Source organism: Dietzia sp. CH92, from assembly GCF_032248695.1.
Lineage (GTDB): Bacteria > Actinomycetota > Actinomycetes > Mycobacteriales > Mycobacteriaceae > Dietzia.
Genome location: NZ_JAVHXC010000001.1, coordinates 1 through 111,547, shown reverse-complemented (window position 1 = coordinate 111,547; position 111,547 = coordinate 1). Strand labels below are relative to the sequence as shown.

Below are 111,547 nucleotides of genomic sequence, written 5' to 3'. Positions count from 1 at the left end.
GAGGCCAGCTGGAACAGGTCGCGATCGCCGGTGACGACCAACACCTCCCGGTCACGGGCGGCCAGCGCGGCCAGCACGTCATCGGCCTCCGCGGCATCCGCCCAGGCCTGGGTGAGGCCCGCCGCGCCGAGGACCGCGCGGATCGCCCCGACCTGCGACCCCAGGGATTCGGGGGCGTCCTCCTCGCCGTCGTCACCCACCCGGTGGGCCTTGTAGGACGGCAGCAACTTCACCCGCCAGTCGGGGCGCCATTCGCGGTCCAGGGCGGCGATCAACCCGGTGGGGGAGTACTCCTCCACAAGCACGGCCACCATGTCGCAGAACCCGCGCACCGCGTTGGTCGGGGCGCCGTCGGGGCCCGTGATCTTCTCGGGGACAGAGTGGAACGCGCGGAACCACAGGCCGGCGCTGTCGAGAACCATGAGCGGGCCCTGGGACACCGCGCCTCCTTCGGGGGTGGTGGGTCGTGTCGGTCCCGGGGCGGGAACGACGGTCGACCGTCAGGCTAGTCTCCCGCGGCCGCCCGCGCGGCGCGCCTAGGGTGGAGGACATGACCACTCCCGACCCGCACCTGCATTCCCGTCGACTGGCCGCCGTCCGTGAGCGCGCCGCCGCCCTGGGGATCGACCACGTGGTGGTGTACTCCGGCGAGGACATGTCCTACCTCACGGGTGAGCGCATGGACTCGCACGAGCGGCTGACGGCGCTGGTCGTGCCGGTCGCCGGAGGGGAGCCGCTGCTGGTGCTGCCGTCACTGGAACTCACCGACGTCGTCCGCCGCGCCGCCGAGCGGGTGGGCGCGACCATCCACCCGTGGTCCGACGGGACCGACCCGGTGCCGCTCGTGGCGGGCAGGATCGCGGGGCGGGTCGCGGTGTCGACCGCCCTGCCGGCCCTGCACCTGGTGCCGCTCCGCGACGGGGTCGACGGCGAGGTGGTCCTCGCCTCGGAGGTGATCGACCACGTCCGCGCCGTGAAGACCCCGGACGAGGTGGAGCAGCTCGCCGAGGCGGCCCGCCGTATCGACGCCGTGCACGCCCGCATGGGGGAGTTCCTGCGGGTGGGCCGGAGCGAGGAGCAGGTGGGCGAGCTCATCACGGCGGCGATCGAGGCGGAGGGGCTCACCCACGCGGAGTTCGTCATCGTGGGGTCGGGCCCTCACGGTGCGGACCCGCACCACGGGGTGTCGGACCGGCTGATCGAGTCCGGCGACATCGTCGTGGTGGACATCGGCGGCCCGCTGACCAGCGGGTACCACTCGGACTGCACGCGGACCTACTCGATGGGCGAGCCCGCCCCCGAGGTGGCCGAGGAGTACGCGGTGCTGCAGGAGGCGCAGCGGCTGGCCCGCGAGGCCGTGCGGCCGGGGATCGCGATCGGCGAGGTCGACGCCGCCGCCCGCGAGCATCTCTCGGCCGCCGGCCTGGGTGAGTTGTTCATCCACCGCACGGGCCACGGGATCGGACTGGGGCTACACGAGCCGCCGTTCGTCGCGCCGGGCGCCGACACCGTGCTGGAGGAGGGGATGACGTTCTCGGTGGAGCCGGGCATCTACCGGGCCGGGCGGTGGGGTGCGCGGCTGGAGGACATCGTCGCGGTGACCGCCGACGGCCGCCGCGACCTCAACACCGGCGAGCGCGGCCTGCGGGTGCTCTGACCGCGTCGCGGGCGCTCATCAGCCCGCCCTCCCGGCGCAGCCGCCCCTGGCCCTGGCGTCTCGCTCCCGCCGATGCACGCCTCATCCACAGCCGCCCCCGAACATGGCGTCTCGCCCCCGGACCTGCCAGCGTTCTCCCGCACAGCCGCCCCCGGCCCTGGCGTCTCGCTCCTGCCGATGCACGCCTCATCCGCAGCCGCTCCCGAACATGGCGTCTCGCCCGCCCCGCGGTGAGCGCGAGACGCCATGTTGAGGAGCGGCTGTATGCCCAGGGGCGGCTACGTGGTCGGGGGCGGCTGAATTCCCAGGCCGCGCCGCCCCGTCGCATTCAGCCCGAGCGAGCGCTGCCCGAGCGCGCGCTGCCCGAGCGCGCGCTGCCCGAGCGCGCGCTGCCCGAGCGCGCGCGGACCGGGTGCGCCCAGCCCGAGCGCGCCGCCCCCTCACCCGCGGCCCGAGCGCGAGGGGGCTGCGCGACACCCGAGGTTCAGGCGTCGCGGAACATCTGTGCCGAACCGAGGACCCGGTCGACCTCGATCGCCACCACGACCCGCTCGGGGTTCGGCGAGGGCTCGCGATAGCGCAGGGCATAACGACGCTCGCCCTCGCGGACGGACGCCGGATCCTCGAGCAGCCGCGCGGTGCCCTCGAACGTCAGCCACCGGCCACGATCGACGTGGGAGACGGCGGCGCGTCCGCCCCGGGCGGCATTGCGGGCCTTCTGCGAACCGCGCCGGGTGATCACGCGTGCCAGCCCACCCTCGACGTCGACCGTGAACCCCACGGCCACCACGTGCGGGGAGCCGTCGCGCCGGAGCGTGGTGAGCGATCCGAGGTGGTACTCGGACAGGAACCGGTGCGCCTCGTCGGAGAGGTCCGCCAGGGAATGCGCCATACCGCTGAGCCTGCCACAGCGACTCGGCGCGGCCCGCGGAGGCGTGCGTGGGAGACTGGGCACATGCCCACACCTGCATCCCCGTCGTCCCGGTCCGCGCCCGGGGGAGAGGTCGTGGTGGTCTTCGGCGGCCGCAGCGAGATCGGTCTGGCCGTCGCCCACCGCCTCGCGCCCGGTCGGACCGTCGTGCTGGCCAGCCGACCCGGGGGCGACGTCTCCGCACTCGAGGCGCCGCTCGTCGAGGCCGGAGCGACGGCCGTGGAGTTGGTGGACTTCGACGCGGACGATCTCGACGCGCACGCGGGCGTCGTCGACCGGATCGAGTCCCGCGTGGGGCCGATCGACATCGCGGTGCTGGCGTTCGGGATCCTCGGCGACCAGGAGCTGGCCGAGCGCGACCCGCGGGCCGCGGCGCGGATCCTGCACACCGACTTCGTGGCGCAGGCCGCGCTGCTCACGGTGCTGGCCGAGCGGATGAAGCCGCGCCGCCGCGGGGTGCTGGTGGCGTTCTCGTCGGTGGCGGGCCAGCGGGTCCGCCGCGCGAACTACGTCTACGGGTCCGCCAAGGCGGGACTGGACGGTTTCGCGTCCGGGATGGCGGACGCTCTGCACGGCACGGGCGTGACCCTGGTCATCCCGCGCCCCGGGTTCGTCATCGGCCGGATGACGCAGGGCATGGACCCCGCGCCGTTCTCCTCCACGCCGGACCAGGTGGCGGACGCGGTGGTCGGCCGGGTGCTCGCGCGGCGGGCCGGGGTCGTGTGGATCCCGTGGCAACTCCGGGTGATGTTCGCGGTGGCGCGGTTGGTGCCGCAGCCCGTGTGGAGGCGGATGCCGCGGTGAGCGCTCCGCCACGGCCGGGCCCGGACCCGGCGGCAGTTCATCTCGTGGGCACGGGCCCCGGCCCGGTCGATCTGCTCACGGTCCGCGCGTCCCGGCTGATCGCGCTCAGCGGCACGTGTCTGAGCGCCCCGGACGCAGGGGCTGCGCTGTCGTTGGTCCCGCCGGCGGCGCGGGTCGTCGACACCTCCGAGCTCTCGCCGGAAGACGCGGCCGGCCACGTCCGCGAGGCGCTGGCCCGCGGCGACCGGGTCGTGAGGCTCTATCCCGGCGATCCGGGGCAGCATCCGGATCTGGCCGCGCACACGCGGGCGCTCGACGCCGCGGAGGTCGACTGGGAGCTCGTGCCGGGGATCCCCGTCGCGGGCGCCGCACCGGCCGCACCGGCCACGCCCACCACCGTCGACACCCCGGCACAGGCACAGGCGGCACCCCCGTCGGCCGGGCCCGGTGGCGATCCCGGCCTCATCCTCGTGCTGGGCGGGACCGGGGAGGCGCGCCGGTTGGCCGATCTCCTGGTGACGGCGGGGTTGGACGTGGTCACGGCGCTCGCGGGGAAGGTCACGCGGCCCCGCCTGCCCCGCGGAGAGGTGCGCATCGGCGACTTCGGCGGGGCCGAGGGGCTGGCGCACTGGCTGCGGGAGAACGCGGTGGGCGCGCTGATCGACGCGACCGACCCGTTCGCCGCCGAGATCTCGGCCGACGCCGTCCGGGCCGCGGCGGAGACGGGCACCCCGCTGCTGCGGCTGCACCGCCCGCCGTGGACCGAGGGGCCCGGCGACGAGTGGATCCGGGTACCGGACGCCCGGGCCGCCGCGCGGGTGGTGGCCGGCCGGTTCCGTCGCCCCATGCTCACCGTCGGCAAGCACGGCGCGTCCGAGTTCGCCGGGGACGACCGCGGTTCGTATCTCATCCGCTGCTCGGAGCCGCCGCCCGGCCCGCTGCCGCACCGGTATCTGCTGGTGCTGGGCCGCGGTCCGTTCGGTGAGGACGCCGAGCGGACGCTGATGGCCCGGCACCGGATCGACGTGCTGGTCACCCGCGACAGCGGCGGCGAGAGTTCGTCCGCGAAGCTGGCGGCCGCGCGCGATCTGCGGATCCCGGTGGTGATGGTCGACCGGCCGGAGGCGCCGCCGGCACCGGAGACGGTGCACTCCGTGGACGAGGCCGCGCGCTGGTTGGTCGCGCGGTTCGGGTCACGCTGAGCGGGGCGCCCAGGGCGAGGCGGCGTCGAAGATCATGCCCATCGGGGCGAGGACCCGCACGACCTGCTCGGCCATCGCCTCGGTGAGACCGTGCAGGCCGATCACGCCGTCGGCCGAGACGGTGCTCGGTCGCTCGACTGCGCCGAGGAACTCCGCGAGCCGCGCGGGGATGACGCCCTCGGCGACCACCGCCAGCAGGCTGACGAGCCCGTCGGTGGTGTCGACCCACCCCACCGTCGGCACATCTACGGGCGTAGTGGGCGCGATGGTCGGGGTGCCGGCGTCCCGCGTCACCGTGGTGGTGAGGGGATGGGAGTCGAGGGCGACGACGACGAGGTCGTGCGCCTCCCCGGGGACCCGCAGGTCGGCGGCGCCCGCGGAACGGGCGAGGTGCGCGGCCACGTCCGACAGGACGATCGCCGCGTGCTCCACGGCGACCCGGACGGCGATCTTCCGGCCGGCGACGTGGACCCGCGCGCTGCCGTCGGTGCCGTCGACGACGGCGGCCAGGTCGGGGGAGTGCGCGAGGACGTCGCCCGACCCGTCGTCCAGTCCCAGGAGGAACCGCCCGGCGAGGGCGTCGATGCCGGAGTGTCCGGCCAGGGCGGCGGAGAGCTGGTCGGGCAGGTCCGCGAGATCGTGACGACCGTCCGTCAGACCGGCCAGCGGCGAGGCGAGCACGACGGGCAGGCGCCGCGGCCCGCCGGCGGCGACGAGGCCGGTCACCACCGGGTCGTCCCACAGCCGGGCGAGTGCGGGGGCGTCACCACGCAGTTCGAGCCCGCCGCGGTCGACGGTGTGGACGGCGCCACCGTGGTCGGCCGCGAGCGCCGCCAGGGCGTTCCAGTCGCCGGGGCGCAGGCGACCGCCGGGGAAGTGCAGGCGGGCGCGGTCGCCGTCGGCGGTCGCGGAGACGCCGCGGGGGGCGGGACGCTGGTCGGCGGCGGAGTCGTTCATCGCCGACCACAGTATCGGCCGCCGGGGGACCCGGGTGCCCGCCGGGCGCCGGCGCCGGCACGGGGGGTGGGCCGGCCGGGCCGTTCGGCGCGCTCGGGGATAATCGGACACATGACCGCATTCCTGGCCACCGGGGGCCGCGTCCTCACGCCCGCCTCCCGAGACGCCACCGCTCTGGCCCACGAGAACGGACTCGTCGTCTGGGCGGGCTCCGACGCCCCCGGCCCGGCCTTGTTCCCGGACGCCGAGCGGGTCGACCTGGCGGGCGACTGGGTGGCGCCGGCATTCGTCGAGTGCCTGCCCGACGGGCTCGACCTCGGCGCCGCCGCGGCCCGCGGAGTGGTCCCCGCGGCGCTGCCGCCGGCCACCCACCCCGGTGCGGCCGGTGAGCCGGACGGGGCCCACGACCCCTCCGCCCTCGAGGCGACGGTGCGGGCCGGCGAGCGGGTCGTGGTCGGACCCCGCACCGACCCCGCGCGATTCGCCGCGGACCTCACCCGCCTGGCCGACGAACTCGGCGGACCCGCGGTCGCCCGGTGCACCCCCGTCCTCGTCGGCGGGGTGACCGGCGGGGCCGGGGCCCCGGACGACGGCACCCTCGCCGCCCTGGCCGCCGTCGGCACGGTGATCCTCCTGCGTCCGCTCGTCGACGACCTCACGGGCACCGACCTCGTGCGCCTCGCCGCCTCCGGCGTCGCGCTCGCGGCGTCCACCCGCGTCGGCGACGAGGTCCGGCCGTGGGACGCCCTGCGGGCGCTCACCTCGGTCGAGGGCGGTCGCGGACTGTCCCCGCGTGCCGCGTTCACCGCCACCACCCGGGGCGCCCGCCGCGCCGCCGGGGCCCGCGACGGCGCGGTCGGCACCCTCACGCCGGGCGCCCCGGCCACCTTCGCGCGCTGGGAGACGGGCGAGCTGGCCGTGGTCGCCGCCGACGACGCTGTCCAGCGCTGGTCCACCGACCCGCGGTCCGGGGTGCCGCCCATGCCCGACCTCACCGGCCCGGACCCCGTCCTCCGGGCACTGGTGGTGGACGGTCTGCCCGCCGGCCCCGCGGCCTGATGCCCCTCATGACCAGGCTGGCCTTCGCGGCCGCCTCCGGTGCGCTCCTGGCCGCCTCGTTCCCCCCGTACGGTCTGTGGTGGACCGCGCTGCTCGCGATCGCCCTCCTCGTCGTCGTCCTCGCCCCCTCCGGCGACCACCCACCCCGGGCGCGCACCGGCGCCCTCCTCGGCCTCGTCTCCGGCCTGGGCTTCTTCCTGCTGCTCGTCCCGTGGGTCGGCATGTACGTCGGCGCGTACGCCTCCTGGGGCCTGTCGCTGGTCGAGGCCCTGTACCTCGCCGCGTTCGGCGCCGGCGCCGTGGTCATCCTCCGCGCGGGGCTCGCCCCCGACCGGCGCCCCGGCCCCCGCGCGGTCGGGGCGGTGCTCGGGGTGGCCGGCTGGTGGTCGCTGTGGGAGTGGATCCGCTCGTCCTGGCCCTGGGGCGGCTTCCCCTGGGGGCGGCTCGCGTTCGGCCAGGCCGACGGCCCCCTGCTGCCGTTGGCCTCCCTCGGCGGCACCCCGCTGATCGGGTTCGTCCTCTCCGCACTCGGTGCCGCCCTCGGCGTGGCGCTGATGCTCCTCTCGCGCCGCGACGCCGCCACCGGCCGGCGCCCGGTCCGCGCGACCGTCGCACTCCTGGCCGTCCCGCTCGTCGCGCTGGGCCTGGTCGCCGGCGCCGCCCTCACCCCGACCCGTGAGGCCACCGACACGGTCGAGGTCGCGGTGATCCAGGGCAACGTCCCGCGCCTCGGCCTCGACTTCAACGCCCAGCGCCGCGCGGTCCTCGAGAACCACCTCGAGGTCACCGCCGCGTACGCCGACGACGTCGAGTCCGGCACCCACGCCCGCCCGGACCTCGTGCTGTGGCCCGAGAACGCCTCGGACATCTCGCCGCTCGACGACCGCCTCGCCGGCGCCCAGATCAGCGCCCTGTCCCGCCGCCTCGACGCGCCGATCCTCGTGGGCACCGTCCTGCCGACCGGCCGGGGACTCGAGGCCCACAACTCCTACCTCGTGTGGGACTCCCGCCCCGGCGCCCGCCCCGCCGCGGACACCGACGCCCCGCCCGACGAGCCGGTCGCCGACCGCCACGACAAGCGGTACATCCAACCCTTCGGCGAGTGGCTGCCGCTGCGCGGACTGTTTGAGGCGGTGTTCCCCATCGCGCAGACCGCCGGGCACTTCATCCCCGGCGACGGCGACGGGCTGGTCACCGCGAACGGCGTCGACCTGGGGGTGGCGATCTGCTTCGAGATCGCCTTCGACGCCGCGGCGCGCGAACCCGTCGCGCGCGGGGCCCAGATCCTCACCGTCCCCACCAACAACGCCACGTTCGGCCGCTCGCCCATGACCTACCAACAGCTGGCCATGTCCCGGGTGCGGGCCGTGGAACACAACGTGCCCGTCCTCATCGCCGCGACCAGCGGCGTCAGCGCCGTCATCGGCCCCGACGGGCACGTCCGGCAGGAGACCGGCATCTTCGAGCCCGGAGTGCTGGCGGCTCAGGTCGAGGTCGGCGGGGCCGGTACAGTGGCAACCCGACTGGGCGGCATCCCGCAGGCGGTGAGCTGTCTCGTCGGGCTCGTCGCACTGGCCTGGGCGCTGCTGTCCACCCGCCGACGGCCCGTGACCCGACACGAGGAGACGTAAGTGACCGAACCGACGACGCCGGGCGGTCGCGTGCCGTCCGCGCGCACGCTGGTGATCATCCCCACCTACGACGAACGGGACAACCTGCCCGGCGTCGTGGAGCGCCTGCTCGCCGCCGCGCCCGAGGTGTCGGTCCTCATCGCCGACGACAACAGCCCCGACGGCACCGGCGAGGTCGCCGACCGGCTCGCCGCGGACGACCCCCGCGGCCGCATCTCCGTCCTGCACCGCACCGGCAAGCAGGGCCTCGGCGCCGCCTACATCGCCGGGTTCCGCTGGGGACTCGAGCGCGGCCACACCGTGCTGGTGGAGATGGACGCCGACGGCAGCCACCCGCCCGAGCGCCTGCCCGCCATGCTCGAGGCCGTCGACGGTGGCGCCGACCTGGCGATCGGCTCCCGCTACGTCGCCGGCGGCTCCGTGGTCAACTGGCCGTGGCAGCGCCACGTCATCTCCCGCGGCGGCAACATCTACTCCCGCATCATGCTGGGGGTCGGCATCAGGGACATCACGGCCGGCTACCGCGCCTACCGCGCCGACGCCCTGGCCGAACTCGACCTGGACACCATCGAGTCCAAGGGCTACTGCTTCCAGATCGACATGACCTGGCGACTGCTGAACAACGGGCGCCGCGTGGTCGAGGTGCCCATCACGTTCACCGAGCGCACGGTGGGCCAGTCCAAGATGAGTGAGTCGATCTTCCGCGAGGCCGCCGTCAACGTGGCCCGGTGGGGCTGGGAGAAGCGCCGCGCGCAGCTGCGGGCACTCCTCGGGCGCTGAGCGGCACCCCCTTTTTCGACGACGAACGCCCCGGCCCCCTCCACGAGAAGGGGACCGGGGCGTTCACGCCACCCGGGGACTCAGCGAGCGCCGGCGCGGCGCCGCTTCTTGAGCAGGTCCATCCGCTCCTTGAGAAGCTCCTCGAGCTCCTCCAGGGAACGCCGCTCGAGCAGCATGTCCCAGTGGGTACGCGGCGGCTTGCCCTTCTTCACCTCGACGGCGGGGCCGTCGATGAGCTGGCCCTCCTGGCCGTTCTTGCACATCCAGGTGCCGGGGATCTCGGCATCATCGGCGAACGGCACCTCGTAGACCTCACCGTTCGGCGTCTGGTACCGGGCCATGCGACGGGGCGCGAGGTCGTGGTCCCGGTCGGTCTCGTAGCTCACCGCTCCGAGGCGGCTGCCCCTGAGGACTCGATCTGCCATGCGGACTCCTTCTGCCGTGTTCGTCTGCGTCGACGCACTGCGGTCACTTACCGCGCTGCGGTCGGATCACTGCGGGATCGACACGACGCTGCGTGGTTCCTGCTCGTATCAACGCCAGAGGAACCCCCAAATGTTCCCACGTCCGGGCACGGCGAGCCACCCCGGGGGCGAGCTGGGTACCCTGTGAGCCGTGGAAACCGACGTCCGGGCCGAGCACCCCGCCCCGCGACGGGGCGAGGCCTCCTGCGCGTGGTGCGGTCGTCCCGTGGACGAGGGCGGCACCGGGCGACGCCGCCGCTACTGCCGGCGTTCCTGCCGCCAGCGCGCCTACGAGCAGCGTCGGTCGCTGCGGATGCAGGACCTGCCCGAGGGCACCGTCGTGTTGTCCGAGGCCGAGTCGGGTGACCTCATGGACCGCATGTTCCAGCTGCGGTGCGCGTGCGAGGACCTGCAGACGGCGATCGCCGAGGGAGAGGACCCCGCCGAGCTCGAGCGCATGGCGGAGGACCTCGTCGCCGCCGCGCGCCGGGCCGAGCGGCTGAGGTGAGGGCCCTCGGCGAAGTCCTGCGGACGTGGTGGGACCGGTGGCGGCCGTCCGTCACGGGACTCGTCGTCGCCGCGCTCGCGGCGTGGGTCTCGCTCATGCCCTCGCTGCTGCCGCGCGCCTGGCACTACCAGGGCATCGTCACGGGCGTGTCGATGCTGGTCGGGTACGGCGTCGGTGTGGCGCTGCGGACCCTGTGGCGGCGCGTCGTCGCACCCCGCATCACCCTGCACCCCGACGTCAGCGCGCTGGGGGACCGGCTGCTGGCGTTCGCGCGCCTGTCCGCGCCGTACGTCCTCGTCGTCTACCTCGTCACGGCCACGGCCACGGCGATCCGGTGGCAGGACCAGGTCTCCGATCTGGTCGAGTCACCCCGCCCGCCGTGGGCGGACTACATGCGGATCCCGTGGGTGGCGCTGGGCCTGTTCGTCGCCCTGCTCATCGCCGCCCGCGGCCTGCGGGTGGCGTACCGGGCGTTCGTCCGCGTGGTGCGTCGCCGGTTCGGGATCGGGGAGTACACCGCCCGGCTCGCGGGGGTCGTGGTGGCGGCCGCACTGCTGCTGGGCGTCGTCCAGGGCGTGGTGCCGCGCCTGTTCTTCGAGGCCGCCAACCAGATCTTCAGCGCGCAGAACAACGAGGACCTCCCCGACGCGCGACCCCCGACCGAGCCCGAGAAGTCCGGCGGCCCGGGCTCGGTCGTGGACTTCGAGGACCTGGGACTGCAGGGCCGGCGGTTCGTCAGCGGCGGGGTCAGCGGCCGGACGCTGAGCGAACTGCTCGGGCGGGAGGCGCGCGAACCGATCCGCGCCTACGCCGGCCTGGAGTCCGCGCCCACGGACGAGGAGCGCTCCGACCTCGTGGTGGCCGAACTCGACCGGACCCGGGCCTGGGAGCGGGAGTCCGTCGTGATCGTGCCGACCACCGGCACCGGGTGGATCAACCCGCACGCCGCGCAGGCGATCGAGCTGCTCTCCGCCGGGGACGTCGCGACGGTGGGCACGCAGTACTCCTTCCTGCCCAGCTGGATCTCGTTCCTCGCCGACCGCGAGAAGGCCGAGGCCGCCGGTCGCGCGCTCGTGGAGGCGGTGGTGGAGTGGCGTGACACCCTGCCCCCGGGCCTGCCGCGGCCCGCGCTCTACGTCTACGGCGAGAGCCTGGGCACCCAGGCCGGCGAGGCGGCGTTCTCGGGCATCCGCGACATCCGCGCGACCGTCGACGGGGTGCTGTGGATGGGCCCGCCCAACTCCAACCGCATCTGGCACTCGCTGGTCGAGCGGCGGGACCCCGGCACCCCGGTGACCGAGCCCGTGTACGCCGACGGTCTGCTGGTGCGCTTCTCGGAGGACCCGGCCGAGCTACGCGACGACGACAGCCCGTGGATCCCGCCGCACGTGCTGTACGTCCAGCACGCGACCGACCCGGTGGTGTGGTGGACGCCGGACCTGCTGTTCGACCGCCCCGCGTGGCTGGCCGAGCCGCCCGGCAAGGGGCGCCATCCGGGAATGTTCTACATGCCGGTCCTGACGTTCTTCCAGGTGACGGCGGACCTGGGCAACGCGATCGGGGGATCGCAGGGTTACGGCCACCTCTACGATCATCAGATCCTCGACGGGTGGGCGGCGGCGACCGGCCGCGAGGGGTGGGACGACGACGAGTTCCAGCGCTTCGCCGAACTGCACGCCGTCGCGATGTTGAACCAGGACCGCGGCTGAATCCCTCCCCGCCGCGCGCCCGCGGTCTAGCGTGGCACCCGGAGAGAACCGGCCGAGGAGACCCGCGATGAGCACCCACACCGCAGACACGCACGACATCATCCGCGTCCTCGGCGCGCGGGAGAACACTCTCCGCTCGGTCGACGTGGAGTTGCCGAAGCGGCGGCTGACCGTCTTCACCGGGGTGTCCGGCTCCGGCAAGAGCTCGCTGGTGTTCGCGACCATCGCGGCGGAGTCGCAGCGGATGATCAACGAGACGTACAGCGCGTTCGTGCAGGGCTTCATGCCGACGCTGGCGCGGCCGGACGTCGACGTCCTGGAGGGGTTGACCACCGCGATCGTGGTGGACCAGGAGCGGATGGGGTCGGACCCGCGGTCGACGGTGGGCACCGCGACCGACACGGGGGCGATGCTGCGGATCCTGTTCAGCCGGCTGGCGCGGCCACACATCGGTGGTCCCAAGGCGTACTCGTTCAACGTGGCGTCGGCGTCCGGGGTGGGGACCCTGAAGAAGGCGGACGGGACGCGGCAGAAGGCCGAGTTCACCATCACCGGCGGGATGTGTGTGCGCTGTGAGGGCCGGGGTTCCGTGTCGGACTTCGACGTCGACGCGCTGGTGGACCGCTCGAAGTCCCTGGCGGAGGGGGCCATCACCGTTCCCGGGTACTCGATGGACGGCTGGTACGGCCGCATCTACTCCGGGTCGGGGTTCTTCGACATGGACAAGCCGGTGGGGGAGTTCACCGCGCGCGAGATGGACGATCTCCTGCGCAAGGAGCCGGTCAAGGTCAAGGCCGACGGCATCAACGTCACCTTCGAGGGCCTGATCCCCAAGATCCAGAAGTCGATGCTGTCCAAGGACGTGGAGGCGATGCAGCCGCACATCCGGGCGTTCGTCGAGCGGGCCGTGGTGTTCACGACGTGCCCGGACTGCGACGGAACGCGGCTCAACGAGGGCGCCCGGTCCTCCCGGATCGGTGAGTACAACATCGCCGATGTCTCCGCCCTGCAGATCACCGATCTCGCCGAGTGGCTGCGCGGGCTCGACGAGCCGTCCGTGGCCCCGCTGCTGGGGTCTCTCCAGCACACGCTGGACTCGTTCGTCGAGATCGGCCTGGGCTACCTGTCGCTCGACAGGCCCGCGGGGACGTTGTCCGGCGGCGAGTCCCAGCGGGTCAAGATGATCCGCCACCTCGGTTCCGCGCTCACGGACGTGACCTACGTGTTCGACGAACCGTCCATCGGCCTGCACCCGCACGACATCGACCGGATGAACGGTCTGCTCCTGCGACTGCGGGACAAGGGCAACACCGTGCTCGTCGTCGAACACAAGCCCGAGACGATCGCGATCGCCGACCACGTCGTGGACCTCGGTCCCGGCGCCGGTTCCGAGGGCGGGACGATCTGCTTCGAGGGCTCGGTCGACGGGCTGCGGCGCAGCGCCACCGTCACCGGCCGTCACCTCGACGACCGCGCCTCGCTCAAGGACTCGGTCCGCGAGCCCACCGGGTGGATCGAGGTCCGCGGGGCGAACGCGAACAACGTGCGCGGCGTGGACGTGGACATCCCGCTCGGGGTGCTGTGCGTGGTGACGGGCGTCGCGGGCTCGGGCAAGAGCTCGCTCATCCACGGATCGGTCTCCCCGCGTGACGGGGTGGTGGCGATCGACCAGTCGGCGATCCGCGGGTCGCGGCGTAGCAATCCCGCCACCTACACCGGCCTGCTCGAGCCCATCCGCAAGGCGTTCGCCAAGGCCAACGGTGTCAAGCCCGCCCTGTTCAGCCCCAACTCGGAGGGCGCGTGCCCCACCTGTAAGGGCGCGGGGGTGATCTACACCGACCTCGGGATGATGGCGGGGGTCGCCACGACGTGCGACGACTGCGAGGGCCGCCGGTTCCAGGCGGAGGTCCTCGAGTACCGACTGGGGGAACGCAACATCGGCGAGGTCCTCGCCATGTCCGTGGCGGAGGCGGAGGAGTTCTTCTCGGCGGGTGAGGCGCGCATCCCGGCCGCGCACAGGATCCTGCTCCGCCTGCGCGACGTGGGGCTCGGGTACGTCCGTCTGGGCCAACCGCTCACCACCCTATCGGGTGGCGAACGGCAGCGGCTCAAGCTGGCCGCCCAGATGGCGGACAAGGCCGACGTCTACGTGCTGGACGAGCCCACGACCGGCCTGCACCTCGCGGACGTGCGGAACCTGCTCGGCATGCTCGACCGACTCGTCGACGCGGGCAAGTCGGTGATCGTGATCGAGCACCACCAGGCGGTGATGGCCCACGCGGACCGGATCATCGACATGGGCCCCGGCGCGGGGCACGACGGCGGCCGAGTGGTGTTCGAGGGCACCCCGGCCGACCTCGTCGCCGACGCCTCGACGCTCACCGGCGAGTACCTGGCCCGCTACGTCGGCGGGTGACGTGTACAAAGACCTCATGACCGATCCGCGTGAGTTCCCCGACGCCTCGTCCCCGGCCGCGAGCACGTTCGTCCGCGTCTCCGGCCTCGTCGTGGACGAGGTGAGCGCCACGTCACTGCGCGGGCACGCGGACCTGGGCGCCGACCATCTCACCGACTGGGGGACGGTGCACGGCGGCGTGTACGCGAGCATCGTCGAGTCCGCCGGCGGGGCGGGTGCCGGGTTCGCCGTCGCCGACCGGGGCCAGATCGCGGTGGGGGTCCACAACGGGACCGACTTCCTGCGCGCGTCCACCGGCGGGCGGGTCGAGGTGACCGCCGAAGCGCTGTTCCAGGGCCGCGGTCAGCAGCTCTGGGACGTCGTCATCACCCAGTCCGAGACGGGGAAGGTGCTGGCCCGCGGCCAGCTGCGACTCCAGAACGTCGACCGCCCCGACGGCGCCCGGGGTGCCGCCGCCACCGTCCCCGCCGCGGGCTGAGCCGCGCCGGGAGCGGCGTGGGGTAGGGGCAGCGGCGGGCCGGCTCAGCCGAGTCCGGCGCCCACCCGTCGGCACTGCTCGCGGATCCGCGCGTCGGCGGGATGGTCGGGCGCGGCGGGCCGCCACCCGGAGGGCAGCTCCAGGTCGGCGAGGCCCGCCCACTCCTCGGCCGTGCCCGTGACGGCGTCACGGTCGCGTGCGCCCAGCATGAGGTACCCGGCGTAGGTGACAGCGTCCGCGGTCCGCGACTCGGGGCCATCACCGTGCCCGTCCGCGATCAGCAGCGAGTTGCTGCCGTTGAGGTCGCGCAGCGCCGACGCCAGTGTCGGCTCGTCAGGGGCCTGCTCGACGCCTCGCGTGTACTCGGCGATCTCGCGGAGGACACGCCGGGTGTCGGCGCGGACGGCCCGGTGATGCGCCCGGCGGCCCGGTCCCCACAGGACGCCCAGGGCGACGAGCACACCCACGACCGTGTCGAGGAGGCGCTCGCCGACCAACGGCAGCGGCTGCTCCGGCACGTCCCCGCCCGTGGCGATGAGCAGGGCGAGCGGGGTGATGAGCGTGACCGCCAGACCGTAGTTCCGGGTGACCAGCAGTTCGATGGTGAACTGCAGGACGACGATCAGTGCGATGAGCCACCACCCCGACGGGTGCGCCAGGGCGATCAGCAGGAACAGCCCGAGCCCCGCGACGGTTCCGGTCAGCCGGTGCAGCGCCCGGTGGGTCCGTGCCTGACGGGGCCCGCCCTGGTGCAGGACGAGGGCGGAGAAGGCGATCACCCAGTACAGGTGCGGCTGGTCGGATCCGGCCAGCAGGGTGAGCAGGGCGATCGACACCGCGGTGGCGATCCCCACCGAGGCCGCCACCGACCACGGCTCCCCGGGCCACCGCAGTCCGCTCCGCAGCCGGCGTCGCAGCGACCCGATGTGTCTGCGCTCGTCGCGGGCGAGCTCGCGTCCGGCCCGCTCGGCCGCGGAGGCGGACGGCATCTCCACCTCCGCGGACCCGGGGTCCCCCTCGAGCCACCGGCCGGCGTCGGGATTGCGGGGATCCCAGGCGGGGTCGTCGCCGGGCACGATGTGCCGGCTCGCCCGCGCTGCGCGGGCGTCGTACTCGCGGCGGGCCGCGGCGAGCTCGGAGTTGATCGACCCGGAGGCGGTCCACATCCCCTCGGACACGGCCTCTTCGGCGTCGGCGAGCGCGTGGGCCGCGGCGCGGTGCAGCGGTCGACTGTCGGGTCCCGGCTCGGTGGCCGCGTAGGCCGCGACCGCGTCCCGGGCGCGGCGCACGGCTCGGCGTTCCGGCCGGCGGGGATCGGGGAGGAGGTCCGCCATGGTCACCAGCCACGCGACGACGGCACCGACCGCGGTCATGGCCGGGACGAGGACGGGTTCGGTGCCGTGCTCGCCGACCAGCAGGTACGCGATCCCGGCGGTCAGGACGAGGAAGTAGGACCCGGGTGGCCCGACGCGCAGCGCCAGGCACATCCCGGCGGTGACGGTCGCCAGGAGCACCGCGGTGACGGCAAAGGCGAGGTGGGAACCGGCGGTGAGGGCGCCGAGGGAGGTGGCGGCGACCAGGCCCAGTCCGATGCCGGCGACGGTCGCGGCGCGACGACGCAGCGGCGCGGCGGGGGCGTAGAGGACGGCGAACGTCCCGGTGACGGTGAGCAGGCCCAGGTCGAGGCGCCCGAACAGCATGGGGACCGCCAGGCACAGCAGGACCGTGAGCCCCGCCTTGGTCGCATTGGGCAGCCGCGGAGGACTCGGGGCCAACGTGACGAGTGGTCGCAGTAGTTCTCGGGTTCGCGTCCTCGCCATGTATTCCTCAGGCCGTCCTTCCGAATCGCTTGTGCAGCGCCTGCCTGCTCACGCCCAGGACCGTGCCGATCTCCGCCCAGCTCAACCCGTGCACCCGGGCGAACCGCACCGCGGCGGCCTCCTCGCGGGCGATCTCGGCCTTGGCGCGCGCGATGGCGGCCAGTCTGTCGACGGGGGAGTCCTCCGAGCTGAAGTCGAACGTCGTCTCCATTGTCACCACCTCATCCGTCAACCTACGTTGACACCGCCGAAGGTGTCAACCGGGGTTGACGCCGAGGGGTGCGTCGCGTGGCGGGCCCGGCTACACTTCCGGGCATGTATCCCGGTGCCATCACCATGAAGCCCTGGCCCCGCCGCTGACGGCGGCGGAGACCACCTTCGACACCCTCTTCGCACGCCGTCCACGGGCACACGCCGGGCGGCCGCCTCGCGCCACCCGGCTCCGCGACGAGCCGACGAGGGCACCGTGCACGACATCACACATCACCATGACCGACTCCCCGCGGGCCACCGCGCCCACATCCGCCTGACCGACGTGGCGGTGACGCTCGGCGACCGGACCGTCCTGGCCGGCGTCGACCTCACCGTCTCCGCGGGAACGCGGTTGGCTGTGGTGGGGGAGAACGGCCGGGGCAAGACGACGCTGCTGCGCGTCCTGGCAGGGCGCCTGCGCCCGGACTCGGGCTCCGTCTCGCGCCTCGGTCGCATCGGGTCGGTCGATCAGCACCTGGACGCACCTGCAGCTCGCACGGTCGGCGACCTCATCGCCGAAGAGATCGCCGACAGCCTCGCCGCCCTGAGCGCGCTCGACGCCGCCGCCGGCGCCATGGGGGCCGGCGAGCCCGGCGCCGGGGACCAGTACGCGGCCGCGCTCGAGCTGGCCACCGCGCTGGACGCGTGGGACGCCGACCGCCGGGTCGACATCGCGCTCGCCGGGCTCGGCGCGTGCGCCGACCGCGCGCGCCCACTGGCGTCACTGTCCGTGGGGCAGCGCTACCGCGTCCGCCTGGCCTGCGTCCTCGGCGCACACCGCGACCTGTTGCTGCTCGACGAGCCGACCAACCATCTCGACGCGTCCGGGCTGGAGTTCCTCACCGACCGGCTGCGGGCGCACCCCGGCGGGGTCGCCGTCGTCTCTCACGACCGGGCACTCCTGCGCGACGTGGCGACACACTTCTGCGACCTGGACCCGAGCCCGGACGGGAGGCCCGTGGTGTTCGGCGGCGGCTACGCGGGTTGGCTCGAGGGTCGTCGCCGTGTGCGATCCGCGTGGGAGCAGGCCCACGCGGAGCAGCAGGGCGAGCACGACGCACTCGCCCGCGCCGCGGACCAGGCGCGGGACCGGCTCCGCGACGGGTGGCGCCCGGAGAAGGGCCACGGCAAGCACCAGAGGTCGACGCGCGCGGGCGGCACCGTCCGGGCGTTCGTCCGCCGCCGCGAGGAGCTCGAGCGACACCGCGTGACCGTGCCGCCGCCCCCGCCGCGGTTCCGGTGGCCGGCGTGGGACGTCCCGGCCGGGCAGCGGGTGCTGACCTGTCGTGAGGTCGCCGTGGCGGGACGGCTGCGCACGCCGGTGTCGGTGTCGCTCGACACCGGCGACCGACTGCTGGTCACCGGCCCGAACGGGGCGGGCAAGTCGACGCTGCTCGCCCTGCTCGCGGGGGCCGTCGCTCCGGACCGGGGTGGGATCGATCGTCGTGCTGACGCCCGGGTCGCGTATCTGTCCCAGGAGGTGCCGGAGTGGGATCCTCGGCGGACCGCGACGCAGATCTTCGCCGAGCACGTCGGTCGGCTGGGCCGTGACGGCGCGCCGGGACTGGCGTCGACCGGGCTGCTGGACCCGCGCGCCGCCGCCACCGAGGTGAGCCGGCTGTCGCAGGGCCAGCAGCGTCGCCTCCACCTCGCGCTGTGCCTGGCCGCGCGGCCCGCGTTGCTGATCCTGGACGAGCCGACCAACCACCTGTCGTCAACCCTGGTGGACGGGCTCACCGAGGCACTTCGCACCGCGCCCTGCGCGGTGGTCGTGGCCACCCACGACCGGCAGCTCCTGCGCGACCTGTCGTCGTGGCCGCCCCTCGCCCTGGGGCCGACGGGAGTAGATTCTGCGCATGTCCGGTAGCGCGAACCCCGGTAGCGTCGACATCAAGCGGCTGCGTCGCGACCTGTACTCCGGCCGCGTCGGGCGCATCGACACGGTGGAGGTCCCGCCCATGTGGTTCCTCTCCGTCGACGGCCGCGGCGACCCCGACACCACGCCGGCCTACCGCACGGCCGTCGAGTCGCTGTACGTCATGTCGTACGCGATCCGGGCGATCGCGAAGTCGGAGCTGGGGCGGGTCCACACCGTGGGCCCGCTCGATGGGCTCTGGTACGCCGACGATCCGCGGGTGTTCACCGCGCGCGACAAGGACGCGTGGAACTGGACGATGATGATCTGGCAACCCGAGTGGATCACGCCGGAGGTCGTCGCCGCCGCGGGGGAGAGGGTGACGACGACGAGGGGTTCGGACACCGGTGAGCGCGTGCGGTTCGCCCGGTTCGCGGAGGGTGCGGCGGTGCAGACCCTGCATGTGGGGCCCTATGACGAGGAGGGGCCGGTCATCGCGCGGATGCACGAGGTCGCCGCGGGCCGGGGCGCCGTGCTGTCCGGCCACCATCACGAGATCTATCTCTCGGATCCCCGCCGCGTGGAGCCGGCCCGGCTCAAGACGATCCTGCGCCAGCCGCTCACGATGAGTTGAGGCCCGTACCGGGCGACACCCTGTCCCGCGTCCCGGCGTCTCTGCGCGTCCCCGCGCCTAACCGGCCCCGGACCCGATCGAGTCGACGAGCCGCATCGCGAGCGTCCGCAGCTGCTGGAGGTCCTCGGCGGGCATGTCGAGCCGGCCGAGGAGCGAGCACTGGATCGCCTCGGCCTCCCCGCGCAGCTTCTCTCCGGCCGCGGTGAGGTGGACGTGCACGCTGCGGCCGTCGTCCGTGGAGCGCGAGCGCGCGACGAGTCCGGCTTTCTCCAGACGCGCCAGCAGGGGGGAGAGGGTCCCGGAATCGAGGAGCAGCCGTTCGCCCAGTTCGCGGACCGTGAGCCCGTCCTGCTCCCAGAGCGCCAGGAGTGCGAGGTACTGCGGGTAGGTGAGCCCGACCGAGGCGAGGGCCTGCCGGTAGGCCGAGGTCGAGGCGCGCGAGGCCGCGTAGAGAGCGAAGCAGACCTGGTGGTCGAGGCGGAGATCGGCGTCCATGGCGTCCAGTATCCCCGACAAACCGGTTGCGCTCAATTCAGTTGTGCGCAACACTTTCGGCATGGACAATCTGAGCCGAAGCCCCCGCACCCTTTCCGCACGACCGTCAGCCGGCCGGAACCGGCGCATCGGAGAGGTCGTGCGCCACGTCGGCCGGTGGGCCCTGGGCGCCGCACTGCTCGGGGCGGGCACCGGACACCTGACCACCATGCGACAGGAGTTCCAGGCCCAGGTGCCGACGTGGGTGCCGCTCGATCCGGACGTCGTCGTGCTCGCGTCCGGCGTCGTCGAACTGGGCCTGGGAGCCGCGCTCATCGCCGCGCCGGCCCGTTTCCGCCCGGCGGTGGGCGGGGTGACCGCGGCCTTCTTCATCGCGATCTTCCCGGGCAACATCTCGCAGTACGTCACCGGCACCGCGGCCTTCGGGCTCGACACGGACCGGGACCGGCTGGTCCGCCTGTTCTTCCAGCCCGTTCTCGTCGCCTGGGCACTGTGGTCGACCGGCGCGTGGCGCGCCTGGCGTACCCGGACCGGCAACTGAGCTGTCGCGCCCGCCCGACCCTCACCGTCGACAGCCGCGAGCCCGCCACGGAACGCATACCCCGTCGACCGGCGACGGTCCCCGCAGGCTGCACTGTTACGTCACAGTGACGCTTTAGCGGCAACACGCAGGACCCGGGGCCGACGTGGGAGGGTGCGGCCGTGAACGGATCCGCGACACCAGGCCGGTCCACGGGCGCATCTGCGGCGCCAGGCCGGCCCCGAGGACGTCTCCGCGACACCGCGCGGCCCCGGGCGGCGGACCCGCGACGAGGATCGCGACGTCCGCAGCCCGGGGCCGCGCGGCAAGAAAGGCGGCGGGCGCCGTCCAGACCGTCAGGCCATGTCCGCCGGGATGACGCTGAGCAGCCACTGGTAGAAGTCCACCAGAGGATTGTGGATGAGCATGAATGCGTTCTCGACCGACCCGCGCATGATGTCGCACCTTTCGCTGACGAGCGGCACCGTGCCGCCTCACAGATCATTCGGAATGACGACGCCAGCGGATGGCGCGCGCCACGGCCCGAACCGCCCCACCTCCGGATCGCGTCCGAAGTGCCGATAATCTACATTATGTAAAGTACACCCCCACGGCCGCTCGTCTCGCCTCCCACGTCCGAGCCCCGGCCCTCCCGATCCCCGGGCCGGCGGACGACGGGCGCCTTCTCGGCTTCAGACCTCGATGGCCAGCTTTGCGATCCGGTCGTTGTCGATGACGAACTGATACCGGAGGGTCACCGTACCGCCGGGAAAGTTCCGTCGAGGCGGACCCGGACGACGGGCCGGTCGGTGTCGGCCCCCGATTGCCCGACCCGGGTGCGTGTGACCTCGTACTCGGTCGCGGACCGATCGACCCAGGCCACGATCTCGTCGATCCCGCGGTAGGTGCTGCCGTCGTCGACGACCGTCGCCCCCGGCGCGAAGGTCGCCCCGGCGTCCGCGGAGCGGTACTGCCCGTGCGCGTCGAGGTAGGCGACCACCGCGTCCGGCAGGCGCGAGGGGTCGTAGGCGGTGAACGTGTCAGACATAGCGTCTCCTACTGGCGTGACGTCAACGTGAGCGACCTGCCGTGAAGGCGCCGCGCACCCCTCCCCGGGAACGAGTAACTTCTCATTCCGAAGTCAGTGACTGTTAAACTAGCAGTGGGCCTGGCCGGTGTCGACCGGACAGGGAGATGGTGAGTGTCGAGGAAGGCGGGATCGTCCGATATGGCAGCCCACATACGTCCAGAGGACCGCGAGTGCCCGTTGTCGACGGCGATGTCGTACGTCGGAGAATGGTGGACGATGCTGATCCTGCACGACTGCTTCGACGGCTATACCCGCTTCGACCAGTTCGAGGCCAACATCGGGCTGTCGTCGAGCATGCTCACCGCTCGACTCAAGACGCTCGTCAACAGTGGCGTCCTGGTCAAGCAGCCCTACCAGGAGCGGCCTGTTCGCTACGAGTACCTGCTCACCGATTTCGGCCGGTCCCTCCGGCCGATCCTCGTCACCCTGGCCGCCTGGCGCAACGCCCAGCTCGCTCCCGGAGACAGGTCGATGATCCTCGTCGACGCCGAGACCGGTCGCGAGATCGAACCCGTCGTGGTGGACCCCGTGACCGGCACACCCGCATCAGACCCGCGGTTCGTGTTCACTGCCGGGCCCGCCGCCGGCGACCAGATGCTGTCCCGGTACGGGAAGGACTCGGCGCCGGGCACGTGACGCCCACCGACCTCGAGGCGGGTCCGCGACCGGGGGCCACCCGGGCGGGACATGGCCGGAGACCGCTTCCGATGAGACCATGGCCGCATGGGCGCCAACAGAATCGACCGGGACCGCGACGACGAGGGTCGTGCCCGCAACGCTCGCCCTCGCGACGAGCTCGGACGCCCGCTGCCGCCGGGCAGCGTCGGCGTCGAACGCATTCCCGAGGACCTGGATCTGCCACCCGCCGAGTCCCTGGCGTGGGCCCAGGACCTGTTGGACCGCGGCCTGGCGTTCCATGCCCACGAAGTGCTGGAGGGCGCGTGGAAGAGCGGCCCCGCCGACGAGCGGCTCCTCTGGCAGGGGCTGGCCCAGCTGGCTGTGGGCATCACCCACATCCGGCGCGGCAACGTCAAGGGAGCCGTGGCGTTGCTCGAGCGCGCGGCCGAGCGTCTCGCGAGCGACGCCGGCCCTGCCCCGCACGGGATCGACGCGACGGGGCTGGTCGCCTACGCCCACGACCTCATCGCCGATCTGCGGCAGGGGCGCACTCCCCTTCCCGGCGGGCTGAGCCCGCGCCTCGTCCGCCCTCGCGGCCCCGGCTCCGGGCCGGCCGCGCGGAGATGAGGCTCAGGGCGTAGGGAGGCCGAGCGTCCGGCCGGCCCGGTCGACGCGGGAGCCCCCTGCGGCGAGATACGCCTCCTCGACGATCGAGGAACACACGGCCAGCTCGGCTTCGTCGCGAGGCCCGTAGAGCATGATGACGATCGGCGGGAGGATGCCCCGCGAGACGAGCGAGTGGTACTCCGCCCAGCCGGCCGCGATCAGATCATCCGCCAGCGTGGACGGGACGTGCAGGTGCAGGCTGCCGTCGGTGTGCGGGTGGATGTGCCCCCACTCCCCTCCCAGGATGTCCGGCACGGCGGGGCGTTCCGTCGGCGTGTCGAGGAAGAACGCGACGGTGCCCGGCACGGACACAGTGCTCACCCCGCGCCTCACACCGGGCAGCGACAACGCGTGGTCGCGGAGGCGGTCCTGCAACTCGGCCGGGGCGTTCTGGTCGAGCTGCACGTGCGGATTGGTCGTCGTGGCCCTCGGGCGGGGCCCTCTGCGAACCGGGAGCCCGGTCTGGGTGGTGTCCATACGGGCATTCTGCCGGGTGTCGTCGGGTCAGAGCTCGACGGTCCCGCTGTCCCCCATGTCGGGAGCCCGGCCGTCGCGCGACACCGCCGCGCGGACGAACGAGGCGATGTGCGCGATGCTCGAACCGCTGGAGTCCCAGTACTCGGCCGAGCCGGCGTGCACCAGGATCGACGTGGCCTGCTCCGGACCGTCGGGGAACCAGGCGTCGACCGCGGGGCTCCAGTTCTCGGCCACCGCGTCGCGGTCGTCGTCGACCACCGCCTCTCCCGCCACCGAGACGAAACCGTCCGAGGACTGCACCGAGACGTTGACCTGCGCATTGGCCTTGATCTCCGCCACCAGGTCCCCGTGCCTGGGCGCGAGCAACCGCAGGGTCCCGTCGAAGTCGGCGTTCTGGCGCGTCATCGGGCGGCTCAGCAGGCGCCCGTCGGCGCCGACGGAGGTGATCATGCAGATCGGCGACTTCTCGATGAGGTCGGCGACGATCTGTTCGGGCGCCCGGGAGTCATCAGACATGGGAACGAGCCTTTCCGCGGTAAGGAACATCGGTCCCCCTCCAACGTACGCGCCACAAGCGCACCGGCCGTCGCGGTGTGGAGCGGCCAGGGCTCGTGCGCGATCGGCGTCCGCAGCAACAGCCCGGCACGCCGGTGATTCCCGGACCATCTGCCGGTGATGCTGTCCACGGTCGGGGTGCGCTCGTGATCGGGGACTAGGTGCCCTTGACGTTCATGACCTGTCGGAGGGTGTGGACCACGTCGACGAGGTCGGTGGCGTCCTCCATCACCCGGTCGATGTCCTTGTAGGCGGCCGGGATCTCGTCCACCCATGCGTCGCCGGGCCGGTAGACGATCCCGCGCATGGCTTCGTCGAGGTCGGCGGCCGTGAACCGCTTCTTGGCCTGGGTGCGGGACATGCGGCGGCCCGCCCCGTGGGGGGCGGAGTACAGGCCGTCCCGGCTCCCCTTGCCGCGGACGACGTACGAACGCGTGCCCATCGAGCCCGGGATGCAGCCCATTCGTCCCCGGGTCGCGTCGATCGCTCCCTTCCGGGTGAGCCACACCTTGGTGCCGTCGAACTCGACCCGCTCGGTGTAGTTGTGGTGGCAGTTGACGCGCTCGCTCTCGCCCGCGTCGGAGTCCCCGAAGAGCCGTGCGAGCTGCGCGAGGAAGCGGTCCATCATCTCGTCCCGGTTGAGGCGGGCGAACCGCTGGGCCCAGCGCAGCTCCGCGAGGTACCGCGAGAACTCCGCGCTGCCCTCCTCGAGGTAGGCGTGGTCCCGGTCCTCGACCCGGATCCCCCGTTTCTCGCAGCGGGCCTGGGCGATCCTGATGTGCTTCTGCGCGATCTTGTTGCCCACGCCGCGGCTCCCGGAGTGCAGGAAGCACCACACCGCACCGGTCTCGTCGACGCAGAGTTCGATGAAGTGGTTGCCGCCGCCGAGGCTGCCCAGCTGCTCACGCCACTTCGGCGAATGCGTGAGGTCGACGCCGTCCGCCTCGGCGCGCTCCTCGAGTTCGCGGACCCGCGCGCGGGTGTGATCGTGGTGGACCGCGCGGTTGTAGTTCCCGGGCGAGAGCGGGATGGCTCGCTCGACCCGGTCGCGGAGCGCGGTGAGGTCGATCCGGCCGAGGTCGGACTCCGTGTACCCGGTGCGGGCGGCCACCATCCCGCAGCCGATGTCCACTCCGACCGCGGCCGGGATCACCGCGCCGACGGTCGGGATGACCGTGCCGACGGCCGACCCCTTACCCGCGTGCGCGTCCGGCATCAGGGCGATGTGCGGGTGTATGAAGGGCAACCGGGCGAGCGACACGGCCTGGTCGACGGTGGTCTGGTCGATGGTGGACGCCCACGACAGGACGTTCTCGGCGAGGAGGTCGGGCATGACGCGAGTCTCTCCGGTCGGGCGGCGGAGGTCGACCGACCCGCGCCGGCGGGCGCCGCCCGGCCGGTCGCCTCGACGGCCAGCGAGTGGTGGACGCCCCGCTGGTCCGGGTTTACGGTGGCGCCACCACCCCACCGAACCCACCCCCGGGAGGCACCGCATGCAGTCACAGACCAGGGTCAGAACCCTCCTGCGCGCCGCCCGCACGGGCGCCCTCGCCGGGCTCGCCGGAGCCGGCGTCATGACCGCCGGTGAGAAAGCCGAGCAGGCGATCACCGGCCGGCCGAACTCCTTCGTGCCGGCCCGGACGCTCCTGACCCTCCTGGGCCGCGCTCCGGGGGACGACGCCGAGCCAATCGCGTGGAATCACGCGATGCACTACGGCACCGCGGCCTCTCTCGGAGCGCTCCGCGGCGTCTGGGCGGTCACCGGCATCCGCGGCGCCCACGCCACCGCGTGGCACACCATCATCCGCCTCGGCGTGGACCAGACGCTCGAGAACGCCACCGGGGTCGGTGCTCCCCCGGCCACCTGGCCGCGCCGGGAACTGGCGGTCGACGTGCTGCACAAGGCGGTGTTCTCCGCCGCCACCGGGCTCATCACCGAGCGGGCGATCCGCCCGACGCTGGTGTCACGACGGGGTCGCCACAGCCACTAGCGGCGGCGCCCCCTCAGTCCTTCAGCGCGCGGAGCGCGGCGATCCCGCCCGCCGCCGCGCCCGCCGCGAGCACCCACGGTCCGCCGACCAGGATCGGGTCGATCCAGTGGTGCCGCACGTCGTAGCGCTTCTTCCCCACCCGTGAGGAGAGCCCGCCCGCGGTGAACTCGGTGACCACCCCGGTCTCGGTGACGGGGTTGTCGGGCCGCAGCGTGACGAGCGACCGGACGTGGCTGCCCACCGCGTCCACCCGGTCGGCGCCGAGCAGCATCAGCCACCGGTACGTCTTGTCCTCCCCGTACCGGTAGGCCCTACGCCGGATCATCCCGGACACCCCGTGCAGCGGCTGGGCCGTCCCGAAGACCGGGGTCAGGTGGCGGTGCTCGATCGAGCGCTCCCGGGGGGTGCGCTCGGGCTGACGTTCGGGGAAGTCCCAGTGTGCGCCGGTCTCCAGGTCCCGGCGCAGCTTGGGGTACGAGGGGCGGTCGGCGGGGTCCAGGTCCGCCCCCCATCCGGGAATCCGGGCGCGCAGCTCCTCGCTCGACCTGCGCGGCGGTCGGTCATCTGCGGTGTACGGCATGTCGGGCTCCTGTAGTCGATCCGGCGTGAGGTCTACCCGGCGTCCGGCAGGACGATCGGCTTGATGCAGCCGTCGAGCTTGCCGGAGAAGATGTGGTAGCCCTCCGCGATGTGTTCCAGAGGGATGCGGTGGGTGATGATCTCGCTCGGTGTGAGATACCCGTTGCGCACGTGCTCGAAGAGCCGGGGCCACTGCCGCTTCACCGGACACTGGTTGCCCCGGATCGTCAGGCCCTTGTTCAACGCGTCGCCGAACTTGATCGAGGTCTGCACCGGACCGTAGGCGCCCATCACCGAGATGGTGGCGCCCTTGCGCACGGAGTCGATCGCCCAGTTCAGCGCGATGGGCGAGCCGCCCTGGAGCTTCAACTTGGCGGAGGTCACGTGCTGGATGACGTGGCCGTCGGCCTCGGCGCCCACGGCGTCGATCGCCACGTCCGCGCCGAGGTGGTCGGTGGTGCGCTTCATCTCCACCACGATGTCGCGGTACTCGGTGAAGTTGTACGTCTCCGCGTGCGCGAAGGTCCGCGCCTTCTCCAGGCGGTACTCGAGGTGGTCGATCACGATCACGCGGCCCGCGCCCATGAGCCAGGCGGACTTGGCGGCGAACAGGCCCACCGCGCCGGCGCCGAACACGATCACCGTGTCTCCCTCCACGATGCTGCCGAGCTGGGCGCCGAAGTACCCGGTGGCCGCCGCGTCGGTGAGCAGGAGCGCGTCCTCCTCGTCCATCCACTCGGGGATGATCGTGGGCCCCACGTCGGCGAAGGGCACACGGACGAACTCGGCCTGCCCTCCGTCGTAGCCGCCGCAGGTGTGGGAGTAGCCGTAGATCGCCCCGGCCGCCGTGGCGCCCGCGTTGACGTTGTGGCAGTTCGAGTACAGCCCGCGGGCGCAGTAGTAGCAGGAGCCGCAGAAGATGTTGAACGGCACCATCACGCGATCACCCGGTGCGAGGGTGCGGACTGACGGGCCCACCTCGTGGACGGTGCCCACGAACTCGTGGCCGAAGGTGTGGCCGATGCGGGTGTCGGGCATCATGCCGTGGTACAGGTGCAGGTCGGAACCGCAGATCGCGGCCCTGGAGACCTTGATGATCGCGTCATTCGGGTGTTCGATCGCGGGGATGTCCTTGTTCTCCACACGGACCTTGCACGGCCCGCGGTACGTCGTCGCTCGCATGTGCGTCCTCTCGGTCTGCGGGGGTGATCAGTGTTCGCCGACGGCGCGCGCGTGCGAGACCGCCGAGGCGACCCCGTCGGTCCAGGGCTCCCCGTGACCGGGCAGGACGGTCGAGGCGCCGGTCGACTCGACCGGTCGCAGCGACTCCATGGCGCGGGCGGTGTCGGCGGTGGCGGCGGAGGCCACGATCTGCGGGCCGGTGCCGCCGGTGTAGGGGTCGAGCGTGACCAGGGCGTCCCCGCTGATGACCGTGTCGCGGTCCGGCAGGTGGAGGATGCAGTGCCCACCCGTGTGGCCGGGCGCGAACATCGCCACGGGTCGGCCAGGGATGTCGAGCTCCGTCCCCACCGGTAGTTCCTCGGTGTCCTGCACCCCGCGGACGCTCAGCGCGCCGGCCGCAGCCATCCGCCCGAGTACCGGCAGCGAGCGGGGGTGCCTCAGCGGGTACAGGAGCCGGTTGCGCTGGGGTGTGTAGCTGTACGGGTGCGCGGCGAGGTGATCGTCCGCCGGGTGGACGAGGACGGGCACCCCCAGTTCTACGCGGGCGCGTCGGGCGAAGCCGACGTGGTCGAAGTGCCCGTGGGTGAGCACCAGCGCGCGGACGTCGCCGGGTCCCCGCCCGAGGCGTCGGAGGGTGTCGGTCATGAGGTTCCACATGCTCGGCAGGCCCGCGTCGACGAGGGTCACGCCCTCCTCGTCGTCGATCAGATAGCAGTTGACGTGCGCGTGGGCGAGTCGGTGGACGCGGTCGGCGACCTCGGTGGCGTGCATTCATGCTCCTCTCGACGTGCTGGGGTCCTCGCCGCGTCTCATGACGGGGAGGCGCTCCATCGCCCCGGCCGCGCGCGCCAGCGTCCTGCTGGCGGCGGTCAACGCGGGGCCGGCGGCGTCCGGCCCGCGCAGGGCGGCCGACTCGAGGCCGTCGCGTAGGCGGTCGGTCACGGTCAGCGGGAGCGCGGCCGCGACGTTGCCGGGGGGACGGCGGGCGACCACCGGGTGCGGGCGGGTGGGAGCGCTGCGCCGCACCGCCTCCCACGCCACTCCCAGGGCGCGGAGCCGAGCGGGGCTCAGCTTCTCCTGCAGCCGCGGCAGCAGCTCGTCCTCCTCGTCCCGCACGTCGTCGCGCAGTACGGTGACGAGCCTCTCGAGCACCTCGGCGCGTTCGGGGTGATCCGGGCCGAGCCCCTCCAGCAGCGTGACGAGTTCGTTGACCTCCTGGTGTTCCTGCTCCACGCGCAGGGTCAGTTCGTGTCCGTCGGGCAGCACCGCCCGCATGACCGGCCACAGCACCGACTCCTCGGCGAAGGCGTGGGGGAACACGAGCCGGTAGGTCCTGATCAGGGCCAGCCTCTGCCGCGCGCCGGTGGTGTCGCCCACCGTGGTCAGCAGCCGGTCGAGCTCCACGTGGTCGAGTTTCTGCCGGGTGAGCACGCTCCACCGGCCTCCGAGTTCGGTGACGGTCTGCTCGGATACGGATCGCATCGCCTGTCCCCCTCGTCGTCTCGTAGCCGCGAGGGTGCTCGCGGTCCGGCCGGGGCGCAACCGGACGCCCGGGCCGGTGCCCGCGGGTCCTGGGTAGGTTGGGGGTGATGAGTCAGCTCCTGTCGACCGGTGTGGCCGTCGCCCCGGTCCTCGTGGTCCTGGCCCTGTTGTCGCTGCGTGTCCCCTCCCTGGCGGCGGGGGCCGCGGGGCTCGTCGCCGCCCTCGCCGGGGCGGTCACCGTCTTCCGACCCGACGACGACGAGGTCGCCGCCGCGGTCGCCCGGCTCGGGCCGACGGTCCTCGAGGTCGCACTGATCCTCCTCGGCGGCGTCCTGTTGGCCACGGCCCTGTCGGCCACGGGGAGCAGGGACCACATCGCCGGGTGGCTGGAACGGATCGGTTCGGGCGGTGACCCGGTGCCCGCGATCCTCCTGCTGGTGTTCGGGCTCACGCCGTTCATGGAGTCGGTCACCGGGTTCGGGTTGGGCGTCGTCATCACCGCGCCGCTGCTGGTGCGGATGGGCCTGTCCCCGGTGAGGGCGGTCGTGGTGGGACTGCTCGGGCTGGTCCTGGTCCCGTGGGGCTCCCTGGGCCCCGGCACCCTCGTGGCCGCCGAGCTCGGCGGCCGGGACGTCGACGCGCTCGGATACTGGTCCGCGCTCCTCAGCCTCCCGATCCTCGTCGTGAGCATGGTGACCGTCCTCGTCGTCGTCACCGGCCGGTCCCCCGCGCGCCCCGGGCCGCCGGGCGCCCGACGGCGGTCCGCGCCCACCCGACCCGCTGCGCGCCACATCGCGCTGGGCGCGGCCGTCGTCGCCACGCAGTGGGCCGTCCTCGTGGCCTCCAACGCCGTCGTCGGCGTGGCGCCGTCGGGGATCGTGGCGTCGGCGGCCGTCATCGCGCTGCTCCTGGCGGTCGCGCGCGTGCGTCACGGCGCGCTGCCCGCGGCGACCGGCGGAGTGCTGCGCGCACTCGTGCCGTTCGGGGTCCTGCTCGCGGGGATCCTCGCCACCACCGGCGCGCTCTCGCTCGCCGGTCACCCGCCCGGCACCGGGTGGCTCACCTCCCCCGCCCTGTGGGTCCTCGTCGCCGCGCTCGTCGCCCTGCGCGTCTACGCCACCCCGGGCGCGGGGCTCGGCCCGCTGCTGCGCACCGCGGTCGGCACGTGGGTCCCGGTGGCCGGCAACGCGATCGTGTTCATGGCCATCGGCATCGTCATGGCCACGGCGGGCATGGCCGCCCACCTCGCCGGACTCGCTACGGGCCTCGGCCCGGCGGCCGTCGCATTGACCCCCGCGGTGGGCGCGCTCGGGGGCTATCTCACCGGCACCAACACGGGCGCGGCCGCCATGTTCTCCGCCGCCACCACGGGCACGGCGGCCGGGCTCGGCGCCGACGGGTTGATCGCCCTCGCGGGGCAGAACGTCGGAGGGTCCTTCGCCATCATCGTCTCGCCCCCGCGCGTCGCCCTGGCCGTGGGCGTGGTCCTCGCCGGCCGCACCCGCCTGCCCGGGGGCGCCACCCGGACCCTGGCCACCGCGGTGGTCTCGGCGACGATCGTGCTCTGCGCGGTGACGGCCGTCCTGACGTAGAGTGCGGGTCACGAACGGTAGGCAGCGACCCGAGAGGCAGTGAGTTCCACCATGAACCATGTGACCGAGACCGCCGACCGCATCCTCGACACGGCCAAGGGGTCCGCGCACGGACGCCACGCCGAACTCCTCGTCCACGAGGGGCCGCTACGCCAGTCGCTCCTCGCGCTGACCGAGGGCACCGAGCTCGAGGAGCACAATTCCCCGCCCGCCGCGAGCCTGTACCTCCTTCAGGGCGCCGTCCGCGTCACCGGTGACGGCACCACCGACATCGCCGCCGGCGAGCTGCACACCCTCACCCACCACCGGCACTCCGTCACCGCGCTGGCCGACTCGGTGTTCCTGCTGACCACCGTCACCGGCATCCCGGGGCAGGAGAGTCACGACGAGGATCCCATCGCCTGACCGCCCGCGGCGGCGCATACTCGACACATGCGCTCCCGGCACGTGTCCACGGTCATCCGCCGCCCGCCGGAGGAGGTCTACGCGCTCGCCGGGGACCCGGAGCGTCTTCCCGCGTGGGCGGCGGGTCTCGCGGCCGGTGAGGTGCGCGCCGACGGCGACGCACTGGTCGTCGACTCCCCCATAGGCGAGGTCCGCGTCCGGTTCGCGCCCCGCAACCCCCTGGGTGTGCTCGACCACGAGGTCACCCTCCCCGACGGCACCACCACCTACAACCCCCTACGGGTGCTCCCCCACCCGCTCGGGAGCGAGGTGGTGTTCGCGGTGCGCGACGCCGCCGGGGACGAGGACGGGTTCGAGCAGGACGCCGCCGCCGTGGCCGAGGACCTCGAGCGACTCCGGGCGATGATCGAGGGGCCGGCGGCGCCCGGCCACGAGTCGCCCGCCCGTCCCGCCGTGGAGTCCCGGACCCGCCCGGCCACGCCGGCGGACGCCGCGGCACTCGGCCGGTTGCTGTACGACTTCAACACGGAGTTCGACGCGCAGACCCCCGATGCGGCCACCCTCGCCGGGCGCTTCGCGACGCTGCTGGGACGCGAGGACGTCCTCGCGGTCCTCGCGGTCCGCTCCGGGGACATCGGCCAGGGCATCCCTTCCGGCGACGCCGGGGTGGGCGCTGGCGGCGACGCCGGGGCGGCTCCCGCAGGCGACTCCGGAGTGGGCGCCGCGGACGAACCGGAGGTCGGTTTCGCCCTGCTCACGCTGCGGCCGACGCCGATGTGGGACGGTCCGCTGGCCCAGCTCGAGGAGCTCTACGTCCGCCCGGACCTCCGCGGCGGCGGTATCGGCACGGAGTTGCTCACCCGTGCGCTCGACGAGGTCCGCGCGCGGGGCGCGGCGGAGATGCTCATCAACGTCGACGCCGACGACACCGGGGCGCGGCGGTTCTACGAACGACACGGTTTCTCCGACCGCGACCCGGACACCGGGTGCGGGATGCGCTGCTACCTACGACAGGTGTAGCCCTCACCGGGGACGGACGGTCAGCGATTGCGCGACCGTGCCCAGCGGTCCGGTCTCGTCGTGGATCACACTCGAGGTCAGTCCCAGCCCGCCGGGCCCGAAGGTGACGCGGGTGTCGAAGCCCAGCCATTCCCCGACCGGTGCGCGTACCAGGTGTGCGGTGAGGTCGATGTTCGGATAGAGCACGGTCGCCGGGTCCTCGCGGACCGCCATACCGTCGGCGATGTCGACCAGGGCCGCCGCGCGCGCGAGATCGCTGACGTCCTCCCCCTCGAGCAGGGGCACGTCGGTGCGGACCCAGTACCGGGACCGGCCGGGGCCGTCGGAGATGCGGCGGACCTGCGCCGAGGCGAGGAATCCGCCGCCCCAGACCGACGTGGGGTCCCACGACTCCATCGCGGCCGGGCCCGGGAGGGGATCAAAGCAGTCGCCGGCGATCGCCGCGGTGTCGCGGGGCTGCTGCAACCACGCCCGCAGCCGGATCCCGGTGCGGTCGCCGTGCCCGTAGGTGACCTCGACGAGCTCGATGGTGCGCCCCGGGCGGATCACCTCCACGTGGACGTCGACGACATCGATCGGCACGACGCCGAGCACTTCGTAGGACAGGCGGGACACGACCATGGGATCCTCGCGACGGGCGGCCAGGTCGAGCTCGACGGCGTGCACGAGCAGTCCCAACGCCGGGCCGATGTGCTGGGTCGACTCGTCCCACGCGCCGCTCACGTGCTCGGTCGGGCGGAAGGTGCCCGGCCCGAGGCGCTCGAAATACGCCATCTCCGTCCTCCAGTCGGTGAGTGGTGATTAACTGAAAGCGTACACACCAGCGCTGGGAGAGACGATGCAGGACGCGACCTTCGACGAGTTCACCACCTCGATCGACGACAGGTACCTCGAGGACTACACGGAGGGCTCGCGGTACCGGTTCGGCGAGGAGTCGGTCGACGCCGACGAGATCATGGAGTTCGCCCGCCGCTACGACCCGCAGAGCATCCACACCGACCCCGAGGCGGCCGCGTCCGGGCCGTTCGGCGGTCTCATCGCGAGCGGCTGGCAGACCGCCGCGCTGATGATGCGGTTGTTCGCGGACAACTACCTCACCAGCGTCGCGAGCCTGGCCTCCCCCGGGATCGACGAGCTCCGGTGGGTGCGGCCCCTGCGCCCGGGCGACCGCCTGACCCTGATCTGCGAGACCACGGGCGTCCGCCCCTCGCGCACCAAGCCGGACCGCGGCGTACTGACCACGGACGTCACCCTGGTCAACCAGGACGGGGACCCGGTGCTCACCGCCACCGCTCTCAACATGGTGGCCCGTCGACGGTGACCGCCCCCGGGCTCGTCACAGCCGCGGCGTGAGGTGGAAGAGCGGGAGCGTGCGCGACGTCCTCCGGGCGTAGATCTCGTAGTTCGGCCACACCCGCACCGCCGCGTCCCAGGCCGGCCCCCGCTCCTCGTCCGGCAGCTCTCGCACGTCCACGACCAGCCGCGCGCCGTAGACGGAGATCTCGACCTCCCCCTCGCCCGCCGCGCGCAGGTTGTGGACCCAGGACGGGGTCGACTCCCCACCCCAGTTGGAGCCGACGACCACCAGGCCGTTGTTCCAGGAGGCGCACAGGAGCGGGGTGTTCCGCAGCGTCCCGCTCCTGCGGCCCGGCACGTGGAGGGTGAGGGTGGGCAGCGCGGCCAGCCGGAGCAGCGGCACCCGGCCCCGGCTGATCCGGTCGAGCCACCGGTCCACGGAGACGACGAGGTGGGAGTTCTCCCGCGTGGCGTCCTGTCGGCCGAACCAGATGGCCAGCGGGGTGAGAAGGTTGCCCATGCGATGACTCTAGGGCTTTCCTCGCCCGTCGCGTGGCGTCTGGAGATCCGTCGCGGTCGCCAACACCTGCACCGACTCGGTCCAGCCGGCCCTGAGTCCCGCCTCGAGCCCCGCGAGGTGGAACGCCCACATGCGCCGGTAGACGGCGTCGAAGCCCAGCGCGGCGGCATCCCGCCCCCGCTGCGCGAACGTCTCCGACCAGAGCCTGACCGTCTCCGCGTGATGCGACGTCGTCTCCACCCGCCCGCGCAGCGTCAGCCCGGGAGCCCGTCCGATCGCGTCGACCAGCTCGGACCACGAGATCGGGGGCCCCGCCTCGGAGACGTACCTCGACTCCCACGCCGCGAGCTCCACCACGGCGGGGGCGGGTCGGCCGGGCGAGACCGTCGTGTGGACCACCATCCGACCGCCGGGGCCGAGGAGTCTGTCGGCCACGCCGATCACCTCGCCGTGTCCCGCACGGCCCGCGGTCGCGCCCGGTTCCACCGCGACCACGGCGTCCACCACCCCGCTGCTCGCGGACGGGGCCCCCAGGAACAGCGAGATCTCGTCGTCGAGACCGGCCGCCGCGAACCTCGATCCCAGGGCGGACAACCTCTCCGTGGACGCCGTCATCGTACGGACGTGGGCGCCGCGCTCGGCAGCCCGCATCGGCAGCTCGCCCCACCCCGGGGTCGCCACGAGCACGCGCGAGCCGTCGACGACGCCGGCCAACGTCAACAGGGTGTCGACCGAGCGGCGCTGGGCGTCCCCCAGATCGCCTCGGCGTGGGGCCGCCGAGGGAGCCTCCAGGTGGACGACATCCGTCCCGTCCTCCAGCCGGGTCCGGGTGCGGGCACCCGAGGCGAAGACCGCCCCCGAGGTGGACATCGTCTCGTCCGTGTACAGCGAGGTCAACGCGCCCGGGACGGAGTCCTCCAGCTCCACGGGGACGGGTCCGCCCCGGCGCCGTCCACCACCGACGGCTCCTCGCCCGTCACGCCCGTAGGCCCGCTCGCCCGGATGCGCGCAGTCCGCGTTCGCGGCGATCCACGGCGTCAGCGTCGCGATGGCGGCGCACAGATCGGGCGTGGTCCAGTCCCCGGCCATGAAGGCCTCCCCGAGACCGACCGCGCCGCCGCCCGCCAACCGGGCCCAGAAGTGCTCGGGCTCGCGCAACACCACCCGGACCGGCGCGTCGTACTCGCCCGCCGCGGACGCGTCCGGGTAGTCGATCCGCAGGCCGAGATCCCGCGCCGAGCGGCGCAGCGCCTGGGCGACGAGGACGGACGCCTGCCCCCCGACCCCGGTCGGCGGGGCGAGCGCGGGCCAGCGCTCGAGGTCGACGGTCTGCGGTTCGACTCTGACCACCGGTGTCCCTCCTCGTACGGCTCGCGTGACGTGGACGCTACCGTCGCCCGACCGCCGTCCGGCTCAGGCGCGGCGGGGGCCCGCGCACCCGCACACGGCGGCTCTACGTGTGCACGGTGTCGGGCGGAGCACTATCCTGGGGACTCGTGCCCGGCGGACCCCGCGCGGGCCTTCCGACCGACGAGGCCAACGAGCCCCTCACCCCAGACCACGCCTCATCAGGAGCCGCCATGACCGAGCCCGCAACCGACCAGGTCACCGCCACCGCACCGGCCGGCCGCCGGCACCGCGTCGTCATCGTCGGCTCCGGCTTCGGCGGCCTGTTCGCCGCCCAGCAGCTCGAGAAGGCGGACGTCGACGTGACGCTGGTGGCCAGGACGGGCCACCACCTGTTCCAGCCGCTGCTGTACCAGGTGGCGACCGGCATCCTCTCGGTGGGCGAGATCGCCCCGCCCACCCGTCTGATCCTGCGGGACCAGAAGAACGCGACCGTCGTCCTCGGCGACGTCGACACGATCGACGTGCGGACCAAGACGCTCCACGCCTCGGCCGGTCACATCGACTTCGACCTGGAATACGACAGCCTCATCGTGGCGGCGGGCGCCAACCAGTCGTACTTCGGCAACGACCACTTCGAGCGCTGGGCACCGGGGATGAAGACGGTCGACGACGCCCTCGAGCTGCGCAGCCGCATCCTCGGCTGCTTCGAGCAGGCCGAGGTGATCGACGACGAGGAGGAGCGTCGCCGACTCCTGACCTTCGTCATCGTCGGCGCCGGCCCCACCGGTGTGGAGATGGCCGGCCAGGTGGCCGAGCTCGCCCAGCACACGTTGCGCGACAGCTTCCGGCGCATCGATCCGGCCAGCGCGCGTGTCATCCTCCTGGACGCCGCGCCCGCGGTGCTGCCCCCGTTCGGCAACAAGCTCGGGAACGCGGCGCGTGCCCGCCTGGAGAAGATGGGCGTCGAGATCCAGCTCAACGCCATGGTCACCAACGTCGACTACCAGGGCATCGAGGTCAAGGACCCGGATGGTTCCGTCCGGCGCATCGACGCCTCCTGCAAGATCTGGTCCGCCGGCGTCCAGGCGAGCCCGCTGGGCAAGCAGCTGGCCGACCAGACGGACGCCGAGATCGACCGCGCCGGCCGGGTCATGGTGAACAAGGACCTGTCGCTGCCCGGTCACCCGGAGATCTTCGTGGTGGGCGACATGATGAGCCTCGACAACCTGCCGGGTGTCGCGCAGGTCGCCATCCAGGGTGGCAAGTACGCGGCCAAGCAGATCATCGCCGAGGTCGAGAAGGGCCGCACCCCGGCCGAGCGCAAGCCGTTCAAGTACTTCGACAAGGGCTCCATGGCGACCGTCTCCCGCTACAGCGCGGTCGTGAAGATGGGCCCCGTCGAGATCTCGGGCTTCATCGCGTGGGTCATGTGGCTGGTCGTGCACCTCGCCTACCTGATCGGGTTCAAGAACCGCATCACCACGATGTTCTCGTGGGGCATGCACATGGGCGGGGACCACCGCTCGCAGCTCACCTCGACCAAGCAGTGGGTCTACGCCCGGCAGGCGCTGGAGCGCGTGGCCGCGGACGACGCCGCCCAGCGCTCGGCGGAGCGCACCCGGGAGGAGCAGGCCGCGTCCGCGTCGGCCTCCGTCGACTGACGGCGGGCCCGCACGGACGGGCCACGACGAACGCGCCCGGCGGTGGGATTCCGCCGGGCGCGTTTCTCGTCAGCGGGCGCGCAGCCCCGACCGGTTACTGCAGATTCGCGAGCCGGACCTGGCCGACCGCGGCGGTGCGGCCCCCGTCGTCGGTGATCTCGACACGCCAGAGCTGCTGGGACCGGCCGCGGTGCACGGGCGTACCCGTCGCGGTGAGGGTGCCCTCGGTGACCGCGCGGAGGAAGTCGGTCGAGTTGTTGACCCCCACCACCCTGCCCTCGCCGCCGACCCAGACCGCCCCGGCCACACTGGCGACCTCTTCCACGATGGCGCAGTAGACGCCACCGTGGACGATGCCGTGGGGCTGGTGCAGGTGCGGCTTCACGGGCACGGTGACGACCACCCGGTCCGGAGTGACCTCGGTGTACTCGATCCCGACGATGCTGCCGAAGCCGGTCGCGGAATGCGCGCGGATCCTGTCGAGCACGTCGTTGTCAGCAGAGTCGGACATCTGACCTCGTTTCCCCGGCCCGGCCGGTCCGGGCCACCGAGGTCGAACGTTACCCCGGCTCGAACGACCCGGACGGGCGTCGGTCACGGCCGGCCGTCCACTGCAGGGGTTCAGCGCGCGGAGCGCCGACCCCGTCCGCTGCGGGGGTCAGCGCACGGAGCGCCAACCCCGGTCGCGCACGGGGATCGGCCCGGCACCCGGGGTACGCGGGAGGCGGCTGCGCCGACGGACGGCCAGTCCGGAGTCGTGCAGGGCCTGGAGCACCATCTGGCCGCGCCGGTACCCGGTCTCCGGGCTGGTGTCGGCGAACGTCGGCACGATGGTCGCGGCGCCGAGGACGCACTCCCCCGCCATCGACCACAGCGTGTCGACGCTGCAGTTGCTCACCTCGGCCAGCCCCTCGAACACCGCGGTCAGCGTCGACCGCGACCGGCAGGCGAGCCACTGCGCGAGAGCCTGCTCGCACGGGAGGACGACGGTGCCGGGCGAGCCGGCCGCCGGGTCGTCGGGCAGGACCCGCAGGGTGGTGTCACGCACTCCGGCCCAGTCGAGCCCGCCCTCGATGTCCGTGCGCACCGCCATGTTCTCGGCACCGGTGTCCCAGACTCGGCCGATGGTGACGAAGCTCGCGACCGCGCGGCCGAGCACCCCGTGGGTGAACGCCTCCGCGACGAGGTACGTCGAGAACCGGATGTCGCCGGACTCCGCGAAGTGATCGCGGAACATCTGCTCCACGCGCCCGCTGTCGACCGCCCGCTCGAGTGGCACCCACCGGCGTCGCGACTGCGTACCGAGGTCGGCGATCGAGTAGAACTTCGGGTACCCGGCGCGGAAGCCGCCGAGCACCTCGACCGTGTCGTCGAACACCGTGCGCGTCCCCACCAGCTGAGTGGGCAGCATTGAGCTGGTCATGTCAGGTCTTTCCCCCTCATCGATTCCCCTGCGGGGCCGGTTACGTCTCCGCTGAGACGCCCGGGCCTTCCGTGATCCATCCCCCGGAAAAGTGTGGCCCAGGTCATCCGACCCGGTTCTAAGTGTTACAACACATCCTCGGTTGTTACCAAGGATTTTCTGCCCGTTCGCCGAATCGGTGCACTGAGTGCACGCCGGGCCCGCACCCCACCGGCCGCGCCCCCGCCGGTGCACCCGGCGACGATCAGGAGCATCGACGCAGGTCCGTTCGCTCTCCGGGCGTCGACTACGCTGAACGCCATGAGCACTGATCGCGAGGACGCGCAGACCGCCGCCGACACCGTCGGCACCGCCGACATCGGAGTGACCGGCCTCGCCGTCATGGGGTCGAACATCGCCCGTAACTTCGCCCGCCACGGCTACACGGTCGCGGTGCACAACCGCTCCGCCGGCAAGACCGATGCGCTCCTCGACGCGCACGGGGCGGAGGGGTCCTTCATCCGCACCGAGACGATCGCCGAGTTCGCGGCCGCACTGAAGTCGCCGCGTCGGGCGCTGGTGATGGTCCAGGCCGGGGCCCCGACGGACGCGGTGATCGATGCGCTCGCCGACGCCTTCGACGAGGGCGACATCATCATCGACGGCGGCAACTCCCTGTACACGGACACCATCCGGCGCGAGAAGGCGATGGCCGAGCGGGGCATCCGGTTCATCGGCGCGGGCATCTCGGGTGGCGAGGAGGGCGCGCTGGAGGGACCGTCGATCATGCCCGGCGGCCCGGCGTCCAGCTACGAGGTCGTGGGCCCCATTCTCGAGGACATCTCGGCCAAGGTCGACGGCACCCCGTGCTGCACCCACATCGGCGAGGACGGCTCGGGCCACTTCGTGAAGATGGTGCACAACGGCATCGAGTACTCGGACATGCAGCTCATCGGCGAGGCCTACCACCTGCTGCGGGGCGTCGCGGGGATCGAGCCCTCGGCCATGGCGGACGTCTTCCGCGAGTGGAACACCGGCGAGCTCGACTCGTACCTCATCGAGATCACCGCGGAGGTCCTCGCCCAGGTCGACGCGGAGACCGGTGGCCCGCTGGTCGACGTGATCGTCGACCGCGCCGGCCAGAAGGGCACCGGGCGGTGGACGGTGAAGTCCGCGCTCGATCTGGGTGTCCCGGTCACCGGCATCGCCGAGGCCGTGTTCGCCCGGGCGCTGTCGAGCTCCGTCCCGCAGCGGGAGGCCGGACGCGCCCTGCCCGCCGGGGCCGTGTCGACCCCGTCGGTGACGGGCCCCGAGTTCGTCGAGGACGTCCGCCGGGCGCTCTACGCCTCGAAGGTCATCGCCTACGCCCAGGGCTTCGACCAGATCACCGCGGCGAGCGCGGAGTACGGCTGGGATGTCGCCCGCGGTGATCTCGCGACCATCTGGCGCGGCGGGTGCATCATCCGCGCGACGTTCCTGGACCGGATCCGCGACGCCTACGCCGCCGATCCGTCGCTGCCCTCCCTCCTCGCGGCGCCCTACTTCGCCGAGGCGCTGGCGGACTGCGTGGACAGCTGGCGCCGAGTGGTCGCCACGGCGGTCACGGCGGGCATCCCCGCCCCGGGCTTCTCGGCGGCGCTCGCCTACTACGACGGCCTGCGCACCGAGCGCCTGCCCGCCGCGTTGATCCAGGGTCAGCGCGACTTCTTCGGTGCGCACACCTACCAGCGCACCGACCGCGAGGGCAGCTTCCACACCCAGTGGAGCGGCGACCGTTCGGAGGTCCGGGCCTGACCGCTCCGCGTTCCGGTGGTCTGGGCCGGCTCCTCGAGGATCTCGGGGTGTCGGTCCCGATCAGGCACGCCGTCTCGGGCGTCGTCAGCGGTGATCCGTCGCCGGTCCAGGCGGTCGCGCTCGCCGATGCCGTGGGGGGCGCGGATCTGCTCGCGGTGGCCCCCACGGGCTCGGGGAAGACGCTCGTGTTCGCGATCGGGGTCGTCCACCGGCTGGCGGGTTCCCCGAGCCTGCCCGGGCGTCCGCGGGCGGTCGTCGTGGCTCCCACGCGCGAGCTGGCCGAGCAGAGCGCAGAGGTGATCGCCCAGGTGGGGGCCGGTGCCGGGTTGAAGGTCGCGACGTTCGTCGGCGGTCAGCCGATCAAGCGGGACCGTCGTGCGCTGATCGCCCCGGTCGACGTCGCGGTGGGGACTCCCGGCCGTCTGACCGACCTCATCCGTGCCCGGGCCGTCTCGCCCGCCGACGTGCGGGTACTGGTCCTCGACGAGGCGGACCACCTCCTGGGACCGTCGTTCGTCGACGAGACCGGGGCCCTTCTCGACGCCTGCCCCGGCGCGGGCCTCGTGGCGACCACCGCCACTGCGGACGCCGACGTGGAGACCCGCCTGCGCGCGTCGCGCCCCGGGCTGCGGGTCCACCGTGTCGACTCCGTGCCGCCGGACCGTTCCCCGTCCCCGGCGGCGTCGGAGCGGCGTACCGGGGAGACGAGCACGGGGTCGACGACGACGGGGCCGCCACGTCGCCTGATCATCCTCTCCTCCCCTGATCCCGAGGGGGTGGCGGTCCGACTGGCGGCCCGCTGTACGCGGGGGCTCTTCTTCGTGCCCCGCCGTGACGCCGTGGACGCACTGCGATCCGCCATCGCCGACACCGGGGTCGGCGTGGCCGGGGTGAAGGGATCCGACTCCCCCGCCCGGCGCTCGGCCGCGTTCACGGACCTCGCCTCGGGAGCCGTGCGCGTCCTGGTGACGACGGATCTCGCGGGGCGCGGACTCGACATCGAGGACATCGGCCACGTGGTGCACGTGGGTCCGCCGCACTCGATGGACGATCTGGTGCACCGCTCGGGCCGCACCGGCCGTGGCCTGGCGCGGGCGGGGGTGGTCGCGGCCGTCCTGCGGCCCTCCCAGGTGGAGCGGGTGGCCGAGCAGGCGCGCGCGTCGGGGATGTCCGTGGAGACCGTGGACGTCTCCGGGCGGGGCGCCGACGAGGCGATCAACCGGCTGGTGGGTCCCGAGATCCCGACGCCGGCCGTCCGGCGGGCTCCGGCCCCGCCCACGCGGTCCCGGCGTCCGTCCCAGCCGCGCGGGTCCGCGCCGTCCCGCGTCCACCGACCCAAGCGGAAGAAGCGGTCGTGACCTCCGACGCGAACCCGTCCGGCGCCTCCCCCTCCGGCGTCTCCCCCTCCGGCGCGATGGTCCTCCCGGAGGAGCTCTGGCGGCAGCGCGAGGCGCGCCATCACGCACGCGTCGATCGACTGACGGCCGATCACCTGGAGCGGCGACGTCGCGGCGAGCCGCATCCGGTGGTCGACTTCCTCTTCACCTATTACCGCACGAGCGTGGCGTCCGTCCGTCGCTGGCATCCCGGCCCGGGCGTGCTGCTGGAGAACGCACACCGCGGCGAGCGTCTCCGGTGGAGGCACTACCGCCACGAGACGGTCGCCGGCCGCGAGGGGCTCGTGGTGGACGCCGATTCGGTGTGGCGCCGCTGCGGCGGTCGCGTCTCGCGCGCCCGCGACGTGGTCGCGGCGACAGCCGGCCGCCGTGGCGCCACCGGCTGTTTCGGCCTGCACGAGTGGGCGATGCTGTACCGGTCCGGCCGCGAGGGCGTCAGGCACGGACAGGTGCCCCTGCGATTGGGGCACGAGCGGATCGACGAGGTCGTCCGCCGCTCGCGCCTACGGTGCACGCACTTCGACGCGTTCCGCTTCTTCACGGACGAGGCCGTGCCCCTCAACGACGAGCGGCTCACCCGGGACTCGCAGGTCCGGACCGAGCAACCGACGTGCCTGCACGCCGGCATGGACCTCTACGCCCACACCGCCGCGTTGGAGGCCGGCGCTCCGGGCGAGCTACTACTCGACGCCCTGGGCGCCGCGTTCGACGCGCGGGAGGTCGACATGCGCTCGTCCCCCTACGACCTCTCGGCGTGGGGGCTCTCACCGATCCCCGTGGAGACCGCGGAGGGACGAGCCCAGTTCGTGGCCTTCCAGAAGCAGTGGCTCGCGCGCACCCAGATCCTCCGGACGCGGTTCCTCGACGCGGTCCACCGCGTCGAACTCCTCAGCGGGCCGGTACCCGCCGGCGCGCGCTGACCGGTCCCCCTCCGCTCACACGGGGACCGCGCCGAACTCCGCCGCCGCGACATCCACCACGACGCGGCCGAACTCGGCGTAGGCATCCGCCCCGGCGGTGGCCGTGCGGAGCACCAGCCCGATCGTCCGCCCGGGCACGGGGTCGGCGAACCGGGCCACCGCGATCCCGGGATCGCGCGTCTCCGGACCCACCGCGGACTCGGGCACGATCGTCACCCCCAGGCCGCCGGCGACACACCTGACCGCGGTCGTGAGGGACGCGGCTCGTGACTCCCCCCGGCCGAGCACCGGCGCGGAGACACGGCGGCACAGCTCCACGGTCTGCTCTCGCAGGCAATGCCCCTCGTCGAGCATGAGCAGCGGCTGGTCGACCAGGATCTCCAGGGGCAGCCCCTCTCGTCCGGCGAGCTCGTGATCCGCCGGGACGAGCAGGGCGAACGGCTCCGAATACAGCGGTGTGGCCGCGACCCCCATCGCGTCGGTCGGTACGGCCATGATCGCCAGGTCGATGACCCCGCTGCGCAACCCGTCCACGAGGCGGGAGGTCTGGTCCTCCACCACCCGGGGCCGGAGGTCCGGGAACCGCTCCCCCAGCGCGGGCAGGAGCCCGGGCAGCAGGTACGGGGCGACGGTCGGGATCACGCCGATCCGCAGTGCCCCGAACAGCGGCCCGTGGCTGCCGGCGGCGGCGTCCGCCACCGCGTCCATCGCGGTCACCGCCGCGCGGGCGTACGGGAGGAGCCGGTTCCCGGCGGGTGTGACGAGGACCGACCGCGTGCTGCGTTCGACCAGGTGGAGTCCGAGGCCGTCCTCGAGCGTGGCCAGCGCCTGCGACAGGGAGGGTTGACTCATGCCGAGGTCCTCGGCCGCACTGCGGAAGTGCAGACGCTCCGCGACGGCGAGGAAGACCCGGAGTTGCATGAGGCTCGGGACGAACCGCTGATCAGCCATGCCGATCAGTGTACGACCGGCGATAACGCGAAGTCGACAATTATTCGCTTGAACCTATGAGTGATCTATGTCTCATCGGCTTTACCTGTCACAGAGAGTGGGGCATAGTCGTGGCTGGCCGCACGACCAAAGCCCACTTCAGGAGGATCACATGGCTCTTCTCACCATCGGCGATCAGTTCCCCGACTTCGAACTCACCGGGCTGAAGGGTGGTGACCTCAAGGAGGTCAACGCGCAGCAGCCCGAGGATTACTTCGAGACCATCACCAACCAGTCCTACCAGGGCAAGTGGCGCGTGATCTTCTTCTACCCGAAGGACTTCACCTTCGTGTGCCCCACCGAGATCGCCGCCTTCGGCAAGCTCGACGAGGACTTCCAGGACCGCGACACCCAGATCCTGGGCGGCTCCATCGACAACGAGTTCGCGCACTTCAACTGGCGCGCGACCAACGATGAGCTGAAGACCGTGCCGTTCCCGCTCCTGTCGGACATCAAGCACGAGCTCATCCGCGCCCTCGGCGTGGAGAACGCCGACGGCGTCGCGGATCGCGCCACCTTCATCGTCGACCCGGACAATGTCATCCAGTTCGTGTCGGTCACCCCCGACGCCGTCGGCCGCAACGTCGACGAGGTCCTGCGCGTCCTCGACGCCCTCCAGTCGTCCGAGGTCTGCGCCTGCAACTGGCAGAAGAACGATCCCACCAAGAACATCAACAAGATGGACATGCTGCAGGAGGGCATCAAGTGAGCATCGAGAACCTGAAGTCCGGACTCCCCGAGTTCGCCAAGGATCTCAAGCTGAACCTCGGCTCGCTGGCGCGCTCCACCGAGCTGAACGAGCAGCAGCTCTGGGGCACGTTCCTCGCGACCGCCGCCGCGACCCGGTCGGCGACCGTCCTCTCGGAGATCGCCGACGAGGCCCGGCAGCACCTGTCGGACGAGGCGTTCAACGCCGCCCTGGGCGCGGCCTCGATCATGGCCATGAACAACGTGGCGTACCGCGCCAAGGAGTTCCTGGGCGACGACTACACCCAGGTCCGCATGGGCCTGCGGATGAACATCATCGCCAACCCCGGCGTGGAGAAGGCCGACTTCGAGCTCTGGTCGATGGCGGTCTCCACCATCAACGGGTGCGAGAACTGCACCGCCGCTCACGATGACGTCATCCGCAAGGAGGGCATCACCAAGGAGCAGGCGTGGGAGGCCGTGAAGATCGCCGGCACCGTCGCCGGTGTCGCGCAGGCCGTCGAGATCGACGCCAACATCTGACATCCACCGCTCCCGGTGACCGCGGGGCCCCGCTGACGACAGTCGGCGGGGCCCCGCGCATTTCCACCCAATGCCCGTGATCCGCGAGTTGGACCTCCAACTCACGCCGCGGCACAACTAGGTTCGGCAGGAGAGCCGCGGAATCGACCCGCGGCACCGAGCGATCTGGAGACGTCATGACAACCGGAGGTACCCCACCGGGGGACGGTTACCCGAACGACCCCTACGGTTCCGGCCCGGACCGGGGCCCCTACGGCGACCGGGGCCACGAGCAGCAGCCCTACCCGGGCCAGGCCGGCCCCGAGGGTTACCCGGGCCAGGGCGGCGGGTACGAGCCGTACCCCGGCCAGGGTTACGGCGGCCAGCCGGGATACGACCAGGGTTACGGCCAGCAGGGGTACGGCCAGCAGGGGTACGGCCAGCCGGGGTACGGCCAGCCGGGATACGACCAGGGTTACGGCCAGCAGGGCTACGGGCAGCAGGGCTACGGGCAGCCGGCGTACGGCGATCCCGCCCTCGGCGGTTACGGTCAGCCGGGCCCGGGCGGTGCGCCGGTGATGCCCGGCCGGGTCTCGCCGACCGACGCCGTCAGCGCCGGTTGGCGGATGTTCAAGAACAACCCGCTGCCCTGGGTGCTCATCACCGTGGCGAGCGTGGTGGTCAGCGGCGTCCTCACGCAGTTCACCACAAACGAGTCCGCGGGCGTGATGTTCGTCGCGCAGGTCCTCTCGTTCGCTGTGAGTCTGCTGTTCCAGGCGTTCGTCGTCCGCGGCGCGCTGCTCGAGGTCGACGGCCACAAGCCGTCCTTCGGCGACTTCTTCAAACTGCACAACTTCGGATGGTTCGTCGTCGCCGCGATCCTCGTCGGCATCGCCACCTTCGTCGGCGTCTTCCTGCTCATCGTGGGCGCCTTCGTCGTGGCGTTCTTCCTCTACTGGACGCAGTACTTCGTCGTCGACCGCAACATGACCGCCACCGACGCCATCGTGTCGAGCTTCCGCGCCGTCAAGTCCGACGCGGGCAACCTGCTCGCCCTCGCACTGCTGAACGTGCTCATCATCATCGTGGGCACGCTCGCGCTGCTGGTCGGCCTGTTGGTGGCCATCCCACTCACCACCCTGGCGTCGGTGTACGCCTACCGCGTGATCACCGGGCCGAGCGACTTCTCCCGCACGGCGACCGCCGCGGTCTGACCCACCGCCGCCTGATCCCACCGCGACCGGGACGAACTTGCGCCCCCCCCCGGTACGCGAACGACGCCCCGACAGCCGCCAGGCCGTCGGGGCGTCGTCGTACCCGGGGATCCCTCGTCGCCCGCGTCCGGGGGCGCCGCGCGTGGTGGGCGTCGTCGCACCCGCGTCGCTGCCGACGGCGATGTCCGTGGTGGCGTCAGGTGGGCGACACGGTCACTGTCCGCGGGCGGATCCCTCCACCCGGTCCCCGGCGGCGGACCCGTCGGGCGTCCCGGTGGCCACCGCGTTCTCGTGGGCCGTCGCGCGACGGACCGCCCAGACGGTCCCGACGAAGGCGACGAGCGCCAGCGGCCAGCCCATCCCGATCCGCGCGGCTCCGAGCCAGTTGACCTCGTCGTTGAGGTAGAGGATGTACTGCAGAACGGCCCGGATGGCGAACAGCGCCGCCCAGAAACAGGTCGCCACCGTATACCACCGACGGGCCGACGGGATCCGCCGCCACGCCATCCCCTTACCGTCGAGGAACCCCCAGATCACCCCGACCAGCGGCCACCGGACGATCGCCGAGAGCGCGAACGCCGCACCGTATGCGGCCTGGGTGATGATGCCGTAGAGGAAGTACCCCTTCGCGTCCCCGGTGCGCCAGGCGATGAAGACGCAGATCGCCACCCCGATGAACCCGGAGATCGCCGGCTGGGGGTTGTCCCGGCGCGCCAGGGACCAGGCGAGCATCGCGACCGCCACGCCGAGTGCACCCCAGATCGCGGCCGTCAGCCCCCAGAACGCGTTGACGGGCACGAACGTGAGGACGGGGATCGATGAGTAGATTAGGCCGCGTACGCCTCCCATCTGCTCGATCAGGGACGCGTCCGGGTCCCCGAACGCCGTCTTCCTGCTCCCCGATTCCGGTGTCGGCGCGTTCCGGCCGTCACCCGGCCCCGTCGCCTGCTCAGGCTCTGTCACGCGATTCCTCCACGGTCCTGCACGGCTGCCCGTCGAGCAGCGCGTAACGCGGGTTGAACATGATCCTGCGACCGTCCCGGTCCCCCACCCGGCCCGTGACACGGATGAACCTGCCGGTGTCGATACCCGGGATCGAGCGGCGTCCCAGCCAACAGACCTCGATGGCCCCGGTCCCGTCGAAGACCTCGGCGGTCAGCCCGAGGACCTCTGGGCCCCCGCCCGTCAGCACGGTCCGGATCCGCCCGGTCAGGGTCGCGAGGTCACCTCGTGAGACATCCGCGACACGCGCACACCCGGTGCGCTGCACCCGGCCGGCGAGATCGGCCGCGTCGAGCACCTCGACCGGGTCGGTGAGCCTGGCGGTCAGGTCACGCAGAACTCTGGGGAACGCCATGTTCACCCCCTCGAAGGATGCCCGGGTCCGGTCACAGGTCGTCGTCCGCGCCGCGGAGCCTGTCCATCGCGCTGCCGTCCCTGCGGCGCGCCGCGGTGTCGCCCTCCGACGCGGCGGAACCGCCGGACGCCTGAGGCGTCTGCTGCGCGGTCGTGGGCGAAGCCTGCGGGGTCGTGGGCGAGGCCTGCGGAGCCGCGGGCGCCGCCTGCGGCACCGAGCCCTGGGCCTGCGTCGCCGCGGGCGCGGCCGCGGCGGCCTGGTTCGCCGCCGGCTGCTGACCGGCCTGCCCGGCCGCCATCTGCTGCTGGTACGCCTGCGCCTGCTGCTGCGCGGCCAGCTGGGACCTGGCCTGGGTGAGCGCCTGTTGGATCTCGTCCGGGATCGTCAGCGGGAGCGGCTCACGAACGGGCATCGGACCGTCGCCGCGGTTGATGAGCAGGTGGCGGAACACCTCGCGGCCCTCCTCGGCCGCCTGCTCGGCGAGCTCGGGTGTGGCCATGACGCGGACCTCCGCGGTCCACCGGTTGCCGTCCACGCCGATGGCGCGGAAGACCGCCCCGGGGAGCTGGGCGACCAGCTCGCGTCCCCACGGACCGTCGACCACCGAGACGTCGGCCCCCTGCTGTTCGAGCTGCTCCCGCATCCCGCTCACCATCGTCCGCCACTGCCCCGCGGACTTCGGCGCCGCGAACGCCCGCGGGATGACCCGCGAGACCTTGGTGACGACGTGGAACTCGGGTTGACCGGCCGGATCCAGCGCCACGTTCAGATCGCGTCCCTGGGGGACACCGATCACCAGCGAACCCAGGTCGATGTGCCCGTAGCCCAGGGCCGTGTAGTACTCGCGCACGTCGCCGACGGACGAGCGGTCGTGGGGCCCCGTCGTGGAGGGGGCCTGCGACTCCGGCGCGGTGGACGCGGCGGCGTCGCGGGCCCCGGTCACCGGCTTCTTTCGTCCGAACATGCTGGAAATCCTCTCCCGTGCGACCCGGCCCCGGTCAGGGCCGTCGGGGACGACGCTACCCAACGGCGTCCCCGCCGGTCAGGTCAGGCGCGATGGTGGCCGATCAGGCGTGGCCGGCCGGGTCGGCGCTACCGGGTCAGGCGGTCGTGTCCCCCGGTCGAGCCGTGGCCGCCGTCTCCGCGGTCCGTCTCGTCCAGAGCGTCGACCTCCACGACGTCCCACAGCTCGACGCGCTGGACGAGGAGCTGCGCGATCCGGTCACCGCGCGTGATCCGGACGGGCTCGGCGGGATCGAGGTTGATGAGGTTCACCTTGATCTCCCCGCGGTACCCCGCGTCGATCGTCCCGGGGGCGTTCACGATCGACAGCCCCACCCGTGCCGCCAACCCCGACCGCGGATGGACCAGGCCCACGTAGCCGACGGGCAACGCGATCGCGACGCCCGTCGGCACGAGCGCCCGGTGCCCGGGCGCCAGCTCGAGGTCCTCCGCCGCGTGCAGATCGATCCCGGCGTCCGCCGCGTGCGCCCGGACGGGCAGGGGGAGGCCGGCGTCCAGCCGCCGGATCCGGAGCACTTCGTCGACCCCTCCGCGCTCGTCTGATCCACCCATGGTGCCGCCGCCCTCCTGCCGGGCCGGGCCCGGTTGCTCGATAGTCTTGATGTCGTGACCGACGAAGATCTCCGACCCCCGCCAGACCGCGCTCCCCGCCCGGTCCACTCCGAGTCACTACGGGTCCCGGTGTGGTGGTGGGTCCTGCTCACCGCGGTCACCGCCGTGGCGATCGTCCTCGCCGTCACGATCGGCGCGCGGTGGTGGGTCTGGCTGCTGGTCGTCGTCGTCCCCGCCCTGCTCGCCTGGCTGTTCGTCTCGATCGGCCGCGAGCGGGTCGAGGTGGAGTCGGACGGTCAGGGCGGGGGAACACTGTACGCGGGCCGGGCCCGCCTGCCGTTCGACGCCATCGCCCGCACCGCGGTCGTACCCGCCACCGCCAAGCAGGCGGCGATGGGGCGACAGCTCGACCCGGAGGCGTTCGTCGTCCACCGCGGGTACATCCCCACGATGGTGATCGTGGTACTCGACGACCCGCTGGATCCCACGCCGTACTGGCTGATCAGCACCCGAGACCCCGAAGGCCTCGCCGCGGCGTTACCGGACAACCACTACAGCTGACCGACCGCGGCCCGCCCGCACCCCGGAGTGGGCGAGGCGGGCGCGCCCCGCGACGCGGGGCCGACGCCCACCGCCCCGGCGGGTGTCAGCCCGCGCAGTCGACGCAGATCGACATGCCGTCGCGCTCCTCGGCGAAGCGGCTGCGGTGATGGACGAGGAAGCACTCGCCGCAGGTGAACTCGTTGTCCTGCTCCGGCACGACCCGCACCGTCAGTTCCTCGCCGGACAGGTCGGCGCCGGGCAGCTCGTAGGACTCGGCGGTGTCCGTCTCGTCCACGTCGACCTCGCCGGTGGCGCCCTCCGCGCGCCGGGCCTTGAGCTCCTCCAGCGAATCACCGGTGAGCTCGTCGGCCTCGGTGCGGCGGGGGGCGTCGTAGTCGGTTGCCATGAGTCTCTTCTCTGAGTCTGTGGGGGGTTGCGCGAATCGGTCGTTGACCGACCGGCGCACGCATAGTAACGGAATATCCCGCCATTTTCATCCAGCGGTTCCGACCACCATCCGGACGGGGCCGCGCGAGCCGGGCCATTACAGTGGACGGCCAGACCCCACCGGGGCTCTCACCCCTTTCACCTGCAGGAAAGGCCCTCATGGTCCTCCACCTCAGCACCCAGGCCACACCGAGCCCGACCCCCGCGCGGGGGATGGCCCGCCTGCGATCCGCGTACGTGTTGTTCGTCGTCGTCGTACTCGTCCTCGGGGCCGTCGTCTGGGCGGCGGCGCTGCGGGGAGACGACGCCGCGACGCAGGCCGTCGCCTGCCCGCTCCCACCCGCGGCCGAGGAGGCCGGCCTGCAGCAGGAGGCCGTCGACGCGCTCGACGAGGTCGCCCCGGCGCTGCTCGGGGAGACCCGGGTCCGCGTGCTCAACGCGAACGGGCAGAGCGGACAGGCCGGCGCCGTCGCGGCCGAACTGGCCGAGCGCGGATTCCAGCCCGCGGGCTCCGACGCGATCGGGAACGACCCGGTCTACGGTCAGGCACTCGAATGTCACGGCCAGATCCGCTACGGCGAGGCGGGCCAGGCCACCGCCCGGTCCCTGTCCCTCGCCGCACCGTGCATGCAGCTGATCACCGACGGCCGCACCGACGAGACGGTCGACCTCGCGCTCGGGACCACCTTCTCCCGCCTCTCGGACTCGACGGCCGCCGTCGGCGCCCTCGACGAGCTGAAGGTGGGACGTCAGCCCATCTCCTCCGAGCTCGACGCCGCGCGCTCCGTCGACTGCTGACCCCGGGCCCGGTCCGCGGGTTCCCCGATCGCCGCGAGGAACTCCCCGGCCACTCCGGGAGCCGCCGCGACGGTGGGGACCGCGTCATCGTCCGACACCGACACCACCGCGCCGGCCTCCGCGGCCACGAGCGCGCCCGCGGCGTGGTCCCACGGTCGGAGACCGCGCTCGTAGTAGGCGTCCAGCCGGCCGGTGGCCAGCATGCACAGGTCCAACGCCGCCGACCCGCACCTGCGGATGTCGCGTACGCGCGGGAGCAACGCCGCCACCACGCCGCCCTGCTCCGCCCGCATCCCCGCGTCGTACGCGAACCCCGTGCCCACCAGCGCGAGCGAGAGGTCGGCACACCCCGACACGCGCAGCGTCCTCGCCGAGCCGTCCGTCCCCCTCAACGACGCCCCGCGCCCGCGGCCGGCGGTCCACGTCTCCCGTGTGACGATGTTGTGGACCGCCCCCGCGACCACGACACCGTCCACCTCCGCGGCCACCGACACCGCCGTGAACGGGATGCCGTAGAGCAGGTTCACCGTCCCGTCGACGGGGTCCACGATCCACCGGACCCGCGGGCCCGCACCGCTGTGTGCGCTGTCTCCCGCGGCCTCGCCGCCCTCCTCCCCGAGGACCCAGTCGCCCGGACGACGGGAGGCGATCTCCCGCCGCAGGTGCTCCTCCACCGAGGTGTCGATGACGGTCACCGGGTCGGTCTCCGAGGACTTGGACCGCGAATCCAGTCCCTGGAGATCGAACTCCGCCAGCATCCGCCGGGCCACGTCACCGCCCGAGATCGCCAACCCCTCGGCGAGCTCCCGCAACCCGTCGATGAACTCCACACCGGTTCCGCCCGGCACCGGGACCGCTCCCTGGTGCGTCATGTGCCCCTCCTCGTCGTCGTACCCCTTGACGCCCCGCCACCACCCGGTCGGACGGGCGCGGCGGCGAACCCCGCCGGGGCGCCCGACGGACCGATACGCTGGCTCGCGGGCCCCCGACGCCCATCGTGCCCCGCCGACCCGGGCACCCCACAACCCACGCCGTGCCCCGCACGGTCCACCACACGGAGTCCGCCATGCCCGATCCCACACCTCTCGCCGCCGTCCCCCCGACGGAGACGCCGACCGGACTCGGGGTGGACGTCGGCGGTTCCGGCATCAAAGTGGGGCTCGTCGACCTCGCGCGCGGCGAACTCCTCGGCGAACGGCTCACCCGCCCCACACCCAGACCCGCCACCCCCGACGCCATCGCCGGGACGATCCGCGACATGGTCGCCGAGTTCGACTGGCGGGGACCGGTCGGCGTCGCCCTCCCCAGCGTCATCCACGAGGGCGTCGCCCGGATCGCCCACAACATCGACGCCTCCTGGATCGGCTGCGACGTCGTGGACCTCTTCCACCGTCACCTGCCCGGACAGACCGTCCTCATGCTCAACGACGCCGACGCCGCCGGGCTCACCGAGGTCCACTACGGCGCCGGGGAGGGCGTCGACGGACTGGTCATCCTGCTCACCTTCGGCACCGGGATCGGGTCGGCCCTCCTCCTGGACGGGCGCCTGCTGCCGAACACCGAGTTCGGCCACCTCATGGTCGAGGACATCTCCGGGCGCGGTTTCGACGAGGCCGAGCATCTGGCCTCCGCCGCCGTCCGCGCCCGCGACGGCCTGAGCTTCGAGGAGTGGGCACCGCACGTCTCCAACGTCCTGCGCTCCATCGAGGACCTTCTCTGGCCCCGCGCCTTCGTGCTGGGCGGCGGGGTCAGCGAAGCCGCCGACGAGTGGTTCCCCCTCCTGGAGAACCGCACACCGGTCCGCGCCGCGGTACGGCTCAACGACGCCGGCATCATCGGCGCCGCGCTCTACGCCGCAGGTCACTCGGGGGTTCTCGACCTCGGCGGCGTCCTACCCGACGTGGGCGCCTGACCCGCACCAACCCCGCCGGATGCAACCCCTGCGGCAGAATCTCGTTACAATGGCGCAGGCCGGAATCATGTACCGGCCGGGGACGGGCCCGGTACCGCAAGGCGGACGGCTCGCGTGTCTGCAGACCAGGCGGCATCGATCCCCGATTCCCATCGAGTAACCGGTTGTGAAGGGGCGTTTGTGGCAGCCACGAAGACCACCAGTTCGGATTCCGCGGCGAGCGGCGATCCGTCGGGCACCGAGGTCACTGGCGCGGCCCCCGCCAAGAAGACCGCCGCGCGCAAGGCGCCCGCGAAGAAGACTGCGGCCAAGAAGACCGCCGCCAAGAAGGCCCCGGCGAAGAAGACCGCCGCCAAGAAGACCGCGGCGAAGAAGACGGCCGCCAAGAAGACCGCCGCCCCCGCGGGTGCCGACGTCGTCGAGGACGACCGGTTGGACGATCCCTCGGAGGCGCTCGAGGTCGAGCCCGACACCGCCGAACTCGAGGACGTCGAGGTCGACGTGGAGGATGTCGAGGACGAGCAGGCCGACGAGGAGACCAAGGAGGAGCCCAGCGCCAAGGACAAGGCGTCGGGTGACTTCGTCTGGGACGAGGACGAGTCCGAGGCGCTCCGCCAGGCCCGCAAGGACGCCGAGCTCACCGCCTCCGCCGACTCCGTCCGCGCCTACCTCAAGCAGATCGGTAAGGTCGCGCTCCTCAACGCCGAGGAGGAGGTCGAGCTCGCCAAGCGCATCGAAGCAGGCCTGTACGCCACCTGGTACATGGCGCAGGTCGCCGAGCGTGGCGAGAAGCTCACCACCGCGCAGCGTCGCGACTTCAAGTGGATCGAGCGGGACGGCGTCCGCGCCAAGAACCACCTCCTCGAGGCCAACCTGCGACTCGTGGTCTCCCTCGCCAAGCGCTACACCGGTCGCGGCATGGCGTTCCTGGACCTCATCCAGGAGGGCAACCTCGGTCTCATCCGCGCCGTCGAGAAGTTCGACTACACCAAGGGCTACAAGTTCTCCACGTACGCCACGTGGTGGATCCGCCAGGCCATCACCCGCGCCATGGCCGACCAGGCCCGCACCATCCGCATCCCGGTGCACATGGTCGAGGTCATCAACAAGCTCGGCCGCATCCAGCGCGAACTCCTCCAGGACCTGGGCCGCGAGCCCACCCCCGAGGAGCTCGCCAAGGAGATGGACATCACCCCGGAGAAGGTGCTGGAGATCCAGCAGTACGCCCGGGAGCCCATCTCGCTCGACCAGACCATCGGCGACGAGGGCGACTCGCAGCTCGGTGACTTCATCGAGGACTCCGAGGCCGTGGTGGCGGTGGACGCGGTGAGCTTCACGCTGCTGCAGGACCAGCTCCGCTCCGTGCTGGACACGCTCTCCGAGCGTGAGGCGGGCGTGGTGCGACTGCGCTTCGGCCTCACCGACGGGCTCCCCCGCACCCTCGACGAGATCGGCCAAGTCTACGGGGTCACCCGTGAGCGGATCCGGCAGATCGAGTCCAAGACCATGTCGAAGCTGCGGCACCCGTCGCGCTCCCAGGTCCTGCGGGACTACCTGGACTAGGACCGAACGCAGCAGTGGGCCCCCGCCGGAACATCCGGTGGGGGCCTGCTCGCGTCCGGGCGGGATCTCGCAAGGGCGGCCCGGGGCCGGACGAGGCTCGACGGCTTGTGCGCGCCCGGGGCCGGACGAGGCTCGACGGGTGATGCGCGCCCGGGTCGGACGGGGCGACCCGGGGTGTGCGCAGGTGAACGCGGGATCGCGAGAGGGCGGACAATGCGCCAGCACGAGTGCCTTCAGGTGCGCTGCCTCATCGACCTGCGATGGCAGAGTGCACGGTAAGTACCCAGGTGCGCTGGCTGTCGGGACCACCGAGGCAGCGTAGGGCAACGACGCAGCACATCCGCGGCCGGTCGCGCTGCGGAAGTGCACGACAGGGCCCGACAGCGCCGGCGGCACCCAGCGCGGCACCCGCCGGCGGCACTCAGCGCAGCACCCCGACCGGCACCCGCCGCCGGCACCCGCCGCCGGCGGCACCCAGCGCGGCACCCGCCGGCGGCACTCAGCGCAGCACCCCGACCGGCACCCGCCGCCGGCACCCGCCGCCGGCGGCACCCAGCGCGGCACCCGCCGGCGGCACTCAGCGCAGCACCCCGACCGGCACCCGCCGCCGGCACCCGCCGCCGGCACCCGCCGCCGGCGGCACCGGCACCGGCACCGGCACCGCCCCGACGGTCTACCAGCTCCGCAGCAGGGTGATCCGTTCGCGGATCTGCTCGGCGGAGGCCATCGGCACGGGCGGGCCGCCGCACGCGTTGCGCAGTTGCGCATGGATCGCACCGTGCGACTTGCCCAGGCGTCCGGAGTACACCGACACCAGGGTGTTGAGCTGCCGCCGTAGATCCTTGAGTTCGGCGGCGGAGGCGACCCGGTCCGCCGCACCGGCGTGGGCACCGGGGCCGGCGGCATTACCCGGGAGGGTGGTCCCGGCGACCGACGGGTCCGCACCCACCACCGCGACAGAGCCGACACCGGACGTCGCCTCCGCGGACGCACGCTTGATCTGCTCCTTCTCCCGCTGTCGCAGGAGCGCCTTGACATCGTCGGCACCGAGCAGCCCGGGCAGTCCGATGTAGTCGGCCTCCTCCTCGCTGCCGGCGAAGGTGGCGGTCCCGTAGGAGGAGCCCTCGTACACGATCTGGTCGAGCTCCGCGTCGGCTCCGAGGGAGATGTAGCCGCGGTCCTCTTCGTCCTCGGTGTTCTCGTCCTGCTGTTGGTTCGCCTGGGCGAGGAGCTGGTCCTCCAGGCCCTCCTCCCGGTGCGGCTTGCCCAGGACGTGATCGCGCTGGGCCTCCATCTGCGAGGCCAGTTGCAGGAGCACCGGCACGGACGGCAGGAACACCGAGGCGGTCTCCCCCGGTCGGCGGGACCGGACGAACCGGCCGATGGCCTGCGCGAAGTACAGGGGCGTCGAGGCGCTGGTGGCGTAGACGCCCACACACAGGCGCGGGACGTCGACGCCCTCGGACACCATCCGGACCGCGACCATCCACTCGTCGGTCGAGTCGGAGAACGTCCCGATCCGGCTGGACGCGGTGGGGTCGTCGGACAACACCACTGTCGGTGGCTTGCCGGTGATCTCGGTGAGCAGGGCGGCGTAGTCGCGCGCGCGCTCCTGGTCGGTCGCGATCACCAGGCCGCCGGCGTCGGGCACGCCGCCCGCGCGGATCTGCTGCAGCCGGGTGTGCGCGGCCTGCAGGACCGCCGGCATCCAGTCGCCGTGCGGGTCGAGCGCCACGCGCCAGGCGCGGGACATCTGGTCGGCGCTGAGCGGCTCGCCGAGCCGGGCGGAGAACTCCTCGCCGGCGTTGCTGCGCCACCGGGCCTCGCCGGAGTAGGCGAGGAACACCACCGGCCGGACGACGCCGTCGGCCAGCGCGTCGGCGTAACCGTAGGAGTGGTCGGCCTTGGAGCGCTGGTGGCCCTGCCCGTCGGGTTCGTAGGTGACGAACGGGATGGGGCTGTCGTCGGACCGAAAGGGTGTACCCGTCAGCGACAGGCGCCGCTCGGCGTCCTCGAACGCCTCGCGGATCGCGTCGCCCCAGCTCTTCGCGTCGCCCCCGTGGTGGATCTCGTCGAGGATCACGAGGGTTCGCCGGGAGGCGGTGCGTTCGCGGTGCTTGAAGGGGTGGGCGGCTACCTGGGCGTAGGTGACCACCACGCCGTGGTACTCGGGCGCGAGGGCGCCGGAGGAGTTGGAGTACTCGGGGTCGAGCGCGATCCCGGAGCGTGCGGCGGAGGCGGCCCACTGGTACTTGAGGTGCTCGGTGGGCGCGACGACCGTGATGGAGTCGACGGTGCGGTCGGCGAGGAGCTCCGAGGCGACCCGCAGACCGAACGTGGTCTTACCCGCGCCCGGTGTGGCCACGGCGAGGAAGTCCTTCGGCCGCGCCATGAGGTACTTGCGCAGAGCGGTCCGCTGCCAGGCACGCAGGGACCCGCCCGCGGCGGGCGGGGCGGGGGCGGTCTGTCCGTCTGGGCCCGGGACCGCGCCGGGGTCACTCACCAGGCTTCAGGGTCTCGTAGACGCGTTTGCACTCCGGGCACACCGGCGAGCCGGGCTTGGCGGAGCGGGTGACCGGGAAGACCTCACCGCACAGGGCGATCACGTAGGTGCCCATGACCGCGCTCTCGGCGATCTTGCTCTTGTCCACGTAGTGGAAGAACTTGGGCGCGTCGTCCTGCGTCTCCTCGGTCGAGGTGACCTCGGGGCGCTCGAGTGTCTTGGTCCGGGTGGTGCTCACCCCCTCATGATGCCGCACCCGGGCGTCGCCGCGCCAACGCCGGAGTACCTTGGGGCCCATGGCACCCGACTTCCGCCGTCAGCGATCCGGGGAACGGGACGACACCTCGCGACCTGTTCTCATCACGGGCGCGAGGGAGTCCTACCAGGACGAGCTCGCGGCCCGGAAGAAGCGCTACTTCCTGCTGATGAGCGTGCGGATCCCGGCCCTGTTGCTCGCCGCGGGTTCGCTCGCCCTCTGGAACAACCCGTGGATCGCGTTGGCCATCGTGGCGGGGTCCATCCCCATCCCGTGGATCGCGGTCATCGGGGCCAACGACCGGCCACCCCTGCCCAAGGGCCAGGCCCGGACGTACACGGCGGGGAGCCTGCCCTCGAACGCCCCGTACTCGCTGCCGTCCAGCCTCACCGGCTCCGCGAACGGCGCCCGCCCCGGCGCGGGCACGGGGTACGGCCGGGCGATCGGCCCGGCGCCGACCGCCCGCGACACCGGCTCCCCCACCTCCGGCTCCCCCGCGAGCGAGGCCACCTCCGACTCCCCCGCGGGCGAGACCACCTCCGACTCCGCCGCGAGCGACCCCACCTCCGGTTCCCCCACCCCCGACGAGAGCGATCCCGACACGTGACGAGCCCGACCCCGACCCTCGCCGATCTCGCGCCCGCCCTGGCGGCCGCCTTCCGCCGACACGAGTACACGGTCGAGGGCCTCGAACAGAGGCTCGGGCTGGAGGCGGTCGAGGCGCTCGGCCGCTCGGACCCGGGGACCGTCCGTCGACACGCCCGCCGTGCGGGGGTGGTCGGGACCCTCGTGCGCCTGTTCATCCTGGGCGATCCGGTGCCGACGTCCGAGGTCGCGGCCGCGCTCACCGGCGTCGCGCCGGGCGACGGCGCCGCGGCGGGCCTGTGGACGTCGCTCGAGGGCGGGGCGGCGCTCCGGTCGGTGGTCGATCTGCGGCCGGTGGACACCGGCCACGGCACACGGTGGGTGTTCGCGGACCCGGACGGGTCGATGGTGCGGACGGAGACGCGGCCGGACCACGTGTTGGGGGTGGGCCAGGCGACGCTCTCGCTGCTGCGCGTCACGCCCGGCACCCCCGTGGGGTCGGTTCTGGATCTGGGGACCGGCTGCGGCATCCAGTTGGTACACGCGTCGGACGCGGCGGAGTCGGCGACGGGGACCGACATCACGCCGCGCTGCCTCGAGCTCGCGGCCGCGACGCTGGCGATCAACGGCCTGGACGCCGAGCTCCTCCGGGGCTCGTGGTTCGAGCCGGTGGCCGGGCGTCGGTTCGACCGGATCGTCGCCAATCCCCCGTTCGTGGTGGGGCCTCCGGAGACCGGGCACTCGTATCGCGAGTCGGGTCTGGCGCTCGACGGGGCGAGCCGGACGGTGATCTCGGGTGCGCCCGGGCGCCTGGCCGAGGGCGGGACGGCCGTGATGTTGGCGTCCTGGGTGGAACGGGCGGGGTCCGATTGGCGGAGCCGGGTGGCGTCGTGGGTGCCGGCCGAGGGTGTGGACGCCTGGATCCTGCGGCGTGACGTCTCCGAGCCGGGGCTGTACGTGTGGACGTGGCTCACGGACGAGGGCATGGATCCGCGGGACGAGGCGATGTGGCGCGCCGCCGAGCGCTGGCTGGACCATTTCGAGGCGGAGGACGTCGACGGGATCGGGTTCGGTTACGTCTATCTACGCCGGATCGAGGGCCCGTCGTCGGTGTTGTGCGAGGACCTCACCCATCCGTTCGGTGACGGTCTGGGCGAGGAGGCGGAGGCGTACTTCGCGCGCACGGCGTGGTTGCGCGGGGCCGCGGAGCGTCATGGTGGGCAGGACCGCGCCCTCGACGCGACCGTGTTCACCGTCTCCCCCGACGTCCACCTCCACGTCTCGGAGTCGCTCGCGCCGACCGGGCCGGACGAGGCGGGGGCGCCGGGCGCGGGGACGGTGGTGGTCGAGCGGGTGACCGGGGCTCGTTGGCGCCACGAGATCGACCCCCTCACCGCGTCGGTGCTGCGGGGTGCCCGGACGGGGGCGCTGCCGCTGGAGGACCTGGTGGTGCTCGCCGCGGTGGGCGCGGGCGAGGATCCGGACGAGTTGGCCGCGCCGCTCAGGCGGGTGGTCGCGGACCTGTTCCTGCACGGGTTCCTCGTGCCGGTCGGGGTGCCCGGGGTGGTGCCGCCGGGGGCGCTCGCCGCCGCGCCCGGGGGGCCGCGCGCCGAGGGTGCGGACGGATGAGGGCGGTGGTCTCGCGGGTGACCGAGGCGTCGGTGACCGTGGACGGCGAGGTCGTCGGGGAACTGTCGGCGCCCGGGTTACTGGTGCTGGTGGGGGTGTCGGTCGACGACGACGAGGCGGACGTCGCGACGATGGTCCGCAAGATCTCGGGCCTGCGGATCCTGCGGGAGGAGCGCAGCGTCGAGGAGGCGGGCGCCCCGGTGTTGGTGGTCAGCCAGTTCACGCTGATGGGATCCACCACCAAGGGCAGGCGGCCGTCGTGGTCGAGGGCGGCTCCGGGTGACCGGGCCGAACCCGCGGTCGAGGCGGTCGTGGCGGGACTGCGTGAGCGGGGGCTCGAGGTGGCCACGGGGGTGTTCGGCGCGATGATGCGGGTCCACTCGGTCAACGACGGCCCGTTCACCGTCCTGATCGACACGTCCGGCCCGACCTGACCGTGCCCGCCTAACCCTCCTGACCTCGTGTTCACCGCTGTGGTGGCGGCCTTTACGACACGGTTCGTGACGAAAATCATGAGCCGGGGAACATTACCGGTATCCCTGTCGTTGTAGGTGTACGTGACCGTGACCCGGGCACGCGCCTGATCCGTCCACCAGCAACCGAACGCCGGCCTCGTCACAAGGCCAGGCAGGAGGAGGAGACATGACGTCAGCCACCACCCGATCGGACCGTCGGACGGAGGCGGATCCGGAAGGCCAGAGCCCGAGCGCTGATCTGGTCCGTGTCTACCTCAACGGGATCGGTAAGACGGCCCTGTTGAACGCCGAGGACGAGGTGGAGCTGTCCAAGCGGATCGAGGCCGGCCTCTACGCCAAGCACCTGTTGGAGACCAAGAAGCGGATCGGTCCGGTACGCAAGGCCGATCTCAAGACGATCGTGGCCGAGGGCGAGGCGGCCCGCGCCCACCTGTTGGAGGCCAACCTGCGTCTGGTGGTCTCGCTGGCCAAGCGCTACACAGGCCGTGGGATGCCGCTGCTGGACCTCATCCAGGAGGGCAACCTGGGCCTGATCCGTGCGATGGAGAAGTTCGACTACGCCAAGGGCTTCAAGTTCTCCACGTACGCCACGTGGTGGATCCGTCAGGCGATCACGCGTGGCATGGCCGATCAGTCGCGCACGATCCGCCTCCCCGTCCACCTGGTCGAGCAGGTCAACAAGCTCGCCCGCATCAAGCGCGAGCTGCACCAGCAGCTGGGCCGCGAGGCCACGCTCGAGGAGCTGGCCGAGGAATCGGGGATCCCCGCGCACAAGATCGAGGAGCTCCTCGACCACTCGCGGGATCCGGTGAGCCTGGACATGCCGGTGGGCGCCGACGAGGAGGCGCCGCTCGGCGACTTCATCGAGGACGCCGAGGCCACGAGCGCCGAGAACACCGTGGTGGCCAACGTGATGCACTCGGACGTGCGCGCGGTCCTGGCCACCCTGGAGGAGCGGGAACAGCAGGTGATCACCCTGCGGTTCGGGCTGGACGACGGTCAGCCCCGCACGCTCGACCAGATCGGCAAGCGTTTCGGGTTGTCCCGTGAGCGTGTCCGCCAGATCGAGCGCGAGGTCATGGCCAAGCTCCGCGAGGGCCGCCGCGCGGACAAGCTCCGCTCGTACGCCGTCTGATCCGTCCACGGTCGCGAGCGCCGGCCCCGCCCCTCATCCGGGGCGGGGCCGGCGCTCGTCTATCGGTGTCCCCGGCTGCCCGCCCCGGTCGGCGGGGGCGGCGGGGCCCCGAGCGGTAAGCGGCGACGGGGTCCCTCGTGATCAGCGGAGGCGGCGGGGTCCCTCGTCGCCGCTGAACCGGGGCGGCGGGCCGAGCCGGACCGTCGCGTAGAGCACCGCGAGCCCGTCCGGAGCGGCGAGGCCGGGGTCGATCGCCAGGCGGCGCAGCTCGGGAACGTCTTCGACCAGGCAGGACACCCGACCCATGAGCTCCACCAGGGCCTCGCGGTCGACCGGGGCGTCCCCGGCGTACCCGTCGAGGATCGCCGCCGCCCGCGGCCTGGCCAGCAGTGCGGTGGCCTCGGTGGGCGAGATGGGCAGGGTGCTGAACGCGCGGTCGGCGAGCAGGTCCGAGAGCATCCCGGACAGTCCGAACGAGATGAGCGAGCCGAAGATCGGGTGGTCGGCCACCCGGATGGTCACCGCGACACCCTTCGTGGCCATCTGCTGCACGTGCAGCGAGCGTGAACCCGTCGTGGCCTGCAGGAGCGCGAAGGCGTGCCGCACCGCGGCCGAGTCCGCCAGGTCGAGACGGACCCCCGACTGGTCGCTGCGGGTGCGCCACCGGTCGCCCATCGCCTTGACCGCGACCGGGTAGCCCAACTCGTCGGCCGCCATCACGGCCTGGTCGACGTCGGTGACCACGCGGTAGTCGACGATCCCGATCCCGTAGCACTCGAGCAGGGCGCGGACCTGCCCCTGGGTGAGCTCGAACGACTCGGTGCCGGCGTGGAGCTGGCACAGCGAGTCCACGAGCTCACGCGCGCGGGCGCGGTCGATATCGGAGTACTCGGCTGGTTCCTCGGCGGGCCGGTCGAGCCATTCGGCGTACCGGCGGGCGCGCACGAGTGCCGACACCGCGCGCTCGGGATAGGGGTACGACGGGATGGATCCGCGGGCCGCGACCCCGGACTCGTCCGTCACGGTCAGCCCCTCGGGCAGTCCCTCACCGGCGAGGAACGTACTCACCACCGGTTTGGGGCTCTGGGCCGCCGCCGCGCGGATGGCCTCGGCGTAGGAGTCCGGATCCGTGGCGACCGGCGGGACGAACACCGTCAGGACCGAGTCGACCTCGTCCCGTGCGAGCGCGTCGGCGATGGCCTCGCGGAACGCCTCGGGCGACGCCCCGGCCCCCAGGTCCACGGAGTGGGCGACCGTGAACCCCTGCTGCCGGGCCGAGTCCCCGCCGAGACGACCGACCGCGGAGGAGTTGCCCACGATGGCCAGGCGCCCGCCGGTCGGCAGTGGCTGGTAGGCCAGCAGGGTGGCGGTGTCGAACATGTCGGTGATGGAGTCCACCTGGATGAGTCCGGAGTCGCGGAACAGGCCCCGGATCGCGTCCGCGGTCAGTCCCGCCACCCCCGACTCGAGGTCGTCCGCCGCGCGCCGCACCACCACGACGGGCTTGTTGCGGGCCACGCGCCGCGCGATCCGCGAGAACTTCCGCGGGTTACCGAAACTCTCCAGGTAGAGCAGCACAACCTCGGTCGAGGTGTCGGTGTCCCAGTACTGGAGCAGGTCGTTGCCGGAGACGTCGGCGCGGTTGCCCGCGGAGACGAAGGTCGACAGTCCCAGTCCGCGGCGGGCGGCGGTGGCGAGGATCGCGATGCCGAGGGCACCGGACTGGCAGAAGAACCCGGCGCGCCCCGGGCCGGGCACGAGCTCGGCGAGCGTGGCGTTGAGCCTGACGTCGGCGGAGGTGTTGATCACGCCGAGCGCGTTGGGCCCGACGACCCGCATCCCGTGCGCCCTGGCCTCGCTGACCAGCCGACGCTCGGAGACCACGCCCTCGCTCCCCACATCGGAGAAACCGGCGGAGATGACGACCAGCGTCGAGACCCCCTTCGACAGGCAGTCGTCGAGCACCTCGGACATGGAGGCGGCGGGGACGGCCACGACGGCGAGGTCCACGGGGTCCGGGATGTGCCGGACACTGGCGTACGCACGCACGGACTGCACCGATTTCGCGTCCGAGTTGACGGGGTAGACCGGTCCGGCGAACCCGTTGCCGATGAGGTTGCGCATGACGGTGTGCCCGATCTTGCCCACCTGGTCCGACGCGCCGATCACCGCGACCGACCCCGGGTTGAGCACCCTGGCCAGGCTGCGGGCCTCCGCCGCCGCCTCTCGCGAGTTCCGGACGTTGGTCAGCGCCTCGGTGGGGTCGATCGCGAACTCCAGGTGCAGGGTGGACCCGTCGAACGAGCGCGAGATCTCGTACCCGGCGCGCCGGAACACCTGGATCATCGAGCGGTTCTCGGAGAGCACCTCCGCCTCGAAGTGGTCGATCCCGCACTCCGCCGCCGCGCCGGCGAGGTGCTCCAGGAAAATCGATCCGAGCCCCCGGCCCTGGTGCTGGTCGGAGATCGTGAACGCGACCTCGGCGAACGTGGAGTCCGGCAACCGTTCGTAGATCGCCATGCCGATGACCTCGGCGCCGAGCTCGGCGACGAACGCCATCCGATCCCGGTAGTCGACGTGCGTCATCCGGCGGAGTTCGCGCTCGGTGAGCACGTCCCGGGAGCCGAAGTAGCGGAGGTAGCGGGTGCGTTCGGACAGGCTGGTGTGGAAGCGGGAGATCTTCTCCGCGTCGGTGGGCAGGATCGGCCGCACCCGGACCGCCCGACCGTCGGAACCGAGCACGTCCGCCGCCCATTCGTGCGGGTACCCCTCGGGATATTCGTCGACCGACGTGTCGGTCGAGGCGTGCTCGGGGGGCTCCACCGCCGGGGCCGTCTCGCCCGGGCTCCCGGTCGTGTCCGGGCTCCCAGTCGTGTCCGGGCTCCCGGTCGTGTCCGGGGTCTCGGTCTCTGCGGTGCCGGTCGAGGGGTCGCCGGGGTTCGCCATGGGGTCCTCCAGTCAGCGGTCGTACCGGGTCGGGCGGGCGCGGTGCGGGGTGGTCAGTCCCGGGGGTCGTCCGGGTCGAGACCCAGCAGGGGGTAGACCGTGCGACGGGTGTCGAGGATGGACTGGTCCAGCCGGGCGAGCGAGCGGTCCATCTCGACCCCCCGGTCGGCCCCGGCGGGCTCCCAGGGCGCGTACGTCGGGTCCTCCCCGTCGCCCATCAGCTGCGGCACCCGGTCCGGCACGGTGAGTCGGCCGGCGGCGGCTCTCCACCCTTCCGGGATCGCCGTGGACGGGTCGACCGGGACCCCGAGGACCGCGGCGATGAGGTGGGTCCACGAGCGCGGGACCACCCGCACCAGCTCGTAGCCGCCCCCGCCGACCGCGATCAGACGGCCCTCGCAGAGTTCGTCGGCGAGAGCGACGACGTCGAGGTAGGACCGGCGGTGACCGTCGACGGTCAGCGAGAGGTCGGCCAGCGGGTCCTCCCGGTGCGAGTCGCAGCCCGCCTGCAGGACGATGATCTGGGGCTCGAACGCGCGGAGCACACCGGGGACCACGGCGTGGAAGCCGCGGAGCCAGAGATCGTCGGTGACCGCGGGCAGGAACGCGAGGTTGACGGCAGTGCCCTCCGCGCGCCCCACGCCGGCCTCGGAGGCCCACCCCGTCGACGGCCACAGGGTGGCGGGGTGCTGGTGCAGCGACACCGTGAGCACGCGGGGGTCCTCGTAGAACGCGGTCTGCACCCCGTCGCCGTGGTGGACGTCGATGTCCACGTAGGCGATCCGGTCGTACCCGTTGTCGAGCAGCCAGCTGATCGCCACCGCCACGTCGTTGTACACGCAGAAACCGGCCGCGGCCGCGGGCATCGCGTGGTGCATGCCCCCGGCGACCGAGACCGCCCGCGTCGCGGCACCGCTCGCCACCGCCCGAGCGGCCGTGAGGGTGCCGCCGGCGACCGCGGCGCTGGCCTCGTGCATCGCCGGGAACGTGGGGTTGTCCGCGGTGCCCAGTCCGTGACTCATCCCGACGTGCTCCCCCGGCGGCAGGTCACCGGCGGCCTTCACCGCGTCGATGTAGCGCGAGGTGTGCACCCGGAGCAGTTCGTCGTCCCCGGCCGTCCCCGGATCCAGCAGCTCGACCCCGCGGAGCACGCCGAGTTCGGTGGCCAGCGCCATGGTGAGATCGAGACGCCGGGGGCTCATGGGGTGATCGGCGGAGTGCCGGTACCCGAGCAGCGACGGACTCCACACCACCTTCGCCTCGACGCCGTCCGCGATCCCGGCCATGGCCACCGCCCTCCCGTCACGCCGGGTCTCTCCCGGCGGGCGCGCCCCACGCGGGCGTGGGGCGCATCACCCCACGAATCTACGCGGCGCAGGCGGGGGCGACCGGCGAACGTCCGCTCCCCACCCCGGTCGGTTGCGCGACGGTAGTCTTCATGCCAAGACCCGGTCGGTGCCCGCACCCACCGGGAGCCGATACGAATCCAGACGTGGAGGACTGCAGCGTGAAGGACCTGGTGGACACCACCGAGATGTACCTCCGCACCATCTACGAGCTCGAGGAGGAGGGCGTGATCCCGCTGCGTGCGCGGATCGCGGAGCGCCTCGAGCAGAGCGGCCCCACCGTGAGCCAGACGGTGGCGCGGATGGAGCGCGACGGTCTCGTACTCGTCGCCCCCGACCGCCACCTCCAGCTCACCGCCGCCGGGCGGGAGCTGGCGGTGGACGTGATGCGCAAGCACCGCCTGGCCGAGCGGCTGCTGGTGGACGTGATCGGGCTGGAGCTCGAGAAGGTCCACGCCGAGGCGTGCCGGTGGGAGCACGTGATGAGCGACGACGTCGAGCGGCGCCTCATCGAGGTGCTCGACGACCCCCGGACCTCTCCCTACGGCAACCCTATCCCCGGGCTGGACCGCATCGGCTACGCGGAGTCCACGCTCCAGGACCAGGACCACGTGCGGCTCTCCGCGCTGCCGAGCGACCAGCCGCACACCGTCCGCATCCGGGCCATCGGCGAGAACGTGCAGATCGACATCGACCTGATCTCGGAGTTCCGGGCCGCCGGCGTGGAGCCCATGAAGACGGTCACGGCGACCCGGCGGGGTCACCTCGTCGAACTGGTCTCCGGTGACGGCCGCGTCGTCGAACTCGACGGCGACCACGCCCACGCCATCCAGGTCGAGATCCTGTCGTGAAGCTGCTCGTCACCGGCGGGGCCGGGTACGTCGGCGGGGTGTGCGCCACCGTCCTGATCGAACGCGGGCACGAGGTCGTGATCGTCGACGACCTGTCGACGGGCAATCGCGACGGCGTCCCCGAGGGCGCGACCTTCATCGAGGGTGACGTCGCGACCCGCGCGGCGGAGATCCTCGACGCCTCGTTCGACGGCGTGCTGCACTTCGCCGCACGGTCGCTCGTCGGCGAGTCCGTCGAGAAGCCCGAGGAGTACTGGCAGGGCAACGTCGTGACGTCCCTCGCCCTGTTGGACGCCATGCGGGCGGCCGGGGTCGCCAACCTCGTGTTCTCCTCCACCGCCGCCACCTACGGGGAGCCGGAGCAGGTCCCCATCACCGAGGACATGCCCACGCGGCCGACCAACACCTACGGGGCGACCAAGCTGGCGATCGATCACGCCATCACCTCGTACGCGGTCGCCCACGGGCTCGCCGCCACCAGCCTGAGGTACTTCAACGTCGCGGGCGCCTACCGCGGTGCGGGCGAGAACCGGGTCGTGGAGACCCACCTCATCCCGCTGGTGCTCCAGGTGGCCCTCGGGCACCGGGCCGACATCAAGGTCTTCGGTGACGACTGGCCCACCCCCGACGGCACCTGCATCCGCGACTACATCCACGTCGCGGACCTCGCCGACGCACACCTGCTCGCCCTGGAGTCGAACTCCCCCGGCGTCCACCGCGTGCTCAACCTGGGCAGCGGCGAGGGCTTCTCGGTCCGCGAGGTGATCGACGTGTGCCGCGAGGTCACCGGCCACCCGATCCCGGACGTCATCGCGCCCCGCCGCGCCGGTGACCCCGCCGTCCTCGTGGCCTCGAGCGCGAGGGCGATCGCAGAACTCGGCTGGCAGCCCACGCGCACGGACCTGCGCACCGTGGTCGAGGACGCCTGGGCGTTCACCGAGGCGCTCGGCGACCGGGCGCACTCGGCGCGCTGACCGACCATCGGGCGCCCCCGGGGCCCGGCCCGCGGGCGCCACCGTCCGGGCCGGGCCCCGGTCCGTCGCCGCCACGGACCCGCTCCGGGTCCGGGCCGTCGCTGCCGCGGTCCCCCGTCAGGTCCGGGCCGTCGCCGCCTGGCTCCCGATGCCGGTTCAGGCCGTCGCCGCCACCCGCCTGAGCCGCTCCGGCGACAAACCGTTGTTCAGCCCGTGGAGCAGGAGCCCGGCCAGATTGTTCGCGGGGTCGGCCTCGACGGCCGCCGACAGGGCGGACCACGCGTGCACCCCGCCCCCGGCGAAGTACGACGCCGCACCCAACAGCAGCAGCGCCACCGAGCGTTCGCGGGCGGGCCGACGCCGCGCGACGGCCCACCACACGAGCCGCCGACCGTCGCGATCGCCCAGACCCCGTAGCGCGAGACCCCGGTAGACCTCGTCCCGAACCGCGATCACCAGCAGGTCCCGGCCGATGACGGCGAGCTCGTCGTCGTCGATCTCCTCCCCCGCCTCCAACCGTCGCGCCGCGTCGTCATGGCGCTCCACCGCCGCCACCACCGCGCGCTCCCGTTCGACGCGCCCGCCGGCCGGCCCCGCCGGCCCCCCGGCCGACCCGGCGTGACCCGCCCCCGGCGACCCGGCGGCGTCCTCCCCGCCTGGCCCGTCCTCATCGCATGCGTCAGGGTCGCGCGCCAGGTACAGGCGCTCGATCTCCTCCCGTGACCCCGCGCGGACGCGCCCGTCGTAGGCGTGGACCGCGGCGATCTGGGTCGAGTCCGGATCGGACTGGACACCCCTGACCATCCCGAACAGGTCCACCCACGGCGCCCCGGCCGCGAACTCGCCGACCCCGTACGCCGCCTCCACCACCGTGCCCGCGAGCCCCAGCCAGTACTCGAACGCCGACGCGGCGTCCTCCGCCCGCAACCCCGCGAGGTACCCGTCCGCACAGTCCTCGTGCACCACCACCAGGTGCACCGACCCGATCCCCTCCCTCGCGCAGAACCGCGCCAACCCGCGCGCCGGCCCGGGGTCGATCACCGGGGCCGCCCGGTCGAGCGCGACGCCCCCGGAGCCGCCGGGGCCGTCCGGGTCGTCGTCGAGGAGACCGTCCGCCCCGTCGAGATCGTCGACCTCGGGATATCCGTCACCGTCGTCCAGCAGCCCGTCCACGTCCATCCTCACGACCGGCCCCTGGCCCCCGTCCGCCGTGCGGCCGCACAGGATCACCACCGACCCCGGACCCGGTGGGAAACCCAACATCGCCGGTATCGAGGCGATCAGTTCCTCCGGTGAGGTGATCACCACCGTCCCGCGCCCGCCCGCACCGGCCCCGTCCCTCGACTCGTCTGTCGTCATCGTCCCCACCCGTCTCGTCCTCGCGCGTCCGCCCCCGCCTCGGGGATGGTCCGCGGATGCCGTGCACCGGACCCACCATCGACCACCCCGCCGGTCGTCCCCCGCCCCCGCGGGCCGCCCGGGCGCACCCCTGTGGAGGGGGCCCGGGCCCTGTGGGAAGCGCCGGGAATCATCCCGGGCGTGTTGACGTTGTGACAGTGGTGAACCCCCCGTCCCGGATGGACGACCGGGCGAGCCCCGCCACCGACGGTCGGGGTGTGGTGACGAGAGGAGTCGACATGGCCAGGCACAGCGATCTGTACCGACTGATCGAACCCGTTCCCGACCTGCGTTCCGAGGACGGCCGCGGGCCGGTCCTCGTGCACGGGCTGGAAGGCTTCTCCGACGCCGGACTGGCGATCCAGGGCGTGGCCGAGCACCTGCGTGAGAGTCTGGACTCCCAGCTGATCGTCGAGTTCGACGTGGACGAGCTCGTGGACTACCGCTCGCGCCGCCCGCACCTGAAGTACTCGTTCGACCGCTTCGCGGACTACGACGAGCCGGCCATCCAGATGCACGCGGTCAGGACCGCCGACGGGACGTCCTTCCTGCTGCTCTCGGGTCTGGAGCCCGACCTCAGGTGGGACGGCTTCACCGAGTCCGTCATCGACCTGGCCGGGTCCTTCGGCGTCCGGATGTCCATCGGTCTGGGCGCGATGCCCCTCGGCGTCCCGCACACCCGACCGACCAATTCGAGCGCGCACGCCAGCGACGTGGACCTCATCAAGGGGTTCACCGCCTGGCCCGGCGAGTTCAAGGTCCCGGGCAACGTGACCTCCCTGCTCGAGCTCCGGATGGCCGAACACGGGATCCCCTCCGCCGGGTTCACCGTGCACGTGCCGCAGTACCTCGCCCAGACCGCCTACCCGGCGGCCGTGCTGCACCTGGTGGGCAGCATCGCGCGGATCGCGGACCTCGACCTGCCGACCGCCGAGCTGGAGAAGGCCACCGAGGAGTTCACCACCCAGGTCAACACCCAGATCGCGCAGAGCCCCGAGATCCTCACCGCCGTCGAGCTCATGGAGAAGCAGTACGACGAGTTCATGGAGACCCGCCACGGGTCCGATTCGCTCAACCCGGGCGGCAAGCCGCTGCCGTCGGGGGACGAGATCGGCGCGGAGTTCGAGCGGTTCCTCGCCCAACAGGCCGGCGACGACGGCCACGGTGAGGACCCGCAGCGCGACGGGTGACCCTCCCCGGCGGCTAGGCTCGGCCGGGTGCAGCTGTCCCGACTCCTCTCCGATCTCGACGACGTCCCCGCCGACCTCCACGAGGAGGCGGTGTTCGACGCCTTCGTCGCCTGGGCCGCCGACCGGGGGCTGACGCCGTACCCGGCGCAGGAGGAGGCCATCCTCGAGATGACCGCCGGCAGCCACGTCGTGCTCGCCACCCCCACCGGCTCCGGCAAGTCCCTGGTGGCGATCGGGGCGCACTTCGCCGCGATGGCGCGCGGGCAGCGCAGCTATTACACGGCGCCCATCAAGGCGCTCGTGAGCGAGAAGTTCTTCGCCCTGTGCGAGGTGTTCGGCGCCGACAACGTGGGGATGCTGACCGGCGACGCCGCGGTCAACGCCGACGCGCCGATCGTCTGCGCGACCGCCGAGATCGTCGCCAACATCGCCCTGCGTGAGGGCGCGGACGCCGACATCGGCCAGGTGGTGATGGACGAGTTCCACTACTACTCCGAACCCGACCGGGGCTGGGCGTGGCAGGTCCCGCTCCTCGAGCTGCCCGACACCCAGTTCCTGCTCATGTCCGCGACGCTCGGCGACGTCGAGTGGCTGCAGGAGGACCTGCGCCGCCGCACCGGCAGGCAGTGCGTGTACATCGGCGGCACCGAGCGACCCGTCCCGCTCTCGTTCGAGTACGCCCTGTCCGGCGTCCACGAGTCCGTCGAGCTGCTGCTGCGCGACGGCAGGGCCCCCGTCTACATCGTCCACTTCACCCAGGCCGCCGCGCTCGAGCAGGCCCAGGCCCTGACCTCGCTCGCCGTGGCCGACAAGGAGCGGAAAGCCGCCATCGCCGCCGACATCGGCGGCTTCCGCTTCACCACGAACTTCGGTAGGACGCTCCGCAAGCTCCTGCTCCACGGCATCGGCGTCCACCACGCCGGGATGCTGCCCAAGTACCGCCGGCTCGTGGAGAGGCTGGCCCAGGACGGCCTGCTCACCGTCATCTGCGGCACCGACACCCTCGGCGTGGGCATCAACGTCCCCATCCGCACCGTCCTGTTCACCGGCCTCACCAAGTTCGACGGCCGCCGGCAGCGCGTCCTCAAGGCCCGCGAGTTCCACCAGATCGCCGGCCGGGCGGGCCGCGCCGGCTTCGACACCGAGGGGTTCGTCGTGGTGCTCGCCCCCGAGCACGAGATCGAGAACGCCAAGGCCGCGGCGAAGGCCGCCGCCAACCCCAAGAAGAAGGCCAGGGCCGCCAAGAAGAAGCCCCCGGAGGGCTTCGTCAACTGGTCGCGCTCCACCTTCGACAAGCTCGTCGGCGCCCAGCCCGAGCAGCTCACGAGCCGCTTCGAGGTGAGCAACTCGATGCTGCTCAACATCATCTCCCGACCCGGAAGCTGCTACGCCCACATGCGGCACCTCCTGCTGTCCTCGCACGAGACCCGCGCGCGGATCCGGCACCACGTCCTACGCGCGATCGAGTTGTTCCGTGGGCTGGAGGCCGCCGGGATCGTCGAACGACTGGCCGAGCCCGACGCCGACGGGCGCCACGTACGGCTGACGGTGGATCTCCAACGGGACTTCGCCCTGAACCAACCGCTGGCCCCGTTCGCGATCGCCGCGATGGAGGTCCTCGACCCCGACTCCCCGACCCCCGAGCTGGACCTCGTCTCCGTCATCGAGGCGGTACTCGACGACCCGCGCCCGATCCTCTACGCCCAGCAACGCGAGGCCCGCGGCGAGGCGATCGCCGCCCTCAAGGCCGACGGTGTGGAGTACTCCGAACGGATGGAGCTGGTCGAGGACATCTCCTGGCCCAAGCCCCTGGCCGACCTCCTCGCCGACGCGTACGACGCCTACCGCGCGGGACACCCGTGGGTGTCGGGGATCGAGCCCTCCCCCAAATCGGTCATCCGGGAGATGGTCGAGCGCGGGATGACCTTCTCCGACCTGGTCTCGGCCTACGGCCTCGGCCGCTCCGAGGGGTCCGTACTGCGCTACCTCACCGACGCCTACCGCGCGCTCCGCCAGACGGTGCCCGCGGACCGCCGGTCCGACGAGTTCGACGACCTCGTCGAATGGCTCGGTGAGCTGGTCCGGCAGGTCGATTCGAGCCTGCTCGACGAGTGGGAACTGCTCACGGACCCCGACGTCTCCTCCGAGCAGGTCGCGGAACTGGCCTTCGGCGAGACCGCGGGCACCACCCGACCGGTCACCGCCAACACGCGGGCGTTCCGGGTGATGGTGCGCAACGCCATGTTCCGGCGCGTCGAACTGCTCGCCCGCGACGACATCGGGCGACTCACCGAGCTGGACGCCGACGTGCCCGAGCACCCCGACTGGGACACCGAGATCGACGGCTACTGGGACGAGTACGACGAGATCGGGACGGGGCCCGCCGCGCGCGGTCCCGCCCTGTTCAGCCTCACCGAAGCGGGCCCCGGGGTGGCGTCCGGCACCTGGCGCGTGCGTCAGGTGCTCGACGACCCCGAGGGCGATCACGGCTGGGCGATCGAGGGCGTGGTGGACCTCACCGCCAGCGACGAGGCCGGGGAGGTCCGGTTCGCCTCGCTGACGCTGCACGGGTGAACCCGCCCCCGGCCGGTCGGCCGCGCGCCGGGCCCGGGACCGTACGATGTCCGACGAACCCCCGCCCGATGACTGGAGGCAGACAGTGACCCCCCGCGTTCTCTACAAGCGACTCGCTCTGGCGGAGGTGGTCACCTGGACGCTGCTGATCCTGGGGATGATCGGCAAGTACGGCTTCGGCCAGGACTGGGCCACCTCGATCGGCGGCGCCGTCCACGGCTTCGTCTTCCTCTGCTACGTCGTCGCGACCGTGGCGGTATGGACGGACAAGCGCTGGTCCGTCGGCACCGGCCTGCTCGGCCTCGCGTCGGCCGTGATCCCCTACGCCACCGTCCCCTTCGAGCGGTCGGTCGAGCGCCGCGGCCTCCTCGAGGGCCCGTGGCGGCTCGGTCCGGACGGCGAGCGGCCCGGCGGTCCCGCCGACCGGATCCTCGCCTTCGCGCTCCGCTCGCCCGTCCTGGCGCTGGTGGTGACGCTGGTCGTGGTGGCGATCGTCTTCTCCCTGCTCGTCACCGCCGGACCGCCCACCGAGTGGTTCTCGTGAGCCCGACCCGCGAACCGGGCCGCCGCGAGCTCAACAAGGCCGACAAGCAGCGGCGCATCCACGCCGCCGCCCTCGAGCTGTTCTCGCGGCACGGCTACTCGTCCGTCACCACCCAGGAGGTCGCCGACCGCGCAGAGGTGGGGACGGGGACCCTCTTCCGCTACGCCCAGTCCAAGGGCGAACTCCTGTGCATGGTCGCCAACGCCGAGTTCCGCGCGATGGTCGAGTCCGTCCCCGAGACCGGCGACCCGGTCGAGGACCTCGTCGTCCTCTGCGAGCCGCTGCTGGTGGCGCTCGACAGGCAACCCGAGAACATCGCCGCCTACCACCGTGAGACGTTGTTCGGGGAACCCGGGCCCCACCGGGCCGAGGCGCAGCGCATCCTCGGCCAACTCCGCGAACTCATCGCCACGGTGCTCGCCCGCCATTCGGGTGCCGGAAGGACCCCGGCCGACCTGGCCGGGGCCGCCCAGACGGTGTTCGACGTGCTCTATATGACCCTCGTGCGGTGCGGGGTCGAACGCGCCCCCGCCAGCGAGGGACGCCGCGAGCTGGAGGTGCACGTCCGGCGGGTCCTGTACGGCGTACTGTCCGACCACCCCGACGGCGGCACCACCACGGACCCCGGCGTCGGCGTCGGCACGACGGCCTGACGGGGCCGTGAGCGGACCCCGGTGGCGCGCGTCACCGGGCGGCGGGCGAGACTGACCTCATGACCGAGGTTGACCAGACCACCGCCCGCCCCGTCAAGGACGCCTCCACCGTGATGGTGATCCGCGACTCCGACGCCGGCCCGGAGGTGTTCGTCGCCCGCCGCGTCCGGGGCATGGCCTTCGCCGGTGGGATGACCGTGTTCCCCGGGGGCGGGGTCGACGCCGCCGACGACGATCCCGATCTGGCCTGGACGGGCCCCGCCCCCACGTGGTGGGCCGACCGTCTCGGCTGCGACGAGCCCCGCGCCCGTCGCCTGGTCTGCGCCGCGGCCCGGGAGACCTTCGAGGAGTGCGGCGTCCTGCTCGCCGACCACCGGGACGGTGCACCCGTCGCCGACGCCGGGCGGTACCACGCCGCGCGCGCCGAACTCGAGGCCCACGAGCTCTCGTTCAGTGCCTTCCTGGCCCGCGAGGAACTGTCCCTCGCCGCTGACCGCCTGCGCCCGTTCGACCACTGGATCACCCCGTCGGTCGAGACCCGGCGCTACGACACCCGGTTCTTCCTCGCCGCGCTGCCCGTGGGCCAGGAGCCCGACGACCAGACCACCGAGGTCGACCTCACCATGTGGGCGCGCCCCGTCGACCTGCTGGCGGACTTCCGCGCCGGGCGCTCCATGCTCCTGCCCCCCACCTGGACCCAGCTGCGCCACCTGTCGGAGTTCACGGACGTCTCCTCCGCCCTGGCCGCGGAACGCACCATCGCGCCGATCCAGCCGGAGATCATCGAACACCGCGGCGGTATCCGCGTGGGTTTCGACGGCTCCGACGAATACTGGGAGGACCACCAGGCGGGCCACGGGCGCGACGACGCCTGACCGGTCACCGACCATCCACGTCCCCGACGGGCCGGAGACCGCCCGAACCACTGACGGAGGCGGCGACTCGATGGTTGACTGCCAACCATGCCGGCATTCGATTTCGACGTGGACGCGTCGATCGCAGCCGGGTGGGACCGCTTCGCCTCCCACCTGGCCGACCTCCTGCGTGATCTGATCCCCGGCGCCACCTTCGACCTGGCGGTGCCCGTCCTCGGCGCGCCCTCCCCCCTCACGCCGTACATCCGCTTCACCGCGGTCGGGCAGCGGCGACTCGAGGCCGAGGTGTCCGGGGGCGGCTCCGAGGACGCCCCCACGCCACTGCGGCCCGTCCAGCTCGCGCAGCTGTCGGCGCTCGGGTGGCAGGCCACGGGCCCCGGGGCGGTGTCGGGCCCCGCCGCCGGCCCCATTGTCGCGCTCCCCACGGACCGCGCCCCCGAACTCGCCCACCTCGTCGCGGGGACGCTCGAGCAGGTCTTCGGCATCCGCCACCCGGTCTTCCTCCACGACGTGGTCGCCGAGGGGGCGTCCGATCCGGGCGCGCCCGCGGGCGCGGACCCCGTCGACCCCCCGGGGACCCGGACCGACGACCCCGCCGCCCCTGCCGACCCCGGGACGGTCGGCGAGGTCGTCCGCGACGACTTCCGTCCGCAGCCCATCACCGATCCCGACCAGGCGACGCGCGCTGTCGGTGAGGCGCTCACCGAGGTCTACCGCAGGCGCATCGACCCGGACGAACACGACGTGTTCACCGTCCCCGCGGGCTGTGTGCTGCTCTTCGTCCGCGCCCACCGGTCCCTGCCGCTCATCGTGTTCCGGAGTCAGCTGGTGACGGGGGTCCAGGACGCGGCCGCCGCGGAGACCGAGGTGGCGATCCTCAACCGGGACTCACTGTGGTGCAGGTACGTGTTCGACGGCTCCACCGTCACAGCCGAGTCCGAGTTCGTCGACCGGGTCTTCGTCCCCGTGAACTTCAAGATCCAGCTGGCCGAGATCACCGCCGAACTCGACGACGTCTACCCGGATCTCGCGCGTCGCCTCGCCGGCCCCCACGCGCGCGACCTGCGGGGCCCCGACGATCCGGACACCGGTGAGACGTAGGATTTGCACCGCCGGGAAGGGCCCGGCGCCCGATCCCGCCACAGGAGCGCCCATGCGTCGCGCCGCCCTCCTCGCCACGATCACCGCGGCGACAGTCCTGACCGGTGCCTGCTCGTCACTGCTCGGGGACGACGACCGCCGCGGGGTACCCGCCCCTGCCTCCGCCCCGAGCGGCCCCGTGCCCACCTCACAGCAGTTCGACCGACCGTTCCCGGTGTCCGCGGACACGTGGGACGCCACGGTGACCGTCTCGAACCTCCGGCTGGTGCAGACCTACTCGTACCCGGACCCCGTCCTCGTGGTGGACGTCCGCGCCGTCCAGTCCGCGGGACAACCGGAGCTCGGGCCCGAGGACCTCCACGCCTACGACCCCTCCGGCAGGCCGTTCGAGCGGATCGACGACCCCGCCGGCGTCGTTCCCGACCCGCTCGTGCCGTCCCGGATGACGACCCCCGGGCAGGAGATCCGGGGCATGGTCGCGTGGACCGTGCCCCCCGGGACCCGCGTCGGCCGCATCGAGCTGACCACCCCCTCCACGATCGGGTCCATCACCGTGACACGCCAACCCGTCGACCCGACTCAGTCCTGACCGCCCGCCGGCGCCGGTCCCGCCGGGTCCGGCGCCACATACGTCCACCGCCCTCCCCTGCGTTCGAACAACGACCGCTCACGCATCACGTCCGGTCCGGCCGGCCCGACGAACCGGGCCTCGAACTCGACCACCCCGTCGTCGTCGTCACCCCCTCCGGCCACCACCTCCACGACGGTCAGGCCGGTCCACTCCACCTCCGACGGCTCGACCCTCGCCGGCCGGGTCCGCGGATGCCACGTCCGCCAGAGGTGCTCCGTCCGGTCCAGCCTGAACGCCGTGTAGCGGGAGCGCATCAACGCCTCCGCCGTCCCCGCCGGCACCCCGTCCTCGACGATCGGGCCACAGCACTGCCCGAACCCGACCCCACTCCCACACGGACACGCCGTCATCCGTCTCCTCCGTTCCCCTGACGATCCGGTCAGGGTACCCAGCGGGCGCCCCACCCCTGCGGACCCCCGCGGCTCGGCCCCCCGCACGCGGGCACGACTATCGTGTCCGGTGACATGCCTGTTCCCGCCTCCCTCCGAGCCCTCGCGCGGCGCCGCGCGGACCCCGACCTCGCCGCCCTGCGGGTACGGTCCTGCCGGGACCTGTGCAACTGGAACCGCACGCCCGTCGACCGTCGGGGAGAGCCCCTCTTCGCCTGCCGCGGATGCGGCTCCCAGTGGGTACCCGGCGAACAGTGGACACCGCGCGAGGCCGACGGCAGCATCCCCCCGGCCGTCCTGGAGTTGCTCCGCTCGGACGCCTAGCTTCGCCTCCCGGCCGGCACGCGCGGCTATAGGGTCGGGGCATGGCCCACTCCCCCTCTCCCGCCCCCTCCGCCGCCGCCGGAACCGTCGACGCGCTGCTGCGTCGGTCGGCCTCCCGCTTCCCGGACCGCGTCGCCCTCACGTTCGGCGACCGCCGCTGGACCTACGCCGAACTCGACGGCGCCGTCGACCGCGTCGCCACCCGCCTCGCCGCCCGCGGTCTCGAGGACGGGGCCCGGATCGCCGCCTACGGCGTCAACTCGGACGCCTATCTCCTCGCCTTCCTCGCGACCTCGCGCGCCGGGTACGTCCACGTCCCCGTGAACTACGCCCTCACCGGTGGTGAACTCGAATACCTCCTCACCGACTCCGGCGCCTCGCTGGTCCTGGTCGACCCAGCCCAGGCCCCTGCACTCGACGAGGTCCTCGCCGGGCTCGGAGGCCTGCCGTCCCTCGCGCTCCGCCCCGCCGCCGGCGACGACCCCGACGGCACCGTCCTGGGCACCGCCCTCGACGCCGGTGAGAGCACGCCCGTCGACTCGCCCGCCTCCGGCGACGACCTCGCCCAGCTCCTCTACACCTCGGGCACCACCTCCCGCCCCAAGGGCGCCATGATGACCCACTCCGCGCTGACCCACGAGTACGTCAGCTGCATCCTGTCCCTCGACCTGGCCGCCGACGACGAACCGTTGATCACCATGCCGCTCTACCACTCCGCGGCCATGCACGTGTTCGCCATGCCGTACCTGTCACTGGGCGCGACCGTCCACCTCATGGCGGCGCCCGACGTCGCCGAGATCCTCCGCCGCGTCGAACAGGACCGGATCGGGTCCCTGTTCCTCGCCCCCACCGTCTGGGTCCCGCTCGCATCCCACCCGGACCTCGAGACCCGTGACCTGTCGAGCCTGCGCAAGGCCCAGTACGGGGCCTCGATCATGCCCGTGACCGTGCTCCAACGGCTGCGTGCGCGGTACCCGGACCTCGGGTTCTACAACTGCTTCGGGCAGTCCGAGATCGGCCCGCTGGCGTGCGTACTGCGCCCCGAGGAGCACGATGCCCGGCCGGCGAGCGCCGGGCGACCCGTCTTCTTCGTCGAGGCCCGCGTCGTCGACGACGCCGGGGTCGAGGTGGCCGCCGGCGAGCGCGGCGAGATCGTCTACCGCTCACCGCAGTTGTGCCTGGGCTACTGGAACAAGCCCGACGCCACCCGCGAGGCGTTCCGTGACGGCTGGTTCCACTCCGGCGATCTCGTCATCCGCGACGAGGAGGGGTACGTCGAGGTCGTGGACCGCATCAAGGACGTCATCAACACCGGAGGCGTGCTGGTGGCCTCACGGGAGGTGGAGGACGCGGTGTACCGCGACGAGCGGGTGGCCGAGGTCGCGGTGATCGGCACCCCGGATCCCCGGTGGATCGAGGCGGTGACCGCCGTGGTGGTGCTCAAGGACGGCAGCCGGGCCACCGAGGACGAGATCATCGCCGGCACCCGCGAGCACCTGGCGCCGTTCAAGGTCCCCAAGCGGGTGGTGTTCGTCGACGAGCTGCCGCGGAACCAGTCGGGCAAGCTGCTCAAGCGCGAGCTCCGGCAGAGCTGAGGGACGGTGGCGGGGGCGACCGGTGGCCCGCCCCCGCGCCGGTCAGCCGATCCGTTCCAACACCTCGCGGGCGAGCAGCTCCGCGTCCTGTTCCGGTAGCCAGTGCCCCGCATCGGGAAGCGGGACGAAGCGGTACTCCCCCGCCACCCTGGCCGCCGTCGCCTCGGCCCCGCTCCGTGCGATCGCCGGATCCCGCCCGCCCCACACGAAGGTGGTGGGGACCGTCACGTCGGGCAGCTCATACCGTCTCATCGCCCGGTACCAGTTCAGCGCCCCCGTCAGAGCGGCCCGGTCACCGAGGATCCCCAGGTGCCGGGACACCAGGTCGTCCGGGACCTGACCGGCGAACATGGCGCGGAGGCGGCGGGCGCCGTCCTCGAGCAGGACGTCCTCCGCCTTACCCTCCTGCCGGAACAGGTCGAAGTAGGCCGACCGGGCCTGCTGGTCCGGGTCCGACGCCACGGCGTCGGCGAACGCCCCGAGGTGCGGCACGGAGACGGCGGTGAGGCTCGCCACCCGGCCCGCGTGATGACCGGCGAGCCACCACGCCACCGAGGAGCCCCAGTCGTGACCCAGGACGTGGGCGCGCCCGAGGCCGAACCGGTCCATCACCGCCAGCGCATCGGCGGCCAGGTGCTCGATCGCATACGCCTCGATGCCATCCGGCCGTGCACCGGGCGAGTACCCACGCTGCATCGGGGCGATCACCCGGACCCCGTGCCCGGTGAGAACCCCCGCCACGCGTTCCCACTCCCACGCCGACTCCGGGAAGCCGTGGAGGGCGAGCACCGTGCGGCCCGGGTCCGCCGACGGCTCCGGGGTGCCGGCATCCCAGACGAGGACGTCGAGGGTGCCGACCGGGACGTCCACCGAGACGCTGCGGGGTTCCATGCGCGGACCCTAACCGGTGCGGGGGTCAGCGCGGGCGACTTCCGGGAGGCGTCCGGGTGGATGATCCCCTCGGTGAGACCTCTGCGCGCCGCGCGTGCCAGTCGTGGACCAACCACATCTCCACGACCAGCGGGTCCACGGCGGCCTCCCTCGCCCATGCGGCCACCACGTCCAGATAGCGTTGGTAGCGCCGCGGGGTCAGCCGGGCCGCGGACTCGATCTCGGTCCATCCGGAGTGCACGAGCGTTCCCACCCCGGCCGGGTCGACCGGCACGATGCTCTGCGCCGACCACGCCATGCCCAGCGAGGACAGGTAGAGCGAGGCCAACGGGTATCCCAGGTCCGGGACCCCTCGGCCCGCGCCCGCGGGCGCTCCGTGTCGCAGGAGGTTCATGGCCTCCACGGGCGCGTCGAGCCAGTCCACGACCTCGTGCAGCACGAGCGGATACCCGTGGGACGACACCGACCGCCACCCCGCACGGTCGCGGGCGGGTACGCGGAAGTCCGGCAGTCCCCGCTTGACGCCCGACCTCAACGGGTGCGAGGAGAGCCACGCGGCGCACATGTAGAGCGCCACCACGGACTCCTCCAGGCTCCCGCGCGCCCGGCGACCGGCCGCCCAGAGATCACTCCTGCGCAGGAACCCGGCCCCGGATTCCACCAGCCCGCCGTCGGGGCCCGCGGCGACCAGACGGAGGTCGATCCCCTTCTCCGCGAGACGGAAGTTCCAGCGGTCGAGGTCGACCTGCACGTACTCGTCCGCCACGAGCAGGGCGGGAGGCTGGGCGCGGCACCAGTCGAGACAGTCCGCGGGGAGTTCGGGCGCGAGGCGGGGTCCGGTCGTGGTCATACCCGCACGGTGTCATGCGGGTACGACACCACCCCGGACCCCGGCGGTGAGCGCGCCGCGGTGGACCTCTCAGTCCTGGGCGAACGCGTCGAGCGGCGGGCAGGAGCAGACCAGGTTCCGGTCACCGTAGGCGCCGTCGATCCGGCGGACGGCGGGCCAGACCTTCGGCCGCCACGCCGACCCGAGGGGATAGCCGGCGACACTGCGCGGGTAGGCGTGATCCCACTCGTCGGCCGACACGCTCTCCGCCGTGTGGGGCGCCCCGCGCAGCGGGTTGTCCTCGACGGTCCACTCGCCGGCCGCGACCCTGTCGATCTCCGCGCGGATGGAGGCCATCGCCTCGCAGAACGCGTCCAGCTCCGCCAGGTCCTCGCTCTCCGTCGGCTCGACCATGAGCGTGTTGGGCACCGGGAAGCTCATGGTGGGCGCGTGGAAGCCGTAGTCCGCGAGCCGCTTGGCCACGTCGTCGATCGAGATCCCCACCGAGTCGATGAGCGGGCGCAGGTCGAGGATGCACTCGTGCGCGACCCACCCGCCGTCGCCGGAGTACAGCACGGGGAAGTGCTGCCCGATCCGCCGCGCGAGGTAGTTGGCGCTGGCGATCGCGGTGAGCGTGGCCCGGCGCAGCCCGTCCGCGCCCATCATCCGGATGTACGCCCAGGTGATCGGCAGGATCGACGCGGAGCCGAACGCCGCCGCGGACACCGGGCCACCGGATCCGAGGCCGTCCTCGTGCGGGTGTCCGGGCAGGAACTCCCGGAGGTGCTCGGCGACGGCGACCGGCCCGACCCCGGGACCGCCGCCGCCGTGGGGGATGCAGAAGGTCTTGTGCAGGTTGAGATGGCTCACGTCGCCGCCGAAACGGCCGGGCCGGGCGACACCGACCAGGGCGTTGAGGTTGGCGCCGTCGATGTAGACCTGCCCACCGGCGTCGTGGACGATCGCGCAGATCTCCTCGATGTCGTGCTCGTACACGCCGTGGGTCGACGGGTAGGTGATCATGATCGCCGCCAGCTCGGCCCCGTACTTGTCGACCTTGGCCCGCAGGTCGTCGACATCGACGTCACCGTTCTCCCGGCAGGCCACCACGACGACCTTCATCCCGGCCATGACGGCCGACGCCGCGTTGGTCCCGTGCGCCGAGGACGGGATGAGGCAGACCGTGCGGTCGCCCTCCCCGCGGGAGAGATGGTAGTCCCGGATGGCGAGCAGGCCGGCGTACTCCCCCTGGCTGCCCGCGTTGGGCTGCAGGCTGACGGCCGCGTACCCCGTGATGTCGACCAGCCACCGCTCGACGTCCCCGATGAGCTCGCGGATACCGGCGGTCTGCTCGGCCGGGGCGAAGGGGTGGAGCCGGTTGAACTCCGGCCACGTGATCGGTTCCATCTCGGTGGTGGCGTTGAGCTTCATGGTGCACGAGCCGAGCGGGATCATGGTCCGGTCCAGCGCCATGTCCTTGTCCGACAGCGCGCGTAGGTACCGCAACATGGCCGTCTCCGTGCGGTAGCGGACGAACGCCTCGTGCTGCAGGAACTCGCTCGTGCGGTCGCCGTATCCCGGGTCGACCGCGATCTCCGCGGAAGCCGCGTCGCCGGCTCCGAACGCGCCGAGGACGATCCCCACGTGCTCCGCGGTGGTGGCCTCGTCGCAGGAGACGGACACCGTGTCGTCGTCGACCTTCCACAGGTTCACCCCGCGCGCGGCGGCCGCGCTCAGCACCTCGTCGGCGCGTCCCGGCACACGGGCGCGGACGGTGTCGAAGAAGTCCTGGTGCACGACCTCGACCCCGGCGGCACGGAGGCCGTCGGCGAGCGCTGCGGCATGGGCGTGGACGCGGCGGGCGATGGCGGTGAGCCCCTCCGCGCCGTGGTAAGAGGCGTACATCGCCGCGAGGACGGCCAGCAGGACCTGGGCCGTGCAGATGTTGGAGGTGGCCTTCTCGCGGCGGATGTGCTGCTCGCGGGTCTGGAGGGCCAGACGGTAGGCGACGCGCCCGTCCTCGTCCGTGGACACGCCGACCAGGCGACCGGGGAGGTTCCGCGCGTGGGCCGCCCGACAGGCGAGGAACCCGGCATGCGGTCCACCGAAGCCCATGGGGACGCCGAACCGCTGGGTGGTGCCGAAGCACGCGTCCGCGCCCTTCTCCCCGGCCGGGGTCAGGACGGTCGCGGCGAGCAGGTCGACGCCGGCGGCGACCATCACGCCGCGCTCGTGACACTGCTCGATCAGCGCCGACACGTCCGTTACACGCCCCGACGAGCCCGGGGTCTGGACGAGCGCGCCGAAGAACTCGCCCTCGGGGAGGCCGTCGTCCACCAGGTTGCCCGTGACCAGCTCGATGCCGAGGGGCTCGGCGCGGGTGGCGAGGATCGCCGCGGTCTGGGGGAAGACGTCGACGTCGACGGCGAAGCGGTGGCTCTTGGACGAACGGTTGGCCCGTCGCAGCATGGTCATCGCCTCGGCCGCGGCGGTGGCCTCGTCGAGCATCGAGGCGTTAGCCATGTCCATACCGGTCAGGTCCGAGACCATGGTCTGGAAGTTCAGCAGCGCCTCCAGGCGCCCCTGGCTGATCTCCGGCTGATACGGGGTGTAGCCCGTGTACCACGCGGGACTCTCGATGATGTTGCGGATCAGCACCGGCGGGGTGAGGGTGTCGTAGTAGCCCTGACCGATCATCGACACCGCCACTGTGTTGCGGTCGGCGAGGGAGCGCAGTGCGGCCAGCGTGTCCGCCTCGGACAGCGGTTCCGGGAGCGCGTCGATGCCTGCCGACCGTCCGTCGGGCCCCACCCGGTCGAGGATCACCGACGGGACGGCCCGTTCGGCGAGCTCGTCCAGGGAGCCGACGCCGATGGTGTCCAGGATCTTCGCCAGCCCGTCGGCGTCGGGACCCAGATGGCGGGCGACGAACTCGCCTCCGGTCCGGGCGGTGTGGGGGGTCGTCGTCACAGGTGCTCCTCAGATGGCGGGGCCGCCCGGACAGGCGGCCTGCGGGCCGGTGCTCCCTCTCCGCTCTGTCCCCTGCCGGACGGGTGCCGGCGCCTGAGAGATTCGCCGGGCCCGGTCTACGGACCCCGCTTTCCCCGTGGGCGGGTGGTCTGTTCCACCGCTCTCCAGAGGCGTTCGACGACCGCACGGTCCGGGTGCCTGAGAGATTCTCGGAGAGGAGTTGCTCCTTCGGCGCCCGCGGCCATGGCCGCGGAGCTCTCCCGTGGGACGCGTGAACGCACCGCCGAGTCTAGACGACGGCGGACGATCAGCCGGTACGGCGGGAGGCGCGGGCCCGACGACGGGCGGCGAGCTCGTCCTCCATCGGCGCCACGATGTCGTCCTCCGACACCGTCTCCGCCGGGAACTCGGAGATGGACCCGGCCAGCTCACGCATCGCACCGCCGATCCCGATGCCGAAGACGCCCTGCCCGCCCTGGAGGAGGTCGAACACCTCCTCCTTGGACGTGCACTCGAAGACGGTCCGGCCGTCCGAGAACAGCGTGATGGTGGCCAGGTCCTCGACGCCGCGCGACCGGATCTGATCCACGGCCTTGCGGATGTTCTGGAGGGAGATGCCGGTGTCGAGGAGCTGCTTGACGATCTTCAGGACCAGGATGTCCTTGAACGAGTACAGACGCTGACTGCCCGATCCCGCGGCGTTCCGGATCGACGGCACGACCAGGTCGGTGCGCGCCCAGTAGTCGAGCTGACGGTAGGTGATCCCCGCGATCTGGCAGGCGATCGGCACGCGGTACCCGCTGGTCCCGTCCGGGATCCCGTCGTCCGGGAACAGTCCGGGCTGCACCTCGTCGAAGGACGCCTGCGTCCCCTCGACGGCGTCACCGAAAAGGCTCTGCGTGTTCGGTACGGCGTCGGACGGCTCCGAGACCCGGGTGTGGTCGGCCACGTTTGCTCCCTCAAGCTGCGGGTGCCGCCTCGTTCGGGGCGGCACGGTACCCGGGACGAGACCCGGATCCTGGACGCGTGAACACCATCGGTGTAGTTCACTGGGGGCAACGCTATGCCCGCCGGGATCCACTATCAACAGGACACGCGGTAAACCTCAACCTCAAGTTGAACTTTAGACTCAATCGTTACCTGCGGATTGGTGACCGAGTGACTGGAGTGAGCCGCCTATCCCCTGGTCAGGAGGTGGATCCGCCGGGATTCTCAGCCGGCCCGCCGCCTCCGAGGAAGTCGTCCGGGCTCACCTGGTCGAGGAACTCGCGGAAGGCCTCGACCTCTTCCTCGCCCTGCTCCACGAGAGAGATCCCGACCTCGTCGAGAACCTCCGGACTGACGAGAACCGGGGCCGCGGTCCGCAACGCCACCGCCACGGCGTCGGACGGGCGCGCCGACACACGGGTGTCGGCGAACACCATCTCGGCGTAGAACGTCCCCTCGGACACGCCCACGATCTCCACCTTCTCCAACGGGTGCGAGAAGGTCTCGAGCAGTGTGGCCACCAGGTCGTGCGTCAGCGGCCTGCTGGGCCGGACCCCCTGCTGCTGGAGGCTGATGGCCGCGGCCTCGGACGCGCCGATCCAGATCGGGACGTATCGGCCCCCGTCCTTCTCGTGCAGGATCAGCACGGGCGCGTACTCCGGCTCTTCGAAACGGATACCGACGACGTCGACCTCACGCATGTTCTTCCCCATGTTCTCCGCCTCTCCCACGTCCCCAGCCTAGCCTCGATGTGGTTCGTCGCGAGCGGACGCGTGAGCCCTCAGTGCTCCAGCGCGTGCCTGACCGCTACGGTCACCAGGGTGGAATGCAAGGAGACCGACAGCGCGGCGATCTCCCGCGCGAGCTCGGCGGCCCGATCCCGCGCATCCGCGTCACCCTGCCGGGCGACGGGCCCGGCGATCTGCGTAATCAGCCCGGTCTGCCGGTCGGCCGCCGTGCGGAAGCTGCGGAGGTGGCGGACGTCCACGCCGTGCGCGGCGAGATCGTGAGCGGTCCGGGCGATGAGCACCGCCTCCGGATCGTAGAAGCCACCGGCGCCCGCGACGATCAGGCCGGCGTCGACCAGGGCGTCGACCAACGCCGCGTCGACGCCGGACTGCTCGATGACGTTCTCCCTGGTGAGCCGCGTGACGGTGTCGCTGCGGAAGTCGTCCGGAGCGGAACCGGGCACCCCGTCCGCCCCCGGCCGCGGCCGGAGCGCCGTGGTGGACCCGTCGGCGATCGCCGCGTCGAGGGCGTCGAGTTCCTGGCGGATCACCTTGAGCGGCAGATACCTGTCCCGCTGGGCGGTCAGCACGTACCGCAGGCGTTCGCGGTCCTCGACGCGGAAGCGCCGGTACCCGCTCGCCGTACGTTCAGGGGTGACCAGCCCTTCGTTCTCGAGGAACCGGACCTTCGACACCGTGAGGTCCGGGAACTCCGGACTCAGAAGTGCGATGACGCCTCCGATGGAGAGGTATTCCTCCTCTTTCGGGGCGCCCTGTCCGGCGGCGGTCACTGCCCGGGCGTACCCGTCAGGAAGACGAGACGGAACTTGCCGATCTGGACCTCGTCACCGTTGGACAGCGACGCGGAATCGACCGGCTCCCGGTTGACGTAGGTCCCGTTGAGCGAACCCACGTCGACGACAGTGAAGGTCTCACCCTCGCTGCGGAACTCCGCGTGCCGACGGCTCACGGTGACGTCGTCGAGGAAGATGTCGCTGTCCGGATGCCGACCGGCCGAGGTGGTGCTCTGGTCGAGGAGGAACCGAGAACCCGCGTTGGGGCCCCGCTTGACCACGAGCAGAGCCTGCCCCTCGGGCAGCCCCTCGACACCCGTCACCGCGGAATCGGACTGGGCCGACTGCTGGTCGGACTCGTTGAGGAGTTCGGCACGGAACACGGAGGTGGTCTCGGCGGTCGCCTCGGGCATGTTCTTGTTCTCGGTCACGTTCGTCTCTCCTCGTCCGAGCCCGAAAGCGGGCTCACCGTACGGTGCAGTTGATTCTATGTCGGAGTCGACGCCCGCGTGGGCAGGGGGCGTCGGCGATCCGCTCAGCTCTCCGTGATCTTGGCGTACCCGTCCGAGTCCAGCGTCTGCTCGAGCTGGGCCTCCAGGTCGTCGACGTCCGCGATCTCGAGGACGATGATCCACCCCTCCCCGTACGGGTCGGAGTTGACCAGCTCGGGAGACGTCTCGAGGGCGGTGTTCACCTCGACGACCTTGCCGCTGAGCGGCGCGTACAGGTCCGAGACGCTCTTGGGCGACTCCACCTCGCCGAACGGCTCACCCGACTCGGTCTCCCCGCCGACGTCCGGGAGCTGGACGAACACGATGTCGCCGAGCTTCGACTGCGCGTACTCGGTGATGCCGATTCGGACCCGGGTGTCCGACACCCGCTCCACCCACTCGTGCTCATCGGTGTACCGGAGCTGGTCGGGGATGTTCTGATCGCTCACTGATGCGCCCTTCTCGAGTGGCTCACTGGGAATTCCATCTGGCGACATTACACACCGTCGGACGGGCCCACAGCAGCCGATCGCACCCGCCGCAGGGGAACCGCGCGGACGATGTTCCGCGCCTGCCACAGATAGATGCCGCCGCTCCACACGTACAGACCGACGCCCCAGTAGAGGCACGCCTCCCCGACGATCTGGAAAGCTCCGCCACCCGGCACCCCTGCGTGGCCGGCCAACAGCAGGGGGAACGACCAGAACAGCGCGAACGTCGCCGCCTTGCCCAGGTAGGTCACCTCCGGGTCGAGTCCGCGTCGCCGGTAGACGGGCAGGGTGGCCACGAGGAGCAGGTCCCGCGCCACCAGGACGACGACGATCCAGGCGGGTATGAGACCCGCCAGGGCGAACGTCACCGGGACGGCGGCCACGAGGATCCGGTCGGCGATGGGGTCGAGTCGCTCCCCCCACACCGACCGCATGTTCCAGAGCCTCGCGATCTTCCCGTCGAGCCAGTCCGAGACGACCAGGACGCCGAGCAGCCACAGCGCCAACGTCGCGTCGTCCCAGGCGAGGATGCTGGCGATCAGCACGGGGATGAGGGCGATCCGCCCCAGCGAGATCGCGTTGGGCAGCGTCCAGAACCGGTCGCTGACCTCCGGGTCACGCGGCGGGCGTTCGGGCCCGAGACCCGGTGGGACCGCCGCGGAGAGATGACCGTCCCGCGGCGGGGGGATGCGGGCACCCAGGACGCGGCCCTCACCGGTCCGCCAGTCCCTCAGGTCGGTCTCGCGCCGGGCCTCACGTGCCGCGTTCATCGGAACGTCGACATCATCCCGGAGAACACGCTGCCACCGGCCGCCATCGGGTTGTCGTGCACCATGTACGTCCAGGTCGACGTCGGACGCGCCATCGAGTTCGCCTCGAGGTCCACCCCGGAGTCGGTGAACTCGATCTCGGCGAAGGTGGCCTCCGACTCGCGGACCGCGTCCGCCGCGAGATCGCGGAAATGGTCGATCGCGATCCGGTGGAACTCGTCGAGCGGGTTCTCGCGGCCGAGAGCACGGAGGTGGATGGACTCGCGGACGTCGTTCATCGTCTCCAGGTGACGGGCCCACCCCCTGTCGAGGTGCCACAACATGATCTCCCGGCAACCCTGCACCACCGCGTCGCGTCCGTGCGCCTCGACCAGGCGCGCGCCCCGCTCGGGATCGTGTGTGGTGAGCTCCTCGAAGGCCTTCTCGGTGAGCAGCAACGCCGCCCGACGCTCGGCGAGGATGTCACGCTGCTCCGCGAGCAGTCGGCTGTAGCGCCAGGTGTTGGCGTGGATCTCCAACATCTGCCCCTCGGTGACCCGCTGCGCGTGGTCGACCGCGTCCCGGCCGCGGTTGCCCTTGAGCAGACCGGTGATCCGGTCGTGCGCGGTCGGGATCTTCTCGGGCTCGAGCGCCGACGTCACCACCGGGTCGTCCATCGCCGCGAAGAACACCGAGCTGCCCGGATCGCCCTGGCGCCCCGACCGTCCCCGCAACTGGTTGTCCAGCCGCTCGGTCCGGTGCCGACCCGTGCCCACCACGTGGAGCCCGCCCAGCGCCACCACCTCGTCGCGCCGGGCCTCGTCGGACCCCCCGAGACGGATGTCCGTCCCGCGGCCGGCCATCTGCGTGGACACGGTGACGTTGCCCACATCGCCCGCCTCCGCGATGATCGCCGCCTCCTCCTCGTCGTTCTTGGCGTTGAGGACCGAACACCGGACGCCCTTCTCCGCGAGCCGGGCGGCGAGCGCCTCCGACTCGGCGACGTCGTGGGTCCCGACCAACACCGGCTGACCCGTGGCGTGGACCGCGGCGATGTGGTCGACGAGCGCACGCGTCTTGCTGTCGTTGTCGATGTAGGTCCGGTCGGCCTCGTCGACGCGGATGTTCGGGGTGTTCTGCTCGATCTGGGACACCCCCAGGGAGTAGAACTCGCGCAGCTGCGCCCCGGCGGCCAGCGCGGTACCGGTCATGCCGCACACCTTGTCGTACCGACCGATGAACGCCTGGACCGTGAGGCTGTCGAGGATCTGTCCCGCCTCGGAGACCGCGACACCCTCCTTGGCCTCGACCGCGGCCTGGAGCCCGTCCGGCCACCGCTGCAGCTCGGCGACCCTGCCGCGGGAGGCGTTGACCAGCTGGACCCGGCCGTCGCGGACGATGTAGTCGACGTCCCTGCGCAGCAGGAAGCACGCGTGCAGGGCGACGTTGACCTGGACGAGGGTCGTGCCCACGTGCTCGGCGTCGTAGAGATCGTCGATCCCGAGCTCGGCCTCGATGGCCTCCGCCCCGTCATCGGTCAGGAAGATGTTGCGTCGCTCGGAGTCCGTCTCGTAGTGCCGCCCGGGGCGCAGCTTGCGCACGGCCGCCAGGACCTCCCCGGTCGGCGCCTCGCCGGAGGTCGATCCCGCGAGTACCAGCGGGACCAGTGCCTCGTCGACGAGCACGGAGTCCGCCTCGTCCACGAGCGCCACGTCGGTGGTCGGCGAGATGAGATCAGCGGGATCGGTCACGAGCTGCTCCCGCAGGACGTCGAACCCGATCTCCGACACCGAACCGTAGGTCACGTCGCAGGCGTAGGCGACACGGCGCTCGTCACGGGTCGACGCCTCCGTCACGTGGCCGACCGACAACCCGAGCAACTCGAGCATGGGCCCCATCCACCCGGCGTCGCGGGCCGCGAGGTAGTCGTTGACCGAGATCACGTGGACGGTGTGCCCCTGAAGGGCGTACCCGGCCGCGGCGACGGCCCCGGAGAGGGTCTTGCCCTCGCCGGTGGCCATCTCCACGACGTCGCCGGCGAACATCCGCAGGGCCCCCTGGAGCTGCACGTCGAACGGTCGCAGGCCGACCGCCCGGGTGGCGGCCTCCCTCGCCAGGGCGAGGAACCGCGCCAGGTCCTCGGGGGCGTCACCGAAGAGGTCGAGGCCGTGCGCGGCGTCCGCGAACTCGCCGTCGTCCAGGCCCGCGGCCCAGTCGTCGTACCCGTGCGACGCCTCGACCGCGCTCTGGGCGCGCGAGGTGTCGCGGCCCTGGGTGGAGCCCATCAGCTTCCAGAAGCGGTTGGCCAGTCCCACGCGTGGAGTCCTTCCCCGTCACGAACAGTTGATCCCACCGTACGCAGGGCCCGACCTCCCCGGGTCCGCGCCCCGCCGGTCGCGGCGTCAGCGATCGGGGTCGATCTGGCCGCGGAGCCGGCGCATCGCCTCGGTCGAGAGCATCCGGTCCCCCGCGCGCGCCGCGAGGTGCTCCGCCGCGAGGTCGGCGGGGGTCGGGCGGTGCGCCGCGGTCGGTGGCCGGACGCCGTTGTCACGGGCGATACCGGCGAGCCGTTCCGCCTCCGCGACCGCGGACTCGGCGCGGGCCTCGACCGACTCGACGAGCTCGCGGAACGCGACGGCGCGCTCCACCACCTCCGCCCACACCCGGTCGATGGCGTCCCCGAGACCGGTGAGGGTGGTGAAGCCGTCGCGGGCGGGGGGCACGCCGCCCGACGCGGACGCCTCCCGCAGGCGACACAGGTCCCCCGCGAGGCCCACGAGCTCGGATTCGGCGTCGAACTGCAGGCGGATCTCCTCCACCGCCCGACCACCCCGGGCGTACGCCCGTTGCAGTCGGTCATAGAGACCGCCCACCTCCATCACCATGGCGGTGTACATCTCCGGGATGCGACGCCGGTCCGGACGGATCCGGGGTATGGCGGGCAGCGAGGAGACCACGTTCTGTACGCGCTGCGGCAACACGACCCGGCCCATCTCCCGCTGGCCGTAGGCCGCGGCCACCGTCCCCAGTTCGCCTATCGTCCTGGGAACCAGGGGCACCGGGGCCATCGTCGGTGTCGAGGCCAGGGCGTCGAAGAGCCGCCCCCGGTCGTCCGTGTCCAGATGGACGCCGCGTCGACGGTCGGCCCGGATGTCCTTGACCCGGAAGGCCCAGACGCCGGTCCCGCGGGTGAAGCCCGTCCGGAGCATCAGGTATTTGCGGTCCAGATCCGCCAGCCGGGTCCGCAGGGCCATCCGCAACATCGACGGAGCGGGGCTGTCGATCGTCCGCCTCAGGTCGTGGCGCTGCTCCTCGATGATCCGGACCCGGTGGAAGCCCCCGACCGTCGGGAACGGCAGGTTCCGGTGGAGCCGGGCCAGCACCACGTCGGCGATCCTGGGCTCGACCAGGCCACAGGCCACGAGCAGTGCCGACCGGTCGGACAGCTCCGCGACCGGTGGCCGCCCCTCTCCGCGACACATGCGGTCGACGTCGGACACGATCCGGTCCCGTGCGGTCCGTTGCCCACGCTCATCCGCCATGTGTCCCTCCTCGCCCGTGCCCACCTGGTCGAACCGCTTTCACCCGGGTACAACGGTCCGCCGCCGCCTCGTGTTCCCCGCCCGGGGGCGTCCCGGGACCACCGCGGTCACCGCTCATAGCCCCGCCGGGCGTCGTCGAGGATCCTGGGGCGGTCGAGTGTGGACGGTTCGAGGCGCAGCGGCGCCACATCCCGTCCGAACCGGCCAGCGGCCTCGAGGGTCCCCGCGTCGAGGTAGCGCAGCCCGGAGACGTCGGGGCGCAGTCGGAGCTCGGGGGCGTCACCGTCGGCCGAGGCCAGGACGAAGCCCCAGTCACCGAACGTGGGGACGTGCACGTGGTACGGGGTCGTCCCCCACCCCGCCGAGTCCACCGTGGCCACGGTCCGCCAGAACTGCCGCGGCGTGGAGAACGGACTCCCCGACTGCACGACCATCAGGCCGTTCTCACCGGTCACCCCGCGCACGAGACCGTAGAACTCCTCCGAGTACAGGCGGGACAGGGCGGCGTTGCGCGGATCGGGCAGATCCACGAGCACCGCCCCGAAACCGCCCGGCGGCACCGCCCCGTCGCCGCCGCGGCGTAGCCACGCGAAGGCGTCGTCCACCACGACCTCCACCCGCGGGTCGTCGAGGGACCCCCGGTTGTCCGCGAGCAGCTCGGTGCGGGCGACCTCCAGCACGGCCGGATCGAGCTCCACCTGGACCACCCGCCGGACCCCTGGCACGGCCAGGAGATCCCGGGCCGCCAGTCCGTCGCCGCCTCCGAGCACCAGAACATCGCGGGGCCGGCCCGCCACGGCGGGTTGGACGAGCGCCTCGGTGTACCGGTACTCGTCGAGGCTCGAGTACTGGAGGGTGCCGTCGAGGTAGAGCCGGCGGTCGGTACGCCCGTTGTAGCGCGCCCTGGTGACGACGATCTCCTGGTACGCGGACTGGGTGTGGGAGAGCACCGGGTCCGGGTAGAGCTTGGACCTCGACCACTCGGTCACGCCGTCGAGAGCAACGAGCAGAGTGCCCAGCAGGGCCGCGACCAGTGCCAGTGACAGCGCCGCGACGACGGTCTGTGTCCGGGACAGCAGGCCCCGCAGCGCCAGGGCGAGCAACACGGCCGCGGCGGCGACGTTGACCAGCCCCGTGATGGCGGCGGCCTGCTGCATCCCGAACGACGGCAGGAGCAGGAACGGCCACGACAGTCCCCCGACGAGCGCGCCCAGGTAGTCGGCGGCGTTGAGATCGGCCAGCACCCGACCGGCTTCGGCCGACCCGGTCCGCCGGCCGGTCTGCAACAGGGACATGAGCAGCGGGACCTCTGCGCCCACCAGCATCCCGATCGCGGCGGTGGCCACCACGAGCGTGACCAGGGACGCCGCGTCCGACCCGAGGGTCGTGAAGGTGACGTAGAGGGCTGTGGCCGACACACCGCCGACCAGACCCAGCGTCGCCTCGACGCCGATGAAACTCGACGCCGGGCGGTCGACGAACGGCTTGGCCAGCAGCGCGCCGAGGCCGAGGGCCGCGACGTACCCGGCCACCACGAGACTCGTGGCGACGATCCCGCCGCCCTGGACGGTGGTCGCGAGCGTGAGGAGGGCGAGCTCGTAGATGAGCCCGCAGGCGGCGCAGGCCGCGACGGAGGCCAGGACGACCGGGCGCCACCAGCGGCCCGCGCGCGGCGCGGGACGTCCGGCGGGCTCGGCCCCGGTCCGCACGGCCCCCGCCGTGCGGACCTCGTCAGGCAATGGCGGCCGCGTTGACGGCGGCGACGGCGAGCAGGGTGGCCGCGACGGCGAGCACGGCGGTGCTGAACCTCGGGGCGCTGACGAGGTCACGGAACCGCCCGGGGACCAGCACTTCCAGGATCACCAGGGTGACCGCCTGGAAGATGACCCCGAGCAGGCCGTAGACGGCGACGTCGATGAGTCCCAGCACGAGGGAGTCCGAGGCGTTGGTCATCACGGTGACGACGATGATCGCGAGGGAGATCGCCGAGGAGGCGAACAGCGCCGCCGCGTTGGGGCGGTGATCGACGAAGACGTGGTGGCGCAGGCTCCCCGGCGTCAGCAGGTCCAGCATGACGAACCCCAGCGCCAGGACCAGGGCGCCCACTCCGAAGTAGGCGAGCGACACCCCGATCCCGTCCAGCAGTTCGGGTACGTGGTCGGCGGGTCCGGCGGCGATGGTCACCGTGTCTCCTCGGGGGTCGTGTCGTGAGCGGTCTTCCGGGGGGTCACTTCGCACCCACCCCGCCGGAACTGCCTCCGGCGGACCGGGCCGGGCTGCCGGGGCCGAAGGCCCCGCCGAGGAAGATGAATCCTCCGGAACGGAGCGTGCGGGAGTTCTCGTCGAGCTGGACCCGGCAGGCGAGGTCGCCGGACCGGCCGACGATGATCATGTCGTCCCCGTACCGGAGATACCGGGTGTCCTCGTTGAGCTGGTCGGCGTCCGGTCGCTCGTGGTCGCTGATGTCCCTCGCCGTGGCGTCGCGGTCGCCCCGGCACTCGTAGGTCTGGGACGCGCCGGCCACCGGGGTGTAGTTCTCGCGGACGTAGCGCACGGCGTTCGTGCCGGCGCCCACCAGTGCGAGGCCCAGCAGGACCGCGCACAGCCCGGCGACGAGGGCGATGATCCACCCGCGGTGGGGCTTCACGAGGCCACCTCCGCGGCCACGCCGATCCCGGCGACGTGCAGGCGGGAGGTCGTGCTGACGACGTCCCCGCCGCCGCCGGCCTCCTCGCCGGCGGGGTAGAGATGCCACGTGTCCCAGGACCAGCCGGTGTCGTCCGGCGTCGGGGCCACCACCGTCAACGCGCCCTCCGAGCCCGGGAACCGTCCGGCGAGCACCGCCGGGTCGTGCGCAGCGAGAGCGGTCAGGCGGTCCACCAGCGCGGAGAAGGCGTCGGCGGAGAGTGTCTCGGTGTCCCCGCGGAGGTGGTGGACGCCCCACGGTCCGGGGCAGGTCACCTGGGCCGGCAGCGGGGCTCCCCCGGCGGAGGTCGCCAGACAGGACACCTCCTCGGTCATCGTGTCGCGGCCGTCGATCAGGAGCGTCACCGCGTGGGACGCACCGAGGATCGACAGGCGTAGAGCGATGTCGTGTTCCGGGTGTTCGAGGACGGTCGACAGGAGGGCGTCACGCTCGGGCGTCACGCCGACCCGGTATCCCAGCGCCCCGGCCGCCACGTCGCTCGGTTCCGCGGCCAGCTCTCGCACGGTCACCGCCGGTAGTCCGGGTCGCCGGCCGCGGGAGGGGCCGGGTAGACGGTCAGCTCACCCCGGGACATCGGGCGACCCGACGAGACCTCCCAGCCAGCCCCGTCCCAGTTCTCGAACGACAGCAGCGAGCTCCCGTCCCCGGTGCGCATGTCCTGGTACCGCATCCGCCCGCGCTCGGGCAGTCCGGTGGTCCCCTCGCACGAGTACTCCGCCTCGCCCGACTCCTCGGGACGGTGGACCCGGTCGTCGACGACCACCTCGGGGCCGGGGCTGACACCCAGGCCCTTGCGCGTGGTCCACCAGGTGAGTTCGAGCGTCCCCTCGTCCTCCTCGACCCCCAGCCACTGCGCGCCGTCGCCGCCCTCGAGGAGGTGTTCCCACCAGATGTAGGGCCCCTGGCGCAGGGTGATGGACCCGCGCACCACGTAGTCGACACCGCCGTAGGCGACGATGGCGCCGGGGCCGAGCTCGCGCGGGCCGAAGCCGTGGACGGGCTGGTCGGCGGCGAGCGGGTCGCGGCGGGGGGCGGCCGTGGCGGGCTTCGTACCGCCCCGGGCCCTGACGATGATCCCGACGATCGCGATCACCGCGACCACCAGCCCCACTATGACGAGTAGCTCTCCCACCGCGCACCCACTCCTGGATCGATGACTGACGGTCGACCCGGGCCGCCGCTTCGTGACCAGGAAAGGCTAACCCACCCGGGTCCGCGCGAGGGGCGCGGTTCCCGTCAGACGGCCGTGGCTCCCGGAATGCGCCCCGCGCCCCGAAATGCGATCAGGGCCGGCTCCCCTCTCGGGAAACCGACCCTGATCCTCGTGTCGGGCTGACAGGATTTGAACCTGCGACCCCTTGACCCCCAGTCAAGTGCGCTACCAAGCTGCGCCACAGCCCGTCACCGTCTCCGCGGCTCGCGCGGCGACTGGATCAGATTAGCGCACCCGGTCGGCGGACCTGAAATCGGCAGGTCACTTGCGCTGTCGGCGCTCCTTGACGCGGACGTTGACCCGCACCGGGGAGCCGTCGAACCCGAAGGTCTCGCGCAGGCGCCGCTCGAGGAAGCGGCGGTAACCGGCCTCGAGGAAGCCCGTGGAGAAGAACACGAACGTCGGCGGCCGGGTCGTGGCCTGGGTGCAGAAGCGGATCCGGGGCAGGCGCCCGCCGCGCATGGGGGGCGGGGTCGCGGCCACGACCTCGTTCATCCACGTGTTGAGCGGCCCGGTGGGGATCCGCTTGTCCCACGAGTCGAGCGCGGTCTCCATCGCGGGGACGAGCTTGGCCAGGGCGCGGCCGGTCTTGGCGGAGATGTTCACCCGGTGTGCCCACGACAGCACCCGGGACAGCTCGCGGTCGATCTCCTTGTCGAGGTCGTAGCGCCGGTCCTCGTCGACGAGGTCCCACTTGTTGAACGCGATCACCAACGCGCGTCCGGCGTCGGCCACCATGGAGATCACCCGGAGGTCCTGCTCGGTGATGGGCTCGGAGGCGTCCAGCAGCAGCACCACGACCTCGGCGGCCTCGATCGCGCCCCGGGTCCGCAGCGACGCGTAGTACTCGTGCCCGTAGGCCTGGTTGACCTTGCGCCGCAGGCCGGCCGTGTCGACGAACCGCCACGTCCGTCCTCCGAGCTCGACCAGGGAGTCGACGGGGTCGACGGTCGTGCCGGCGACGTTGTCCACCACCGCGCGGTCCTCGCCGGTGAGCTTGTTGAGAAGGCTCGACTTGCCCACGTTGGGTTTGCCCACCAGCGCCACGCGCCGGGGCACATCGGTGGCCTCCCGCATCCTCGCCTTGGACGGCAGCTGACGCAGGATCTCGTCGAGCAGGTCGGCGGTGCCGCGACCGTGCGCGGCGGAGATGGCGTAGGGCTGGTCGAGCCCGAGTCCCCAGAACTCGGCGGCCTCGAGCTCGGCCTTGTCGCTGTCGACCTTGTTGACGGCGAGGATCACCGGGGTGTCGGCACGGCGCAGGCTCCTGGCCACCGTCTCGTCGGCCGCGGTGATCCCCACGGTGCCGTCGCACACCAACACGATGAGGTCGGCGGTGCCCATGGCGATCTCGGCCTGCTGGGCGATCGAGCGGTGCATGCCCTTGGCGTCCTGCTCCCAGCCACCGGTGTCCTGGACCATGAACGTCCGGCCGTTCCAGAGGGCTTCGTACGAGACGCGGTCGCGGGTCACTCCCGGGACGTTCTCCACGACGGCCTCGCGGCGGCCGATGATCCGGTTGACCAGGGTGGACTTGCCGACGTTGGGGCGGCCGACGATCGCGACGGTCGGGAGGATCTCCACGCCCTCGGTCACCGCCCCGATCTCGTCGGCGAACTCGGCGGCGACCGCGTCCCAGTCGGTGTCGTCGTTCCAGCCGTCCTCGACGGTCTCCTCGCCGGGGCCGGTCGGCAGGTCGAAATCGGTGGTGTCCTCGTTGCTCGTCACTGTGCGTTCCCTTCTGCGGTGGCGCCGTGCGACGCGTGGGTGCCCTCGGCGAGTGCGACCAATCGGTCGAGCACCTCGTCGAGGGTGAGGTCGGAGGTGTCGATGACCACCGCGTCGGCGGCCGGCCGCAACGGGCTCGCGGCGCGCGTCGAGTCCTTACGGTCACGTTCGACGACGGCGGCGAGCACCTCGTCGAAGTCGGCCGCGCGCCCGGCGGCCAGGTCCTGGTCCGTACGTCGGCGTGCGCGCACCTCGGGGCTGGCGGTGAGGTAGATCTTCACCTCGGCGTCGGGCAGGACGACCGTCCCGATGTCCCGACCCTCGAGGACGACGGTGCCGCCGTCGGAGGCGAGCCGCCGTTGGAGGCGCACGAGGTTCTCGCGCACCTCCGGCACGGCGGAGACGGCGGAGACGTCGGCGGTGACCCGGGCGGTCCGGATCTCCTCGCTGACATCCTCCCCGCCGAGCAGGACGCGCTCGGAGCCCGCGTCGGTGCCGATCTCCAACGGCAGGTCCGCGGTCGCCGCGATGACGGCCGCGGAGTCCTCCGGGTCGATGCCCGCACGCAGGACCTGCAGGGTCGCGACGCGGTACATCGCCCCCGTGTCGAGGTAGGCGCCGCCGAGCCGGCGGGCCAGCGTGCGGGCGAGGGTGGACTTACCGGTGCCGGCGGGTCCGTCGATGGCGATGCGGCGACGCGGAGCGGGCACCGGCCCGGTGGCGGAGGCGGTGAGGGTGCTCACAGGCCCACCGCCCCGTACAGGTCGGAGACCTCTTTACGGTTGAGCTTGCGGAAGGTGCCCGCGCGCTGGTCACCCAGGGCGATCGACCCGAAGCGGGTCCGCACCAGCGCCTCGACGGGGTGGCCGACCTCGGCGAGCAACCGCCGGACGATGTGCTTGCGCCCCTCGTGGAGCACCACCTTGACCAGGGACCGACCCTCGTGGACGTCCAGCAGGGAGAACTGATCCACCTTGGCCGGGCCGTCCTCGAGCTCGACGCCCGCGCGCAGCTGCGCGCCGACCCCCTTGCCGACCACGCCGGTGACGGTCGCCATGTACGTCTTGGACACCTCGTACGACGGGTGCATGAGGCGGTGCGCGAGCTCGCCGTCGTTGGTCACCAGCAGCAGCCCCTCGGTCTCCGCGTCGAGACGCCCGACGTGGAACAGGCGCTGGCCCGCATCCACGCGGTCGGCCACGAGGTCGCCCACGCAGGGCCGTCCCATCTCGTCGGACATGGTCGTGTGGTACCCGCGGGGCTTGTTCAGCGCCAGGTGCACCAGGGTGTCGTCGAGCACGATGCGGGTGCCGTCGACGCGGATCACGGCGGTGGAGGGGTCGACCTTGACGCCCATCTCGCGCACGATCTTCCCGTCGACCTCCACCCGCCCTCGGGCGATGAGCTCCTCGGAGGCCCGGCGGGAGGCGACCCCGGCCTGGGCCAGGATCTTCTGCAGGCGGACCGGTGCGCCGTCTCGGCCAGCGGATTCAGTCATGCGTGGGTCACATCTCTTCGTCGTCGTCTCGGGGTGTGGGTTCGGGCGCCGCGGCGCGGCGCCGCCCCAGGGGGATCCGCGGATCCTCCGCGGGGTCGTCGCTCATCTCGTCGACCAGGTCGACATCCGGTAGCAGCGGGGCGATGTCCGGCAGCTCGTCGAGCGACCCGAGCCCCAATCTTTCCAGAAATAGCTCCGTCGTCCTATACAGCATGCCTCCGGTGTCCGGGTCGGTGCCGCATTCGACCGCCAGTCCGCGCGCCACGAGGGTCCGCATGACCCCGTCGACGTTGACGCCGCGGACCGCCGCGATACGGGACCGGGTGACGGGCTGGCGGTAGGCGATCACCGCGAGGGTCTCCAGCGCGGCCCGGGTGAGCCGCGAGCTCGCCCCGTCCGTGAGGAGGCGCTCGACGTACGGTGCCAGCTCGCGACGGGTGTAGAGGCGCCACCCGTCCCCGGTGCGTCTCAGGTCCATGCCACTGCCCGCCGCGGTGAGCTCCTCGCGCCACGCCCGCAGCTCCGCCTCGACCTCGGCGGGAGTGGAGTCCGCGGCCGCGGCCAGCGCGTTCTCCGCCGTCGGCTGGTCCACCACGAGCAACAGGGCCTCGAGCCGCGCCCGCAGCGGCGGGGTGTCGGAGGCGGGTCCGCCGTGCTCGTCGTCGTCGTCCCCCGGTACCACCGCGTCCACACGGCGCGCGTCCCCGGGCCCTCCCCCGGTGCCACTCACGTCCACTCGTCCCTCCCCCTCGTCACGTCGTCGGCGTCCTCACCGGTCCAGCTCACCATGAGGTCCCCCAGCGCCTCGTCCTGGGCGAGCGCGACCGCGCGCGCCCGGTACAACTCCAACAGGGCGAGGAACCGCGCGACGACGACGAGGGATTCATCACACCCGGCGACCAGATCGCGGAAATCCACCCACCGACCCTCCCCGTGGAACCGCAACAGCTCGAGGACCCGGGCCGCCTGCTCGGGCACCGACACCACGGGGGCGTGCACGTGCCCCCCCCCCCCCTCCTCCCCCGGCCGCGGCCGGAACGCCACCGCGGCGATGGTGGCCAGCTGCCCGGCGTCGACCCCCAACTCGACCTCCGGCAGCAGGCCGAGGAACTCCTCGTCAGGCCCCGCGGTCCGCGGATACGAGTGCCGCGCGGTGCGGTCGAGCTCGGCGAACAACTCCGCCACCCGCCGGAACGCCCGGAACTGCAGCAACCGGGCGAACAGCAGGTCCCGCGCCTGGAGCAGCGCCAGGTCCTCGGGGTCCTGCACCTCCCCCGACGGCACCAGGCGCGCGGTCTTGAGGTCCAACAGGGTCGCCGCCACCACCAGGAACTCGGTGACCTCCTCGAGCCCCGCCTCCTCACCCAGGCGGCGGGTGTGGGCGATGAACTCGTCGGTCACCGCGTGCAGCGCCACCTCGGTCACGTCCAGGCGGCGCGAGTCGATGAGCCCCAGCAGCAGGTCGAACGGGCCGGAGAAATTGCTCAGGTGCACGGTGAACGCCCGCGGGTCCCCCTCCCCGGCCTCGGTCACCGCCTGCTCACCTACCGCGTTGGATGACCTCGCGCGCCAGGGCACGGTAGGCCTGGGCACCCGCGGACCTCGGGGCCCACGTCGTGATCGGCTCGCCCGCGACCGTGGTCTCCGGGAACCGGACCGTGCGCGTCACGAGCGTATCGAACACCTTGTCCCCGAACACCTCGACGACCCGGCCGAGCACGTCACGGGCGTGCACGGTGCGGCGGTCGAACATGGTGATGAGGATGCCGGTCAGGTGCAGGCGCGGGTTGATCCGGTCGCGGACCTTGTCGATCGTGTCGGTGAGCAGCGCCAGCCCGCGCAGGGAGAAGTACTCGCACTCCATGGGGATCAGCACCCCGTCCGAGCAGGCCAGCGCGTTGACCGTGAGCAGACCCAGCGACGGCTGGCAGTCGATCAACACGTAGTCGTACCGGTCCAGGACCGGGTAGAGCGCGCGCCCCAGCGCCTGTTCCCGCCCCACCTCGTTGACGAGCTGGATCTCGGCGGCCGAGAGGTCGATGTTCGCCGGGATGAGGTCCACGCCCTCCACGCGGGTACGGACCAGGACCTCCTCGGTGGACACGGTGTTGTCCACCAGCAGGTTGTAGACGGTGAGGTCCAGCTGGTGGTGCGGGATGCCCAGGCCGGCCGACAGCGCACCCTGGGGGTCGAGGTCCACCACGAGCACGCGACGCCCGTACTCGGCGAGCGCGGCGGCGAGGTTGATGGTGCTGGTGGTCTTGCCGACGCCGCCCTTCTGGTTGCACATCGACACGACCATCGCGGGCCCGTGCGAGCTCAGCGGCTCGGGCTCGGGGATCGCGGAGAAGCCCTCACCGGCCGCCGGGTCGTCGGCCCCCAGCAGCTCCGCGCGCGAGAACAACGCGGGATCCATCGCCCCAGTGCCCTGCGCCACCCGCGTCTCCTCTCGTCACCGTCTCACCCGACGCGCGCCTCACCGCGCGGCCCGGGCCGTACCCACGGTCACGTTACCGTGCGCGGGGGTGGCACTCGGCCCAGACCTCGCGGAGCGTGTCGACCGTGACGAGGGTGTACACCTGCGTGGTGGTCACGGAGGAGTGCCCCAACAGCTCCTGCACCACCCGGATGTCCGCGCCGCCGTCGAGCAGGTGCGTGGCGAAGGAGTGCCGGAACGAGTGCGGGGACACCTCCTGTTCCACCCCCGCGCGGGCCGCGGCCCGCGACACCACGGTCCACAGGGTCTGCCGCGAGATCCGGCCGCCGCGGGTGTTGAGGAACAGTGCGGGGCCGCCTCGCCGGGCCAGGGCGGGCCGCGCACGGGTGAGGTAGGCGCCGACCGCGTCGCACGCCGGACGACCGACCGGGACGACGCGTTCCTTGTCGCCCTTGCCGCGCAGGATGACCGTGCCCCCCTCCGGGTGGTCGAGGCCCTCGAGATCGTCGACGTCCAGGCCGATCAGCTCCGCGGCCCGCGCCCCGGTCGCGTACAGCAGCTCGAGCATCGCGCGGTCGCGCAACCGGCCGGGGTCGGTGTCGACGCCGGTGTCCCCGGCGGCCTCGATCACGGCGATGACCCGATCGACGGGCAGCGCCCTGGGGAGCCGTCGTGGCGGGCGCGGCGGGGTGACGGCGGCGGCCACGTCGGCGTCCGTCACGCCGTCGCGCGTGGCGAAACGGTGCAGGCCGCGGACCGCGGCCAGGGCCCGCGCGACCGAGCTGGGGGCCAGGGCCGGGCGGCCCTCGTCGAGGTCCACGGTGGCCAACCGGGCGCGGAAGCCCTCGACGTGGGCCTCGGTGACCGCGGTGAGGTCGTCGACGCCCACCGACGCGAGGTGCCGCCGGTACCTGTCGAGGTCACGGCGGTAGGCGGCAAGGGTGTGGGCCGAGGCCCCCTTCTCGACGGCGAGGTGGTCCAGGTACTCGCGGATACGGGCGGTCGCCCCGCCCCCGGAGGTCATCGGCGAGGCCCGCCTCGTCAGGACCGGTCGATCACCGCGCGGGCCGCGAGGATGCCGGCCACGGCGATGCCGTTGGTGATCCGGCCGTCGAGGACCGAGTCGACGGCGTCGGCGAAGGGGACGCGGGCGATCTCCATGTCCGCCTCCTCGTGCTGTGCGTCCGGGCGCCCGACCTCGCGCAGCCCCGTGGCGAGATAGACGTGGACGCGCTCGGTACAGAAGCCCGGCGAGGGCACCATCTCGATGACCGGGCGCCAGTGCTCGGCCTCGAGCCCTGTTTCCTCGACGAGTTCGCGGCGCGCGGTCCCGAGAGGCTCCTCCCCCTCGACGTCACACAGTCCGGCGGGCAGCTCCCAGAGCCGCTCGCCCACCGCGTGCCGGTACTGCCGCACGAGGGTGATGCGCTGGTCGTCGTCGAGCGCCACCACGGCCACGGCGTCGTCGTGGCCGCAGATCTCCCGCTCCGCGGTGCCCCCGCCCGGCATGGTCAGGGTGTCGACACGCAACCGCACCACCCGGCCGTCGAAGATCTCGCGGCTGGAGACGGTCCGGTAGTCGTGTGTCCCGGGGGCACCGCTGTCGGTCATGTGCGTCAGCTCCGCTCCGCGGCGGCCTCGGCGTCCGACCCGGCGTCCACCTCGTCGGCACGCACCGTGGAGGTCTTGGCGTCCGGCGCCTCGACGACCCCGGGCGACCCCTCCCCCGCCTGGTCGGCGCGCCACGGCTCGACGGGCAGCCGCATCTCGTTCTCGTAGTCCAGGGCCGCCTTGATGAAGGCCACGAACAGCGGGTGGGGGCGCGTCGGGCGCGACTTGTACTCCGGGTGCGCCTGGGTGGCCACGAAGAACGGGTGCTGCTCGCGCGGGTACTCCACGAACTCGACCAGGTGACCGTCGGGCGAGGTGCCGGAGAACTGCAGACCGGACTTCGCGATGGTGTCGCGGTAGGCGTTGTTGACCTCGTAGCGGTGGCGGTGCCGCTCGGTGATCTCGGTGGTCCCGTACGCCTCGGCCACGATCGAGCCCTTGGTGAGCACGGCCGGGTAGGAGCCCAGGCGCATGGTGCCGCCCAGGTCGGCGTTGCCGGCGACCGCGTCCACCTGGTCGGCCATGGTCGAGATCACCGGGTGCTCGCCGTCCGGCTCGAACTCGCTGGAGGACGCTCCGTCGAGGCCGACCGAGCGGGCCGCCTCGATGACCGAGCACTGCAGCCCGAGGCACAGGCCGAGCAGGGGGATCCTGTTCTTGCGCGACCAGGAGATCGCGCCGAGCTTGCCCTCGATGCCGCGGATGCCGAAGCCGCCCGGGATGAGCATGCCGTCGACGCCCTCGAGCGCCTCGCGGGCGCCGGCCTCGGTCGTACAGGCGTCGGACTCCACCCACCGGATATTGACCCGGGCGTGGTGCGCGAACCCGCCCGCCCGCAGGGCCTCGGTCACGGAGAGGTAGGCGTCCGGCAGGTCGATGTACTTGCCGACCAGGGCGATCTCGACCTCCTCGCGGGGCTCGTGGACCCTCGTGAGCAGGTCGCCCCACACGGTCCAGTCGACGTCGCGGAACGGCAGGTTGAGCTTGCGGATGACGTGCGTGTCCAGGTGCTCGTTGAACAGCACCTTGGGGATGTCGTAGATGCTCGGCGCGTCGGGCGTGGACACGACGCCCTCGAGGTCCACGTCGCACATGAGCGCGATCTTGGCCTTGAGCCCGTCCGGCACGTCCCGGTCGGAGCGCAGGATCAACCCGTCGGGCACGATGCCGATGGAGCGCAACGCCGCCACCGAGTGCTGGGTCGGCTTGGTCTTGAGCTCGCCCGACGGCGCCAGGTACGGCACGAGGGAGACGTGGAGGAAGAAGATGTTCTCGCGGCCCACCTCGTGGCGGACCTGCCGGCACGCCTCGAGGAAGGGCTGCGATTCGATGTCGCCGACCGTGCCGCCGACCTCGGTGATCACCACGTCCGGGCGGCGACCCTGCTCGTCGGGGTCGCCCATCGCGATGATGCGTTCCTTGATGGCGTCGGTGATGTGCGGGATCACCTGGACGGTGTCACCGAGGTACTCGCCGCGACGCTCCTTGGCGATGACCGCCGAGTAGACCTGCCCCGTGGTGACGTTGGCCTTCGCGTTGAGATCGCGGTCGAGGAAGCGCTCGTAGTGACCGAGGTCGAGGTCGGCTTCCGCGCCGTCCTCCGTGACGAACACCTCTCCGTGCTGGAAGGGGTTCATCGTGCCCGGGTCGACGTTGATGTACGGATCGAGCTTCTGCATGGTGACGCGGAGTCCGCGGGCGGTGAGCAGCTGCCCGAGGCTCGAGGCGGTGAGCCCCTTGCCCAGCGACGACGCCACGCCGCCGGTGACGAAGATGTGCTTGGTCGCGGACCGCGATGCGGCTCGGTTCAGTGCCAAGGGGACTCCCGTGTCCATACGCCGGAATGGATGAATGCTGGTGCGGCTCCGGTGCACCCCACGGGGCTTCAGGCTATCACCGCTACGGCGTCGGGGGGAGCGACGGTGCCGCGCCGGACGCATCCGGCCCCAGCCCGTAGTGACCCTGCTCACGGGCGAGCTGCTCGGCCAGTGCCGAGGCGATGGCCAGGCGGCCGGCGGCGGTGCCCGCGTGGTCGATGGTCGAGACGTCCTCCGCGCCCGAGGAGCGCAGGACGCCCACCGGGTCGCCGCCGGCGCCGGCCCCCGGGCGGGTCGCCACCACGGTGCCCGCGCCCTCCCGGTCGAGCGTCCGCGCGAGGGCTGCTACGCGGACGGCGGTCGACTCCTCGTCGCGGGGGCCGGAGAGGACGAGAGCGACCTGCCCGGGCCGCAGCGTGCCGGGTTCGAACTCGATGACGCCCGCGTCGGCGAGAGTGGTGAGGACCGTCGAGCGGTCCTCGTCGTCCAGGTGCGGTTCGGCGTCCTCGGCGCGCAGCAGGGCGGCGCGGCCCAGGGCGGTGCCGAGTTGGGTCCCCAGATCCGCGTCGGCGGGCGGGGCGCCACCGATGGGCAGGTTCGCGACCAACGCCTGGACCTCGGCGTCGGCGGCCGGGTCGACTGCCTTGTCGGTGAGGGTCACCCGCCCGGCGTCGATCCCGCCCGCGACGGCGATGGCCTCCTCCGCCGCGGTGACGTCCTCCGCGACGGCACCGGGGGCCACCACGACCAGGACGGGTCGTCCCTCGAGCAGGCCGTCGAGAACGGTCGGGGTCAGGTCCGCGGCGAGGGCGTCGAGCCGTTCGGTGGCCCTGCGCTCCGCGGCGAGGTCGTCCCGCGCCGTCTCGAGTCGCGCCGCCGTGGTCTCCTCCCGGTCGACGACCGCGTCCCGGATCGAGGTCGCCACGGACGTGGATCCCAGGACCACGCCGACCGCGAGTGCGAGGAACACGGCCACCAGCGTGAGGACGTGGCGGCGCATCGAGATCAACGGAGGAGCCCCTGGACCCACAGGGCGAAGGAGTTCCAGGTCTCGACGGCCCAGAGCAGGAGGTCCTGCGCGGCGTCGCGGGCCACCACGACGGCGGCGACCGCGACCAGCGCGGCGAGCACGATCAGCGCGAGTCCGATCCCCGAGCCGCGCGAGCGGTAGAGGGTGGCGCAGGCCCGGGCGTGGACGAGTTTCGCCGACACGGTGGTGTCGACCATCGTCGACGAGGGTGCGGAAGCCGGTCGGAACGCGTTCTCCAGGCCCCGGTCGTCGCCGGTGACGACGATCATCTCGGCCTCGCCGTGGTAGGCCAGCAGCAGCGCCATGTCCCGCGCCGTCGCGGCGGCGGGGAAGGTCGTGGCGCCGACGCCGAGCTCGGTGATCTTCTCGAGGCCCTCCGCCCGGCCGTCGCGGTCGGCGGGGACCACGAGCACCGCACCGTCGGTGAGGACCTCGTCGGCGACCGCGGTGGGGGTGGCGACGACGACGTCGGCGGCCAGCCGGGCGGAGCGCAGCAGATCCGCCCCGCCGTCCACGCCCACGAGCACCGGGCGGTACTCGCGGATGAAGGGCTTGAGCTCCGCCAGCTGCTCCCGCGAGGAGGCGTCACCCGTCACCACCACGACGTGGCGGTCGGTGAAGTCCACGTCGATCTCCGGCAGGCCCTCGCCGTCGAGGAGCAGCGGGTGTTCGAGGCTGAGGAACTCGGTCGCGTTGGCGAGGTGCGCCAGGGCCGACTCCACGTAGTTCTTCTCGGCCCCGTCGACCTCGGCGAGCAGCGTCGCGGAATCGGCCTCGCGGCCGGCTGCGAGTTCGTCCTCCGTCTTGACGGAGTAGACCGCACCCCCGTCGATGCGTACCCGGGTCCCGTCGGCGACCTCGGCCAGATCGGCGTCCTCGATGACGGGCACCGTCGACGCGGCCAGGATGCGGAAGGCCGACCGCGGGAGCATCTCCTCGCCGGCGGCGGGCGCGTGGACGACGGCGGCCACCCCGGCCTCGACGAGCGCCCTGGCGGTCTCGGCGGGCGCACGGTTGAGGTCGAGGACGGCGACGTCCTTGGCGCCGAGCCTCCTGGGCACCGGAGCCCCCGGCTCGATGCGGCGCACGGTGCCCACGACACCGGCGAGGTCCTGGGAGCGACGATTGAGCAGACCCGACATCTTCATGTGCACGAGTATCACGCGTGTGATTCGAGTGACGAGGGAGGTCACCCCGGCGTGTCGCCTTAACGGTCGACTTGAGCTTGAGACTTCTCCAGTTGGGCCTTCTCCAGCAGTTCCCGGGCGTGCGCGAGCCCGGTGTCCGTGTCCTCGAGCCCGGCGAGCATCCTGGCCAGTTCGGTCACCCGGTCGGCGTCCGCGACGGCGGTGACCCCGGAGACGACACCCGGTACATCGGAGGCGTCGCCCGCGGGGTCGGCGTCTTTGTGCACCACCAGGTGCGTGTCGGCGTAGGCGGCGACCTGCGCGAGATGGGTCACGGCGATGACCTGGTGGGTGCGCGCCAGCCGGGCGAGTCGTTTGCCGATACTCAGCGCGGCGCGGCCACCCACGCCGGCATCGACCTCGTCGAACACGAGGGTGCCGCCACCGGAGCGTTCGGCCAGGACCACCTCGAGGGCGAGCATGACCCTCGACAGCTCGCCGCCGGAGGCGCCCTTGCCGAGCGGCACCAGGCCGGACGGACCGTCGAGCGCCAGCTCGACGTCGTCGAGGCCGCTCTCGGTGGCGCCGTCGAGCCCCTCGCCCAGCGGGGTGACGCGGACGACCAGGCGCGCACCGCCCATCGACAGGTCGGCCAGCTCGGCGGTGACGCGGGCGGCGAGGTCCTCCCCCGCCGCGCGACGGACGGCGGTCAGGGCGGCACCGCGTTCGCACAGCTGCGCGGCGAGACGTTCGACCGTGGCCCGGAGTTCGGCGACGGCGGAGTCGGACGTGTCGACCTCCTCGAGTCGGGTCCGCGCCCTGGCCGCCCAGGCGATCACGTCGTCGACGTCCGTCCCGTACTTGCGCGTCAACGCGCGGAGGTCGTGCTTCCTCTCCAGAGCGGAATCCAGGTCGGCCGCGTCGACGGGGAGCTCGGCGAGGTACAGGCCGAGCTCGGTCGCGGCGTCACCGAGCGCGGCGACGGCCTGGCCGATGCTCGTGGAGATGGGTTCGAGCGCGGGGTCCCCGGCGCCGGCCAGTCGTTGACGGAGCTGATCGAGCACCGCGACCATCGGCTCGGCGGTCTCCCCGTCCCCGGTGAGGGCCTCGTGGGCCTGCCCGGCCACCTCGCGCAGCTCCTCCGAGTCGGTCAGGCGGCGGATCAGCGCGTCGAGTTCGGCCTCCTCCCCCGGCCGGGGGTCGAGGGCGTCGATCTCCTCGAGGCCCATGCGCAGCAGGTCGGCCTCCCGGGCGAGCTCCCGGGCACGCCCCGTCCGCTCGGCCAGGGAGCGCTCCGCCTCACGCCACCGACGGTAGGTCTCGCGGTAGGCCGCGAGCGCGGCTCGGGCCTCGTCGCCGCCGTGGGCGTCGACGGCGTCCCGTTGCCGGTCCGGGCGCAGCAGACGCAGCTGGTCGTTCTGTCCGTGGACCGCCAGCACCGGGGCGCAGAACCGGGCGAGGGTGCCGGCGGGCACGGAGCGGCCACCCAGCCGGGCGCGGGAGCGTCCGTCGGCGCCGACCCGCCGGGCGGCGATCACGCTGCCGTCCTCGTCGAGATCGACGTCGGCGTCCTCGAGCAGCTCGTCGAGGTCCCGGCGGTCGGCCGGGTCCATCGTCGCGGTGGCCGACAGGTCGAAGCGCCCCTCGACCACCGCCTTGTCCGCGCCCCGGCGGACGCGGCCGGGGTCGGCGCGGCCGCCGGCGAGCAGCCTCAGCCCCGTGACGACCATCGTCTTACCCGCACCGGTCTCACCGGTGAGCACGGACAGTCCTGGTGAGAAGTCGGCGACGGCCTCGTCGATGACGCCGAGGCCGCTGATCCGGAGTTCCGTGAGCACGCACCCACCCTAGGGGAGGGGACGGACACCCGATCGTCCGCGCCACCCGGTGACCGGCAGTTCGAACTTCGTGACCAGCCTGTCCGTGAACGGTGAGTCGTCGAGCCTCACCCACTTGACCGGCCGGCGACCGCGGATGACCTCGACGCGGCTGCCGGGCGGGGCGTCGACCAACCGTCGTCCGTCGAGGACGACCACGGCCGGGCCGGAACGGACCCCGGTCTCCACGGCGACCCTGGAGGTGGGGGCCACGACCATGGGGCGGGCGAAGAGCGCGTGGGCGTTGTTGGGGACCACGAGGATGGCGTCGAGCTCGGGCCACACGATGGGGCCGCCGGCGGAGAAGGCGTACGCGGTCGACCCGGTCGGCGTCGAGACGAGCATGCCGTCGCAGCCGTAGTCGCTGACCGGGCGGCCGTCAATCTCGACCGAGGCCTCGAGCACGCCCTGCCGCGCCACCTTCTCGATGCTGACCTCGTTGAGTGCCCAGTCGCGGGCGAGCTCGGTGTCCCCGTGGATGACCGTCGCCTCGACCGTCATCCGCTCGACCACCCGGTAGTCGCGGGCGGCGATCTGCTCCACCACCCCGCTGAGGGAGGAGACCTCCGATTCGGCGAGGAAACCGATGTGGCCCAGGTTGACGCCCAGGACGGGGACGTCCGCGGCGTGGGCGTACTGGCAGGCGCGGAGGAAGGTGCCGTCACCGCCGAGGACGAGCACGAGCTCGCAGCCCTCGGCGGCGCTCGGCGTGTCGGGGACACACTCCACCGCCCCGCCCGTGGCGACCTTCTCGTGGGTGTCCTCGAGTACCCGGACGGTGATGTCCTTCGCGGCGCAGGCGTCGATCACCTGGGCGACCGTGGCGACGATGTCCGGCCGGGCGGTGTTGGGTTCGAGCAGGATGCGGCGCGGCTGCGGGGTCCCTGGTGCGTCGGCCACGGGTGTGTCGGTCATCGTGGTCCCTCCTCGACGGCCGTGCGGATCGCGGCCCGCGCGTCGTCTGACAGCCCCGCACCCTCTCCCGCTTCCGACCGCCGCAGGTGGAGGAAGTACTCGACGTTGCCGGAGGGGCCGGGCAGCGGACTGGCGACGCAGCCGAGCGGTTGGAGTCCGAGACCGGCGGCGGCGTGGGCGACGCCGGTGACCGCCTCGATGCGCAGTTCGGGGTCACGGACGACGCCGCCCTGACCGACCCGCTCGCGCCCCACCTCGAACTGGGGCTTGACCATCGGCAGCAGGTCCCCGCCCGGGCGGGTGCACCGCGCGAGGGCGGGCAGCACGAGCGGGAGGGAGATGAAGGACAGGTCGGAGACCACCAGGTCGACGGGGCCCCCGATGTCCTCGGGGGTGAGGGACCGGACGTTGGTCTTGTCGTGGACGCCCACCCGTTCATCACTGCGGAGCCGCCACACCAGTTGGCCGTACCCGACGTCGACCGCTTCGACCCTGGCGGCGCCCCGCGAGAGCAGGACGTCGGTGAAGCCACCGGTGGAGGCGCCGGCGTCGAGGCAGCGCGCCCCGTCGACGACCACGTCGGTGAAGGTCTCGAGTGCGCCGATCAGCTTGTGGGCTCCGCGGGAGGCCCAGTCCGGCTCGTCGGAGGCGGTCAGGGCGATGGAGGTGGTGGGTTCGACCTGCGTGGCGGGTTTGGTGGCCGCCACCCCGTTGACGATGACCCGTCCGGCGTCGATGAGGTCGCGCGCCCGCTCGCGGCTGTCGCACATCTTGCGGCGGACGAGTTCGGCGTCGAGCCGCATGCGTTTGCCCGCCATCAGCGCCGGTCGTCCAGTGCGGTGAGCGCCCGGGCGAGCAGCTCGTGGGCGGCGTCGAGTGCGGCCACCTGGTCGTCGCGGACCACCCCGGCGTCCGCAGCGGTACCCGGGGCCCCGGCGGAGTCGGCGAGGAGGTCGTCGAAGGCCGAGCGGAGCTCGTCGATGTCGGGCCCGGAGGGCCCGGGTCGTGGAGGGGATCCGGGGGTGGTCACGGCTTACACGCTAGCCGACGACGAGTCCCGCATCCCCGACCCGGGACCGCAGACCGTCCCCGACCACGGAGAGGTCCGAGACGTCGTGATGCCACGCCTCGGCGATGACGGCGCGGGCCAGATCCAGCCCGTGCAGGTCCTGCGGGGCGCCGGTCAGGCGCAGGCTCCCGGAGTCGACGACGACGTCGAGACCGGCCCCGGACCGGATCCGACTCGCCTCGGCGGGTTCGGCCAGCGCCGACAGGTCGTGCGCCAGGTGCGTGGGGCGCCGGTGCGGCTCGGCGGCGAGGAGGTCGGTCTGATCGTGGACGCCGGTGAGGACCATCAGTGCGGGCATCCCGGCGGCGACGGCGCCCTCGATGTCGGTATCGAGGCGATCGCCGATCACCAGGGGGCGCGTGGCTCCGACCCTGTCGGCGGCGGCACGGAGGACCCCGGCCGCCGGTTTGCCGGCGACGACCGGCTCGCGGTCCGTGGCGGCGCGCAGGGCGGCCACGAGGGAACCGTTGCCGGGGAGCAGGCCCCGTTCGGTCGGGAGGGTCGTGTCGACGTTGGAGGCCACCCAGGGCACACCGCGGCGGATCGCGAGGCAGCCTTCGGCGAGATCCGCCCAGGTGAGTTCGCGCGACAGGCCCTGGAGGACTGCGTCGGGGGCGTCGTCGGCGGACAGCACGACGTCGTACCCTCCCTCGCGGGCGAGCTGCCGGAAACTGTCGTGTCCCACGACCAGGACCTTCGACCCGGGTGGGACGTGGTCGCCGAGCATGACCACCGCGGCCTGCGCGCTGGTCATGACCTCGTCGGCCCGGGTGGTGAACCCCAGTTCCCGCAGGTGGGCGGCGGTGTCCTCGGGGGACCGACTGGCGTTGTTGGTCACGTACACCACGGGCAGTCCGGCCCGCTCGAGCGCGTCGGCGGCCCCGGGGATCGGCTCGGTGCCCCGGATGAGGGTGCCGTCGAGGTCCACGAGCAGCGCGTCGTGCGCGTCCGCCAGGGTGGGGGCGCTCACCGTGCTCAGTCCTCCAGCTCGGCCAGACGGGAGGCGGCGTCGGTGGGGTCCTCCGGGTCGGCGTTCAGGGCGTGCCGGAACCACTCGGTCGCCTCGTCCTTCCGATCGGAGGCCAACAGGACCTCCGCGTACGCGTAGTCGAGGCGGGCGGCGGCTTCTCCGCGGGCCTCGGGGTCCACGCCGGCGTCCTGGAGCGTGACGAGGGCGGCGTCGAGCTGACCCATGTCGACCCTGGCGCCGGCCTCGACGATGCGGAGTTCGACGAGGTCCTCCGCGTCGAGGAGACGGGATTCGTCGCCGCGGGCGAGTTCGATGGCCCGCTGGGGTCGCTCGAGTCCGCGTTCACAGTCGGCCATCATGGCGAGCAGGCCGGGCCCGCCGGAGATCCGCCGGGCGGCCCGGAGTTCGCCCAGCGCTTCGGACCACTCACCGGCGCGGTAGGCGAGGACGCCGAGAGTCTCGCGGACGACACCGATGCGTCCCGCACGGTTCTTCGCGGCCCTCCCGTGGGCGAGGGCCAGCTGCGGGTCCTCGTCGACGAGGTACATGGCGGCGACGAGGTGCCGGGCGACGGTCTCGGCGTTGGACTTGTCCAGGCTCCGCAGATCGCGGCGCACGTCGGAGTCGAGGTCCGCCGCGTCGATATCGTCCGGCAGGGTCGGCTCGTCGGCGCGGGCGGCGTGTCGTGCCTCCTGCCCGGGCCGGCCCGGGCCCCGGCGGTCGGGGGCGGGCCGATCACCGCGTCCGGCGACCGCGCGGGGACCGGAGCCGCGCCGATCACCACCGGGGCCGCCGGCGCGTCGATCACCGCCGGCCCCGCTGCCACCCCGCTCACCGCCGGGAGCTCCGCCGCGGCGATCGCCTCCGCCCGCGGCACCCCGACGCTCGCCCCCGGCCCGACCACCGACGGGCGCCCTGCGGGGTCCGCCTCCGGTGCGGCCGGCGCCGTCCCCACGGCCGGCGTCTCTCTCGCCACCGGAGCGGGCTGCGCCCGAGCGCCGGTCGCCGGAGGAATCACGGTCCGGCCGGGGAGTGTCGGACCCGTCGTAGCGCTTGCCGCGACGTTCACCGAAGGAACTGTTGTCGCGTCGTTGGTCTCGTGGGGCCCGGTCGCCCCGGCGGGGTACGTCACGGTCGCCGCGTCGGGGCGAGCGGTCTGCGTTCTCTGACCGGGGTTCGTTCACGTCGTTCACCTTACGTGCGCCGGCGGTGCCGACGGGGATCGGGTTGACAGGGGTACAAATAAGACCAGCGGGAGGAACAGTGAAGTCCCTCCCGCTGGTTGTGAAGTTGTGTTCGGCGGTGTCCTACTCTCCCACACCCT

Annotated in this window: 112 protein-coding genes, 1 tRNA gene and 1 riboswitch (1 of these 114 cut by a window edge); of the genes, 46 read left to right on the top strand and 67 right to left on the bottom strand. The window is 72.5% G+C overall.

The annotated features are described in order from the left end of the window. Nucleotides 1–440 carry the 5' end (the start) of a 5'-3' exonuclease H3TH domain-containing protein gene (locus tag RWK90_RS00565; RefSeq protein ID WP_314033655.1) on the bottom strand. The gene continues 490 nt to the left of window position 1, outside the view, so 440 of the gene's 930 nt are visible here — the first part of the coding sequence; the start codon lies at nucleotides 438–440; the stop codon falls past the left edge of the window. A 110-nt stretch (nucleotides 441–550) separates the two neighbouring features. On the opposite strand from RWK90_RS00565, the gene RWK90_RS00560 reads away from it, so the two are divergent. After that, on the top strand, nucleotides 551–1,657 hold the full coding sequence (locus RWK90_RS00560; protein WP_314033653.1) for a Xaa-Pro peptidase family protein: 1,107 nt from the start codon (nucleotides 551–553) through the stop codon (nucleotides 1,655–1,657). A 484-nt stretch (nucleotides 1,658–2,141) separates the two neighbouring features. Here the strand turns inward: RWK90_RS00560 and RWK90_RS00555 are convergent, their stop codons facing one another. Continuing rightward, nucleotides 2,142–2,549 carry a PPOX class F420-dependent oxidoreductase gene (locus tag RWK90_RS00555; RefSeq protein ID WP_314033651.1) on the bottom strand — a complete coding sequence of 136 codons (408 nt, stop codon included), beginning with the start codon at nucleotides 2,547–2,549 and terminating at the stop codon, nucleotides 2,142–2,144. Nucleotides 2,550–2,612: 63 nt separating this feature from the next. Between RWK90_RS00555 and RWK90_RS00550 the strand changes: the two genes are divergently transcribed. Next, a complete protein-coding gene (locus RWK90_RS00550) occupies nucleotides 2,613–3,392 on the top strand; it encodes an SDR family NAD(P)-dependent oxidoreductase (protein WP_314033648.1) in 780 nt (259 codons plus the stop codon). Continuing rightward, nucleotides 3,389–4,594, top strand: coding sequence for a cobalt-precorrin-6A reductase (locus tag RWK90_RS00545; protein ID WP_314033646.1), 1,206 nt, complete (start codon nucleotides 3,389–3,391; stop codon nucleotides 4,592–4,594). Before RWK90_RS00550 ends, RWK90_RS00545 begins: the two co-directional genes overlap by 4 nt. On the opposite strand, the gene RWK90_RS00540 is transcribed toward RWK90_RS00545, so the two are convergent. Further along, complete coding sequence (locus RWK90_RS00540; protein ID WP_314033644.1) at nucleotides 4,586–5,551, bottom strand: precorrin-3B synthase; 966 nt, start codon at nucleotides 5,549–5,551, stop codon at nucleotides 4,586–4,588. The two genes, RWK90_RS00545 and RWK90_RS00540, sit on opposite strands and share 9 nt — an antisense overlap. Before the next feature lie 111 nt (nucleotides 5,552–5,662). Between RWK90_RS00540 and RWK90_RS00535 the strand changes: the two genes are divergently transcribed. Genes RWK90_RS00535 through RWK90_RS00525 form a run of 3 tightly spaced genes read left to right on the top strand, consistent with a single transcriptional unit; the run spans nucleotide 5,663 to nucleotide 9,021 of the window. Then, nucleotides 5,663–6,610 (top strand): amidohydrolase, encoded by a 948-nt coding sequence (locus RWK90_RS00535; RefSeq protein ID WP_314033642.1) that lies wholly within the window; start codon nucleotides 5,663–5,665, stop codon nucleotides 6,608–6,610. 8 nt (nucleotides 6,611–6,618) lie between these two features. After that, entirely contained in the window at nucleotides 6,619–8,241 is a 1,623-nt protein-coding gene (gene lnt / locus RWK90_RS00530) for an apolipoprotein N-acyltransferase (protein ID WP_314033641.1), read from the top strand. Beyond that, nucleotides 8,242–9,021, top strand: coding sequence for a polyprenol monophosphomannose synthase (locus RWK90_RS00525; RefSeq protein ID WP_314033639.1), 780 nt, complete (start codon nucleotides 8,242–8,244; stop codon nucleotides 9,019–9,021). Nucleotides 9,022–9,101: 80 nt separating this feature from the next. On the opposite strand, the gene RWK90_RS00520 is transcribed toward RWK90_RS00525, so the two are convergent. Then, nucleotides 9,102–9,446 (bottom strand): RNA polymerase-binding protein RbpA, encoded by a 345-nt coding sequence (locus tag RWK90_RS00520; protein WP_007633930.1) that lies wholly within the window; start codon nucleotides 9,444–9,446, stop codon nucleotides 9,102–9,104. 190 nt (nucleotides 9,447–9,636) lie between these two features. Between RWK90_RS00520 and RWK90_RS00515 the strand changes: the two genes are divergently transcribed. The 4 genes from RWK90_RS00515 to RWK90_RS00500 all read left to right on the top strand — a co-directional run bounded on the left by RWK90_RS00515 (nucleotide 9,637) and on the right by RWK90_RS00500 (nucleotide 14,596). Next, on the top strand, nucleotides 9,637–9,993 hold the full coding sequence (locus RWK90_RS00515) for a hypothetical protein (RefSeq protein ID WP_314033635.1): 357 nt from the start codon (nucleotides 9,637–9,639) through the stop codon (nucleotides 9,991–9,993). Beyond that, nucleotides 9,990–11,702 carry an alpha/beta-hydrolase family protein gene (locus tag RWK90_RS00510; protein ID WP_314033633.1) on the top strand — a complete coding sequence of 571 codons (1,713 nt, stop codon included), beginning with the start codon at nucleotides 9,990–9,992 and terminating at the stop codon, nucleotides 11,700–11,702. Before RWK90_RS00515 ends, RWK90_RS00510 begins: the two co-directional genes overlap by 4 nt. Nucleotides 11,703–11,769: 67 nt before the next feature. After that, nucleotides 11,770–14,118 (top strand): excinuclease ABC subunit UvrA, encoded by a 2,349-nt coding sequence (locus RWK90_RS00505; RefSeq protein WP_314033632.1) that lies wholly within the window; start codon nucleotides 11,770–11,772, stop codon nucleotides 14,116–14,118. Nucleotides 14,119–14,134: 16 nt separating this feature from the next. Next, complete coding sequence (locus RWK90_RS00500) at nucleotides 14,135–14,596, top strand: PaaI family thioesterase (protein ID WP_314033630.1); 462 nt, start codon at nucleotides 14,135–14,137, stop codon at nucleotides 14,594–14,596. A gap of 44 nt (nucleotides 14,597–14,640) precedes the next feature. On the opposite strand, the gene RWK90_RS00495 is transcribed toward RWK90_RS00500, so the two are convergent. Both RWK90_RS00495 and RWK90_RS00490 read right to left on the bottom strand, forming a co-directional pair. Further along, entirely contained in the window at nucleotides 14,641–16,416 is a 1,776-nt protein-coding gene (locus RWK90_RS00495) for an FUSC family protein (RefSeq protein WP_314033628.1), read from the bottom strand. Nucleotides 16,417–16,423: 7 nt separating this feature from the next. Next, entirely contained in the window at nucleotides 16,424–16,627 is a 204-nt protein-coding gene (locus tag RWK90_RS00490; RefSeq protein ID WP_314033626.1) for a sigma factor-like helix-turn-helix DNA-binding protein, read from the bottom strand. Nucleotides 16,628–16,882: 255 nt separating this feature from the next. Between RWK90_RS00490 and RWK90_RS00485 the strand changes: the two genes are divergently transcribed. Both RWK90_RS00485 and RWK90_RS00480 read left to right on the top strand, forming a co-directional pair. Next, nucleotides 16,883–18,535 (top strand): ATP-binding cassette domain-containing protein, encoded by a 1,653-nt coding sequence (locus RWK90_RS00485; protein ID WP_314033624.1) that lies wholly within the window; start codon nucleotides 16,883–16,885, stop codon nucleotides 18,533–18,535. Beyond that, nucleotides 18,525–19,157: a GyrI-like domain-containing protein gene (locus RWK90_RS00480; protein ID WP_314033622.1), complete on the top strand. Its 633-nt coding sequence runs from the start codon at nucleotides 18,525–18,527 to the stop codon at nucleotides 19,155–19,157. The genes RWK90_RS00485 and RWK90_RS00480 overlap by 11 nt, the downstream gene beginning before the upstream one ends. A gap of 57 nt (nucleotides 19,158–19,214) precedes the next feature. Here RWK90_RS00480 and RWK90_RS00475 read toward each other — a convergent pair whose 3' ends face one another. Then, complete coding sequence (locus RWK90_RS00475) at nucleotides 19,215–19,652, bottom strand: MarR family transcriptional regulator (RefSeq protein WP_314033620.1); 438 nt, start codon at nucleotides 19,650–19,652, stop codon at nucleotides 19,215–19,217. 61 nt (nucleotides 19,653–19,713) lie between these two features. Here RWK90_RS00475 and RWK90_RS00470 point away from each other — a divergent pair, with 61 nt between their 5' ends. Further along, complete coding sequence (locus RWK90_RS00470; protein WP_314033619.1) at nucleotides 19,714–20,193, top strand: hypothetical protein; 480 nt, start codon at nucleotides 19,714–19,716, stop codon at nucleotides 20,191–20,193. Nucleotides 20,194–20,926: 733 nt separating this feature from the next. Here RWK90_RS00470 and RWK90_RS00465 read toward each other — a convergent pair. Next, nucleotides 20,927–21,220 (bottom strand): nuclear transport factor 2 family protein, encoded by a 294-nt coding sequence (locus RWK90_RS00465; protein ID WP_314033617.1) that lies wholly within the window; start codon nucleotides 21,218–21,220, stop codon nucleotides 20,927–20,929. Between the two features lie 180 nt (nucleotides 21,221–21,400). Here RWK90_RS00465 and RWK90_RS00460 point away from each other — a divergent pair, with 180 nt between their 5' ends. Continuing rightward, nucleotides 21,401–21,898, top strand: coding sequence for a winged helix-turn-helix transcriptional regulator (locus RWK90_RS00460; RefSeq protein ID WP_314033615.1), 498 nt, complete (start codon nucleotides 21,401–21,403; stop codon nucleotides 21,896–21,898). Nucleotides 21,899–21,985: 87 nt separating this feature from the next. Then, complete coding sequence (locus RWK90_RS00455) at nucleotides 21,986–22,507, top strand: DUF309 domain-containing protein (protein ID WP_314033613.1); 522 nt, start codon at nucleotides 21,986–21,988, stop codon at nucleotides 22,505–22,507. Nucleotides 22,508–22,510: 3 nt separating this feature from the next. On the opposite strand, the gene RWK90_RS00450 is transcribed toward RWK90_RS00455, so the two are convergent. From RWK90_RS00450 to RWK90_RS00440, 3 genes are all read right to left on the bottom strand, one after another. Further along, nucleotides 22,511–23,023, bottom strand: coding sequence for a luciferase family protein (locus tag RWK90_RS00450; RefSeq protein WP_314033611.1), 513 nt, complete (start codon nucleotides 23,021–23,023; stop codon nucleotides 22,511–22,513). A gap of 27 nt (nucleotides 23,024–23,050) precedes the next feature. Continuing rightward, nucleotides 23,051–23,539 carry a pyridoxamine 5'-phosphate oxidase family protein gene (locus tag RWK90_RS00445; RefSeq protein WP_314033609.1) on the bottom strand — a complete coding sequence of 163 codons (489 nt, stop codon included), beginning with the start codon at nucleotides 23,537–23,539 and terminating at the stop codon, nucleotides 23,051–23,053. 196 nt (nucleotides 23,540–23,735) lie between these two features. Next, nucleotides 23,736–24,911 carry an RtcB family protein gene (locus RWK90_RS00440; protein ID WP_314033607.1) on the bottom strand — a complete coding sequence of 392 codons (1,176 nt, stop codon included), beginning with the start codon at nucleotides 24,909–24,911 and terminating at the stop codon, nucleotides 23,736–23,738. A gap of 160 nt (nucleotides 24,912–25,071) precedes the next feature. On the opposite strand from RWK90_RS00440, the gene RWK90_RS00435 reads away from it, so the two are divergent. Further along, on the top strand, nucleotides 25,072–25,569 hold the full coding sequence (locus RWK90_RS00435) for a hypothetical protein (protein WP_314033605.1): 498 nt from the start codon (nucleotides 25,072–25,074) through the stop codon (nucleotides 25,567–25,569). A gap of 13 nt (nucleotides 25,570–25,582) precedes the next feature. Here the strand turns inward: RWK90_RS00435 and RWK90_RS00430 are convergent, their stop codons facing one another. Genes RWK90_RS00430 through RWK90_RS00415 form a run of 4 tightly spaced genes read right to left on the bottom strand, consistent with a single transcriptional unit; the run spans nucleotide 25,583 to nucleotide 28,812 of the window. After that, nucleotides 25,583–26,149 (bottom strand): hypothetical protein, encoded by a 567-nt coding sequence (locus tag RWK90_RS00430; RefSeq protein ID WP_314033603.1) that lies wholly within the window; start codon nucleotides 26,147–26,149, stop codon nucleotides 25,583–25,585. A 32-nt stretch (nucleotides 26,150–26,181) separates the two neighbouring features. After that, on the bottom strand, nucleotides 26,182–27,330 hold the full coding sequence (locus RWK90_RS00425) for a zinc-dependent alcohol dehydrogenase (RefSeq protein WP_314033601.1): 1,149 nt from the start codon (nucleotides 27,328–27,330) through the stop codon (nucleotides 26,182–26,184). Between the two features lie 27 nt (nucleotides 27,331–27,357). Beyond that, nucleotides 27,358–28,101, bottom strand: coding sequence for an MBL fold metallo-hydrolase (locus tag RWK90_RS00420; protein WP_314033599.1), 744 nt, complete (start codon nucleotides 28,099–28,101; stop codon nucleotides 27,358–27,360). Next, entirely contained in the window at nucleotides 28,102–28,812 is a 711-nt protein-coding gene (locus tag RWK90_RS00415) for a hemerythrin domain-containing protein (protein ID WP_314033598.1), read from the bottom strand. A gap of 107 nt (nucleotides 28,813–28,919) precedes the next feature. On the opposite strand from RWK90_RS00415, the gene RWK90_RS00410 reads away from it, so the two are divergent. From RWK90_RS00410 to RWK90_RS00400, 3 genes are read left to right on the top strand one after another with little or no spacing between them, the layout of a single operon-like run. Next, nucleotides 28,920–30,404, top strand: coding sequence for an L-lactate permease (locus RWK90_RS00410; protein ID WP_314033596.1), 1,485 nt, complete (start codon nucleotides 28,920–28,922; stop codon nucleotides 30,402–30,404). 51 nt (nucleotides 30,405–30,455) lie between these two features. Then, nucleotides 30,456–30,809: a cupin gene (locus RWK90_RS00405; RefSeq protein WP_314033594.1), complete on the top strand. Its 354-nt coding sequence runs from the start codon at nucleotides 30,456–30,458 to the stop codon at nucleotides 30,807–30,809. Nucleotides 30,810–30,836: 27 nt separating this feature from the next. Continuing rightward, nucleotides 30,837–31,829 (top strand): GNAT family N-acetyltransferase, encoded by a 993-nt coding sequence (locus RWK90_RS00400; RefSeq protein ID WP_314033593.1) that lies wholly within the window; start codon nucleotides 30,837–30,839, stop codon nucleotides 31,827–31,829. A gap of 3 nt (nucleotides 31,830–31,832) precedes the next feature. Here the strand turns inward: RWK90_RS00400 and RWK90_RS00395 are convergent, their stop codons facing one another. After that, nucleotides 31,833–32,603 carry a thioesterase family protein gene (locus RWK90_RS00395; RefSeq protein WP_314033591.1) on the bottom strand — a complete coding sequence of 257 codons (771 nt, stop codon included), beginning with the start codon at nucleotides 32,601–32,603 and terminating at the stop codon, nucleotides 31,833–31,835. Nucleotides 32,604–32,667: 64 nt separating this feature from the next. On the opposite strand from RWK90_RS00395, the gene RWK90_RS00390 reads away from it, so the two are divergent. Further along, complete coding sequence (locus RWK90_RS00390) at nucleotides 32,668–33,150, top strand: MaoC family dehydratase (protein WP_314033589.1); 483 nt, start codon at nucleotides 32,668–32,670, stop codon at nucleotides 33,148–33,150. Nucleotides 33,151–33,165: 15 nt separating this feature from the next. On the opposite strand, the gene RWK90_RS00385 is transcribed toward RWK90_RS00390, so the two are convergent. Both RWK90_RS00385 and RWK90_RS00380 read right to left on the bottom strand, forming a co-directional pair. Then, entirely contained in the window at nucleotides 33,166–33,645 is a 480-nt protein-coding gene (locus RWK90_RS00385) for a nitroreductase family deazaflavin-dependent oxidoreductase (protein WP_314033587.1), read from the bottom strand. A gap of 9 nt (nucleotides 33,646–33,654) precedes the next feature. Next, nucleotides 33,655–34,995 (bottom strand): class I SAM-dependent methyltransferase, encoded by a 1,341-nt coding sequence (locus tag RWK90_RS00380; RefSeq protein WP_314033585.1) that lies wholly within the window; start codon nucleotides 34,993–34,995, stop codon nucleotides 33,655–33,657. A gap of 230 nt (nucleotides 34,996–35,225) precedes the next feature. On the opposite strand from RWK90_RS00380, the gene RWK90_RS00375 reads away from it, so the two are divergent. Further along, nucleotides 35,226–36,656 (top strand): NAD(P)/FAD-dependent oxidoreductase, encoded by a 1,431-nt coding sequence (locus RWK90_RS00375; protein ID WP_314033583.1) that lies wholly within the window; start codon nucleotides 35,226–35,228, stop codon nucleotides 36,654–36,656. A 94-nt stretch (nucleotides 36,657–36,750) separates the two neighbouring features. On the opposite strand, the gene RWK90_RS00370 is transcribed toward RWK90_RS00375, so the two are convergent. Together RWK90_RS00370 and RWK90_RS00365 are read right to left on the bottom strand one after the other, a co-directional pair. Further along, nucleotides 36,751–37,167, bottom strand: coding sequence for a PaaI family thioesterase (locus tag RWK90_RS00370; protein WP_314033581.1), 417 nt, complete (start codon nucleotides 37,165–37,167; stop codon nucleotides 36,751–36,753). 147 nt (nucleotides 37,168–37,314) lie between these two features. Next, nucleotides 37,315–38,079, bottom strand: coding sequence for a hypothetical protein (locus RWK90_RS00365; protein ID WP_314033579.1), 765 nt, complete (start codon nucleotides 38,077–38,079; stop codon nucleotides 37,315–37,317). A 300-nt stretch (nucleotides 38,080–38,379) separates the two neighbouring features. Between RWK90_RS00365 and gndA the strand changes: the two genes are divergently transcribed. Genes gndA through RWK90_RS00350 form a run of 3 tightly spaced genes read left to right on the top strand, consistent with a single transcriptional unit; the run spans nucleotide 38,380 to nucleotide 42,169 of the window. Further along, nucleotides 38,380–39,852, top strand: a complete 1,473-nt coding sequence (gndA, locus tag RWK90_RS00360) for an NADP-dependent phosphogluconate dehydrogenase (RefSeq protein WP_314033577.1) — start codon at nucleotides 38,380–38,382, stop codon at nucleotides 39,850–39,852. Nucleotides 39,853–39,899: 47 nt separating this feature from the next. After that, complete coding sequence (locus RWK90_RS00355; RefSeq protein WP_314033575.1) at nucleotides 39,900–41,210, top strand: DEAD/DEAH box helicase; 1,311 nt, start codon at nucleotides 39,900–39,902, stop codon at nucleotides 41,208–41,210. After that, nucleotides 41,207–42,169: a hypothetical protein gene (locus tag RWK90_RS00350; RefSeq protein WP_314033574.1), complete on the top strand. Its 963-nt coding sequence runs from the start codon at nucleotides 41,207–41,209 to the stop codon at nucleotides 42,167–42,169. Before RWK90_RS00355 ends, RWK90_RS00350 begins: the two co-directional genes overlap by 4 nt. Nucleotides 42,170–42,184: 15 nt before the next feature. Here the strand turns inward: RWK90_RS00350 and RWK90_RS00345 are convergent, their stop codons facing one another. Further along, the gene (locus RWK90_RS00345) at nucleotides 42,185–43,120 is read right to left on the bottom strand and encodes a hydrogen peroxide-inducible genes activator (RefSeq protein WP_314033572.1); all 936 of its coding nucleotides are present in this window, start codon (nucleotides 43,118–43,120) and stop codon (nucleotides 42,185–42,187) included. Between the two features lie 151 nt (nucleotides 43,121–43,271). Here RWK90_RS00345 and RWK90_RS00340 point away from each other — a divergent pair, with 151 nt between their 5' ends. From RWK90_RS00340 to RWK90_RS00330, 3 genes are all read left to right on the top strand, one after another. Further along, a complete protein-coding gene (locus RWK90_RS00340; protein WP_314033570.1) occupies nucleotides 43,272–43,868 on the top strand; it encodes a peroxiredoxin in 597 nt (198 codons plus the stop codon). After that, nucleotides 43,865–44,389, top strand: a complete 525-nt coding sequence (locus RWK90_RS00335) for a carboxymuconolactone decarboxylase family protein (protein ID WP_314033569.1) — start codon at nucleotides 43,865–43,867, stop codon at nucleotides 44,387–44,389. The genes RWK90_RS00340 and RWK90_RS00335 overlap by 4 nt, the downstream gene beginning before the upstream one ends. A gap of 176 nt (nucleotides 44,390–44,565) precedes the next feature. After that, a complete protein-coding gene (locus RWK90_RS00330; RefSeq protein WP_314033567.1) occupies nucleotides 44,566–45,582 on the top strand; it encodes a hypothetical protein in 1,017 nt (338 codons plus the stop codon). A gap of 213 nt (nucleotides 45,583–45,795) precedes the next feature. Here RWK90_RS00330 and RWK90_RS00325 read toward each other — a convergent pair whose 3' ends face one another. The 4 genes from RWK90_RS00325 to dut all read right to left on the bottom strand — a co-directional run bounded on the left by RWK90_RS00325 (nucleotide 45,796) and on the right by dut (nucleotide 48,514). Continuing rightward, nucleotides 45,796–46,545 carry a DUF3159 domain-containing protein gene (locus RWK90_RS00325; RefSeq protein ID WP_396230245.1) on the bottom strand — a complete coding sequence of 250 codons (750 nt, stop codon included), beginning with the start codon at nucleotides 46,543–46,545 and terminating at the stop codon, nucleotides 45,796–45,798. Continuing rightward, entirely contained in the window at nucleotides 46,532–46,939 is a 408-nt protein-coding gene (locus RWK90_RS00320; RefSeq protein WP_314033566.1) for a hypothetical protein, read from the bottom strand. Before RWK90_RS00320 ends, RWK90_RS00325 begins: the two co-directional genes overlap by 14 nt. Nucleotides 46,940–46,970: 31 nt before the next feature. Continuing rightward, nucleotides 46,971–47,903 carry a DUF3710 domain-containing protein gene (locus tag RWK90_RS00315; RefSeq protein WP_314033564.1) on the bottom strand — a complete coding sequence of 311 codons (933 nt, stop codon included), beginning with the start codon at nucleotides 47,901–47,903 and terminating at the stop codon, nucleotides 46,971–46,973. Between the two features lie 128 nt (nucleotides 47,904–48,031). After that, nucleotides 48,032–48,514 carry a dUTP diphosphatase gene (gene dut / locus RWK90_RS00310; protein ID WP_314033562.1) on the bottom strand — a complete coding sequence of 161 codons (483 nt, stop codon included), beginning with the start codon at nucleotides 48,512–48,514 and terminating at the stop codon, nucleotides 48,032–48,034. A 54-nt stretch (nucleotides 48,515–48,568) separates the two neighbouring features. Here dut and RWK90_RS00305 point away from each other — a divergent pair, with 54 nt between their 5' ends. Continuing rightward, on the top strand, nucleotides 48,569–49,075 hold the full coding sequence (locus RWK90_RS00305; protein WP_314033560.1) for a DUF3093 domain-containing protein: 507 nt from the start codon (nucleotides 48,569–48,571) through the stop codon (nucleotides 49,073–49,075). An 85-nt stretch (nucleotides 49,076–49,160) separates the two neighbouring features. Here RWK90_RS00305 and RWK90_RS00300 read toward each other — a convergent pair whose 3' ends face one another. Next, a complete protein-coding gene (locus RWK90_RS00300; protein ID WP_314033558.1) occupies nucleotides 49,161–49,463 on the bottom strand; it encodes a DUF4193 domain-containing protein in 303 nt (100 codons plus the stop codon). Between the two features lie 200 nt (nucleotides 49,464–49,663). Here RWK90_RS00300 and cei point away from each other — a divergent pair, with 200 nt between their 5' ends. Beyond that, the gene (cei, locus tag RWK90_RS00295) at nucleotides 49,664–50,302 is read left to right on the top strand and encodes an envelope integrity protein Cei (protein ID WP_314033556.1); all 639 of its coding nucleotides are present in this window, start codon (nucleotides 49,664–49,666) and stop codon (nucleotides 50,300–50,302) included. Here cei and RWK90_RS00290 read toward each other — a convergent pair. Then, on the bottom strand, nucleotides 50,254–51,174 hold the full coding sequence (locus tag RWK90_RS00290) for an inositol monophosphatase family protein (protein ID WP_314033554.1): 921 nt from the start codon (nucleotides 51,172–51,174) through the stop codon (nucleotides 50,254–50,256). The two genes, cei and RWK90_RS00290, sit on opposite strands and share 49 nt — an antisense overlap. Before the next feature lie 194 nt (nucleotides 51,175–51,368). Between RWK90_RS00290 and ppgK the strand changes: the two genes are divergently transcribed. Both ppgK and RWK90_RS00280 read left to right on the top strand, forming a co-directional pair. Then, nucleotides 51,369–52,214, top strand: coding sequence for a polyphosphate--glucose phosphotransferase (gene ppgK / locus RWK90_RS00285; protein WP_314033552.1), 846 nt, complete (start codon nucleotides 51,369–51,371; stop codon nucleotides 52,212–52,214). Between the two features lie 114 nt (nucleotides 52,215–52,328). Then, a complete protein-coding gene (locus RWK90_RS00280; protein WP_314033550.1) occupies nucleotides 52,329–53,777 on the top strand; it encodes an RNA polymerase sigma factor in 1,449 nt (482 codons plus the stop codon). A 673-nt stretch (nucleotides 53,778–54,450) separates the two neighbouring features. Here RWK90_RS00280 and RWK90_RS00275 read toward each other — a convergent pair. Together RWK90_RS00275 and RWK90_RS00270 are read right to left on the bottom strand one after the other, a co-directional pair. Continuing rightward, a complete protein-coding gene (locus RWK90_RS00275) occupies nucleotides 54,451–56,280 on the bottom strand; it encodes a DEAD/DEAH box helicase (protein ID WP_314033548.1) in 1,830 nt (609 codons plus the stop codon). Beyond that, entirely contained in the window at nucleotides 56,273–56,518 is a 246-nt protein-coding gene (locus RWK90_RS00270) for a DUF3039 domain-containing protein (RefSeq protein ID WP_314033546.1), read from the bottom strand. The genes RWK90_RS00275 and RWK90_RS00270 overlap by 8 nt, the downstream gene beginning before the upstream one ends. A gap of 58 nt (nucleotides 56,519–56,576) precedes the next feature. Between RWK90_RS00270 and RWK90_RS00265 the strand changes: the two genes are divergently transcribed. The 4 genes from RWK90_RS00265 to RWK90_RS00250 all read left to right on the top strand — a co-directional run bounded on the left by RWK90_RS00265 (nucleotide 56,577) and on the right by RWK90_RS00250 (nucleotide 60,361). Further along, nucleotides 56,577–57,143, top strand: coding sequence for a DUF3099 domain-containing protein (locus RWK90_RS00265; protein WP_314033544.1), 567 nt, complete (start codon nucleotides 56,577–56,579; stop codon nucleotides 57,141–57,143). Then, on the top strand, nucleotides 57,140–58,750 hold the full coding sequence (locus RWK90_RS00260) for a methyltransferase (RefSeq protein ID WP_314033542.1): 1,611 nt from the start codon (nucleotides 57,140–57,142) through the stop codon (nucleotides 58,748–58,750). Before RWK90_RS00265 ends, RWK90_RS00260 begins: the two co-directional genes overlap by 4 nt. Beyond that, entirely contained in the window at nucleotides 58,747–59,184 is a 438-nt protein-coding gene (gene dtd, locus RWK90_RS00255) for a D-aminoacyl-tRNA deacylase (protein ID WP_314033540.1), read from the top strand. The genes RWK90_RS00260 and dtd overlap by 4 nt, the downstream gene beginning before the upstream one ends. Before the next feature lie 208 nt (nucleotides 59,185–59,392). Next, a complete protein-coding gene (locus RWK90_RS00250; protein ID WP_314033538.1) occupies nucleotides 59,393–60,361 on the top strand; it encodes a sigma-70 family RNA polymerase sigma factor in 969 nt (322 codons plus the stop codon). Nucleotides 60,362–60,502: 141 nt separating this feature from the next. On the opposite strand, the gene RWK90_RS00245 is transcribed toward RWK90_RS00250, so the two are convergent. Together RWK90_RS00245 and RWK90_RS00240 are read right to left on the bottom strand one after the other, a co-directional pair. Then, a complete protein-coding gene (locus RWK90_RS00245; protein ID WP_314033536.1) occupies nucleotides 60,503–63,307 on the bottom strand; it encodes a GNAT family N-acetyltransferase in 2,805 nt (934 codons plus the stop codon). A 53-nt stretch (nucleotides 63,308–63,360) separates the two neighbouring features. After that, nucleotides 63,361–64,593: an acetoin utilization protein AcuC gene (locus RWK90_RS00240; protein WP_314033534.1), complete on the bottom strand. Its 1,233-nt coding sequence runs from the start codon at nucleotides 64,591–64,593 to the stop codon at nucleotides 63,361–63,363. Between the two features lie 221 nt (nucleotides 64,594–64,814). On the opposite strand from RWK90_RS00240, the gene RWK90_RS00235 reads away from it, so the two are divergent. Together RWK90_RS00235 and galE are read left to right on the top strand one after the other, a co-directional pair. Continuing rightward, nucleotides 64,815–65,504, top strand: a complete 690-nt coding sequence (locus RWK90_RS00235; protein WP_314033532.1) for an iron dependent repressor, metal binding and dimerization domain protein — start codon at nucleotides 64,815–64,817, stop codon at nucleotides 65,502–65,504. Continuing rightward, nucleotides 65,501–66,478: a UDP-glucose 4-epimerase GalE gene (galE, locus tag RWK90_RS00230; protein WP_314033530.1), complete on the top strand. Its 978-nt coding sequence runs from the start codon at nucleotides 65,501–65,503 to the stop codon at nucleotides 66,476–66,478. The genes RWK90_RS00235 and galE overlap by 4 nt, the downstream gene beginning before the upstream one ends. Before the next feature lie 156 nt (nucleotides 66,479–66,634). On the opposite strand, the gene RWK90_RS00225 is transcribed toward galE, so the two are convergent. Then, a complete protein-coding gene (locus tag RWK90_RS00225) occupies nucleotides 66,635–67,837 on the bottom strand; it encodes a DUF4192 domain-containing protein (RefSeq protein ID WP_314033528.1) in 1,203 nt (400 codons plus the stop codon). Between the two features lie 278 nt (nucleotides 67,838–68,115). Here RWK90_RS00225 and RWK90_RS00220 point away from each other — a divergent pair, with 278 nt between their 5' ends. From RWK90_RS00220 to RWK90_RS00190, 7 genes are all read left to right on the top strand, one after another. Continuing rightward, on the top strand, nucleotides 68,116–69,066 hold the full coding sequence (locus tag RWK90_RS00220; protein ID WP_314033526.1) for a PAC2 family protein: 951 nt from the start codon (nucleotides 68,116–68,118) through the stop codon (nucleotides 69,064–69,066). Nucleotides 69,067–69,093: 27 nt separating this feature from the next. Next, the gene (locus tag RWK90_RS00215; protein WP_314033524.1) at nucleotides 69,094–71,640 is read left to right on the top strand and encodes a DUF3516 domain-containing protein; all 2,547 of its coding nucleotides are present in this window, start codon (nucleotides 69,094–69,096) and stop codon (nucleotides 71,638–71,640) included. 85 nt (nucleotides 71,641–71,725) lie between these two features. Continuing rightward, entirely contained in the window at nucleotides 71,726–72,184 is a 459-nt protein-coding gene (locus RWK90_RS00210) for a DUF3817 domain-containing protein (protein ID WP_314033522.1), read from the top strand. Continuing rightward, a complete protein-coding gene (locus tag RWK90_RS00205; RefSeq protein WP_314033520.1) occupies nucleotides 72,181–72,837 on the top strand; it encodes a TetR/AcrR family transcriptional regulator in 657 nt (218 codons plus the stop codon). The genes RWK90_RS00210 and RWK90_RS00205 overlap by 4 nt, the downstream gene beginning before the upstream one ends. 59 nt (nucleotides 72,838–72,896) lie before the next feature. After that, nucleotides 72,897–73,712, top strand: a complete 816-nt coding sequence (locus tag RWK90_RS00200; RefSeq protein ID WP_314033518.1) for an NUDIX hydrolase — start codon at nucleotides 72,897–72,899, stop codon at nucleotides 73,710–73,712. Nucleotides 73,713–73,799: 87 nt separating this feature from the next. Beyond that, the gene (locus RWK90_RS00195) at nucleotides 73,800–74,813 is read left to right on the top strand and encodes a TY-Chap domain-containing protein (RefSeq protein ID WP_314033516.1); all 1,014 of its coding nucleotides are present in this window, start codon (nucleotides 73,800–73,802) and stop codon (nucleotides 74,811–74,813) included. Between the two features lie 52 nt (nucleotides 74,814–74,865). Further along, nucleotides 74,866–75,402 carry a hypothetical protein gene (locus tag RWK90_RS00190; RefSeq protein WP_314033514.1) on the top strand — a complete coding sequence of 179 codons (537 nt, stop codon included), beginning with the start codon at nucleotides 74,866–74,868 and terminating at the stop codon, nucleotides 75,400–75,402. Here the strand turns inward: RWK90_RS00190 and RWK90_RS00185 are convergent. After that, nucleotides 75,393–75,794, bottom strand: a complete 402-nt coding sequence (locus RWK90_RS00185; protein WP_314033512.1) for a YchJ family metal-binding protein — start codon at nucleotides 75,792–75,794, stop codon at nucleotides 75,393–75,395. The two genes, RWK90_RS00190 and RWK90_RS00185, sit on opposite strands and share 10 nt — an antisense overlap. 114 nt (nucleotides 75,795–75,908) lie before the next feature. Between RWK90_RS00185 and RWK90_RS00180 the strand changes: the two genes are divergently transcribed. Continuing rightward, nucleotides 75,909–76,157: a hypothetical protein gene (locus RWK90_RS00180; RefSeq protein ID WP_314033510.1), complete on the top strand. Its 249-nt coding sequence runs from the start codon at nucleotides 75,909–75,911 to the stop codon at nucleotides 76,155–76,157. A 41-nt stretch (nucleotides 76,158–76,198) separates the two neighbouring features. Further along, nucleotides 76,199–77,752, top strand: a complete 1,554-nt coding sequence (locus RWK90_RS00175) for a fatty acyl-CoA synthetase (protein WP_314033508.1) — start codon at nucleotides 76,199–76,201, stop codon at nucleotides 77,750–77,752. Nucleotides 77,753–77,794: 42 nt separating this feature from the next. Here RWK90_RS00175 and RWK90_RS00170 read toward each other — a convergent pair whose 3' ends face one another. The 34 genes from RWK90_RS00170 to RWK90_RS17330 form a co-directional block, all read right to left on the bottom strand. Beyond that, on the bottom strand, nucleotides 77,795–78,643 hold the full coding sequence (locus tag RWK90_RS00170) for an alpha/beta hydrolase (RefSeq protein WP_314033507.1): 849 nt from the start codon (nucleotides 78,641–78,643) through the stop codon (nucleotides 77,795–77,797). A 25-nt stretch (nucleotides 78,644–78,668) separates the two neighbouring features. Further along, a complete protein-coding gene (locus RWK90_RS00165; RefSeq protein WP_314033505.1) occupies nucleotides 78,669–79,493 on the bottom strand; it encodes a hypothetical protein in 825 nt (274 codons plus the stop codon). Between the two features lie 69 nt (nucleotides 79,494–79,562). Beyond that, nucleotides 79,563–82,442 (bottom strand): aminomethyl-transferring glycine dehydrogenase, encoded by a 2,880-nt coding sequence (gcvP, locus tag RWK90_RS00160; RefSeq protein ID WP_314033503.1) that lies wholly within the window; start codon nucleotides 82,440–82,442, stop codon nucleotides 79,563–79,565. Between the two features lie 176 nt (nucleotides 82,443–82,618). Beyond that, nucleotides 82,619–82,715: riboswitch (glycine riboswitch) on the bottom strand. Nucleotides 82,716–82,749: 34 nt separating this feature from the next. Further along, the gene (locus RWK90_RS00155) at nucleotides 82,750–83,391 is read right to left on the bottom strand and encodes a MerR family transcriptional regulator (protein WP_396230244.1); all 642 of its coding nucleotides are present in this window, start codon (nucleotides 83,389–83,391) and stop codon (nucleotides 82,750–82,752) included. Nucleotides 83,392–83,629: 238 nt separating this feature from the next. Continuing rightward, complete coding sequence (locus RWK90_RS00150; RefSeq protein ID WP_314034695.1) at nucleotides 83,630–84,130, bottom strand: bifunctional nuclease family protein; 501 nt, start codon at nucleotides 84,128–84,130, stop codon at nucleotides 83,630–83,632. Nucleotides 84,131–84,210: 80 nt separating this feature from the next. Then, a complete protein-coding gene (locus RWK90_RS00145; protein WP_314033501.1) occupies nucleotides 84,211–84,948 on the bottom strand; it encodes a MerR family transcriptional regulator in 738 nt (245 codons plus the stop codon). Continuing rightward, the gene (locus RWK90_RS00140) at nucleotides 84,945–85,364 is read right to left on the bottom strand and encodes an FHA domain-containing protein (protein WP_174521542.1); all 420 of its coding nucleotides are present in this window, start codon (nucleotides 85,362–85,364) and stop codon (nucleotides 84,945–84,947) included. Before RWK90_RS00140 ends, RWK90_RS00145 begins: the two co-directional genes overlap by 4 nt. A gap of 122 nt (nucleotides 85,365–85,486) precedes the next feature. Next, on the bottom strand, nucleotides 85,487–85,891 hold the full coding sequence (gcvH, locus tag RWK90_RS00135; protein ID WP_314033499.1) for a glycine cleavage system protein GcvH: 405 nt from the start codon (nucleotides 85,889–85,891) through the stop codon (nucleotides 85,487–85,489). Between the two features lie 47 nt (nucleotides 85,892–85,938). Continuing rightward, complete coding sequence (locus tag RWK90_RS00130; RefSeq protein WP_314033497.1) at nucleotides 85,939–86,703, bottom strand: CDP-alcohol phosphatidyltransferase family protein; 765 nt, start codon at nucleotides 86,701–86,703, stop codon at nucleotides 85,939–85,941. Beyond that, nucleotides 86,700–88,967, bottom strand: a complete 2,268-nt coding sequence (secA2, locus tag RWK90_RS00125) for an accessory Sec system translocase SecA2 (RefSeq protein WP_314034690.1) — start codon at nucleotides 88,965–88,967, stop codon at nucleotides 86,700–86,702. The genes RWK90_RS00130 and secA2 overlap by 4 nt, the downstream gene beginning before the upstream one ends. A gap of 117 nt (nucleotides 88,968–89,084) precedes the next feature. Next, nucleotides 89,085–90,224 carry a hypothetical protein gene (locus RWK90_RS00120; RefSeq protein ID WP_314033495.1) on the bottom strand — a complete coding sequence of 380 codons (1,140 nt, stop codon included), beginning with the start codon at nucleotides 90,222–90,224 and terminating at the stop codon, nucleotides 89,085–89,087. 107 nt (nucleotides 90,225–90,331) lie between these two features. Next, complete coding sequence (locus RWK90_RS00115; RefSeq protein WP_396230243.1) at nucleotides 90,332–91,963, bottom strand: polyamine aminopropyltransferase; 1,632 nt, start codon at nucleotides 91,961–91,963, stop codon at nucleotides 90,332–90,334. Beyond that, nucleotides 91,956–92,408 carry a DUF350 domain-containing protein gene (locus tag RWK90_RS00110; protein ID WP_314033493.1) on the bottom strand — a complete coding sequence of 151 codons (453 nt, stop codon included), beginning with the start codon at nucleotides 92,406–92,408 and terminating at the stop codon, nucleotides 91,956–91,958. The genes RWK90_RS00115 and RWK90_RS00110 overlap by 8 nt, the downstream gene beginning before the upstream one ends. A gap of 43 nt (nucleotides 92,409–92,451) precedes the next feature. Beyond that, complete coding sequence (locus tag RWK90_RS00105; protein ID WP_314033491.1) at nucleotides 92,452–92,871, bottom strand: DUF4247 domain-containing protein; 420 nt, start codon at nucleotides 92,869–92,871, stop codon at nucleotides 92,452–92,454. Beyond that, nucleotides 92,868–93,440, bottom strand: a complete 573-nt coding sequence (locus RWK90_RS00100) for a DUF2617 family protein (protein WP_314033489.1) — start codon at nucleotides 93,438–93,440, stop codon at nucleotides 92,868–92,870. Before RWK90_RS00100 ends, RWK90_RS00105 begins: the two co-directional genes overlap by 4 nt. Then, entirely contained in the window at nucleotides 93,437–94,063 is a 627-nt protein-coding gene (locus RWK90_RS00095) for a DUF4178 domain-containing protein (RefSeq protein WP_314033487.1), read from the bottom strand. Before RWK90_RS00095 ends, RWK90_RS00100 begins: the two co-directional genes overlap by 4 nt. A gap of 195 nt (nucleotides 94,064–94,258) precedes the next feature. Beyond that, nucleotides 94,259–94,332, bottom strand: a tRNA-Pro gene (locus tag RWK90_RS00090). A 73-nt stretch (nucleotides 94,333–94,405) separates the two neighbouring features. After that, nucleotides 94,406–95,872, bottom strand: coding sequence for a ribosome biogenesis GTPase Der (gene der, locus RWK90_RS00085; protein ID WP_396230242.1), 1,467 nt, complete (start codon nucleotides 95,870–95,872; stop codon nucleotides 94,406–94,408). Beyond that, complete coding sequence (gene cmk / locus RWK90_RS00080) at nucleotides 95,869–96,615, bottom strand: (d)CMP kinase (RefSeq protein WP_314033485.1); 747 nt, start codon at nucleotides 96,613–96,615, stop codon at nucleotides 95,869–95,871. Before cmk ends, der begins: the two co-directional genes overlap by 4 nt. Continuing rightward, the gene (locus RWK90_RS00075) at nucleotides 96,612–97,370 is read right to left on the bottom strand and encodes a pseudouridine synthase (RefSeq protein ID WP_396230241.1); all 759 of its coding nucleotides are present in this window, start codon (nucleotides 97,368–97,370) and stop codon (nucleotides 96,612–96,614) included. The genes cmk and RWK90_RS00075 overlap by 4 nt, the downstream gene beginning before the upstream one ends. Nucleotides 97,371–97,377: 7 nt before the next feature. Continuing rightward, on the bottom strand, nucleotides 97,378–98,106 hold the full coding sequence (gene scpB / locus RWK90_RS00070) for an SMC-Scp complex subunit ScpB (protein WP_396230240.1): 729 nt from the start codon (nucleotides 98,104–98,106) through the stop codon (nucleotides 97,378–97,380). Next, nucleotides 98,097–98,903 (bottom strand): segregation/condensation protein A, encoded by an 807-nt coding sequence (locus RWK90_RS00065; protein WP_314033483.1) that lies wholly within the window; start codon nucleotides 98,901–98,903, stop codon nucleotides 98,097–98,099. Before RWK90_RS00065 ends, scpB begins: the two co-directional genes overlap by 10 nt. Nucleotides 98,904–98,910: 7 nt before the next feature. Continuing rightward, on the bottom strand, nucleotides 98,911–99,786 hold the full coding sequence (locus RWK90_RS00060; RefSeq protein ID WP_314034682.1) for a ParA family protein: 876 nt from the start codon (nucleotides 99,784–99,786) through the stop codon (nucleotides 98,911–98,913). 94 nt (nucleotides 99,787–99,880) lie between these two features. Next, nucleotides 99,881–100,831, bottom strand: coding sequence for a tyrosine recombinase (locus RWK90_RS00055; protein ID WP_314033481.1), 951 nt, complete (start codon nucleotides 100,829–100,831; stop codon nucleotides 99,881–99,883). Between the two features lie 17 nt (nucleotides 100,832–100,848). Next, nucleotides 100,849–101,418 (bottom strand): NUDIX hydrolase, encoded by a 570-nt coding sequence (locus RWK90_RS00050; RefSeq protein WP_314033479.1) that lies wholly within the window; start codon nucleotides 101,416–101,418, stop codon nucleotides 100,849–100,851. Nucleotides 101,419–101,423: 5 nt separating this feature from the next. Next, nucleotides 101,424–103,253 (bottom strand): CTP synthase, encoded by a 1,830-nt coding sequence (locus RWK90_RS00045; protein WP_314033477.1) that lies wholly within the window; start codon nucleotides 103,251–103,253, stop codon nucleotides 101,424–101,426. 64 nt (nucleotides 103,254–103,317) lie between these two features. Then, nucleotides 103,318–104,235 (bottom strand): copper transporter, encoded by a 918-nt coding sequence (locus RWK90_RS00040; RefSeq protein WP_314033475.1) that lies wholly within the window; start codon nucleotides 104,233–104,235, stop codon nucleotides 103,318–103,320. 5 nt (nucleotides 104,236–104,240) lie between these two features. Continuing rightward, on the bottom strand, nucleotides 104,241–105,428 hold the full coding sequence (steA, locus tag RWK90_RS00035) for a putative cytokinetic ring protein SteA (protein WP_314033473.1): 1,188 nt from the start codon (nucleotides 105,426–105,428) through the stop codon (nucleotides 104,241–104,243). A 44-nt stretch (nucleotides 105,429–105,472) separates the two neighbouring features. Next, nucleotides 105,473–107,230, bottom strand: coding sequence for a DNA repair protein RecN (gene recN, locus RWK90_RS00030; RefSeq protein WP_314033471.1), 1,758 nt, complete (start codon nucleotides 107,228–107,230; stop codon nucleotides 105,473–105,475). Nucleotides 107,231–107,239: 9 nt separating this feature from the next. Next, on the bottom strand, nucleotides 107,240–108,184 hold the full coding sequence (locus RWK90_RS00025; protein WP_314033469.1) for an NAD kinase: 945 nt from the start codon (nucleotides 108,182–108,184) through the stop codon (nucleotides 107,240–107,242). Beyond that, nucleotides 108,181–109,002 (bottom strand): TlyA family RNA methyltransferase, encoded by an 822-nt coding sequence (locus RWK90_RS00020; protein WP_314033467.1) that lies wholly within the window; start codon nucleotides 109,000–109,002, stop codon nucleotides 108,181–108,183. Before RWK90_RS00020 ends, RWK90_RS00025 begins: the two co-directional genes overlap by 4 nt. Then, nucleotides 109,002–109,214 (bottom strand): hypothetical protein, encoded by a 213-nt coding sequence (locus RWK90_RS00015; RefSeq protein ID WP_314033465.1) that lies wholly within the window; start codon nucleotides 109,212–109,214, stop codon nucleotides 109,002–109,004. The genes RWK90_RS00020 and RWK90_RS00015 overlap by 1 nt, the downstream gene beginning before the upstream one ends. Nucleotides 109,215–109,224: 10 nt before the next feature. After that, on the bottom strand, nucleotides 109,225–110,223 hold the full coding sequence (locus RWK90_RS00010) for an HAD-IIA family hydrolase (RefSeq protein ID WP_314033463.1): 999 nt from the start codon (nucleotides 110,221–110,223) through the stop codon (nucleotides 109,225–109,227). A 5-nt stretch (nucleotides 110,224–110,228) separates the two neighbouring features. Beyond that, nucleotides 110,229–111,407, bottom strand: coding sequence for a tetratricopeptide repeat protein (locus RWK90_RS17330; RefSeq protein WP_396230239.1), 1,179 nt, complete (start codon nucleotides 111,405–111,407; stop codon nucleotides 110,229–110,231). Nucleotides 111,408–111,547: the final 140 nt, after the last annotated feature.

Excerpts from the sequence above, each read along its gene's own strand:
- RWK90_RS00560 (WP_314033653.1), top strand. The coding sequence starts at position 551 with ATGACCACTCCCGACCCGCACCTGCATTCCCGTCGACTGGCCGCCGTC.
- RWK90_RS00555 (WP_314033651.1), bottom strand. The coding sequence starts at position 2,549 with ATGGCGCATTCCCTGGCGGACCTCTCCGACGAGGCGCACCGGTTCCTG.
- RWK90_RS00550 (WP_314033648.1), top strand. The coding sequence starts at position 2,613 with ATGCCCACACCTGCATCCCCGTCGTCCCGGTCCGCGCCCGGGGGAGAG.
- RWK90_RS00540 (WP_314033644.1), bottom strand. The coding sequence starts at position 5,551 with ATGAACGACTCCGCCGCCGACCAGCGTCCCGCCCCCCGCGGCGTCTCC.
- RWK90_RS00535 (WP_314033642.1), top strand. The coding sequence starts at position 5,663 with ATGACCGCATTCCTGGCCACCGGGGGCCGCGTCCTCACGCCCGCCTCC.
- lnt (WP_314033641.1), top strand. The coding sequence starts at position 6,619 with ATGACCAGGCTGGCCTTCGCGGCCGCCTCCGGTGCGCTCCTGGCCGCC.
- RWK90_RS00520 (WP_007633930.1), bottom strand. The coding sequence starts at position 9,446 with ATGGCAGATCGAGTCCTCAGGGGCAGCCGCCTCGGAGCGGTGAGCTAC.
- RWK90_RS00505 (WP_314033632.1), top strand. The coding sequence starts at position 11,770 with ATGAGCACCCACACCGCAGACACGCACGACATCATCCGCGTCCTCGGC.
- RWK90_RS00500 (WP_314033630.1), top strand. The coding sequence starts at position 14,135 with ATGACCGATCCGCGTGAGTTCCCCGACGCCTCGTCCCCGGCCGCGAGC.
- RWK90_RS00495 (WP_314033628.1), bottom strand. The coding sequence starts at position 16,416 with ATGGCGAGGACGCGAACCCGAGAACTACTGCGACCACTCGTCACGTTG.
- RWK90_RS00490 (WP_314033626.1), bottom strand. The coding sequence starts at position 16,627 with ATGGAGACGACGTTCGACTTCAGCTCGGAGGACTCCCCCGTCGACAGA.
- RWK90_RS00480 (WP_314033622.1), top strand. The coding sequence starts at position 18,525 with ATGTCCGGTAGCGCGAACCCCGGTAGCGTCGACATCAAGCGGCTGCGT.
- RWK90_RS00475 (WP_314033620.1), bottom strand. The coding sequence starts at position 19,652 with ATGGACGCCGATCTCCGCCTCGACCACCAGGTCTGCTTCGCTCTCTAC.
- RWK90_RS00470 (WP_314033619.1), top strand. The coding sequence starts at position 19,714 with ATGGACAATCTGAGCCGAAGCCCCCGCACCCTTTCCGCACGACCGTCA.
- RWK90_RS00465 (WP_314033617.1), bottom strand. The coding sequence starts at position 21,220 with ATGTCTGACACGTTCACCGCCTACGACCCCTCGCGCCTGCCGGACGCG.
- RWK90_RS00460 (WP_314033615.1), top strand. The coding sequence starts at position 21,401 with ATGGCAGCCCACATACGTCCAGAGGACCGCGAGTGCCCGTTGTCGACG.
- RWK90_RS00455 (WP_314033613.1), top strand. The coding sequence starts at position 21,986 with ATGGGCGCCAACAGAATCGACCGGGACCGCGACGACGAGGGTCGTGCC.
- RWK90_RS00450 (WP_314033611.1), bottom strand. The coding sequence starts at position 23,023 with ATGGACACCACCCAGACCGGGCTCCCGGTTCGCAGAGGGCCCCGCCCG.
- RWK90_RS00445 (WP_314033609.1), bottom strand. The coding sequence starts at position 23,539 with ATGTCTGATGACTCCCGGGCGCCCGAACAGATCGTCGCCGACCTCATC.
- RWK90_RS00440 (WP_314033607.1), bottom strand. The coding sequence starts at position 24,911 with ATGCCCGACCTCCTCGCCGAGAACGTCCTGTCGTGGGCGTCCACCATC.
- RWK90_RS00435 (WP_314033605.1), top strand. The coding sequence starts at position 25,072 with ATGCAGTCACAGACCAGGGTCAGAACCCTCCTGCGCGCCGCCCGCACG.
- RWK90_RS00430 (WP_314033603.1), bottom strand. The coding sequence starts at position 26,149 with ATGCCGTACACCGCAGATGACCGACCGCCGCGCAGGTCGAGCGAGGAG.
- RWK90_RS00425 (WP_314033601.1), bottom strand. The coding sequence starts at position 27,330 with ATGCGAGCGACGACGTACCGCGGGCCGTGCAAGGTCCGTGTGGAGAAC.
- RWK90_RS00420 (WP_314033599.1), bottom strand. The coding sequence starts at position 28,101 with ATGCACGCCACCGAGGTCGCCGACCGCGTCCACCGACTCGCCCACGCG.
- RWK90_RS00415 (WP_314033598.1), bottom strand. The coding sequence starts at position 28,812 with ATGCGATCCGTATCCGAGCAGACCGTCACCGAACTCGGAGGCCGGTGG.
- RWK90_RS00410 (WP_314033596.1), top strand. The coding sequence starts at position 28,920 with ATGAGTCAGCTCCTGTCGACCGGTGTGGCCGTCGCCCCGGTCCTCGTG.
- RWK90_RS00405 (WP_314033594.1), top strand. The coding sequence starts at position 30,456 with ATGAACCATGTGACCGAGACCGCCGACCGCATCCTCGACACGGCCAAG.
- RWK90_RS00400 (WP_314033593.1), top strand. The coding sequence starts at position 30,837 with ATGCGCTCCCGGCACGTGTCCACGGTCATCCGCCGCCCGCCGGAGGAG.
- RWK90_RS00395 (WP_314033591.1), bottom strand. The coding sequence starts at position 32,603 with ATGGCGTATTTCGAGCGCCTCGGGCCGGGCACCTTCCGCCCGACCGAG.
- RWK90_RS00390 (WP_314033589.1), top strand. The coding sequence starts at position 32,668 with ATGCAGGACGCGACCTTCGACGAGTTCACCACCTCGATCGACGACAGG.
- RWK90_RS00385 (WP_314033587.1), bottom strand. The coding sequence starts at position 33,645 with ATGGGCAACCTTCTCACCCCGCTGGCCATCTGGTTCGGCCGACAGGAC.
- RWK90_RS00375 (WP_314033583.1), top strand. The coding sequence starts at position 35,226 with ATGACCGAGCCCGCAACCGACCAGGTCACCGCCACCGCACCGGCCGGC.
- RWK90_RS00370 (WP_314033581.1), bottom strand. The coding sequence starts at position 37,167 with ATGTCCGACTCTGCTGACAACGACGTGCTCGACAGGATCCGCGCGCAT.
- RWK90_RS00365 (WP_314033579.1), bottom strand. The coding sequence starts at position 38,079 with ATGACCAGCTCAATGCTGCCCACTCAGCTGGTGGGGACGCGCACGGTG.
- gndA (WP_314033577.1), top strand. The coding sequence starts at position 38,380 with ATGAGCACTGATCGCGAGGACGCGCAGACCGCCGCCGACACCGTCGGC.
- RWK90_RS00345 (WP_314033572.1), bottom strand. The coding sequence starts at position 43,120 with ATGGCTGATCAGCGGTTCGTCCCGAGCCTCATGCAACTCCGGGTCTTC.
- RWK90_RS00340 (WP_314033570.1), top strand. The coding sequence starts at position 43,272 with ATGGCTCTTCTCACCATCGGCGATCAGTTCCCCGACTTCGAACTCACC.
- RWK90_RS00330 (WP_314033567.1), top strand. The coding sequence starts at position 44,566 with ATGACAACCGGAGGTACCCCACCGGGGGACGGTTACCCGAACGACCCC.
- RWK90_RS00320 (WP_314033566.1), bottom strand. The coding sequence starts at position 46,939 with ATGGCGTTCCCCAGAGTTCTGCGTGACCTGACCGCCAGGCTCACCGAC.
- RWK90_RS00315 (WP_314033564.1), bottom strand. The coding sequence starts at position 47,903 with ATGTTCGGACGAAAGAAGCCGGTGACCGGGGCCCGCGACGCCGCCGCG.
- dut (WP_314033562.1), bottom strand. The coding sequence starts at position 48,514 with ATGGGTGGATCAGACGAGCGCGGAGGGGTCGACGAAGTGCTCCGGATC.
- RWK90_RS00300 (WP_314033558.1), bottom strand. The coding sequence starts at position 49,463 with ATGGCAACCGACTACGACGCCCCCCGCCGCACCGAGGCCGACGAGCTC.
- cei (WP_314033556.1), top strand. The coding sequence starts at position 49,664 with ATGGTCCTCCACCTCAGCACCCAGGCCACACCGAGCCCGACCCCCGCG.
- RWK90_RS00290 (WP_314033554.1), bottom strand. The coding sequence starts at position 51,174 with ATGACGCACCAGGGAGCGGTCCCGGTGCCGGGCGGAACCGGTGTGGAG.
- ppgK (WP_314033552.1), top strand. The coding sequence starts at position 51,369 with ATGCCCGATCCCACACCTCTCGCCGCCGTCCCCCCGACGGAGACGCCG.
- RWK90_RS00265 (WP_314033544.1), top strand. The coding sequence starts at position 56,577 with ATGGCACCCGACTTCCGCCGTCAGCGATCCGGGGAACGGGACGACACC.
- dtd (WP_314033540.1), top strand. The coding sequence starts at position 58,747 with ATGAGGGCGGTGGTCTCGCGGGTGACCGAGGCGTCGGTGACCGTGGAC.
- RWK90_RS00250 (WP_314033538.1), top strand. The coding sequence starts at position 59,393 with ATGACGTCAGCCACCACCCGATCGGACCGTCGGACGGAGGCGGATCCG.
- RWK90_RS00245 (WP_314033536.1), bottom strand. The coding sequence starts at position 63,307 with ATGGCGAACCCCGGCGACCCCTCGACCGGCACCGCAGAGACCGAGACC.
- RWK90_RS00240 (WP_314033534.1), bottom strand. The coding sequence starts at position 64,593 with ATGGCCGGGATCGCGGACGGCGTCGAGGCGAAGGTGGTGTGGAGTCCG.
- RWK90_RS00225 (WP_314033528.1), bottom strand. The coding sequence starts at position 67,837 with ATGACGACAGACGAGTCGAGGGACGGGGCCGGTGCGGGCGGGCGCGGG.
- RWK90_RS00220 (WP_314033526.1), top strand. The coding sequence starts at position 68,116 with ATGGCCAGGCACAGCGATCTGTACCGACTGATCGAACCCGTTCCCGAC.
- RWK90_RS00200 (WP_314033518.1), top strand. The coding sequence starts at position 72,897 with ATGACCGAGGTTGACCAGACCACCGCCCGCCCCGTCAAGGACGCCTCC.
- RWK90_RS00195 (WP_314033516.1), top strand. The coding sequence starts at position 73,800 with ATGCCGGCATTCGATTTCGACGTGGACGCGTCGATCGCAGCCGGGTGG.
- RWK90_RS00190 (WP_314033514.1), top strand. The coding sequence starts at position 74,866 with ATGCGTCGCGCCGCCCTCCTCGCCACGATCACCGCGGCGACAGTCCTG.
- RWK90_RS00185 (WP_314033512.1), bottom strand. The coding sequence starts at position 75,794 with ATGACGGCGTGTCCGTGTGGGAGTGGGGTCGGGTTCGGGCAGTGCTGT.
- RWK90_RS00180 (WP_314033510.1), top strand. The coding sequence starts at position 75,909 with ATGCCTGTTCCCGCCTCCCTCCGAGCCCTCGCGCGGCGCCGCGCGGAC.
- RWK90_RS00175 (WP_314033508.1), top strand. The coding sequence starts at position 76,199 with ATGGCCCACTCCCCCTCTCCCGCCCCCTCCGCCGCCGCCGGAACCGTC.
- RWK90_RS00170 (WP_314033507.1), bottom strand. The coding sequence starts at position 78,643 with ATGGAACCCCGCAGCGTCTCGGTGGACGTCCCGGTCGGCACCCTCGAC.
- RWK90_RS00165 (WP_314033505.1), bottom strand. The coding sequence starts at position 79,493 with ATGACCACGACCGGACCCCGCCTCGCGCCCGAACTCCCCGCGGACTGT.
- RWK90_RS00150 (WP_314034695.1), bottom strand. The coding sequence starts at position 84,130 with ATGCGTGAGGTCGACGTCGTCGGTATCCGTTTCGAAGAGCCGGAGTAC.
- RWK90_RS00140 (WP_174521542.1), bottom strand. The coding sequence starts at position 85,364 with ATGCCCGAGGCGACCGCCGAGACCACCTCCGTGTTCCGTGCCGAACTC.
- RWK90_RS00130 (WP_314033497.1), bottom strand. The coding sequence starts at position 86,703 with ATGAACGCGGCACGTGAGGCCCGGCGCGAGACCGACCTGAGGGACTGG.
- secA2 (WP_314034690.1), bottom strand. The coding sequence starts at position 88,967 with ATGGGCTCCACCCAGGGCCGCGACACCTCGCGCGCCCAGAGCGCGGTC.
- RWK90_RS00120 (WP_314033495.1), bottom strand. The coding sequence starts at position 90,224 with ATGGCGGATGAGCGTGGGCAACGGACCGCACGGGACCGGATCGTGTCC.
- RWK90_RS00075 (WP_396230241.1), bottom strand. The coding sequence starts at position 97,370 with ATGACTGAATCCGCTGGCCGAGACGGCGCACCGGTCCGCCTGCAGAAG.
- RWK90_RS00060 (WP_314034682.1), bottom strand. The coding sequence starts at position 99,786 with ATGGATCCCGCGTTGTTCTCGCGCGCGGAGCTGCTGGGGGCCGACGAC.
- RWK90_RS00055 (WP_314033481.1), bottom strand. The coding sequence starts at position 100,831 with ATGACCTCCGGGGGCGGGGCGACCGCCCGTATCCGCGAGTACCTGGAC.
- RWK90_RS00050 (WP_314033479.1), bottom strand. The coding sequence starts at position 101,418 with ATGACCGACAGCGGTGCCCCCGGGACACACGACTACCGGACCGTCTCC.
- RWK90_RS00045 (WP_314033477.1), bottom strand. The coding sequence starts at position 103,253 with ATGGACACGGGAGTCCCCTTGGCACTGAACCGAGCCGCATCGCGGTCC.
- RWK90_RS00040 (WP_314033475.1), bottom strand. The coding sequence starts at position 104,235 with ATGCGCCGCCACGTCCTCACGCTGGTGGCCGTGTTCCTCGCACTCGCG.
- RWK90_RS00025 (WP_314033469.1), bottom strand. The coding sequence starts at position 108,184 with ATGACCGACACACCCGTGGCCGACGCACCAGGGACCCCGCAGCCGCGC.
- RWK90_RS00020 (WP_314033467.1), bottom strand. The coding sequence starts at position 109,002 with ATGGCGGGCAAACGCATGCGGCTCGACGCCGAACTCGTCCGCCGCAAG.